Genomic DNA, 114,533 nt, shown 5'->3' with positions numbered 1-114,533 from the left:
TGATCATGGATATCCTCTTTCATGCTCCGCAATTTCCAGAGCCTAAAGGCACGGTGCGGAGTTTTCATCCGTTCCGAGACAAAGAAAACCGGCCTGCCCTCGGCCGCCAAAAGCCACAGCAGCAAGACCACCATTGGGGCAATCAAAAGCGTGATCAACACCAGCGCCATCACCAGGTCAAACATGCGCTTGGACAGGGTCATCAAATGGCTCGGGCCTGCGGTTTTTCCCAACCGCGCCATTCCGCAACCAGATCATCAGGGCTCGCGCGTGGCACCCGAGCCCCCAGGACCTGACCAAGCACATCCACGTTCAGCGTTACATCAGGGATCACACCATCTCCTGCGTCTCGATAGGTCCATGACAACCCCGCAGCATTCAAGAGCGTGCCTGCCTCTATCGCCCCGCGCAGCGCAACGTTCAAAACCGGCGGCACGTGTGGCATGAGGGTGAGCCGATAGATTATCGCAGCCAGATCGGCCCCCCCGATGTAACTGCGGCGCGGGGTTGTGCCGTCGGGCAATTGATCAAGCTGCATCGCAGGGTGCCAACCGCCAAGGATTGCATCAGCGCCAGCCACATTGCCGATCCGCAGCGACGTGACAGGCTGATCCAAAGCGATGCCGATGGCATGGGCTTCTTCCTCCATTCGCAGTTTTGAACGTCCATAGGCACTGATCGGGCAAGGCCGGGTGGTTTCGCCCAAGGCACCGGCCTGTTTGCCATAAATCGCGGCGGAGGATGCCAAAAACACCCGTGGGCATCCGGCGGCCTTTGCGGCCTGAACCGCGGCGCAGGCAAGATCGCTGTTCACTCCGAAATCGACAGGAGCTGTTGCCAGGCCATTAGGCACAACCCCAGCCAGACAAACCACCGCCCTTTTGCCCCGCGCCGCCACAATAAGAGCATTTCGATCCCTCAGAGGATCAAACCGTAAGTCCCCCATGCCAATTTGCCGGCTTTGGCCAATCAAACCATGACCGGCCGGCCAATACTGGCAACACATACGGCCCAACCGGCCGCCCGCGCCGAGCAGCAGAACCGGCCCATGTCTATCTGTGATCGTGGCACCGCCTGAACCTATCATCGCTTCAGGCTATCGGCGGAATGGTTAATAGATGATTGATATCTGAACCGTCAGAGTGCGATCCGCTTGTCCTTGGGCACAAGCGCGTTGATCTGCGCAATATGTTCGGGAAGGCATTTGGTCAGGAAATCATATTGCGCAACCGCATGCGCCCGTGCCGCGCCGCCCAGACGGGCAAAGTCATCGGGCCGCGCCAGCACATCCACCACTTGCGCGGCCAGCGCATCATGGTCAAAGAAATCAACCAGCATCCCGGTTTCGCCATGGGTCACAGCCTCGCGCACGGAAGGAACATCAGAAGCCACGATCTTTGCCCCCATCGACATCGCCTCAAGCAAGGACCACGACAAAACAAAAGGCATCGACAGATAGATGTGGCAACTGCTGATCTGGATCAGCTTGCAAAAATGGTCATAGGGCACCTGCCCCAGAAAATGCAGGCGCTCCCAATTGAGATCTTTGCCAACTTCGGCCTCCATCTCTGCACGCAATCCGCCCGGCGTCTTGGCCTTACCGCCGTAGGACACATCATTACCGCCCACGATCAGGATACGCGCATTGGGCCGTTCGCGTTGAATGCGCGGCAATGCCCGCATCAATGTGTGAAACCCGCGCGTGCGTTCCAGATTGCGCGCGACATAGGTTACCACCTCATCTTGCGCCGTCAGGGGCTTGTCCAATCGTCCCAGTCCAACCTCTGCTGTTGGGTCAGGCTGCAGCAAATCCGTGCGAATGCCATCATGGCAAACATAGAATTTCTCGTGAAACCGTTTGGGAAACCGATCCTTTTGCCAAACCGTCGGACATTGGCCCAAATCAACTGTTTCGATATTGGCCAGAGGCACGGCGTTGCGGGCCTGCATCAAGAATGGTGCATGATCCGTTGGCGGCTCTGCTGGATCAAAGCCAACGGTCCCACCCGTCATGTTGTAGTAATATTCGAAGAATCCGATGATTGGCACATCTGGCCAGATCTGCTTGAAAAACGTCAGTTCCCCCCAACCGACATGCCCGATGACGATGTCAGGTTTGAACCCTTCCTCCTGCTCCAGCTTTCGCGCCGCCGTCGCCGCGCCAAAACCTGCACCGGTCGCCGCTTCCCACACCTTTGACAGGCCATAGGCATCTTTGGCTGGGGTCCGGTGCGGCTTGTAAATGCGGGTCTCGACACCGGGAAAAGATGGCGCATTTCGACGTTGGGTCAAAAAATAGATCCGATGCCCGCCCTGCGCTGCCAACCATTGCACAAGCTCGCGATATTGGCCCGGCATGTTCTGATGGACAAATAGGACATTCATATCAAAGACCTGCGTTTGAGGGTGTTGTGCGCAGATAACCAAAGCGCGTTCACCTTGGCAACGCAACCGGACGTTTAACGCCACCTCTTTTTTGCGCTCTTTATCACGGAACGAGGCCGGACGCCTTTGAAATCACAACAAACGCGGCCCGCTCACTTGGTGTACATCTGCTTTTTGAAGGCTCTTGTCCGTTTCGTCGCGGCTGCACTGCCATCGTGGAAAGACCCAAACCATTTGTCCCAAGGCATCTCTACTGTGCCGTAGTTGCATTCAAAATACCGATGATGCAGCTGATGAAAGAAATCACCCATCTTTGCCTTCTCCTGATTCCGGACCACCAGTTGATCAAAGCCGGAGTGTGAGAACACCGGATGCACCGATTGCACATAGCCATGAAACAGGACGTGGATCGGGTGACTGGGCACGATCAGATGAATCGCAAAATTCGTGTAAAACAGCAGGTGCTCAAGTGGGTGCATTGAAATGCCGGACCACGGTCCAACATTGACATTCCGATGATGCAAGGCATGGGCATGCTTATATATCGCAGGCACATGCAACAGTCGATGAACCCAGTAAAAATGAAACGATGACCAGATCACCAGAAACGGGAACAGCAACAAAAACAAAACCGGATTGTCCGGGAACATCATCGCGGGCGCATGGCCGTTCGCCATCATCCAGAACACACCCCATTGGGCCGCCGTCCAAAGGGTGACACCACTGATCAAGGTCCAGAACATATTGTCCCAAACCTGATTGCCAAAGGTATAGGTGCCATTGCCACGGGCCAGATCACGTGCATCGTATTTGGTCTGGTTTCCCTGTTTTCGCCAATGGTAGAGCCACATATGCAGCCCGCCCGCACAGATAACCTGCGGCAGCAGATTGGCCAGCCACACCCGCACCATCCAACCGGGCTGAAAACTCTGCATCGTGTCTAACGCGGGCAGTAGCGTGAAATAGACGGCGACGGAAAACGCTGCGGTGATCGTGATGGTTGAAATGGTCAACCAATAGGCGGCATACCACCGCAACACGGCCATGGGCTGCGGTGGCCAATCAAAAAGCGGGTTGTTTCGAACCGGCCCAGGATGATGGTGCCAGCGGTCCGCCTCTGCACCGATATCCGATTCAGTGGTCATAATCGGACCCTTCACCGTCCAATATCGCTTTGAGTTCTGCCAGATGCCGCGCGTCTTGCTCGGGGTAATTCTCCAGCTCCCGCGCGGTCTTTTCGGCGATCTCGTCAGAAATGCGCCGCAGCGGCAAGCCGGTTTGCAGAGCCTTGATGTAGGTTTCTGCCGCCCGTTCGAAATAATAGAGCCTATTAAAGGTATCCGCGACTGTATCCCCGATCACCATTACCCCATGAGAGCCCATGACCATGACCTTTTGCTTGGGGTCCGTCAGCAGTTCCGCACAGCGCGCGCCCTCATCCTCAAAGGCCAGACCGCCGTAGTTTTCATCAATCACAACACGGTTAAAGAAAGTACAACAATTCTGATCAATCGGAGGCAGGCGACTGTCTTGCAGACAGGCAAGAACGGTCGCGTAGATCGAATGCACGTGCATCACACAACGGGCATGCGCACAGGCGCGATGCACCCCGCCATGAAGACCCCAGGCCGTAGGATCAGGCGCATTAGGGCCTGATAATGTCTCTGGATCGTTGGCATCAACCATCAACAGATCACTGGCGCGGATACGGGAAAAATGAACTTGATTTGGGTTCATCAGGAACTGCGTACCGTCGTCATTCACCGCAAGTGAAAAATGGTTGGCGACCCCCTCATGCATGTCAAGGCGCGCGGTCCAGCGGAATGCCGCAGCAAGATCCACCCGTTCTTGCCAGTGGTCCATGTTTTGCCGAATTTTTGTCACGCTCATGTTTTGTCCCTTCGTTTGTTTCACTCTGCCGGAAAGCCCGAAAAAGAACCTCTCAAAAAACGACATTCAGAGTGGTCGACTGGCAACCCAGGCGTATCCGTTCTCACACAGGATATAGGCTTCGCGCAGGCCGTGTGGTTTGTCTGTCGGCTCTTGTAAGACGGTGCCGCCTGCCGCTTCGGCTTTGGCACAAGCTGTTTCCGGGTCTGTGTCATACAACCGGATCTCGATCCCGCCTCCACGTGGAGGGTTTTCGGGCAGAAGACCAAGCAGCGGATTGGAATGATAGGTGCCATCACTGTGCAGTTGGAAGACCTGATCGCCGTACTTTACGATCGCAAAATCTGCGGTCGGCTGAAACGCCTTCATGCCAAAAACAGTGTCTAAAAAGGCGATTTGCGCCGAAACATCCCGCACCAAAAGGTTCAATCCGATACCCCGCAAACTGGCACCAAACTCCTCGGCTGAGACCTTGTCGAAATCCATCTGTTCTTTCCTCGGTTGAACCCGCTCAAACCGTGTGTCACCTTGGGCCATGACGCAAGAAATTTTTCCCTCATGGCCCGATGTCGCCCCTCAACTGGTCAACGTGGCTGCCGGGCGCAGCCCTGCTGATACGATCATCACCGGCGGCCAATGGGTCAATGTACACACCCGTGAAATCCTGCATGATCACGATATCGCCATTGTCGCCGGTCGTATTGCCTTTGTAGGGCCAGACGCCAGCCATTGCCGTGGTCCAAGCACGCAGATTATCGACGCCAAAGGCCGCTATATGATCCCCGGTCTGTGCGACGCGCATATGCACATCGAAAGCGGGATGCTGACACCGGCAGAATTTGCCCGCGCCGTGATCCCCCATGGCACAACATCCATGTTCACCGATCCCCATGAGATCGCCAATGTTCTGGGTCTTGAGGGCGTGCGCATGATGCATGACGAGGCCCTGATGCAGCCCGTGAACATTTTTACCCAAATGCCATCCTGCGCCCCGTCCGCGCCCGGAATGGAGACGACAGGCTTTGAGATCAGCGCAGAAGATGTGGCCGAGGCCATGCAATGGCCTGGTATCATTGGTCTCGGCGAAATGATGAACTTTCCCGGTGTCAGCAACGCCGACCCACAAATGCTGGCCGAAATTGCCGCAACCCAGCGGGCAGGCAAAACGGTAGGCGGGCATTATGCGTCGCCCGACCTTGGGCCCGCTTTTGCAGCCTATGTCGCAGGCGGGCCGGCGGACGACCACGAAGGCACCTGTGAGGCCGACGCAATTGCCCGGATGCGGCAGGGGATGCGGTCGATGATCCGTCTGGGTTCTGCATGGTATGATGTCGAAACCCAGATCACCGCGATCACGGAAAAGGGGCTCGATCCGCGCAATATGATCCTGTGCACCGACGACAGCCATTCGGGCACATTGGTCAACGACGGGCATATGAACCGGGTCGTGCGACACGCCATCGATTGCGGCTGTGATCCGGTTGTTGCCTTGCAAATGGCCACGATCAACACCGCCACGCATTTCGGGTTGGAACGCGATATCGGGTCGTTGACCCCCGGCCGCCGTGCGGACGTTGTGCTGACTTCAGACCTCAAAACCCTCCACATAGAGACTGTTATTGCCCGCGGACAGATCGTAGCCGAGGCAGGCGAATGCCTGGTGGACTGTCCACATTACGATTGGCCCGAAGCGGCCCGGAAAACCGTGAACATGGCCAGGGATCTGACCCGTGCAGATTTCCGTATTGATGCGCCCAAAGGGGCAAACGCCGTAACCGCAAATGTCATCGGAGTGGTGGAAAACCAAGCACCCACACGGGCCTTGAAATTCGAACTGCCGGTAACCGATGGACAGGTCCAAAGCACCGGAGAGGTTTGCCAGATCGCATTGGTGGAACGCCACCGCGCAACAGGCGGGGTGGTCAACGCCTTTGTGTCCGGCTTTGGCTATGACGGCAACATGGCGATGGCCTCGACCGTGGCGCATGACAGCCATCATATGATTGTTGTCGGCACGGACCCTGAACAGATGGCGTTGGCGGCAAACCGGCTGCGCGAAGTCGGCGGCGGCATTACCATTTTCCGTGATGGAGCAGAACTTGCGTTGGTTGAGCTGCCGATCGCAGGTCTTATGTCTGACAGCCCCGCAACCGAAGTCGCCGCCAAGGCCGAGCAGATGATGCAGGCCATGCGCGACTGTGGCTGTACCCTGAACAACGCCTATATGCAGCATTCCCTGCTTGCGTTGGTTGTCATCCCCGAGTTGCGGATCTCTGACCTTGGGTTGGTCGATGTCCGGTCCTTTGAATTTATCCCCGTGTTAGAGCCTCATTCATGACCAAAATCCTGACCCCGAATGCCCGTCCTTCGGAAGAATTCACCGATGCCACTGCCGCCGTTGACCGGTTGACGGAGCTGTATATGGAAGCAACCGGTTTCCTGCGCGATCAGTTCAACGCAGCGATGCAGGACACGCCGCAAGAGGTTCGGATCCGTGCCTTTTATCCAGAAGTCCGGTTTCGCACCTCAAGCTATGCCCGTGTTGATACGCGGCTGGCCTTTGGGCATGTCTCGTCGCCAGGCACATTTGCGGCCACCATCACCCGGCCAGACCTGTTTCGCAATTACCTGATCCAACAGATCGGCCTACTGCTTGAGAACCACGGGCAGCCGGTGATCATTGGTCCATCTGACACGCCGATCCCCGTGCATTTTGCCGTGACCGGCGAAAGCGCCATGGAGATCCCGCAGGACGGGGCGGCCGAATTCACCCTGCGCGATGTCTTTGATGTGCCGGACCTGAGCACCACAAACGATGACATCGTGAATGGCACCTATGTACCGCAAGACGACGTGCGCCCACTTGCCCCCTTCACGGCACAGCGGGTGGATTATTCCCTGGCTCGTCTGGCGCATTACACAGCGACGGACCCGGAACATTTCCAGTGTCACGTCCTGTTCACCAACTACCAATTCTACGTCACAGAGTTCGAAGAATATGCGCGGGCGCAATTGAACGATCCTGACAGCGGCTACACCTCTTTTGTCTCGACCGGAAATGTCGAAATCACCGCGGGCGACACGCCATTGGGCGAGACACAAAAAACCCCGCAAATGCCCACCTACCACCTCAAGCGGAAAGACGGCTCGGGGATTACACTGGTTAACATCGGTGTCGGCCCATCCAACGCCAAGACGGCCACAGACCATATCGCCGTGTTGCGCCCTCATGCATGGCTGATGGTTGGTCACTGTGCGGGTCTGCGTAACAGTCAGGCCTTGGGTGATTTTGTATTGGCCCATGCTTATCTGCGCGAAGATCACGTGCTGGATGACGATTTGCCAGTCTGGACCCCTATCCCAGCGTTGGCCGAAATCCAGATCGCGCTGGAACGCGCCGTGGCGCAAGTGACCCAGCTCGAAGGGTATGAACTCAAGCGTGTGATGCGTACAGGCACCGTCGCGACCATCGACAACCGCAATTGGGAATTGCGCGATCAATCCGGCCCGGTGCAACGGCTCAGCCAATCGCGGTCCATCGCCCTCGATATGGAAAGCGCGACCATCGCCGCCAACGGCTACCGTTTCCGGGTGCCTTACGGGACATTGCTATGTGTGTCCGACAAGCCGCTGCACGGGGAGTTGAAACTGCCCGGCATGGCATCGGATTTCTATAAAACACAGGTCGCACGGCATTTGATGATCGGAATTCGGGCAATGGAATTGCTGCGTTCGACCCCGCTTGAGCGCATTCACAGCCGGAAATTGCGCTCGTTTGACGAAACCGCCTTCCTTTAAAGGCCAAAAACAGCAGAAAATCGCATGTTTTGCGGTTTTTCGCGCCACTATTCGTTGTGTTATCCTACAACATACCGTTACATTCCGCTCACAGGGCCCTAAATTCGGGCGGTCTAAGGAGATAAAAAGATGGCAACCAAACCTATGACAAAGACTCAGCTCGTCGCCGCATTGGCAGATGAAATGGGCACAGACAAAAAATCTGCAGGCGCAGCGCTGGACGCGGTTTGCAACCTGATCACACGCGAAGTGTCCGGTGGCGGCGCAGTGACCCTGCCCGGTGTTGGCAAGATCTACTGCCGCGAGCGCCCAGAGCGCATGGTCCGCAACCCTGCGACCGGTGAACAGTTCAAGAAAGAAGCGGACAAGGTTGTGAAAATGACCATCGCCAAAGCGCTGAAAGACAGCGTCAACGGCTAAACCCCGCAAGCTTGAGTTTCAAAGGGTCGCCATTTGGCGGCCCTTTTTGTTTGTTCGAAGGGGCGATCACTTCAGTTGGTCAATGCCATTGATGATGTGCCCGACCAAACCATAGTCCTGCGCCTCGCTGGCCCTGAGCCAGAAATCGCGCGCGGTATCAGCGGCGATTTTTTCAGGGGTCTGGCCTGTCGCCTCGGCAAACAACTGATCAAATCGTTCACGCATGATGCGGATCTGCTCCGCCTGGATCATCATATCTGTCGCCTGCCCGCCAATCCCGCCAGAAGGTTGGTGCAACAGGAAACGGGTGTTGGGCAGACAATAGCGGTTTTCCTTTTCCGCTCCTACAAAGATCAGCGCGCCGGCACTGGCCACCCAGCCAGATCCAATTGTTCGCACCTTCGGCCGAATGAACTTGATCACGTCATGCACCATATCGCCCGATTCCACATGGCCACCGGGCGAGGAAATATAGACGTTGATCGGATCGTCGCTTTCTTCTGCCAGGGCCAGCAGATGCGTGACCGTACGCTGTGCCAGCTTGTCGTTGATTTCACCCGTGATCACCACATTGCGGCTTTTGAAGAACAAAGCACTGATGCGGTCGCCATCGGCCTTTTCCGATTGGGTGTCGTCCAACAAATTGATCTGCATGAATGCCTCCTCCTTGCTATTCACAAGCAACGCTATCGTTGCACGCGGGGGTTGTCCATCGACCCCACTGGCGCCAATCCGCCCCTTGCCCTTGGCTGCAATCTGGGAAACTGTCGCGCTGAAAGACCAAAGGGGCTGAGATGGATATTCGTGCAATTCTGATGGGTCTCATCTTTGCAATGATGTGGTCGTCGGCCTTTACATCTGCGCGGATCATTGTTGCGGATGCCTCGCCCCTGTTTGCCCTTTCGCTCCGCTATCTGGTGTCTGGCCTCATCGGAGTCGGGATTGCGCTGGCATTGGGACAAAGCTGGCGGCTGACCCGCGCGCAATGGCGGGCGACCGCGATCTTTGGCGTGCTGCAAAATGCGATGTACCTTGGGATGAACTTTGTCGCGATGCAAAACATCGAGGCGTCGCTGGCCGCGATCATCGCCTCTACCATGCCTTTGATCGTCGGATTTGCCGCCTGGGTTCTCTATGGTGAACGGCTTAAGCCGCTGGGTGTGGCAGGTTTGGTGGCAGGTGTTGTCGGTGTGGCCATCATCATGGGTGCCCGGCTCAGCGGCGGTGTTGACTTGACGGGTGTTGCCCTCTGCGTGATCGGTGTGCTCGCGCTTTCCGCTGCAACGCTGTTGGTGCGCGGTGCCACATCCGGCGGCAATTTCCTGATGATTGTGGGACTGCAAATGTTGGTGGGCTGTGTTGCCTTGACTGTCGCCACACTGCTCTTCGAAACGCCACGGATCAACCCAAGCTGGCCACTGGTCATTGCCTTTACCTACACCTGCCTCGTGCCGGGTTTGGCTGCAACGGTGGTTTGGTTCTGGCTGGTCAACCGGATTGGCGCCACACGTGCAGCCACTTTCCACTTTCTCAACCCGTTTTTCGGTGTTCTGGTCGCCGCAGTCCTGCTCAATGAATCGCTCGGCTGGCGCGAAGCCTTGGGTGTTTTGATCATCACAATTGGAATTCTGGCGGTTCAAATCTCGAGGCAAAGTCGCCAATAAGACGTAAAGCTATCGTTTTTTGCCGCAGACCGCGCTCGGCCCGGTTACAAAACGTGCAAAAGCTAGCGCCATGAACAGCGCCCGCCTCATAGATCAGACCACCGCGCCACGGTCTTATGCCTTCGTGCTTCTGCCGGGGTTCTCGACGTTGGGCTTTTCTTGCGCACTGGACACGTTGGCCCTGGCCAACCACCACCCTTCTGGCCAGAAGTTTTATAAATGGCGGCTGATCTCGGAAACCGGAACGCCCGTTCGCGCTTACAATGGTGTGAGCATCGAAGTGGACAGTGGCCTGACGGAACTGGATCGAAACGAAACTTTGATCGTCTGTGCCGGTGAAAATGCTGGCCGTGGCAGCACCAAACCATTGCTCAACTGGCTCCGCCGTGAGACTCGCAAGGGCATGGACTACGGTGCATTGTCATCCGGCACCTATACGCTGGCATTGGCCGGTTTGATCGGTGGAAAGCGGGTCACGACCCACTGGGAATACAAGACAGCACTGGCCGAAATGTTGCCTGACGTGATCATGGAAGACACGCTTTATTCCGTCGACGGCCGGGTCTTTACCTCGGCTGGCAACGTGGCCTCGATGGATCTGATGCTGCACCGCGTCAACAAGGACTACGGCAACGACATCGCAACATGGGTGGCCGATCAGATGGTCTATACCGTGCCGCGGCTCCACAGCCAGAAACAGCGCATGTCGCTGCAGTCACGGCCCGAAGTGCGCAATGCCAAGCTGTTGCTGGCGCTGCAGATCATGGAAAACAACCTCGAAGACCCGCTGCGTCCTGATGAGATTGCAGGCGTCGTCAGCCTCAGCACCCGGCAGCTGGAGCGTTTGTTCGCAAAGTACCTCAGCACCTCTCCAAAACGGTATTATTTGCACCTGCGTCTCGAAAAGGCGCGGAACCTGCTGCGCCAAACAGACTTGTCAGTGACAGATGTCTGCGTTGCCTGCGGTTTCAAATCGTTGTCGCATTTTTCAAAGAGCTATCGCTCGGCCTATGGCATTCCCCCGGGCATGGAGGCCTCTGACGGTAAAGTGTTGTGGTCAGATTCGGTGCATCGCTGATCCTGCGTCGCCCAAAAGCCCTTTCGTTTTAGATAAGCCTTCGCCCCGCAGCTGCCAGTGGCCATCACATATCAGTGCTCAAGCGCCACAAACCCTTTGAATTTCCTGCCGTCGCCCCATCTAATGTGCCAACAGCATCGACAGGAGGATCTCCATGCCCCGCTACGAAAAAAACCCGGACGCCATCGCGGCCCTTTCGCCCGAAGAGTTTCACGTGACACAAGAAAGCGGCACAGAACGGCCCGGTACGGGCAAGCTGCTCAACAACAAAGAGCCAGGCATCTATGTCGATATTGTCTCTGGTGAGCCTCTGTTTGCCTCATCAGACAAATACGAATCCGGCTGCGGCTGGCCCAGTTTCACCAAACCCATCGAACCGGCGCATGTGGCCGAATTGCGCGATGCCAGCCTTGGCATGATCCGCACCGAGGTGCGCAGCACCCACGGTGACAGCCACCTTGGCCATGTGTTTCCCGACGGCCCACCCGATCGCGGCGGCCTGCGCTATTGCATCAATTCCGCTTCCTTGCGGTTTGTACACCGCGATGACATGCAGGCCGAGGGGTATGGCGACTACCTGAACCAAGTGGAGGACATCACATGAGCAACGAACGCGCAGTACTGGCAGGCGGCTGTTTCTGGGGCATGCAGGATTTGATCCGCAAACGTCCCGGCGTGGTCTCCACACGTGTCGGTTACACGGGCGGCGACGTACCCAACGCCACCTACCGCAACCACGGCACCCATGCCGAAGGGATCGAGATTATCTTTGATCCTGCCAAGACGTCATATCGCGAGCTGCTGGAGTTTTTCTTTCAGATACATGACCCCACAACAGTCAACCGGCAAGGCAACGACATCGGCATGAGCTACCGATCAGCGATCTACTTTACCGACGAACAGCAAAAAGAGACCGCGTTAGACACGATTGCGGATGTCGAGGCCTCCGGGCTCTGGCCTGGAAAGGTCGTCACCGAAGTCGAGCCGGTGAGCGATTTCTGGGAAGCAGAGCCAGAGCATCAAGACTATCTGGAGCGCCAGCCCAATGGCTACACATGCCACTTCGCGCGGCCCGATTGGGTGCTCCCGAAACGCGCCGCAGCGGAATAAGATCTGGGTCGGGTGAATTGCCCGGCCTACCCCTCCGCCACGCGCGGACGCCCTGCCGCCTCGACAGTAACGGTCGCTTCAACGAAAACTTCACGCGCCTCAACGCCTGCCGTGCGGATGTCCCGGCTCACAGTGATCTGGATGTCCTGAGCGCCTGCTTCCAACGCCTGTGCTTGCGCTGCGTCTCTCAGAACAGTCTCTAACAATACCAAGGCGCTGTCTTGGTCCCCAAAATCCTTTGGACCATCAGCCAGATGCACTCGGTACTTTCCTTCGCTGGGCGATGTGACCGTTCCGCTTTGCCGCATCGTGACGCGCCCGACAACCGCCCCGATTGCGTTTGCCACGCCCGCATGCTCAGGCAAGATCATGCGCGTGCCTAATCGCTCTCCTACCGCAGGGTAATAGCTCGGCGCAGAGGCGCCAAGACCCACAACATCCACCGCCAACCCCGTGTTCAATCGCACCAAACCTTGATGTCCTGACATGCCCCGTTGCATCAAAACATGCCGCGCCAGAATATCCGGCGCAACGTCAAATCCTGGATCTTCTTCGGCAAAAGCAGTCTCTAATAACGCCAAAGCGGTCTGATGCGTCAATTGATCAATGATCATTTGCGCAATGTCATCTTCGCTGTTGGACAGCACATCACCAGCGCCGGTCCGCCGCCGCCCGAACAAGCGCAAGGCCTTGCGGGCCGCGCCAGTGTCCCATTCCATCACCCGGCCCAAAACATGGCTGGCATCTGACGGCGTTACTCCGGCAATCTGGATTTGTCCACGCTCCACCAGACGTTTGAGCGCGCCCAGTTCGACCCGCGACCGAATGATATCACCCAGAGGGTGCACCTGATTGCCAATTCGTTCCAACAGCGCCAGTTCGCGCGTGCCAAGACCCTCTTTGGTCTGCCCTGCAACCGCCCGCACAAAACGCGCATCATGCTCACCAGGAGCCACGCTGCGCAATTGCGAATCCAGCGCGGCATGTACAACATCCGGCGCATCGACGGCGATCAAGGAAATCGGTAAAACGCGGCGCGGGCCCAGTGTCACCCCGCCTTGCAACCCTTCGGATTGAAAATGCACCTCGCTGTCCCCGCCAAGCCCGGTGGTGCGCATCGCAACAGCTTCGACCATCGTGCGATAGGGGCCAACCCGCGCCCCGGCAGGGTCAATCTGAGGCTTTCCGCCCTTGATTAGAGCCACATCCGTGGTCGTTCCACCAATGTCGCTGACCAAGGCATGATCCACACCCGTCATCCAACGCGCCCCTACGATCGAAGCCGCTGGGCCACTCAAGATCGTCTCAATGGGACGTTCCCGAGCCTGTCCTGAGGAAATAAGCGCACCGTCCCCGCGCACCACCATGAGCGGCGCAGTGATACCGATCTGCTGCAGCACATCTTCTGCCCGCCCGATCAGCCGGTCAATCATACCAATCAACCGGGCATTCAAAACCGCAGTCATCGCGCGTTTGGGACCGTTCAACTTGGCCGACAATTGATGCGACGACGACACAGGCTTGCCCGTTATCTCAGCCACCAATTGCGCCGCGCGAAGCTCATGCGCCGGATTTCGCGTGGCAAATTGACTGGCGACAGCGAAACCGCTGACATCACTCTTATGTGTCTCTAAAAAGCTGACGAGAGCCGCCTCATCAAGCGGCTGCGCCTCACCGCCGGCGTGGTTATGCCCGCCCGACAAGACCAACGCCGGGTCCCCCTTGAGCGCCTCGGCCAGTCCGTGCGCCTCAAGATCGCGCGCCCGAAAGCCGATGTAGATCAGGGCGACGCGCCCGCCTTGCCCTTCGACCAAAGCATTGGTGGCCAGTGTGGTGGACAGGGACGCCAGCGCAATTTCTTCAGGTGCAATCTGGGCCGTTTCGAGTACAGACCGGACCGCATTGCCAACACCAATGGCCAGATCCTGCCGGGTGGTCAACGACTTGGCCGAAGCGATCACCGTGGTCTCATCCCGGACCAGAACCGCATCCGTGTACGTCCCACCCGTATCTACGCCCAATAGCACCGCCATACGTGCCTCTCCCTTATGTTCCAGCTAGGATTTACCGTGATAGGCGGTGGCGTCCAGCCCAATTGCGTCACCCGGCGGTCAACCGCGCCATCGCCCAACGGGCCGCCTCCGCCACGGTGGGGTCCGCGTCGTCCCGCAATGCCGAGGCCGCAGGGTGCAGGGCCGGGACGCCGGAATTTCCGATGGCGTAAAGGACATTGCGCACAAATCGGTTTCGCCCGATCCGTTTGATCGGCGACCCGGAAAACCGCAAACGGAATGCTGCATCGTCCAAGCTGGCCAAATCCGCCAGATCTGCAGCTTCCACATGCGCCCCATGATATCTGTCATCACTTACCGGGGCGGCAAATTTGTTCCAGGGACAGATCGCCAGGCAATCATCACAGCCATAGATCCGGTTGCCCATCTTTTCGCGCAACTCAAGATCAACCGGCCCATCATGTTCAATTGTCAGATATGAGATGCACCGCCGCGGATCGAGCTGATAGGGGGCAACAAAGGCATCCGTTGGGCAAATATCCTGACAGGCGCGGCACGATCCGCAGTGGTCAATCTCCGGCGCATCCGCGGGCAAGTCCAGAGTGGTGAATACAGACCCTAGAAAGCCCCAATTTCCCCAATCCCGGCTCAAGACATTGGTGTGTTTACCTTGCCAGCCCAGTCCCGATGCCTGCGCCAATGCCTTTTCCGGAACCGGGGCAGTGTCGACAAACACCTTCACCTCGCATGGCTCTTGTTCAATCAACCACCGCGCCAATCGTTTCAGTCGTTTCTTGACCACATCATGATAGTCGCGCCCCTGCGCATAGACCGATATCGCGGCCTTTTCAGGATGCTCCAGTACGGCCAGTGGATCTTGTTCCGGCGCATAGGATTCGGCCAGCATGATCACTGTCTTGGCCTCGGGCCAAAGGGCAGCAGGATTGCCGCGCCAATGCATCCGTTCTTCCATCCAGCCCATCTGCCCATGATAGCCCGCAGCAACAAACGCCGCCAATCTGTCCGGCACCTCGGGCACATCCCAGGGTTTGCACAACCGACAGCTCACAAACCCCTCGGTCAGAGCCTGATCCACCAATCGTGCTTTCAGATCCATATTGCTTTCTGGCCTTAAATATTCTCGGGGGTCCGGGGGCAGACAGCCCCCGGCGGGACGCTCAGAAATCCAGGTTGTTGTAATGCGCGGGCGGTGGGAAACCGGGCATCTGATCAGCCAGAATAGAGCGGAACGCAGGCCGTGATTTGATCTTGGCGTACCAGTCCTTGACGATCTCGCTGCGATTCCAATCCACGTCAGAAATGTAATCAAGTGATGACAGATGTGCCGCAGCGGCAAAATCGGCAAGGCTCATCTTATCCCCTGCCAGCCAGCGCCGGTGATCGAGCAGCCACGCCATATAATCCAGATGATATTTTATCGCCTTGGCTCCCGCTTTGACATTGCTGCTGTCGGGATAGCCTTGCTTCATTACCTTTTTGTTCACCCGCTCATAAAGCAGCTTCGACGTGACCTCGGCATGGAATTTGTCGTCAAACCAACTGACAAGCCGGCGCACCTCAAGGCGCTGTACAGGATCGCTTGGCAAAAGTGACGGCTCAGGCCGGGTCTCTTCGATATACTCGCAGATCGGCGCACTTTCGGACATCATGATCCCGTCCAGCCGCAGCACCGGCACCTTGCCTGCCGGATTGCGGCGCATGAAATCAGGATCCTGTTCCCAATAGCGCTCCTCCACCAGTTCCACTTCAATCTTTTTCTCTGCGAGGCTCAGACGCACTTTGCGGCAGAAAGGGGAAAGAGGGACATGAAACAAGCGAGCCATTACTAAGATCCGATAATTTGGGGTTGGTTTCTTTCAATGCCCGTTAAGCGTGCTGTTTTCAACTCTCGAAACATGCAGCACGCCCATCCCTGCTGATTGTTGCCGCCCCGTCTCGGACCTGCGCTGCGCGTTTTTTTACATAGGCGCCGGGTTTTGAGGCTGATCGGCTTTTGGGCGAGGGCAGCACCGCAGCAAGTCTCGCTGCCTGGCTTGCAGACAGATCGGCGGCGGTCACACCAAAATAATGCTGGGCCGCAGCTTCAACGCCAAAAACCCCCTCATCAAACTCGGCAATGTTCAAATAGACCTCCAGAATGCGCCGCTTGGACCATAGCGCCTCAACCAAAGGGGTCAAAGCCGTCTCCATCGCTTTGCGCAGCCATGCGCGACCATGCCACAGGTAAACATTCTTGACCGTTTGCTGGCTGATGGTAGAGGCCCCGCGCGACGACCCATCCGCAATAGCCAGCTTGATCGCAGCCAGATCGAACCCCCAGTGATGGCAATAGTTGGCGTCCTCCGCCGCCACAGCCGACCGCGCCATGACAGGCGCGATACGTTCCATCGGCACCCATGTTTGGTTGATTTTGCCCAGCCTGCGCCCTTCAGAGATCATGTAAATATTCGTGGGCGGATCAAAGACCGCAAACAAAACAACAATTCCGACAGCAAAGAGAAAAACCCCTGAAATACTGCGCAGAATGAATCGTCTTATCCGCTGTCGCAAACTGCGCTGCGGCGGTTTTTTCTTTTTGGGTTTGGTTTTATTCTGCGTCGGTTTTGCCATCCCCAATCTATAGGGGTGCAGCCGGACTTTGTGAACGCCGCCGCGCCTTATTGCAGCAGATGCGGATGCCCTTGCAGGATCTGCGCATCACGCCCGCGCAGGACACAACGTGCCGTCTGCATGTCTTCAGTGGTCAAATCCGCTGCATCAGGGAACAACATTAACAGCTCCTCTCGCGCAGCCAGATCTTCCATATCCCTTACATGGCCGGGAAAGAAGCTTTCTGATGGAACACCCTGACCAAACACCAGCTCGTGCTGATCAAACACCAGATGTATATATTCCACCATGCCGCCTCTCACCTGCCGGATCGTATCGCCGTTGACCAGATGTTTGGCCGCGACGAGCACCTCATCCACACCAAAGTACATCTCGGCCTGCCAACCGGTGATCAACATCCGGTGCTGGGGTGAAACGGTCAGCGGGGCATCATTGCCGATAGAGCCAGCAGCAAACCGGATTGGCGCAACATCGCCCGCCGCCCGAAAAGTGCCACGCAAGATGTAACGGATCGGCTGCGCGCTGTGATCTGTAGTGGTGACCAGATCACCCACCTCCAGAGTCTCGATCAAACAATCCCCATCTGGCGTCCGGATCATGGTTCCGGGTGTGAAACACGTGGGCCCGGTGTTGGCCACCGGCATCTGCGTGCTGTTGGTGACATAGGTCGAGCTTACGAACGTCCCGTTTTGTAACACCTGTCCATCTGTCGGGGTAAAGACGGCTGGCAGCCCTCCGTCAAGATAGAATGTGGTTCCCGTGTAGGTCACATTGCCAATACCCGGCACGTTGATTGTCACTGAATCGTTCTGCCATACAGAGATGACTTGTGTACCTTCGAAGGTGTCGCCAACGTTCGGCTGGATCAATCCATCATCATTGCCGTCCGTAAATGTCTGACGGGTGAAGGAAACAGGTGTACCCGACGCGGGCGGGTTGCCCGGGTCGATCGTGTAGAACTGATCCTTGTAAGACGTCGGCATAGCGAGATCCAGATTGCGTAACAATCGAGACTCTGCGCTTCAATCAGGTTCGAATTAGGTCAAAAGTTTAGTCAAATGTGTCAAAAAATGTTCGAGAAAAGGCGGGTTTTGTGATCTCCCCTACGCGAAAACCATGGATTTCGCGTAGGGGTTGTTTTTGCAAGAAAGCCCTTATTCTGCTGGCATTGCGGCGTCTTCATAGCCAAGAGGTGCAGGCAGATGAGGCAGCATTTCCTTGGGGCAAATCTGAATGAAATTGTGGCGCTCGGTCTCCCAGTGCTGAAGAATTTCTGCGGCTTTGCGGCTTCCGGTTTCTGCAAGATGTTGCTCCAGCAGCTCTTCGAGAATCACTTGCCAATGATCTACGGACACCGGTCCAACCACAATTGTCTCGCGGTTCATCAGGGGCAAGGCTTGCCCGTCAGGATCATAAAGATAGGCCATGCCACCCGTCATCCCGGCGGCAAAGTTGGCTCCGACTTCACCCAGGATAACGGCCACACCGCCTGTCATATACTCGCAGCCGTTGCTGCCACAGCCCTCAATGACCACTTTGGCACCGGAGTTGCGCACAGCAAACCGTTCGCCGGCTCGGCCCGCCGCAAACAGATAGCCTGCGGTTGCACCATAGAGCACGGTATTGCCGATGATCGTATTCTCGGACGCCACAACCGGACTGGACATGGGCGGACGCACGACAATCGTGCCGCCCGACAGGCCCTTGCCGACATAGTCGTTGGCATCGCCTGACACCTCAAGCTTGAGCCCTGGCGCGATGAACGCACCAAGGGATTGCCCGGCAGAACCGGTCAGCTTGACCGTCAAGTGATCTCGTTGCAGGGCGTTGTTCATCCCAAATTTGCGGACAATGTGGCTGGATATGCGGGTGCCGACCGTCCGGTGAGTGTTCTGTACCGCATAACTCAACTGCATCTTCTCGCCATCTTCCAGGAACCGCGCGGCGTCACGCACGATCTGCGCGTCAAGCGTATCCAGAACCGCATTTCGCGGCTTGTCGCGGTCGTAGACGTTGTTGTGCGCGCCATCGACAGTGATCAACAGCGGGTTCAGGTCCAGATCATCCAGATGTGCAGAACCACGGCTGACCTGCGTGAGCAAATCCGCACGTCCGATCACGTCATCCAAAGACCGCGCACCGATGCTGGCCAGAATTTCGCGCACTTCACTGGCGTAGAAGGTAATCAGGTTTACAACCTTGTCCGCATTCCCGGTAAACTTGTCGCGCAACGCCTCATCCTGGGTACAGACACCCACGGGGCAGGTATTGCTCTGACACTGGCGCACCATGATACAGCCCATGGCAATCAATGCGGCGGTGCCGATACCGTATTCTTCGGCGCCCAGCATCGCGGCCATCACAATATCGCGGCCCGTGCGCAGCCCGCCATCCGTCCGGAGGGTCACACGATCCCGCAGGTTGTTCATGGACAGAACCTGATGCGCCTCCGTAAGGCCCATTTCCCACGGCAGACCCGCATATTTGATCGAGGTCGCGGGGGACGCACCTGTGCCACCGTTGTGACCGGAAATCAGGATGATGTCCGCCTTGGCTTTGGCAACTCCTGCCGCGATGGTCCCAACACCAGACGAGGCAACCAGTTTCACCGTCACCTTGCAACGCGGGTTGATCTGTTTGAGATCATAGATCAGCTGCGCAAGGTCTTCGATGGAATAGATGTCGTGGTGCGGCGGCGGTGAAATCAAGGTTACACCCTTGGTCGAATGCCGCAGACGCGCGATCAGATCTGTCACCTTCATGCCGGGCAGCTGACCACCCTCGCCGGGCTTGGCACCTTGGGCGACCTTGATCTCAAGCTCTTCACATTGGTTTAGATATTCCGCGGTCACACCAAAACGGCCCGATGCCACCTGTTTGATCTTGGCACTTGGGTTGTCGCCATTTGGCTCTGGCACAAAGTGCGCCGGATCTTCGCCCCCTTCACCAGAGTCGGATTTTGCCCCGATCCGGTTCATCGCGACGTTCAGAGTTTTGTGCGCCTCGGGCGACAACGCGCCAAGGCTCATCCCCGGGGTAACGAAACGCTTGCGGATCGAGGTGATGCTCTCCACCTCCTCCAGCCCAATCGGCGCACCAAGTGGTTTGATATCCAGCAAATCGCGGAGATGGATCGGCGGGTTGCTTTGCATCTTGGCCGAATATTGTTTCCACATTTCATATGAGGCTCTATTGCAGGCCATTTGCAGCAAATGCATCGAGGACGCTTCCCACGCGTGGGTCTCGCCGGATTTGCGGGCCTTGTAGAAACCACCGATGGGCAAAACCACGCCATCGCCCTGCCAGCCCTTGGCGTGAACGGCTTCTGCCTTGCGCTGAATTCCGGTCACACCAATGCCGCTGATACGGCTGGTCATGCCGGGGAAATATTCGGCGCACATGGCACGGGACAATCCGACCGCTTCAAAGTTCAGACCGCCGCGATAGGAGGAAATCACAGAGATCCCCATCTTCGCCATGATCTTGAGCAAACCTTGGTCAATTGCCTCGCGGTAGCGGCCAATTGCCTGTGTTAGAGACAGATCCAACAAGCCGCGTTCAATCCGGTCGGCCAATGAATCCTCTGCCAGATAAGCGTTGACCACGGTCGCGCCACAACCAATCAGCACGGCAAAGTAATGCGGATCAACACATTCCGCAGACCGTACATTGAGGGAGGTAAAGGTGCGCAAGCCTTTGCGGGTCAGGTGGCTATGAACCGCGCTGGTGGCGAGGATCATCGGCATCGCAGCGCGGTGCTCGTTGCTGCCTTGATCGGTCAAAACCAAATGCCCAGCGCCGGAACGCACAGCGTCTTCCGCTTCGTCTCTAATGCGGGCCAAACCTGCGCTCAGGTTGCTGCCGCCAGGCTCGAACGTGCAGTCGATGGTGACCACATCCGCGTTGAAGTGGCTGAACAATTCATCAAACTGCGCATTGCCGACAAACGGGCTGTCCAGCACCAAAATCTCGGTTTGGCTGCTGTCTTCGTCCAGAACGTTCTTAAGGTTTCCGAACCGCGTCTTAAGGCTCATCACCCGGAATTCGCGCAGGCTGTCGATCGGCGGATTGGTCACCTGACTGAAGTTTTGGCGGAAGAAATGGCTTAATGGGCGATATTGCTTGGACAGAACCGCAGAGGGTGTGTCGTCGCCCATTGAGGCCAACGTTTCTTTGCCGTCTTCGGCCATCGGCGCGAGAATCTGTTCCAAGTCTTCGATGGAATAGCCTGCTGCCACCTGACGGCGGCGCAACTCATTCCCGGAAAACAGCGGTTTTTCCGTAACTTTGGACAGCGGCGTGTCAAGTTCAACGATTTTGCCGACCCATTCACCAAAAGGCTGTGACGCCGCCAGTTGATCCTTGACCTCTGTATCGTGGTACAATTTGCCGTCGGTCATATCGACGGCAATGATTTGACCGGGTCCTAGCGCCCCTTTGAAGGTCACATTTGCTTCGTCCAACGGCACCATGCCCGCCTCGGACCCGGCAATCAGCATCCCATCAGCGGTGACCACGTAGCGCATCGGACGCAGCCCATTCCGGTCGAGGCCGGCGCACACCCATCGGCCATCGGTCATCGCCAATGCAGCAGGACCATCCCAAGGTTCCATTACGGAGTTGCAATAGGAATACATGTCGCGCCACGCCTGCGGCAGCTCAACCGCTTGCTTGGACCAGCTTTCCGGCACCAGCATGGTTTTTGCCATTGGCGCATTACGACCGGCACGCACCAATGCTTCGAAAACAGAGTCTAATGCGGCAGAGTCCGAAGATCCGGCTGGAACAATAGGTTTGATATCCTCTGCCATGTCGCCAAAGGCATTCGATGCCATTCGGATCTCGTGCGATTTCATCCAGTTCAAGTTGCCGCGCAGCGTGTTGATTTCACCGTTGTGCGCCAACATGCGGAACGGCTGTGCCAGCCACCACTGCGGGAAGGTGTTGGTTGAATAACGCTGGTGATAGATCGCAAAGGCGCTGACGAAACGGTCGTCTTTCAGGTCCGGATAGAACTCTGCGACCTGCTCGGCCAGCATCATGCCTTTATAAATGATCGACCGGCAGGACAGCGACGCCAGATAGAGCGTCGGCACATGCGCGGCGTTGGCCGCTTTTTCAATCCGGCGGCGGATCACATAAAGTTCGCGCTCAAAGGTTTCCTCATCCACACCCTTGGTGTTAGAAATCAGAATTTGTTCGATCTCAGGACGGGTCGCGTTGGCCTTTTCGCCCAAGACCGAAACATCAACGGGCACATGGCGCCAACCATAGATGTAGTATCCCATGCGCAGAACTTCGGTTTCCACAATAGTCCTGCATGTTTCCTGTGCGCCAAAATCCGTGCGGGGCAAGAACACCTGCCCAACCGCGATCATTTCGTCTTCGCGAGGCGTATGGCCGGTACGGCGCACCTGATCATAAAAGAAAGGAACCGGGATCTGCACGTGGATGCCCGCGCCATCACCGGTTTTGCCATCCGCATCCACCGCGCCTCGGTGCCAGATCGCCTTGAGCGCTTTGATTCCGTTAAGCACCACATCACGGGACTTTTTCCCGTCAATGTTCACCACAAGACCAACGCCACAGGATGAATGCTCTTCCTCAGGGCTATAGAGGCCCTGCTCTGCCATCATCGCGCGCTTTGCTTCTTCGCGGGCCACCCATGCATCATCATATTTGGTCATCAGGCTTCTCCTTCTTGCGGCGCAAACAGCGCAATTGTGTCTTGTGTCGATAGTTTCTTATGGGTCCCGGCAAGGGCATATCCCTGCGGGCAATTGTCGGCGAAAAACTCAAGCTTCATCGGGGCGTCTGCCGCCCCTTTGAACAGGCCAGCAGAGAGGTTCTTGACCCCGTCATGGACCGTTCCGTACCAAAGGGTTGAGCCACATTCGGGGCAAAAGCCACGCTCCGCCCATTCTGAAGACCGAAAACTCTTGGCCGGACCGTCCACTGTAATGCTGTCCGGATCGGCGGAGATGGACACGAACATGCCCGATGTATGCTGACGGCACATATCGCAGTGGCAGGCCCTCAGGATCGGATTGCTGGCAGTTGCGGTGATCTTCACCGCGCCGCAGAGGCAATGTCCTGAAAGATGTTGCACCTCGGCCATCGTTATTCGGCCGCAATCGCAGCAGAATCGCCAAGCTGGGCAAGGATCGCCTCGGCACAGTCGCGCCCGTCCTTGATCGCCCACACCACCAAGGATGCCCCGCGAACGATATCACCCACGGCATAGACCCCATCAAGGGCTGTCGCGCCGGTGATGTAATCCGCTTTGACTGTGCCCCAACGGTTCACCGGCAATTCAGGCTCATTCCAGAGGGTCGGCAGATCTTCCGGCTCAAATCCAAGGGCGGTGATCACCAGATCAGCCTCTTCGATATAATCGGCCCCTTCCATCACCTCAGGGGATTGGCGGCCTGTGGCATCAGGTGCACCAAGGCGCATTTTCTGGACCATGACACCTGTTACGGGGTCGCCAACAAAGCCTTTGGGGGCAGAAAGCCACTCAAATACCACGCCTTCTTCTTCGGCGTTGGCCACTTCACGTTGACTGCCCGGCATGTTGGCACGGTCACGACGGTACAAGCATTTCACGCTGGTCGCGCCTTGGCGGATCGAGGTCCGCACGCAATCCATCGCGGTGTCGCCGCCCCCGATAACCACGACGCGCTTGCCTTTGGCGTTCAGACGGCCGCTTTCAAATTCTTCGACGGTATCGCCAAAGCTTTTGCGATTGCTCGCGGTCAGAAAATCAATCGCCCGCTCTACGCCCAAGCCACCCACACCGGGGGCCTGAATTTCGCGGGTTTTGTAAACACCCGTGGCGATGATCACGGCGTCATGTTTGGCCCGAATATCGGCAAAGCTGATGTCGCGACCCACATCGCAATTCAGCTCAAATGTAACGCCGCCCTCGGCCAGTTGATCGTTGCGGCGCATCACCACATCTTTTTCCAGCTTGAACCCCGGAATGCCGTAGGTCAGCAGCCCGCCTGCGCGGTCATAGCGGTCATAGATCGTGACCTGCACACCCGCCCGGCGCAGCACATCCGCCGCCGCAAGGCCGCCGGGCCCCGCGCCAATGATGCCAACGCTTTCGGTACGCTCAGCCTTAGGCGTGATCGGTTGGACCCAGCCGTTTTCCCATGCGGTGTCGGTGATATATTTCTCGACCGATCCAATGGTCACTGTGCCATGGCCGGATTGTTCAATAACGCAGTTGCCTTCGCACAGCCGGTCCTGCGGACAAATTCGCCCGCAGATCTCGGGGAAGGTGTTGGTGGCCTGCGACACCTCATAGGCCTCTTGCAGACGCCCCTCGGCGGTCAGCCGCAGCCAATCGGGAATGTTGTTGTGCAGCGGACAATGGCTCTGGCAATAGGGCACGCCACATTGGCTACAGCGGCTGGATTGCTCTTTGGCTTTTGCATCCGCATATTCGGCATAGATCTCCTGAAAATCTGTGCGACGCAAATCCGGGGGCCGTTTCTCAGGCATATCCCGTTCAACGCTTACAAATTTCAGCATAGGTTGCTTGGCCATGACCGCGCCCTTTCATTCAATCCACCGAAGCTGTGGGATATTACAGGATGAAAAGGAATAAAAGTCAGCATTGATGACCTATATTCAAGTTAATCGCATCTCTCTGGGTTACTGATGCGGTTTTCCGGCAAATTTTAGATCCGCATCGGACCTATCTATTATCCAAAAACCAAAAGGCCCACAAATGCTGCTGTCCCAACGACGATTCGCCACCAGCCAAAAAGCGCATAACCATGCTTGCTCACATAACCGAGAAGCCACCGCACCACCAAAACCGCACTGACAAAGGCCATCGCAAAACCAACTGCGATTTCACCCATGGCGGAGGCATCCAACACGTCACGATTCTTATAAAGATCATAGGCAAACGCGCCTGCCATTGTTGGCATCGACAGGAAAAAGGAAAACTCCGCCGCCGCGCGTTTGCTGCCGCCCAACATCAGCGCCCCCACAATGGTTGCGCCAGACCGTGATACCCCGGGGATCATCGCCAGACATTGGATAAACCCGATCGCAAGGGCCATCGGAAGGGGAAAGCGCATCGCGTCATCATGAACAGGCTCCGGTGCGATACGGTCCACGACCAGCAGGACAAAACCACCGAGAATCAGCATGATCGCAATCAGCATCGGCGTTTCAAACAGAACAGTTTTGATAAAGTCATGGGCGAGTACGCCTATGAACACGGCGGGCAAGAACGCGATCAACACAGACAGAATGAAGCGACGGGACTGAGGATCATGCGGCGCTGTGGAAAACACAGACCAAAGCCGTCCGGCATAGATTGTCAGGATCGCCAGAACCGCGCCCAGCTGGATCACCACTTCGAAGGTTTTGCCGGCGCTTTCAAACCCAAGAAAATGCCCAGCCAGCAACAGATGCCCCGTCGAGGACACCGGAATAAACTCCGTCAGCCCCTCAACAAGACCCAGAAAGGCAGCAACCAGCGTTGTCGAGCTGTCCATCAGCCGCGGCGCAGGTTCTGTGCCGAATCCTTGATTGCGTCATATTGACCGGAGGGCCGGAACCGCCACAGATAGTCAGGCAGGATCGAAACCATCGACACCGGGCGAATACCCAGACTGTCAAAACCTTTGGCGTCTTCTGCGACGACGTTGTCGTTTTGCAGGTTTTTCACCTGATCGCGGGTCAGAACGCCGTTGCTGATCAGGCCAAATGTCATCGCCTGCATCATATCAAACCCAAAGGCCGTCAGACGCGCCATCCAGTTTGGCATGTTCAGGATCAAGCGGCGCCGGCCAATCACGCCCAACATCCGCTGCATCAAAGCGCGGAAGCTTTCGGTATCCGGCCCGCCCAACTCGTAGATGCCTGCCTCTGCCTTGCCGGTGAGGGCCAGTTCTGCCGCATGGGCGACATCGTCCACATAAACAGGCTGGAACTTGGCATCTGCATTCACCAGCGGCAGCACTGGGCTGAACCGTGTCATGCCGGCAAAACGGTTAAAAAACTCATCCTCAGGCCCGAAAACGATAGAAGGCCGCAAGATCACGGCGCCCGGCATATGTTCAAGCACGCCAGCCTCGCCGCGCGCTTTGGTCTGGGCGTATTCACTGTCTGCATCGGCATCGGCACCAATCGCAGAGATCTGGACCATCCGCGCAATACCTTCTTCTGCCGCCAGACGCGCCACCCGCGTGGCACCTTCAACCTGTACCGCATCAAACGAGTTCTTGCCGCTTTCGGCCAGGATACCAACGCAGTTCACAACCGCATCCGCACCGACCAACGCAGCCCGCACAGAATTGTCATCGCGGATGTTGCACAGGATCGGCTCTACCTGACCAACGACACCGTAAGGTTTGACAAAAAGCGCCTCATTCGGCCGCCGCACAGCCACACGCACACGCCAGCCCGCCTTGGCCATCCGCCGCGCGATATAACGCCCGACAAACCCGGAACCGCCATAAATCGTAACCAGCTTGGACATGATAATGCTCCTGTACGTCTATTCTTACACAGTGATGTACCCCCCTGCCTGTCGCCGGACAAGGCAGAAGTGCGCATGATGGATGCGACCAAATACCGGAACAGTGATTTTTCTGCTAAAATCCGATTGACACCCCACCAACATCCCCCTAGATCAGCGCTCACGCAACCTGCCCAGGTGGCGGAATGGTAGACGCGCTAGCTTCAGGTGCTAGTACTGGCAACGGTGTGGAGGTTCGAGTCCTCTCCTGGGCACCAATTTTCCGAAAATACTCAAGCGAGAATACCGCGTTAGCGATCATTGTGCGATTGCGACCCACCTTTGGCTAAAGGTTTTCTGCCCCCCAGTACTGAACCGCTGGAAGCTGGAATTTCCGATTGTTTCACGGTGACGGGCTCGACTTCAAATGGATAGATACTGAAACATCGATCAGAGGCAGCAGAACAGCGCGGCGCTAGACAGCCGAGCGAAGATCGCTGGATCCGTCGGCGACCATGGCTTTATCTGGTGTCTGGCCCCTCTCGATCATGCGCTTTCCCGTCATATAGCTGCGCGGGTCATTCATAGCGTCAACCGCCACCAATTGATCGCGGCGGAAATACCAGAAAGACACCGCCCCTTCACGTGTGCCCGGTCGGGTGATCACGTCATCAAAACCGGTATTCAATCCGGCGATTTGCAGCTTGACGTCGAACTGATCCGACCAGAACCAAACGTCGGGTTCATAGGGCTGATTTGCGCCCATTAGATTGGCGGCCACGGTTTCCGCATGGGCGATCGCGTTGGGAACGCTTTCCAGCCGGATACGGCCTGCACGGTATGGAAAGGATGCGCAATCTCCTGCGGCCCAGATGCCGGGGTGCTCCGCGCGCCCATAGGTATCGACCGCGATCCCGTTATCCAGCGGGAGCCCAGCGTCTTCAGCAAGTCTGGTATTTGGGGCAACACCTATCCCGACCACCACCACATCTGCGTCAATTCGTCTGCCGTCCGACAAAACGGCCCCTGTCACATGGCTTTGACCGGTCAGGTGATCCAGTCCGATACCTTCGATGATCTCGACACCTTTGCCTCTGTGCAACTCGCGGAAAAAGGACGAGGTTTCCGGGGCCGCGACCCTTTGCAGGATACGGTCAGCCATTTCGATCAGCGTGACAGACATGCCCAAAGACGCCGCAACCGCCGCCGCCTCAAGCCCGATGTAGCCACCACCAATCACCAACAAGCTACGTCCTGGGACGAACACTGGAGCCAAGGCTTCTGCATCCTGCAAGGACCGCATCACAAACACACCGGGCAGGTTGCCGCCCATCCGATCCGGAAGGCGGCGGGGGGCGGCCCCGGTTGTCAGCACCAGATCATCATAGGGAATTTGGCCCCCGTCGTCCGTCCTGACCACTTGATTGAAAAGATCAATCTCCGTCACGGCGAAACCGGTGCGCAGGTCAATGTCCGATGCGCCATAGAAATCTTCCGGTTTCAGGTACAGCCGTTCGCGGCTCATTTCGCCGGTCAGGTATTTCTTGCTCAGCGGGGGGCGCTGGTAGGGCGGCACAGGTTCGGCTCCCACCAATGTAATGCCCCCGTCAAAATCCAACCGGCGCAGCTTGGCCGCGGCCGATAACCCCGCCTGCCCTGCACCGACGATTACGATATTTCTGGACATGTCCCGACTTTTCTCTTGCGGACGCCTTGTGGCTCAACCCTGCTGTGCCAATGCGGGATCGAAGACAAAAGGCAAGGTCCTGAAATGCCGCCGCGTGGTGCTTTCGTCGATTTCAACAGGACGCGCAGGATCGCGTGCGATCCCTTCCTGCAGCAGCGCGCGCAAAACCATCGCGATGGTGCCAAACTCGGTTTCTTCGGCATCCTTGTTGTCTTCGGTGATCTTGACACCGACGGCCAGCAGCTTGCCCAAGCACACATGCGCACCGCCCCCGAAGGAAACACCGTGCAGTGGCAAGTTGTCCGCCAACGCGCGATGCGGGTTGAAGCTTTCGGCGTCCTCTCCAAACAGGTCCGGGTTCCGGTTCGCCCGTGTCAGGTCAACCGTGACAAATTCATCCGTTTCCGCGTCATGCCCATCGGGCAGATGCACCGGACAAAGCGCCCGGCGCTTTGTAATCGGGCTGGCCGGATGCAGGCGAACCCCTTCCCAGATGAACTTTTGCATCAATACCGGATCGTTGATCAGGTTCAGGCGATCCTCTGGATGGTCTTCGAGCCAATCCAGAACTTCATTCACCACGTTCATCAAGACATTCGCCGTCGTGAACGCCCCTGCGAGGATAAAGAACGCCGCATCCTTCACCCGCTCGTCATAGGGCAGATCGTCGTCCGTGGGCGAATGCTGGAGCTGGGCGGTGATTGCGTCGCGCGGCAGATCGGATTTCTCGATCTCGCCGGCGTTGAACTTGTCGACCAAGGCGCGGCGACGGGCCAGAGAGGGTTCAAAAAACTCTTTCTCGAACGCCTCAAGCGCCTCTTTCAATTCGACCATCAGCTTGTCCCGATCAGACGGATCGGTGAGCTGCCCCATTGTGGGGGCATGTCCCAGTTTGCCGATCAGCGCGAACAGACGGTCAGTGTCGGCCTCATTATGGGCCCGGTCGATGCCGGCGCTGTCCGCCACAAGGTTGACCAGCACACGATAGGCAAACTGCGCCATATCGCCGCCGCCGTTTTCACGTACGGGATCCATCGATTCCTTCAGCGCGACGGGAAAGACGTGGTTCTGGTAATGCCGGAAAAAGGGCCGGTTGAACACACCCGCAAAGATGCGCTTTTTCTTCATATGCTCCTGCCCGTGCAAGCAAACCACGGTCTTTGGCAGAAACAACGTATCCGCGTCATAAAGCGCCTGATGCAGGTCAGGCAGACGCAATGTCGGTTCGGCGTGTTCGAAACGGGTGATGAAATGTTCGGCCATAATGAGCTCCTGTTGGTTCGTCGCTGTCAGTGCAGCTCTTCTATGTTGGGGGCGTCCGGCGTGCTCTCCTGTCCCAGCGCCACGGCGCGGGTCAGACGGGTTGAACCGATGGAAGCCAACCGCCAGCCGGAGATATTCTTGCGCTCGGGCAGCGGATCGATGTTCTTTTCGACCCCTCCAATCATCACTCTGGTGATGTTGTCGGGATTGCCAAGCAGCGACAGATCCTCTTCGACCTTGCCGGTGACACAGATGATATCGGCCTTGTAGCCCGGCGCAATGACGCCAATCTCGCCTTCCATCCGCATTCCGATAGCGCCGTTCATCGTGCCGCATTTGATGGCTTCCAACGGCGTCAGGCCAAAGTATTTCACAAAGACTTCCATCTCGCGGTAGTGCCAGTCACCATAGGGCACCAGCGAAAAGCCTGCTTCGGAGCCGCACATCAGCGGCACGCCTTCCTTATGGGCCTTGGTCATCGTGTCGATGGAATCGGTAATTTCGCTTTCGAATATTTTCATCAACTCTGACGAGGTTCCGATCTTGTGCCCGTAGTCCACCATATTGGCCTGGAACGTCAGTGCGGGCGTAATCGGGATCTTGCGGTCGATGATTTCTTGCAAGGCTGCATCGTCAATCGCGGTGGCATGAAAGATCAAATCGAACCCTGCAACTGCGGCGCGTCTAGTCGCCTCTGCCCCGCGACAATGACCCATGACAGGGGTACGCAGCTCATGCGCGGTGTCGCAGATCAGCTTGAGCTCATCCAGCGTCCAGACGCAAAGCTCACCCAGATGGGCCTGCCGTGGAACGATTCCGGTGACATGCACCTTTATCCAATCCGCACCATATTTGATCTGGCGGCGCACCTCGCGCACGATCTCATCGCGGGAATTGACCGGCAAGTAGTAGCCCGTGACCCCTTCGTCTTTGATCAACCGGCCCGCTGTTCCGCCGACACCGGTGATCAATGCATATGACCCGCAGGACATGCGCGGACCTTCGACGATATTGGCGTCAATCGCATCACGCAGATCGATCATGTTCTCATGCACCGAATCGGGATCCAAAACGCTCGTCACACCCGCCCGCAGAAGTTTGCGACCATTATAGGAAGCCACCAGCGCCGAGAGAGCGTTGCGCCGTTGGTGAAAGATTTCCGCGTTGGACCCGGCATCGTCAAAGGAAAGATGGCAATGGGTATCGACAAGACCGGGCATGACCGTTTGTCCAGTTGCATCAATCTCTCGAATACCCGGCATCTGTTCGGCCTTTGCGTCGGCTTCGGCTCCCACCGCGGTGATAACGCCCTCTTCGATCAATACACTCGCGTCAATTGCTTTTGCACCGGTTCCGTCGATGACGCGGCCGTTCTTGATGATTTGCGTGTTCATGTCATTCAATCCTATTGCGAGATTCGAAGAAGGCGGCGGGCGTTGTTGGCAAACTTCTCGGGCGGGCGATGGTTCGCCAGATCCTCCGGCGCGTCCCACCCGGAGAAATTCGTCCCGAAGACCAGCCGTTCATCGCCAATCAGGTTTTTCAGCATCACAAGGCTGTCTGCATTGTTCAGGTGGTCATCAAACCACAGCCGTGACAGGCGTTCTTCAAACGCTCCGTCAGCCCGCAGGTGCTCCGGTGACCAGGGGCGCTTGCGCGCCGCCAACGCCATGCGCCCGGCAAGATAACCCGTCGCACCACCGCCATGGCTGATGCAGATATCGAGGTCCGGATGGCGCTCAAGGACACCGCCGTAGATCAGGCGCGCCACTGCGAGAACTTCTTGCGCGGCAAAGCCCAGTACCACATCCAGATCATAGTCTTTCAGGTTCGGATCACCTGCAGGCCCTTCAATCCCGGCTGGCGATGGGTGAAGAAACAGGGGGACATTCAACCGGACGCAGGCCTCATAAAACGGGTCCATCGCCGGATGGTCCAACGCGTGGGGCATGTCGGTGCCGATGCAACTGCCCAGCATCCCCATCACGGTGACTGCGCGGGTGAGTTCGTCAATTGCATCGGGGACCGATTGCATCGGAAGCGCCGCAAGGCCGGCCAGATTTCCTGGATAGCGCGACAGCAGTCCTGCCAGCGCGTCATTATGGGTCTGGCAGAATTGAACCGCCATATCTGTCGGTGCAAAGTGCAGAAAAGTCAAAGGGTTCGGCGACAAAAGCTGTGCATCGATCCCGGCCTCCGCCATGCGCGCCAGACGCAGATCGGTATCCATAAACGCGCTGCCCTTGTAACGCACGCCGTCGAGGCGGTAATCACCCACACGAAACCACGGGCTGTCTCCGTCTTGGTCACCCATCTCGGGGCCAAGGGAACCGGCTTTGCCAAATGACTCTTCGAGGATGATATGAGCGTGAACATCGATCACATTGGCAGTCTGAAAAGTCTTGGACATTGCGCACCGTTGGGTTATAATGGATCGAATGCAATATTATCGATATCGATGTTATTGTCAATCGACTAGGAACTTTCTGTGCAAGTCCCTGCGCTCATGGCTCTTGCCACCCTTAAAAAGAAGAGACCGATCAACGTGTCACGCACCCCACAAGACCCACCAACAAAATTCGAGCGTCGCCCGTTGGACCAACGCATTTCCTTCTTGGCCCACCGGATCAACGCCCGCCTGAATCACCTGTGCAATCCCCTGATATCGCCGCATAAACTTGATCTGTTCAGCTCACGCATTATCGTGGCCATCGCTGAGAAGGGTCCGATGAAGATCGGGGAGCTGGTCGAATTTATCGCATTGCCGCAATCTACGATTTCGCACCAGATCAAACGTCTGGAACGCGACAATCACGTGCGGCGCACCCGCTCCGAAACCGACAACCGGACGGTGGTCATCACACTCACGCCGCTTGGGGAGGAAGTTGCGGAGAAATGCAATCAACTGAGCGATATGATTCTCGAGAATATCTCTGGCGCCCTAAGCCAGGAAGAAATCGACGTACTGACCAACCTGATGACACGGGTCTATGAAGCCCTGCCCAGAGACATCCCGCCCAAACCATGACGGCGACGAATGCTGCTGCGATCGTCCGGTCATTTTGTGCTGCGTGGGAGCGCCTGGACCCTGAGGTGCTGGCACCGTTTCTGCACGACGACATCCTTTATCACAACATGCCACTGACCCCTTTGAATGGTAAGGGGCCAGTGATGGATTACCTGCGCAAGGCGGGGCCCTTCGAACACTGCCAGTGGGAAATCGTGAACCTCGCAGTTCAGGGCAATACCGTGTTGACCGAACGTGTGGATAGGTTTGTTAAACACGGCAAGCCAATCGCGCTGGAGGTGATGGGCATCTTCGAAATTGAGCGAGGGTTGATCCGAGTCTGGCGGGACTATTTTGATCTCGCTGGGTATCGTCGCCAGCTGGACGCGTTATAAATACTTGTTTTATTTACCTTATCCGATTTCATAAAAAATATTGTTGTAAATTATATTGCTTTCGATACAAATTGTGGCCACTCAGAATGAAGGACCGCAATCGTGTCAAAGCTGCATATCGTCGCCGATACCAACCAGATTTCCAGCGGGTTGCGGCATCCCGACCTCAAGCAAGCGCTCTATGATGAAGGCGCTATTATCATGGGCGACACCCTGCTTACCCTGCATGGCGAAGCCCACCGCAAACGCCGGATCATGGAATTCCGCGTGTTCCGCAAAGACTATTTTCATTGGTACGAACAAACCGTTTTTCCAAAGACCCTGCGCCAGTCCATGACTGGCGATATCGAACGGGGTCGTGCCGAGCTTATCGATCTGGGTTACCGCGTGACAATGAATCTGACCGCAGACTTTGCCGGGGTAGACCGGCAGGAACAGACGCCAGAAGAAACCGCTGAGTTGTTGCGCCTGGTCGAGGCCTTCTCCCATGCCGCGACCCTGATCCACTCCACCCGTCCCAAGGCGGAAGTGCTCGAAGAGGTGCGCGAAGCGATTGATATCTTCCGCCCCCGGTTCCTCGACCCTTCCGTGGCACGTCGCCGCGACTTGCTGGCCAAGGTTGCCAATGGCGAGATGCACGAAGATGACCTGCCACGGGATGTTCTGACCGTGATCTTGCAACGTGGCGACCCTGAGGAATTTACCCCCGATATGCTGCTGCGGGAGGTGGCGTTCTACCTTCAGGCGGGAGCGCATTCGACAGCCAATTCGACCATCCACGGCTTTCACGAGATCTACTCCTGGGCTGAAGAAGACCCGTCCCGCTGGAAGAAACTGCAGGACGATCCGGTCTTTTTCCAACGCTGCGTTCACGAAAGCCTGCGCCTGCATCCGGCCAGTCCCGTAGCCTGGCGCAGCGCGACATGCCCGATGCATCTGGAAGGTGCTGGTGATGTGGCGGAAGGTGAGATGATCGAATTCCGCCTGGCCGAATCCAATCGCGATCCCGAAATTTACGGCGCAGATGCCGACAGCTTTAACCCCTACCGCAAGATCAAGACACCGCATCCGCCTTATGGCCATACCTTTGGCACCGGGGTTCACACCTGTCTGGGGCGCGATCTGGACGGCGGGATCCTGCCACGCGGCGAGGTCGATCCGGCGACACATCAATATGGCACCATCACGCTGTTCCTGCGCGATCTGTTTGCCCGTGGTGCACGCATCGATCCTGATGATCCGCCGCGCCCCGCCGTAGATACCGCCCGGCCCAATTGGGGCTATTACCCTGTTATATTTGACAAAAAGCGAGTTTGGTCATGAAAACCGCAATCGTAACCGGTGGCAGTGGCGGTCTGGGCCGTGCCTGCGCCAAGGCCTTGATTGAAGACGGCTTTCGGGTTGGGCTGTTTGATATGGACACGGGCAGTCTCAACGAGGCCGCCGCCGAAACAGGCGCCGAGGCCTTTGTCGTTGATGTGACTGATGAACCGGCCGTTCTGGCCGCGATGGAGCAATTCGGCGCGGTGCCGGATCTGGTGGTGAACAATGCCGGGATCGGCCGTTTTGCCCCCCTGCTGGATATGCCTATTGAGACCTTCCGCCTACAACTGGACGTGAACCTTGTCGGCGCATTTATCGTGGCACGGGCCGCCGCGCGGGGCATGGTCGAACGCAGATCCGGCGTGATCCTGAACGTGACCTCGATCAATGCAATCACCACCGGCCCTGGTTCGGGCAGCTACCCTGCCTCCAAGGCCGGGCTGGCCAAGTTGACCGAGATGATGGCGCTGGAATGGTCGGCACTGGGTCTGCGTGTGAACGCCATCGCGCCAGGGTTCATTGATGCCGGCCTGTCGACGCCGTTCTTTGCCGATCCGGCAGTGCGCAGCCTGCGCGAACAAGCGGTGCCGTCCAAAAGGCTCGGTCTGTCCGAAGACATCGCCAACACGGTGTGTTTTCTGGCCAGCGATAAGGCCAGCTATATCAACGGGCACCAACTTGTTGTCGATGGCGGCGTATCCGTCAGCCTGCTGACCCAATTGCCGCGCGAAGCCAAATCATGATCCGAAACCTTCTGATATCGGGCGGTCCCTACCACCCTTTCAATGAGACCTCGGCGAGCATCGCGGCGCATCTGAATGATCTTGGAATCGTTTCGCAGCTTTGCGGCGTGGCCGAAGGATTTGACCGCCTTACGCAGGAAGATTTTGACCTCGTGACAATCAACGCGCTTGGTTTCTCTATGACACAGGCCGACAAATACGGCCCCCTGCGCGACCGTTTTGCCCATGTTTGTTCAGAGCAAGACAAGACGGCCTTGCAATCCCACGTGGCGCGAAACGGCGGCCTATTAGGGCTGCACACGGCTGCTGTTTGTTTCGACACATGGGCGGAGTGGGGAGATCTTCTGGGGATTTCCTGGGTCTGGGGGCAATCTCACCACCCGCAACCGGGATACTTCGATGTGATCGATGAGACAGGCCGTTTCCAAATCTGGGACGAGCTTTACAGTGATATGCAGGTCGCGCCAGATGCAACTGTACTGGCGACAGCGCAGGATCCGGAAGGCGGCAAGGCACAACCCGTGATGACCGCCAAAGACCGCTGTATCTATCTCGCGCTGGGGCATGATCTGACGGCCACTGAAAATCCCGGCTATGTTCGCCTGTTGAAAGAGGCCGCGGCGCGGGCGCTCGGAAACAAAGGATAAATCATGCAGGATATAAACGGATATTCTCTTTTGGTGACGGGCGGCGGCTCTGGCATCGGTGCCGAGGTTGCACGTTATTTCGCCGCGCGTGGTGCGCGGGTGACAATCACCGGGCGGCGGGCTGAAAAGATTGAGGCCGTTTCACAGGACATCGGGCCAAATTGCATCGGGATTGCGGGTGACGTTACCAACGCAGACGACCGCGCCCGCATGATCGAAGTCGCCGTTGCCCATGGCGGCGGGTTGCAAGGCCTGTTCAACAATGCGGGAAACATGCTGCGCGGTTCAATCTGCGATCTTGATGCCGATGACATTCTGAACGTGCTCAATACCAATGTGGTGGCGGGCATGGCATTGACCGGGCTGGCCGTCCCACATCTGGAACAATCGGGGGGTGCGGTGCTGTTCGTCGGATCCGTCCATACACGCCGCGCTTTTCCCGGCGCATCGCCCTATGCGGCATCCAAAGGCGCGGTCGAAGTTCTGAGCCAAGTCCTTGCTGCAGAATTGGGCCCGAAACGCATTCGTGTGAACTGCGTTCTGCCCGGCGCCGTGCCGACCGAGATCAATGTTCGGGCCGGGCTGGCCGCGGACGAAGCCGAAAACCAAAAGCGGCTGCAATCCATGGCTGAAGATCACCCGCTGGGCCGTATCGGCACAGCAACCGAAATTGCCGAAGCCGCCGATTACCTTCTGCGTTCGGAATGGACAACGGGAACGTCCATCGTCGTCGATGGCGGTCTTGCCCTTGGTGTCAGCTACAAATGAGCATGTCATGATCATCGAACAACGGACCTATGGCTACCACCCTGGCACCTTGCCGAAATTCTTTGCTCTTTATGAGCAATCCGGCGCTCGCGCACTTCAACAGCGCGTTCTGGGGAACCTGATCGGCTATTTCACCTCGGAACTGGGGCCGCTGAATCAAACCGTTCACTTGTGGGGCTACACGTCGCTGGATGATCGGGGGGCCAGACGCGCCGAACTGATGTCACACCAACTGTGGCGGGACTTTCTTGGTCAGATCACGCCGATGATCCAACATCAGGAGTCCAAGATCCTGCTGCCAACCGACTTTTCGCCCATCCGCACCATCGCGACCAACACATCCGGATCGGAAAATTAAATCGATCACAATTAAATTGTTTTAGATAAAATTGTATGCAATATAATGATGCTCGAACATGAATCAGTACCACAAGGCAGGGAGCGCCGCGTGACAGATCAAACCACCCTCACTACCCAGGCAGGCCGCGGTGCCAAGGAGACACTCTGATGTTGGCGCAGCAGCTGTTGAACGGGCTGGTCGTCAGCGGGGTCTATGCGCTTTTTGCGTTAGGGTTCACGCTGGTTTTTGGCATTCAGCGCATTCTGAACCTCGCCCATGGCGCGATCTTCATGACGGGCGCAATGGTCGCCTACTACGTTGTGGCCGCTGGTGGCCCGCTGTGGCTGGCAATGATCCTGGCCATTCTCGCGTCGGGTTTGCTATCTGTCCTGGTCGAATTCGTTTGCTTCCGGCGTTTGCGCAAGACGGGCGACGAAGAATTCGGAGGCATCATTTCCTCAATCGGGGCCGGGCTGGTGATCAGCACCATTGCGCAACAGGTCTCCAACACACAGGTTTTACGTTTTCCGTTCGAAACCTTCCCCGTGATTATTTTCAAATTCTGGGGGCTGCGGGTCTCTGCGTTGCAACTGTTCATGCTGCTGGGCGCTCTCGTGCTGGTTATCGTGTTGGCCTATTTTGTCTACCGCACCTCCTTTGGACGGCGGGTGCGCGCTGTCACCGACAATGAACGCGCAGCACTGCTGATGGGGATCAACCCCAACATGATTTTCATGCAGACCTATTTCCTCGCGGGTGCTCTGGCCGGGGCGGCCGGTGTACTGGTTGGCCTCGCCTTTAACTCGATCAACTTCGTGATGGGCGAGCCATACCTCATGTTTGGCTTTGCCATCATTATTCTGGGCGGTCTGGGGTCGATCCCCGGTGCGCTCTTGGCATCCATCATCTTTGGCATGGTTCAGACACTCACCATTGCGTACCTGCCATCGGGACTCACCGATACAATCATCTTCGCAGCGCTTTTCCTGATCTTGTTGGTGCGGCCACATGGGCTGATGGGCAAGGAAGACGCTGGCAATCTGAGGCAACGCCGATGAATGGGTTCGTCGCGGGCTATCTGCCCCTTTTCGATTTATATCTGCTGCATCTGGGCATGGCCTTTAGCCAATACATCGTCCTGCGCGCCGGGGTCTTCTCGCTGGCTTCTGCAGCCTTTGCCGGGATCGGAGCCTATACCGCAGGCATCCTTGCGGTGAGCGCGGGTCTCCATCCGGTGTTGGGGTTGGGCGCTGGATTGCTGGCGGGGATGCTCGCCGGGCTTGTCCTGTCGATCCCGTTGGCACGGCTGCGCGGTGTCTACCAGGCGATTGCCACTGTGGCCTTTATCCAGATCGTCCTGTCACTGAACATCTACTCCGACTCCCTGACCGGCGGCGCCATGGGTCTGAACGGCATTCCCAAAACCGTCGGCACCGGTACCTTGCTCCTTGCCGCATTGGGGACAATCTATCTGATCTGGTCCCTCGAACGTGGCCGGGTGGGACGGGCCTTTAGCGCCATCCGCCAGGATGAGGCCGTGGCCGCATCCCTTGGCGTATCCATCACATGGTATCAGGCATTGGCCTTTGCGCTGTCCGGGGCACTTGCAGGCCTGTTTGGCGGGTTGGAAGCCTATCATTCCTACGCGCTTGACCCCAACCAGTTCGGGTTCCACCTGCTGATCACGCTTTTGAGCTATGTCATCCTCGGCGGACGCAATTCTGTCTGGGGGCCGATCATCGGCACTGCGATCCTGATCCTGTTGCCCGAAATCGCCCGGCCACTGGCAGAAAACCGCATGATCATGCACGGAATTATCCTGATCGTCGTCATCAACTACCTGCCCAAGGGCATTGTGGACACATGGATCGACTGGATCAAAGCCCGCAGGCTCGGCACCGCAGGGTCCGGACAAGACAAAGGGGGGGCAGCCTCATGAGAACGCTCAAGCTATCCAACCTGTCCAAACGCTTCGGCGGGGTCGTCGCCTCGGAGGATGTCAATATCGAGGTGCCTGCCGGGCAGATCACCGGATTGATTGGCCCCAATGGCGCGGGCAAGACAACAATCGTCAATATGATCACGGGCATGCTGCCTGTCAGTGGCGGAACCATCCATGTGGGCGATACGGACATCACCCATGCACCGGCCCATGAGATTTGCCGGGCCGGGCTGGCGCGCACGTTCCAGAATATCCGCCTTCTGGGCGAGGCCAGCGTTTTGGACAACGTGATGATCGGCTTTCACCGGCATGAAACCGCCTCAACCTTCGCGGCGCTGCTCGGACTGCCAGCCTCGGCAAAGGAAACAGCGGCCCTGCGCGAAAAGGCGGCGGGCCTCCTGACTGAATTCGGGTTGGACGATCTGGCCGACTTTCCCGTGTCAGGCCTGTCCTACGGCCACCAACGCAAGGTCGAGATGGCCCGCGCAATCGCTTCGGATCCTGAATTCATCCTGCTGGATGAGCCAATCGCGGGCATGAACGATGTTGAAAGTGATGCGCTGGCCGAGATTTTCACAGGCTTTGCTGAACAAGGGAAGGGCGCGTTGTTGATTGAACATAACGTCAGGTTTGTCAGTCGGCTTTGCCACAAGGTTTATGTTCTGGATGGCGGACGCCTGATTGCCGAAGGCAAACCCGCAGACGTGTTGAAAGATCCAGCTGTGATCTCGGCCTATCTTGGAGGCGCCCATGCTGAAGATTGAAGATCTGCGGGTCAATTACAGCGGTATTCAAGCCCTTCGCGGGGTGTCTCTTGAAGTGGGTGCAGGTGAAACTGTGGCGCTGATCGGGGCCAATGGCGCGGGAAAATCTAGTCTGCTGAACGCGCTGTCAGGGCTTGTCGCAATCGATACCGGCAAGATCAGCCTTGCCGGGCAGGATCTGACAGGAGCCGCCCCCTGGAAGGTAACCGGCGCAGGTATGTTGCAGGTGCCCGAAGGACGGCAGGTCTTTCCGGAAATGACGGTGCAGGAGAACCTTCTGGTCGGGCAAAACGCACTTGCGGGCCGCTCGCCGGACTTTGGCCAGGAACAGGTTTTCGACCTCTTCCCCATCTTGAAGGAACGCCAGAACCAGCATGCAGGATCGCTTTCAGGCGGACAGCAACAGATGCTGGTCATCGGCCGCGCCTTGATGGGCGGGCCCAAAGTGCTGCTTCTGGATGAACCCAGCTTGGGTCTCGCCCCTGTCATTATCGCCCAGGTCTTTGACGCCCTTGCCGCGCTCAAACAGCAAGGGCTCACCATCCTTTTGGTCGAACAAAACGCCCATCTCGCGCTGGCCAGCTCGGACAGGGCCTATGTGCTGGATCAAGGCAATATCGTCAGATCCGGAAACAGCGCCGATCTGGCAAAAGATCCGGAAGTCGCTGCACTTTATCTTGGGCAATGACCCGAAAACAAAAACACAACAGGGAGAAGACAATGAAATACATCAGCAAAATGACCGCGGTCAGCGCAATTGCGCTTGCTTCGGCAGCGTCAGCGGACGACGTGAAGGTCGGGGTGGTTGTATCCGAAACCGCCACCTATGCCTTTGTCGGCGTGCCACTGGTCAACGGAATGAAACTTGCCGCTGAGCAAATCAATGCCGGTGAAGGTTGGGGCGGGCACAACGTCGAGATTCTTTATGAAGACAACCGTTCGGACAAACAGGAAGCGATTTCCCTGATCACCCGGATGGCCGAAGCAGAAAACGCCGACATCGTGATCGGCCCCATCGCAACATCCGAAGCCATGGCCACAGGCCCGGTCGCAAACGATCTGAAGATCCCGATGTTTACAACCGCGACATCTCCTGCGGTGCTGGAAATCGGGCCATATATCTTCAAATCCACAGAAACGGCTGATGCCTATATGGCTCCGGTCGCCGAACATGTGGCGAGCCTGAAACCCAATGGCTGCTTCCTTGTCTCCATCCGGGACAACGAGGGCTACATCCGCCAGCGCAACGTGTTCCGCGACATCATGGAAGCCAACGGGATCGAAATCCTTGCGGACCAAAGCATTCTGGCCGCCGACACGGATTTCACTGCTCTGTCGACCAAGATCGTATCTGCAGAACCCGATTGCCTTTTCGTGACAACGCCGCCCGAACAGGCCGCAAACATCATTATTCAAGCGCGCCAAGCCGGCCTTGATCCGGATACCATTCTGGCCGGGGATTCCGGTGCCGGGTCGAAAAAGTTGATCGATGCAGGTGGATCGGCAGTTGACGGGATGTTGTTCCCGGCCAGCTTTGTATCCACCGGATCGGACAGCGCCGCCGCCTTTGCAACGGAATACGAGGCGGCCTATGGCACAGCGCCAGATCTGTGGGCGGCAACCGGCTATACGATGATGCAAACGGTCGCGAACGCCATCCGCAATGCCGGAGATGACGTCAACCGCGAGACCCTGCGCGACGCGATGGCCGCCACCAAGGATCTGCCGGTCGTGATGGGTCAAGGCAAACTCAGCTTTGACGAAAACCGCGTCCCGTCCATGGGTGGGATCGTTATGCAGTTGAAAGACGGGGAATGGGTCAAACCATAATCTGTCAAACACAATGGGGCGCATTGCCGGCATGGCCATGCGCCCTTTTTCAATAGGACTATACCGTCATGGATCTGGGTATTTCAGGTAAAACAGCGATCGTGTGTGGATCAAGCCAGGGGCTTGGTCATGCTTGTGCGCTTGCCCTGGCCGAAGCCGGAGTGAACGTGGTCATCAACGGCCGCGACGCGGCCAAGCTGGATGCCGCCGCCGCCGCAATCGAGGCCCATGCCGAGGGCCGTGTGACGCCTGTCGCGGCCGATATCTGCACCGATGAGGGCCAGGCGGCCCTGCTGAAGGCGTGCCCGGCCCCCGATATTCTGATCAACAACAATGGTGGTCCGCCCTTCACCGCGTTGGCCGATCTTGACCGCGATGACATCCGCCGCGGTCTTGAAATGAACATGGTCACTCCGATCACACTGATCCAGAAAGTGATCGACGGCATGGTCGAGCGTGGATTTGGCCGCATCGTCAATATCACTTCGGTGACCGTAAAAATGCCGGTTGCGGGGCTGGACCTGTCCAGCGGCGCACGTGCCGGGTTGACGGGTTTCGTCGCAGGTGTCGCCCGTACCGTCGCTCATCGCAATGTCACGATCAACCAATTGCTGCCAGGGTATTTCGATACCGAACGCCTGCGCCAAGGTTTCGATGCCACTGCTGCAAAGTCGGGCACCACGCCTGAAAGCGCCGCGCAGCAATGGCAACAACAGGTGCCCGCCGCACGTTTCGGCAGGCCACGGGAGTTTGCGCAAACCTGCGCGTTCCTGTGTTCGGCTGACGCCGGGTACCTCACCGGTCAGAATATTCTGATCGACGGAGGCCTGCACCGCGCGGCCTTCTGATCCCGTCTTTTTCAATCTTTCCAATTTCCGAGGGCATAATGGTCAAGATCACCTATGTAGAATTTACCGGGCAGGAACACGTGGTCGACGTGCCCGTAGGCAACACCGTCATGGAAGGCGCACGCGACAATAACATTCCCGGCATTGAAGCTGACTGTGGCGGTGCCTGCGCCTGTTCCACATGTCACGTCTATGTCGATACACCCTGGATCGACAAGCTGCCCCCGCGTGACGAAATGGAAGACGACATGCTGGATTTTGCCTATGAACTGGACAGCGAGCGCTCTCGCCTGACGTGCCAGCTGAAAGTCAGCGATGCGTTGGAGGGATTGAAGGTGTTCATGCCGGAAAAGCAGGCCTGACCGTAGGGCGACAACACTCCCCAGCGCGGCTTAAATAGCGCTCAGTTGATTTTTCATATCGCGGCCACGCTCCCATTGATTGCAAAGCTGGTAGGGATGCTGGGTGCTGTCGCTCAAGGGCGCATGAGGGAACCTTTGGCAGATGTCTCACGCGCCCCATGGCCCTTGGCCTCGATGCTGCCTCCGGCATTCTGGGCGTGTGGTCGTTCAGACTGTTGCGCTATTCCTCGATGTATTTGACATCGCCCAGAGCGGCCTGGATTGTGGTTGCTCTGACACCAGACCTTGCCCTATGGCTCCTCTCAGAAGGATAAAGGAAACCAATGCCCAGCGACCAGTCAGACGGCACCAAAGGACAGATCCCAACCAATTTGCGTCTGTTATTGATTCTAGAGCAAATTGCAAAAGAAGGTGCGCCGGTTTCACCACGAGCATTAAGCGCCGCATTGGATCTGCCCAAGCCGACGATCCACCGGCTCTTGGCAACCGCCGAAGAAGAGGGTTTCCTGCAACGCGATCTTGATGGCCGGTCCTTTGGCCCTGGTGCGCGGCTCCGGGTCTTGTCTGCCAACACGCTGTCATCCCAACGGGTGCGCACCGAACGGTTGATCGTGCTCAAGAAGCTTGCAGAGGATGTCGGTGAAACCTGCAATCTGGCCGCGCCCGGACGTTACGGAATGGTCTATCTGGACCGGGTCGAAACCCACTGGCCCCTGCGCATCCAGCTGCCTGTTGGCACGCGGGTTCCGTTCCATTGCACGGCAAGCGGTAAGATGTACCTGTCGTCCATGCGGCAAGACAAACTGCGGCGGTTGCTGCAATCCATGCCGCTGGAACAAAAGACACCCAGTTCTATCGTCGATCCCGATCATCTGTTGGAGGATATCGCCAAGATCCGCGAGCGTGGATATTCCACCGACAATCAGGAATTTATGGAAGGCATGGCCGCCATTGCCGCCCCGATTTGTGACACACAGGGCCGGTTGCTGACGACATTGTCCATTCATGCCCCAATTCAACGCCACGATCTGGATGATTTGATCGGTTTCATCGAGATATTGCGCGCAGGCGCTCATCGCCTCGAAGAGCTTTTGACCTGATCCGATTGATCGGGTTTTGGCCCACAACCCAAACAAAATAAACCGTAAACCGCCAGTGCGGCCACCGCTGCATCTGATCTTCTTGCGCTCAAAGCGTTACCAATAAACTCCCCGTTCCGAAACTTCGTAACATTTTTCTTGTTTGGCTGAATCGGATCACCTAGGCTTACCCGTCAAAGGGAGTGATTCATGCAGGCATTTATCTGTGACGCGCAACGTACGCCTATCGGTCGGTTTGGCGGGGCTTTGGCTTCTGTCAGGGCGGATGATCTGGCGGCTGTACCGATCGCGGCATTGATGGCCCGCAATCCACAGGTGGATTGGGCCAAAATCGACGATGTAATTTACGGCTGTGCCAATCAGGCCGGCGAAGACAACCGGAATGTGGCGCGTATGGCATCCCTTCTGGCAGGTTTGCCCGTTGATGTGCCCGGCGCCACGATAAACCGGCTCTGCGCCTCTGGTATGGACGCTGTTGGCACCGCCGCCCGCGCCATCCGTGCAGGTGACATGGATCTGGCCATCGCCGGCGGCGTGGAAAGCATGACGCGGGCACCTTTTGTCATGCCCAAGGCCGAAACCGCTTTTTCCCGTGCAAATGCGGTCTATGACACCACCATCGGCTGGCGCTTCGTTAACCCGAAGATGAAAGCGCAGTTTGGCGTCGATTCCATGCCGCAAACCGCTGACAACGTTGCCCAAGACCATGACGTAAGCCGCGCCGATCAAGACGCCTTTGCCCAGCGCAGTCAGGAAAGATGGGCCGCAGCGGACGCCGCCGGTATCTTTACCGAAGAAATCACGCCAGTCACCATTCCGCAGCGCAAGGGCGATGACATTGTCGTGGACCGCGACGAACATCCGCGCCCCGGCACCACCGCCGAGAAGCTGGGCAAACTGCGTGGCATCAATGGGCCGGATCTTTCCGTGACCGCAGGCAATGCCTCCGGTGTGAATGACGGTGCGGCTGCGATGCTCATTGCCTCTGAACAAGCAGCCAAAGAACACAACCTAACACCGATCGCGCGTGTCGTTGCCATGTCTGCCGCCGGGGTAGAACCGCGCGTGATGGGCATCGGCCCAATCCCTGCCTGCCAAAAGGTGCTGGACCGCGCTGGGCTGACCATCGACCAGATGGACGTGATTGAATTGAACGAAGCATTCGCCAGTCAAGGCATTGCCACACTGCGGGCCTTGGGTGTGCCGGACGATGCGCCGCATGTGAATGCCAACGGCGGCGCCATCGCCATCGGCCATCCACTTGGCATGTCCGGCGCCCGTCTGGTGATGACCGCCGCACTGCAACTGAAACGAACCCAAGGCCGCTATGCGCTTTGCACCATGTGTGTGGGCGTGGGCCAGGGTGTTGCCCTTATTCTTGAGAGGACCTGAACGATGTATGCACAGATGATCAAGTCGACCGGCGAGGGGGTTAAATCCCTCGAAGACATGGACCCGGATGAGCGCGCCTTTCAGGAGCGGATCAATGCAGGTGGAAAGATTGAGCCAAAGGATTGGATGCCAGATGGCTATCGCAAGACCCTAATCCGCCAAATAGGCCAACATGCGCACTCCGAAATCGTTGGGCAACTGCCCGAAGGCAACTGGATCACCCGCGCACCGACATTGGAACGCAAGGCGATCCTGCTGGCCAAAGTGCAGGATGAAGCAGGGCATGGTCTCTACCTTTATTGTGCAGCTGAAACCCTCGGGGTCAGCCGCGATCAGCTGACCCGTGATCTGCTGTCCGGCAAGATGAAATATTCGTCGATCTTCAATTATCCGACCCTAACATGGGCTGATATGGGCGCAGTCGGTTGGCTCGTCGATGGTGCGGCGATCATGAATCAGGTGCCTCTACAACGGACATCTTATGGCCCCTACGCCCGCGCGATGGTCCGGATCTGCAAAGAGGAATCTTTCCACCAGCGTCAGGGCTACGACATAATGATGAAGATGGCCCAAGGCACCGAAGCACAGCGCAGAATGGCGCAGGATGCGCTCAACCGGTTCTGGTATCCATCGCTGATGATGTTCGGCCCCTCCGACGCTGAATCCGTGCATTCCGCGCAATCCATGGCCTGGAAAATTAAGGTGAATACCAACGATGAGCTGCGCCAGAAGTTTGTCGATCAGACTGTACCGCAGGCACACTACCTTGGCCTGACGGTTCCTGATGACGATCTGAAGTTCAACGAAGAGACCGGCCATTGGGACTTTAGCCAGCCGGACTGGAACGAATTCTTTGACGTGCTCAAGGGCAACGGCCCCTGCAATGTCGAACGTCTGGAAGCCCGCAACAAAGCCTGGGATGAAGGACGTTGGGTGCGCGAAGGCCTGTTGGCCCATGCCGCCAAGAAAAAAGCAACACATCTCGCAGCGGAGTAAGATCATGAGCAGCCCAGAAACCAGCCCCTACACAGGCACCGAAGCCGCAGATCATGGCCCTGCGCGTCACAACGAATGGCCCCTTTGGGAAATTTTCATTCGCGGGCAACACGGGTTAAGCCATCGTCACGTTGGCAGTCTGCACGCCCCGGACGCCGAGATGGCGATCAAGAACGCCCGCGATGTCTACACCCGCCGAAACGAAGGCGTCAGCATCTGGGCCGTCGAGGCGGACCATATCGCCGCATCCTCCCCCGAGGAAAAAGGATCGCTTTATGAGCCATCCAACGCAAAGGTCTATCGCCACCCGACATTTTTTGACATTCCAGAAGAAGTAGGTGCGATGTGACTGATCCATTGTTTGAATACCTCTGCCGGATGGGGGACAACACCCTCGTTCTCAGTCATCGCGTTTCTGAATGGTGCGGCGTTGCGCCGGTTCTAGAAGAGGACATCGCGCTGGCCAATACCGCCCTAGATCTGATTGGCCAAACCCAGCTCTGGCTTGGTCTCGCTGGCGAAGTGGAAGGCAAAGGCCGTGACGCCGATGCCTTGGCCTTCCGCCGTGACGTTTGGGATTTCCGCAATGTTCTGTTGGCAGAACAGCCAAACGGCGACTTTGGTCAAACCATGATGCGCCAATATCTGTTTGACGCCTGGCATCTGCTCCAGCTCAAGGCGTTGATGAGGTCCAGCAACGCGGAAATCGCAGCGATTGCAGAAAAGGCCGTGAAAGAGGTCACTTATCATGTTGAGCGGTCGGGTGACACGGTGATCGGCCTTGGTGACGGCACCGAGGAAAGTCATCAGCGTATGCAAAAGGCGCTTGACCGGTTGTGGCCCTATGTCGGCGAATTGTTCGCCTCTGATGCAGTGGATCAAGCCTTGTCTGAGAAAGGCATCGTCCCCGATCCAACCAGTCTTCGAGAAGGTTATGACACTGCGGTAAACGCCGTTCTGGCAGAGGCCACGCTGACCCGACCAGACAGTGACTTTGCCCATCAAGGGGGCAAGACCGGTGTGCGGCACACAGAACATCTGGGTCACATGCTGACCGAAATGCAGTGGCTGCAACGGGCCTATCCAGACGCGACATGGTAGAGGAAAAGCCAACATTAGAGACTGTTTGGAATTGGCTCTCTGCCGTTCCTGATCCGGAGATCCCCGTCATTTCCCTGACCGATCTGGGCATCATCCGTGATGTGCAGTGGCAAGGCGATACGCTTGAGGTAACGGTCACCCCGACCTATTCAGGCTGCCCCGCCACCAGCATTATCAATCTGGATATCGAAGCCGCGCTGCGGGACAAGGGGATCAAAAATTTGTCTCTAAAAAGGCAATTGTCGCCTGCATGGACAACCGATTGGCTGTCCGAAAGCGGCAAGGCAAAGTTGGAAGAATACGGCATTGCCCCGCCCCGACCCGCAGGTGGTCCACAACATTGCCCGCGCTGTAAATCCACCGAAGTCGAACGCATCAGCCAGTTTGGCTCAACCCCCTGCAAGGCACAGTGGCGCTGTCAAAGCTGCCTTGAGCCTTTCGATTATTTCAAATGCATATGAGGCCTAGCGTATCATGAGCCAGTTTCATCCTTTAACAGTGACTGATATCCACCATACGATCCGCGACGCGGTGGTTTTGACACTGGAGCCAGACAACCCCGATGCCTTTGATTTCACCCAAGGGCAGTACCTGACATTCAAGCAGGATTTCAACGGCACCGAGTTGCGTCGCAACTATTCCATCTGCGCGGGTCTGGACGATGGCAAGTTGCAGGTGGGAATCAAACGTGTGGACGGCGGTGCCTTCTCAACCTTTGCCAATACAGAACTCAAGGTCGGTGACCGCCTGCACGCCATGCCGCCGCAGGGCAAGTTTTTTACAGCAATAGAGCCTGATATTGGCAAGAACTACCTCGGTTTCGCAGGTGGATCCGGCATCACGCCGGTGCTGTCGATCCTCAAAACTGTTCTGATGCGAGAGCCCAAATCCACCTTCACGCTGGTCTATGCAAACCGTGCCGTAAACACGATCATGTTCCGCGAGGAGCTTGAGGATCTCAAGAACCACTTCATGGGCCGATTCAATGTGATCCACATGCTGGAATCCGGGCAGGATATCGACCTGTTCACCGGACGTGTAGATCAGGACAAATGCGCCCAGCTCTTCAAACATTGGATCGACGTCAAATCCGTTGATACAGCGTTCATCTGCGGCCCTGAGCCGATGATGCTGGCGATCTCGGATGCGCTGAAATCCCACGGATTAGAGCCTGATCAGATCAAATTCGAACTCTTCAGCGAAAGCCAGCAAGGGCAGCTTGCCAAAAAGGAAATGGCCAAGCGCAGCGAAGGTCAGGCCGGCACCGAAGTGACCTTTATCATGGAGGGTGCCCAGCGCAGCTTTACCATGCAAAAGGGCCAATCCGTGCTTGAGGCTGCGCTGGAGAACAACCTGGATGCACCTTTTGCCTGCAAGGCTGGCGTATGTTCCACCTGCATCTGCAAAGTGGTGGAGGGAGATGTTGAAATGCTCTCCAACCACGCGCTTGAGGATTACGAGGTGGAACGCGGCATGGCGCTGTCCTGTCAGTCCTATCCACTCACGGACAAACTCGTCATCGATTACGACACTCACTAAGGAACAAAACATGCGCAACGTCGAAAGCTTTGCCGCCGGTCAATGGGTCTCGCCCGGTGTCGGTGCACGAAAATATTGCATCCGCCATCACCGGCGATGTTATCGCGCAGGCGGGCAACGATGCCTTGGATGTGCAAGCGATGCTGGGCTATGCCCGCCACGTTGGCGGCCCTGCCCTGCGCAAAATGACGTTCCATGACCGCGCCCGCATGCTCAAAGCGGTTGCGCTCTATCTGCGAGAGCAACGTCAGACGCTTTATGATCTGAGCTATGACACCGGCGCGACGCTGAGCGATCACAAGATTGACGTGGACGGCGGCATCGGCACGATGATGGTGTTTGCCTCGAAGGGGCGGCGCGAAATGCCCGATGCGCATGTCTATCTGGACGGCCCACCCGAGCAGCTTGGCCGCGACGGGCAATTCTGGGGCCGCCATGTCTGTACCCCGCTGCAAGGCGTTGCTGTGCACATCAATGCGTTCAATTTCCGGTCTGGGGCATGTTGGAGAAACTTGCGCCAACGCTGCTGGCCGGTGTGCCCGCGATTGTGAAGCCGGCGACTGCGACATGTTACGTAACCGAGGCTTGCGTACGCATGATGCTGGCCTCCGGTCTGTTGCCAGAGGGCGCGCTGCAATTGGTCAGCGGCGGATTGGGCGATATGCTGGACATCTTGACTGTCAGGATGCCGTAGCTTTCACCGGATCGGCACAAACCGCGCTCAAGCTGCGCGGCAATCCTGTTCTGGTGGAAAACTCCGTTCGCTTTGCCTCTGAGCAGGACAGCCTTAATGCCTCCGTGCTAGGCCCCGACGCCGTTCCCGGCACGCCCGAGTTTGATCTTTTCGTCAAAGAAGTGCAGCGCGAAATGACCGCGAAGGCGGGGCAGAAATGTACCGCAATCCGGCGCATTATGGTGCCAGAGGCGCAGATTGACGCAGTGATCACGGCCCTGTCTGAGCGCCTTGCCAAAACCACCATCGGTGACCCACGGCTTGAGGCCACGCAGATGGGTGCCTTGGTGTCAGCGGGGCAGAAACGCGATGTGCTTGAGAAAGCCGCATTGATTGGCGCCGAGGCGGAGCGGGTTTTGGCGATCCTGACAACTTTGAAGTTGTGGGTGCCGACAAGGAAAAAGGTGCCTTTGTGCCGCCCATGTTGTTCCATTGCGCTGCGCCTGATGAGGCCGAGCGCGTGCATGACACCGAGGCCTTTGGTCCTGTTTCAACAATCATGCCGTACCGCGATCTAAACAACGCCATCGACCTTCTGAACAAGGGCAAAGGGTCGCTTGTGGCCTCTGTGATCACCAATGATGGCGAAGTGGCCCGCGAGATGGTTCTGGGCGCGGCGGCATTTCACGGGCGGCTTTATTTCAACAACCGCGCCTCCATGGCCGAGGCCACGGGCCACGGATCGCCATTGCCGCATATGGTGCACGGTGGACCGGGCCGTGCCGGCGGCGGCGAGGAACTGGGCGGCATTCGCGGCGTGATGCATTACATGCAACGCACCGCCGTACAGGGCAGTCCCGACATCCTGACCGCGATTGGCAAACAATGGGTGCCGGGCGCAACCGAGATCACCGACCGTGCACATCCGTTCACCCGAACATTCAACGATCTGGATCTGGGCGAGACTTTCCATTCTGGAAGTCGCGAAGTGACGTTGGAAGACATCGAAACCTTTGCCCATTTCACCGGCGATACCTTCTATGCCCATATGGACGATGCCGCCGCAAAGGCAAATCCGTTCTTCCCCGGTCGTGTTGCCCATGGCTATCTGCTGCTGAGTTTTGCTGCTGGCCTTTGTGCAGCCTGACCCCGGCCCGGTTCTGGCCAACACGGGTTTGGACAATCTGCGGTTCATGGCTCCGGTTGAAGCGGGGGACAGCATTAAGGTACGGTTGAGCGTAAAGCATAAGACCCCCCGCAATGAGGACTACGGCGAAGTGCGCTGGCATGTGACCCTGACCAACCAAAACGACGAGGCAGTGGCAGAATACGAGCTGTTGACCATGAATGCCTACTGATCCGTTTTCAAAGAACACAGCCGCGCTGCGTGCCTTGGGCGGGGCAGCGCGTTTGGTCCTTGATGATCAGTCTCTTTGGCGATTTGGCCCAAGGGGCAGGTGATCGGATCGACGGGCCGGTTCTGTCGGCCATCATGGCGCGGCAACATATAAAGCCAGAGGCCGTGCGCGTCGCGCTGCACCGGCTGCGCAATGACGGTTGGGTTACGTCAGAGAAATCGGGGCGTATTCGCCAGCACAGCCTGACGGACAAAGGCCGCCGCGAAAGCGATCGCCAGCCCCCGCATCTATGCCCGCCCCGGATCGGAGACCCCGGATTGGCAGTTGGTCCTGATGCCACCCAGCGACGCAGACGCCAGCGCAGATATGACAGCCCGCGGTTTCGCCGCCATCACCACGCGCACCTATATCGGGCCGCAATCCGCGAAGCCGCCGGCGGATGCATTGGCACTGCCTGGAACTGACGTTCCGGATTGGCTCCGTAAAGAGGCCGCCCGACGATCTGCGAGAGGATTACCAACAGTTGCTGCAGACGCTGACCGATTTGGAAACAAAACTGGATCAAATGCCTGATCTGTCCCAGATCGAAGTGGCGGTCTTGCGCTGTTTGGTCGTGCACAATTGGCGACGGCTGGTACTGCGTCACCCGCCGCTGCCCCAAGCCCTGTTGCCCGAAGACTGGCCCGGCCATGCCTGTCACCGGATGGTGGCCTCACTCCTTGATCGGTTTCCAAGACCCGACCTCAGCCGCATCGCGCAGCAAGCCGCCGCTGCCTGAGCAGGGCGAAATCCCGCGCTTTCGCCCGCCTTGTAACCACGGTATAGGATGTGGCATGACAAATTATCTCTATCAGAATGACTTGCCGGATGACCTGGATCTGGGTCCGGTGGTCGCCATCGATTGTGAAACCATGGGCCTGAACCCGCACCGCGACCGTCTGTGCGTTGTGCAGCTGTCTGGCGGCGACGGAAACGCCCATCTGGTACAGGTTGCCAAAGGCCAGACCGAAGCGCCGAACCTCTGTGCGCTTTTGGAAAACCCCGATGTGCTCAAGCTGTTTCACTTTGGCCGGTTTGATATCGCCGCCATGCTGAATGCCTTTGGCGCAAAAACCGCACCCGTTTATTGCACAAAGATCGCCAGCCGTCTGATCCGCACCTACACAGACCGTCACGGACTGGCCAAACTTCTGCAGGAGCTGTTGCAAATCGACATCTCCAAACAGCAACAATCCAGTGACTGGGGCAGTGAAGAGCTTACCCAGGCGCAGATCGACTATGCGGCCTCTGATGTGTTGTACCTGCACCGCTTGCGCGATGAGCTGGACAAACGTCTTGCCCGAGAGGGAAGGACAGAAATTGCGCAGGCTTGCTTTGACTTTCTGCCTATGCGGGCTCAACTGGATCTCGAAGGCTGGCCCGAAACGGACATTTTTGCACACGCATGACCACACCCTTTCTTGATACGGCCCGCCGGGTGATCCGGGCAGAGGCGGAGGCGCTGATCACGCTGGCAGACAGTTTGGACGACCGGTTTCGCGACGCGATCGACTTGATGAAAGCCACCAAGGGGCGCGTCATCGTCACAGGTATCGGGAAGTCTGGCCACATCGCCAACAAGATCGCAGCAACCCTCGCCAGCACCGGAACACCGGCGCAATTTGTGCATCCCGCCGAGGCGAGCCATGGCGATCTCGGCATGATCACTGGCGAAGATGTGGTTTTGGCGATATCCAACTCCGGCGAAGCGCCCGAACTGGGCAATTTGATCGCCTACTCCCGCCGCTTTGGCATTCCGCTGATCGGCTTGACCAGTCGCCCCGAAAGCAGCCTTGGCAGTCAAAGTGACGTATTGCTGCTTCTGCCTCAAATCGGCGAGGCCTGCGGCACGGGCGTTGTGCCCACATCATCCACCACCATGACCCTCGCGATGGGCGATGCGCTGGCTGTGGCCCTGATGGAAAACCGTGATTTCACCGCCGAACATTTCCGTGACTTCCACCCCGGCGGAAAATTGGGCGCGCGCCTCAGCCGTGTGGCGGATCTGATGCACAGCGGCGCGGCGATTCCCCTTGTCGAAGAAGACGCCAAGATGTCGGATGCACTGATCGAAATCAGTGGCAAAGGCTTTGGCGTGACCGGTGTGACGGATGCGGATGGCAAACTGTTGGGGATCATCACCAACGGCGATTTGAGCCGCCATATGGATGGCCTTCTGAACCTGACTGCCCGCGATGTGATGACAGCCTCCCCCGTGACAATTGACCCCGGCGCATTGGCGGAGAAAGCTGTGGGCGTGATGAATGATCGCAAGATCACCTGCCTTCTGGTGGTCGATCCCAAGACACCTGATGTTCCCGTTGGATTGCTGCACATCCACGATTGTTTGCGCGTCGGTCTGGGTTAACCCCCATGCAAGCGGACCGCTATACCCGGCTGGTGTCCTGGCTCAAGGTTGTGTTTCCGCTTATGGCGCTGGCGCTTTTGTCGACGTTGTTCCTGTTGTCGCGGGTGATCGACCCAGAGGCCGTGATTCCCTTTGCAGACAAGGAAATTCAGGACCGTCTGAAGGGACAGCAAGTCACCGGGCCATTCTACACAGGCACCACTGCGGATGGGGACGAGATCGCCTTTTCTGCACAATCACTGACCACCTCAAACGCCGAACGCGGGGTGAACCGCGCGCGAAATGTGGATGTCGAGATTGATCTTGCAGGCGGGACACAGATCACCCTCGATGCTGCTGAGGGCTACTTTAATCTGGCGAAGGACAATGTTGATCTCGAAGGAGATGTGCTTGTCACCACCTCCACGGGATACCGCATCGAAAGTGACCTGCTTTCGGCGCGGATGACGGGCCTGAATCTCAAATCCCCCGGTCCGGTCGATGCAACCGGCCCAATTGGCACCTTGAACGCAGGCAGCATGACCCTCACCTCCGAGACAGAGGGCGGGCCTGCCCAATTGGTTTTCACAAATGGCGTGAAGCTGGTATACACCCCAAAAGGCGATGAATAGTAATCGAAGTGTTTGTTATGCGAATTTTCCTGCTTTCCTTGTTTCTGGCGGTTCAAACACTGCCGGCTTTGGCTCAGGGCACCAACGTTGCCTTTGGCACAATCCGCCAGGACACCGGCCAACCTGTTGAGGTGACCGCAGACAACCTGTCTGTGGATCAGCAAACCGGTATCGCCATTTTCACCGGAAATGTACTGATCGGACAGGGTGAGATGCGGCTGTCAGCACCGCGTGTTCTGGTTGTCTATCGCGCTGAAAACAAAGGTATTGCACGGCTGGAGGCAACTGGCGGCGTGACGCTGGTCTCTGGACCGGACGCTGCAGAGGCAGAGCGTGCCGATTATAACATTGACGACGGCACCATCGTGATGACCGGGAATGTCCTGTTGGATCAGGGGCCAAATGCCCTGAGCGCGGACCGGATGAACATCCGCCTTGACGATGGCACCGCGCAGATGTCCGGCCGGGTGAAGACCATCATCCAACAGGGCGGCGACGACTGATGAGCGCGCCTGAACTGACAGTGGCGGATGGCAATCGCGGGTTGCGGATCGAGCATCTGCGCAAATCCTACCGTAAAAAGATCGTGATCCGTGATTTCTCCATGCACTTGGATCGGGGCGAGGTTGTTGCGCTTCTTGGGCCAAACGGGTCCGGTAAAACCACCACGTTTTATTCGGTTGCCGGCCTCGTCACGCCCGAAGGTGGAACCGTCACTGTAGATGGACGTGACGTCACAACATTGCCGATGTACCGCCGCGCCCAATTGGGGATCGGGTATCTGCCGCAGGAAATGAGCATTTTTCGCGGGCTGTCCGTGCAAGACAACATCTCGGCGATTCTCGATATTTCGCAGCCACACAAACACCAGCGCCGCGAACGGCTTGAGGAATTGCTGTCAGAATTTTCCATCGAACACCTGCGCCGTGCGCCCGCATTGGCGCTTTCAGGGGGCGAAAGGCGCCGTGTGGAGATTGCCCGCTGCCTGGCGGCGGATCCCAAATATCTGCTGCTTGATGAACCTTTTGCCGGGGTTGATCCGATCTCTGTCGGGGATATTCGTCACCTGGTGGCGGACCTCAAGAACCGCGGTATCGGGGTGCTCGTGACAGACCATAACGTGAGGGAAACACTGGAAATTGTGGACCGCGCCTATATCTTGCACGAGGGTCGCGTTTTGATGTCCGGCACGCCCGACGAGGTCGTCCAGAACGAGAATGTGCGCCGCGTTTATCTTGGCGACAATTTCCGCATCTCTTAAAAATTCCTTAAGGCATTGAGAGTATTTCCGCCAAAATTGGGGCGGCTTTTGATTGACTTCCCGCGCTGGTATTTGCGATGATCAAGTCATGGCAACACTGCGTTCCTGTTTGATTTTGCATCGGCCTTATCGCCAAGGCTCGAACAAGATCAAGCTGTACGCAAGGCCGGTTTCCCGCATCTAGGCACCCTCAACAGACCACGCCCGTGGTCCGTTTTGTGATGCCCGATGACACATATAATAAGGAGAGAGTATGCGGTACCAAATCAGCGGCAAACAGATCGATATCGGCGACGCGCTTCAAACCCACGTCAAAGAAGAACTGGGTGAAGCGGTCAAGAAATATGCAGAGCGTCCGACGGATGCACAGGTTATTTTCTCAAAGTCCGGTCACGAATTTGTCTGCGAAGCAACGGTCCACTTATCCACGGGCCTCACCGCATCTGCCAAGGCGTCACACAACGAAATCTACGGGGCATTCGACGCCTGCAATGAAAAAATGGAGAAACAGCTGAGGCGTTACAAACGGCGTCTCAAGGATCACCATAAAGACCGGGCAGAGCCTGTTGAACTTTACGGCGCATCCTCCTATATCCTCGCCTCGGAAAGCGACTCAGACGCGCAGGAACCTGAAACACTCCAACCCATGATCGTAGCCGAAATGCAGACCAAGATTGCAAACTTGTCTGTCGGCGAAGCGGTGATGCAAATGGAACTGGCAGGCGCCCCAGTGTTGGTGTTTCGCAAAGAAGGTGAAGACAGAATCAACGTGGTTTACCGCCGCGACGACGGAAACATCGGCTGGATTGATCCTTCGTAAGGATCGACAAGAAACGTCCCGCCATCAGAGCAGAGCGTATTGATGCAGTTTGCAACACTATTGAAACCCGAGGCAGTCAAAGTGCTGACCTCGGCCTCAAGTAAAAAACGGCTGATGCAGGACATCGGCGATTTGGTCAGCGGAGCCTATGGCATGGACGCAGGCCGTGTTGTGGAGGCATTGATCGCACGCGAATCTCTTGGACCAACAGGTGTGGGGCACGGTGTTGCCCTGCCCCATGCCCGGTTGGATGGCTTGAACGAGGTGGTCGGCGCCTTTGTTCTTTTGGACAAGCCGATCGATTTTTCCTCTGTTGATCGGCAACCTGTTGATATCGCCTTTGCACTGTTCGCCCCAGAAGATGCCGGTGTTGAACATCTCAAGGCGTTGGCGCTTGTCTCACGCACATTGCGCGACAACTCGGTGTGCAGCAAACTGCGGTCCAACCCTGACGCCGCGACGCTTTATACAATTCTGACCGAAGAGAATTCTGTCCAGGCGGCGTGATCGCTGATCACCCCTGAGCCCATCGCGAAAACCCGAACATGACATAGTCACGATGGTAGGCATCCGCCGCCAACGCCTCGATCTCGTCGTCATAAACTTCGGCCAGAGAATAGGGCTGATCCACTTGACCTTCGCTCAGCGGCGGAACGGAACCAACACCCGCCGCCTGGGCCAATTCTGCCAATTCCTGTTCAAGCGTCTCTTCGCGGATGATGCGGTCTGGCGGGCACAATTCTGCAAATCCGGCCAGTGCTTGTGATTGCGTACACCATGCCGGATCAACACGGATCGCGGTTTGCCCTGCCAGATTGGCCTTGAGAAAGCTCAGAAACGCCGCAAAGGCTGCACGATGGGCAGGTTTATCATAGCTGGCATCCGGCCCATCCTCTGGCAACGGCAGATTGTAGCGTTTGATCATCGTCGTGCGCAGTTGTTTGTAGCTACCCGGACCCGTGCCAAGAATATGCCGGCAAAATGCATCATGGGCACGCGCCGCCGGATGGCGCAGCACGGTAAAGCTGCGATGCCCCGGATGTCCACGTTTCCACTGACGTAATTCTTTTTGATTCATCTTGGTGAGCAGATCCGCCTCCGCCACATCATCCACCGCCGCCAACCAGCGCATCACCCGATCCTGCAGCCCACTGCGCAGCGGCATATACAGCAACGGCGCCTCTGCTGCCGCGACATAGGACGGCACATTCGGCCCGCGGCGCGGCTCAAAATTTGGGGTTCGGGTCAGGTCAAACCGGTCCATCCCAGCAAGGCTGACCAACATATCCTCATAGTTGCGTACCTTGGACGATATCGGACTTGGGTTTTGCTTTTTCAGGCTGGTGTCCAACCCATCGAGGGTTTCATCGACGCCAAGGAACCGGGCGATTCCGTTCATCACATCGACGCTTTGCAGGTCTTCATAAGCGACGTAGAAAGCCGTCTGCCCCGTAACCTGCAAACGGTTCAGCAAGGTAATCTGAAACTGTTGTAGCGCATCAAGATGGCGCTCAAACTCATCTGCATCAAACACCGCCTGCCCGGACTTGCGGGCTTTGACATCGGTCAGCTTCCACTGCCCCGTGGCCTGCGCAATTTTCCAGCTTACATAGCTTTCGACCGGATTGCGGGTCAGGACAATCTTGGCGCAGCCCTCATCCGCGATGATATGGTCAAACACCCGCGGATCGTGATCATGAAAATACCGAAACCCGCCGATGCCAGAGGGATCATTCTGGATTGCATCGACCAGAACCAACGGATCGGCCTCGCGGGTCGCCAGATCAACGCCAAGGATAGGGTCATTGGATGGATAGCCCAGAAAATGCGGGTTGAATGCCTCCCCATGACAACGGATGCTGTCAAAGGCATTCAGGTTGGTTTCAAGAAAATTCGACCCCGTGCGCATCTCTGCAAAAACAACAAAACTGTGAAACCGCTGCGCCATGATTTACCGTACCAAATAGGGTTTGCGGGGGGTTTTGGCAGGCTCAGATACATTCCGTTCCACCGGGAAATCCCCCATCAGATAAGGATGCATACCCTGGTTCTTGAGGTTTTGCAGGAATTGACCAAAGCCTGCCAGATCCACCATCTTGGGCGCTTCGGCCAGCCGCCGCAGGTTGGTGCGCCCGATCTCATCAAGAATACCCTGGAGCGGCTCCATCGGTGCTTCGATAAACTCCGCCATCGTCCAGATCCGAACTCGCGCCTTGGTGTGGGGGGACCGGAGAATATCCATGTGGTCGCTTTCGATCTTTTGCAGACCGGCCGCAATGCGGCGGATCTCGGCAAAATCGAGGTTGGACCTAAACAGCGGCACTGCCCAAGCCCCGGTGATCACCGACACTTGCGCGTTTGGGTCTCTGGCAATGCGCCAATTGACCTCTTGGTTGTCTGCTGGCCCAAATTGGAAACACTGACGTTCACCGCGCGTGTTCCAGATCAGGTTGGTCAGAAACGCCTTGCTGTTGTAGTCGCGCAAGGTGGCGCTGTCTGACACAGCGCCGTTCAGGGCCGTTTGCCCATCGGCGTAATGCACGCGGTCCTTGGCGAACAGATGTCCATGCACGCGGGCGTTGGTTGCCTTGCTCAGCCATTGTTCAAAGTCTTCAAACAATTCTGAAAAGCCTTGGAACATTGAATAGGGTGCAGCGGTCACACCGTTTTCCCAATCTTCGTTCGGGAACCGGCTTTGCATATAAAGGCCGGATCGGCCCCTTGTCCGCCGCTCCACCGCTTTGGAGAAAATCCGGTCAATCTTGCCGGGGTTCGGCTCCGTCCGTTTCATAGCGCCGGCAACATCGGTCAGAAAGGCATCATAGAGCCGATCCGCATGAGGCCAGATTTTGCGGGCCACAAAACAATCAGACCGGCGCAGCAACTGCAGGTGATCATCATAGAAAATATGAGGTTTGCCCTGAAAATCGAACTTTGACAGGGTCAGGGATCGGCTTTCGATACGGGTGGCATATTGGCGGGCCAGAGTCTGAAAATAGGATTCGTCCGGAATCCAGACATGGCGGAAAAACTTGTCATAGGTCGGCCGCTCCGGATCTTGCAGGATCGCCGACAATGTGCGCCGCGACAGGCACCACCACTGCGAGCCCATGTGCGGGACGATGCCGTTGGGCATATCCCGGTGCAGTTTGAACCGCCGCTGAATATCCACGATCTTGTCAAACAGATAGCGGTTGCGTTTCCACGAAACAGGAAAGCGCAACGTAAAACGTTCGGCATCCAAGCCGCCAACGGTCCAGGGCACATCCGCGGTTGTCGCGCTTTCGATAAAATCCGTGTGCGGCCGATCATCGAGATAATCAATCAGCTCCTCCACCGGGCGCAGCGGCAGGCACGATCCGGAGGCAAGATACACATGCCGCACCTCCGGATGTCGCGCCAACATTTGTTCGGAGGCGGCCTGCGATGCAGCGACAATGCCCCATGTGCCCCATTCACAACGATAGCGGCCACAGAAACTGATGTCGCGGAGCGTGCTGAGGGCCTTTACAAACCCCTCGTAAGTCTTTCGCGGAACGCTTTTGTCGACATGGATCACCACAGGACAGCCCGCAGCGGCCCAATGCCGCGCCACCTGTTCCGCGCGGCCAAGGGCCGTATGAACCAACATGACGATCCCGACGGTCATGCCCAGTTCCCCTTGGACATCAGACCAAGGATCTCAAGCTGCCGCCAGTTGATGTACCGCTCTGACCACTTGCACCAAAGCTGCGGGTTTTCCCTCAGCTCTTGCGCATAGGCGATGTATTCGACTGACCCGGCATAATGCTGGCCGCGCTGCAGCTCCTCCTCGGCCTTTGCGCCGAATGTATCGATAAACTTGGTATGCAGCAGCGCGCCGGACGCTTTCTCACCGCCCCATTCATCATAGACCTGATTGAGCCCACGCGGCAGCAACATATGGGTCGAACTGACATAGGCATACCGTTTGTCCCATTTGACCAAAGGCACCTTGTTCAGGGCCGGTGCCTTTTCCGGCGCCTCCTTGAAGAACACCCGCGCCCGCGGTCCGCCTTGGATCCACAGGTTATGAAACAAATGGTTACGCGACATCGTGTAGTTGCCGCTGTCGAACCACGAGGCGATCTCAATCGGGTTCTGACCGGCGTAGTAGGGCTGCTCGTCAATCCGCCCCTTGGGATACATATCCAGCAGCATCGCCGAGAACGATTTGATAGAGGATGCATCCAGCCAGTCGGTCAGCGCCCGCAAGGGGCGTGTATCGCAAAACGGGTAAACCAGAAACTCATCAGGATCGACTGTCAGCGCCCAATGCCCATGCGCATATTTCATCAGCAGATAGTTGAGCCAATCCATCCCAAACCGCGCACGCTTGTACCCGGCGCGGCTGCTCCAGACTGAAACATCAGGTTGTTCGGCCAGATATTCGGCAGACCCATCCGTGCTGTCATTGTCCACAAAGAAAAAATGGCCAATGCCCATCTCGCGGTAGTAGTCCAAGAAATAGGGCAGGCGTACACCCTCGTTCCGCTGGGTACAAAACAACAGCAGGTCATCTGGCCGGATCTGGCTGGTCCGGTCCGCGACGCGCTTTAGCTCTCCGCGCTTGCGGATCGCACGAATGCGCCACCGCTTACGTTGCAGACGCAGCCGATATGACTGGAATACACCCAAAAACCGCCCTCTACCTTCGGGATTACAGCTCTTTCAACGCGGTATCAGTTTAACCTTAACACGGTCTTGAAGTGATCATTCCATGTCGGCCCCGGTATGCCATCCCGGATTTTTGCGTTTGGCTGTATTTTTTCCCATTTCTTAATGTTTCTTACCCATAAATCGGGCTCGGAAACAGGTATGAAATGGGCCCAATCCCCTAAAATCTCGCGCAAAACCGGTAAATCGTTGCATAAAACACGCGTTCCAAGCTGGGCCGCCTCCAAGGGGGGTAAACCAAAGCCCTCTGCATGGCTGGGGAAAAGCAGCCCTGAGGCGCCCTGAACCAGGGCAGAGAGGGCAGCATCGGGCAAGCCAGACAGCTCTCTCACCACCCCAAAAGGTCGCATTTGATCAAGGCGTTTGAACACCGCCTCGTTGTTCCAGCCGCGCGCGCCACAAATCAGCAAAGGTGGCGCGTCCGTGCCCATCCGATCCCAAAGATCGAGCAGAAATGCATGGTTTTTGCGGGGCTCAATGGTGCCAACGCAGATGAAATACGGACAATCCGGCAGCGCAGTCGACGGCACGGCAGCAGGATCAGGTTGCACATTCTCAACTCCCAGATGCGCAACCACACCGGGCGGGATCACTCCCCATGCCAGCATCTGTTCTTCGCACCGTTTTTGCGTGTCTTGTGAATTGTAGATCAAGCGGTCGGCATATCCGCGCAAAAGCTGCATTTTGATCCGGAAAGGAACGACCGTGCCGGGCCGTTGATAGCCAGGATATTCAAGCGGGATCACATCATGCACCAATGCATGCACCTCGCCCCCGCTCTGCTTTACGCTGCGCAGGACACGTTCGGTTATATTGCTGTGGCCGATGTTGAAATAGGCATATCCCTGCGGCAGGTTCCGCGCCAGCATTGCCCGCAACCGATGCCGCGTTGCCCGGTCCACCGCCCGGTGCCGCAAATCGCTTTCGGCCTGCCTTACGACCGGATCCCGTCCCGGCCAGACAGAGGACCAAAAATCCGCCTGGCCCCAAGGGATAGCATCTTGTAACTTATCAGAAAATTCGGACATCCCTGCCCGATCCAACAACAGGTATCCAAAGGGCGTTCGCACCAGCCCGAACACCGGATTATCATCTTGCAGAAACCGTTTGAGATAGGCCAATTCAACCCGGTCAATGCCCGTCGCAACCCGCCCGGCCCGCCGCATACTGCGCGTCAGATCAAGCAGGCGGGCCTGCGCCATATCAGGCGTCGTAATGGCCGGTTTGGTGCCATCTCCATGCATCTGAGATCATGTGTTTGAGGGTCGATCTTTGCGGTTTCCACCCCAGTTCAACCTCGGCGCGATGCGATCCTGACACCAGTTTTGTGCAATCCCCCGACCGCCTCGGCCCTTCGACAATCGGCACGGTTTGGTTGGTCACTTCGCGGCTGTGGTCTATCACTTCGCGCACGGAAAACCCTTTGCCTGTGCCAAGGTTGAAGACCCGGCTGTTTTTGCCATCCGACAGCCAATTCAGGCCAAGCAGATGCGCATCCACCAGATCGCACACATGCACATAATCACGGATGCAGGTGCCGTCAGGGGTGTCATAATCGCTGCCAAAAACCGTGAGGGCATCCCGTTTTCCCGCGATTGCATCCAACATCAGCGGCACTAGATGGGTCTCGGGTTGATGAAACTCGCCCACCTCTCCTTCCGGATCGGCGCCTGCGACATTGAAATACCGGAAAATCACATGCCGCAACCCATGCGCCACCTCGTAATCGCGCAACATGTCCTCGATCGCACGTTTTGAGGCGCCGTAGGCATTGATCGGGTTTTGTGGGCTGTTCTCATCCAGCACGACATTGTCCTGATCGCCATAGGTCGCACAGGTTGAGGAAAAAACGATCTGTTTGCAGCCCGCTTGCACTGCGGCATCAAGCAGATTCATCGATCCGGTGACGTTGTTGTGCCAATAGCGGCCCGGCTGTTGCATGCTTTCGCCCACTTGGCTCAGCGCGGCGAAATGCATCACGGCGACGGGTTCATGTTTCGCAAAAACCGCATCAAGTGCGTCGCGGTCCAGCAGATCACCTTGTTCAAACGGGCCGAATTTGACGGCATCCTGCCATCCGGTGATCAGATTATCAAAGGTCACGGGGGTAAATCCAGCCGACCGAAGCGCCTTACAGGCATGTGATCCGATGTAGCCCGCGCCACCGGTCACCAGAACCTTATTCATGCCTTGAGCCCCCCGGCGATATTACTGCGCAGCCCTGTCGATTTGCATCACACTTTGCAGGTAACTGCGCAGATCGTCACGCAATTCTTCGCGGGCCAGGCCAAATGCCACAGTGGCCTGAAGAAAGCCGGACTTTGATCCGCAGTCAAACCGCTGACCCCGGAACCGGTAGCCATATACATTGCGATCCAGTTCAATATCCTTGGCAATCGCGTCGGTCAGTTGGATCTCACCACCTGAACCGGACTTGATCTGATTGAGGTTCTGCAAAACAGTTGGGGACAGAATATATCGCCCAATCACCGCGAGATTGGATGGCGCGTCTTCGGCTTTGGGCTTTTCTACCATGCCCTTCACCTTCACCATCTGACCCATGTCATCTGACACGTCCAAAACGCCGTAAGACGACGTGCGGGAAGGTTCAACTTCCATGGCGGCAACCATGTTACCGCCGGTTTCGGCATAGGCTTCGACCATCTGTTGCAAGCATGGCTTATCCGCCGCGATCACATCATCCGGCAGGATCACCGCAAAGGGTTCATCGCCGATCAGACGCCGCGCGCACCACACCGCGTGACCAAGGCCAAGCGCCTTGTGCTGGCGAATATAGGCAATCGCGCCGCTTTCCATATTGGTGTTCTTGAGCGTTTCAAGCAGCTCTGTCTTGTTTTTCTTGCGCAACTCCTGCTCAAGCTGGGGCGCATGATCAAAGTAATCCTCAAGCGCGCCTTTGCCACGCGAGGTTACAAAGATGAATTCCTTGATGCCCGCCGCGCGGGCCTCGTCAATCGCGTATTGGATCAAAGGGCGATCCACCAAGGTCATAATTTCCTTGGGTACGGACTTTGTCGCCGGCAAAAACCGGGTGCCCATGCCAGCAACCGGAAAGATTGCTTTTGTCACTTTTTTACGCATTGCGTTTCCTAATGCTCAGTTGCCGTAGCTTATGCTATCTTATTATTTACTCAAATTTGGGCCAAACCTTGGCCAAACCGTGCCGGAATTGCAGTATCCAGCCAATTTTCGTCCTGTTTTATCAGTCTTCGCGCAATCCGCGCTGTCTGGCAACTCGGCTCCGTTCTTTTTCAAGGCGACGTGATCTAGATGTCAGCCGGAACAACGGTGCGTCCCGATCCGATTTCCCGAACAGCCCCCCTTTTTGAAGCCATACGCCATCTTTGGTAAACAAGACCTTATGAAACATAGCACTTGGTGACAGGGACATCACGGTGACAATGTCACCCTTTTTCACCCTGTTCACCGCGCTCTGATAATCCTTGGCAAACCGAATGGGCCGGGACGGGATCACAATGGTGGGTCGCCGACGCGCCGGGAAACCCTGAAATCCCGAAACCGGGTGACGCGGAAACGAGGTGCTCGCAATCGCTCGGATTGATCCCTCTGCATAGCCATCGTTCAACCGCTGCATCAAACGACCAACGTCCTTAGGTTCAAGCGATCCGCGCACCATGTGGCGCAGCAGTCTCTTGCGCTCATCCGATCGCAGACGTGCCCATTGATCAGCGTGCTGGACAGCAGGCAAATATTTGCGTTGGAACACTGCCCAGCTTGCCCCGATATCAAACAGATCACGCGGCACCCTATCGGACCGGCGCAGGGAATTTTCGGCAAAACCGTGATGCACCTCCGCCAAGGGTACAATCGCCGTGGCATGGCCAGCCTGCGCCAGACGCATGTTCAGATCGGTCTCATCAAGGAAATAGCGGAAGGCCGGATCAAAGCCGCCGAGATCCACCAATACATCACGGCGAAATGCCATATTGGTGCCTTCGGTCTTGATCGCTTGGCCTTTGGGCGGGTGCAGAACCACTGCCTGATCCGCGCTCAAATCCAGATCGAATGTCTCGCCGCGCGGATCAATCCCCCGCGCCTTCCATTGAAACGATATGCCATTGCGGCCGCGCACAAAGCCGCCTGTCGCGGCGACCTCAGGATGATCAAAGGGTGCCAAGAGATGGAAAAGCCATTGCGGCTCTGGAACAGCGTCATCATCGATAAACGCGATGATCTCGCCCGCCGCATGTGTCACACCCAGATTTCGCGCGGCCGAGATGTTGGCCTCATCAAAAGGTACATGTTTCACACTGCCCGCGAACGGCATATCTCGCGCGGCAGCAATCCCGCCAGGATCTGCAACCACGACCACCTCAAACGGGTCATACTGAAGCTGGGAAACCCCAAGCAAACAGCGCTTGAGCGCCTCGGCCCGGCCACGGCTGACAATGACAACGCTGGCCGGTGGTTGGGTCATTCAAGGCCCATCTGCGCCATCATCGCTTCGATCTTTGGCACATCTTCTGGGTTGTTCAGCTCCCAGAAAGACCGGCCTTTGGACTCGACCTCCACACAAAGAACCGACCGCCCGTTTTCCATGAACCGCAACTGCTCCAACCCCTCCAACTGCTCCAGCGGGCCGGCTGTCCATGACGGATAGGCGGACAGGGCATCAGGGCGATAAGCATAAACGCCCACATGGTGAAACACCGGCGTCGGCGCATCATCGCCGTACACCTTGGATGTGAAGGGTATGACCTCCTTGGAAAAATAAAGCGCCTGATGGTCCGCCGCAAACACGGCGGTTGTCCCGCCAACGCGGTCGGCTTTCCGATCCGCCAGCAGGCTGTTCAGCGCGGCCCCGTCACAGCGTAGCACCGGCGTTGCAATCTCGGCCTGAGGGTTGGATTGCAGCCCTGTCACCAGGTCTTCGACAAACCAATGCGGGGTCAGCGGCGCATCCCCCTGCAGGTTCACCACAATATCAAATCCGCCGCCCAGCGCCGCATGTGCCTCTGCGCATCGCTCGGTGCCGTTCACACAGTCAGAGGAGGTCATCACAACCTCGGCGCCAAAACCCTCAGCGGCGTCTTTGATCCGGTCATCATCGGTTGCGACGACCACCCGATCGACACCGCGCACCTCACTGGCCGCTCTCCAGGACCGTTCGATCAAACTGCGTGAAGCACCGCCCGCCCCTTTGAGCGCCACAAGCGGTTTGCCGGGATAGCGGGTAGAGGCATAGCGGGCGGGAATGACAATCAGAACAGACATCAGGCGGGTTTCAACTCCACATTGGCGGCATGGGCGATAAAGAACGGATTGGCAAAATCTGCCTTTCCATAGGTCAGTGGCGTCAGATCATCATGACGCACCACTGCACCACCTGCCCCGCTCAATACCGCATGACCCGCGGCAGTGTCCCATTCCATGGTGCGGCCAAGGCGCGGATAAAGATCCGCCTCCCCAGTGGCAACCAGACAAAACTTCAGCGACGATCCGGCGCTGGTCATATCCCGCACCTGATATTTGGCGATGTAATCGTCGGTTTGTTCATCCCGGTGCGATTTCGACGCCACCACCATCAATGCGCTATTGTCAGATTGCGCCACGTGGATCGGTGACAGGTCGCCGGGATTGTCCTTGTCCAAAGCCCCGGTTTCCTCAACAGATTGACCATCCGCGCGGGTAAAGAACATCCGCCCTTTTGCAGGCGCATAAACCACGCCAAGGGTCGGAACGCCCTTTTCCACCAGCGCAATATTTACTGTGAAATCTCCACGCCGGTGAATAAATTCTTTAGTGCCATCAAGCGGATCAACAATTAAGAATGTATCAACATCCAATTTATGGGTGGCCGCCTGTTCTTCGGTGATCAATGCCACGTCCGGAAATGCCGCCCGAAGCCCGGCAGAAATGATCGCATCCGCCGCCTCGTCCGCCGCGGTGACAGGGCTGTCATCCGATTTTGACTTTACCTCAAAATCATCACGGCCATAGATCTCCATGATCTTGTCACCTGCCTCCAGCGACAGCCTGCGCATCACGGTGACCAGTTTCTCGTAATCCATCTGCTGCATTCCTCGGCTTTGATTGATTAGTTTGCTCACTCCTCTTATGCTGTGGGGGTAACGGAACAGCAAGAATTCCGTGCAAACATATCATGAGCAGAGGACAGCAGCGCATGTTCCAGTCGACCCGCAAGCCAAAAGGCAGCTTTGCCTCGGCCATTGCCATGGCTGAACTGGTCTATCATTCGATCGTCCGCAGTGTACGCAAACAGCACAATAATGCTTTTGTGGCGATCTTTATCAATGTGTCGCAGGCGATGATGTTTGTCGCCGCGTTCTTTATCATGTTCTCCATCCTTGGCATGCGGTCCGCCGCCCTGCGTGGGGATTTTCTGCTGTATATTATGTCAGGGATTTTCCTCTACCTGACCCATACCAAATCGCTTGGCGCGGTTGCCGGTTCCGAAGGACCAGCCAGCGCAATGATGCAGCATGCGCCGATGACCACGATCATCTCGATCACCTCCGCCGCATTGGGATCTCTCTATATTCAATCGCTGTCTCTGTTTTTGATCCTCTTTGGCTATCACGTCGGGTACAAGCCCTTGGAAATTGAACAACCGGCCGCGGCCTATGGCATGCTCTTGATTGCCTGGTTTACCGGTTGTGCCCTGGGGTTGGTTGTACTGGCGGTCAAACCCTGGTTTCCGGCGGTCACCGGTGTTTTGATGACAGTGTATCAACGGGCCAATATGATTGCCTCCGGCAAGATGTTTGTCGCCAATACCCTGCCGGGGTTCATGCTTGCCATGTTCGACTGGAATCCTTTGTTCCACTGCATTGATCAGGCGCGGGGCTATGTCTTTATCAACTATTATCCGCGTTACAGCTCTTGGGAATATCCCATCTGGGTTGGGATGGTGCTGGTGATGATCGGGTTAATGGGCGAATTTTACACCCGCAAACACGCCTCGCTCAGCTGGAACGCGCGGCGATAAAGGTGTTCGCCATTGGTCTTGGCGCAATGGAATTTTTAAAACTCCAGTCCGGATTTTTTGAACAAATCGCCTAAGTCACCACCCGCAGCGTCAGATTGATCCGCCCACCTTTGGGCAGCAACGTCGATGATCCATCCCGCACCCGGTCCACCCCGTGATAGATCAGCCGCGCCGCACCTCCCATCACGACCACATCCCCCGATTGCAGCCAAACCGATTCCGTCTTACCCCCGCGGATGGTGTTACCGATCCGAAACAGCGCATCATCCCCCAGTGAGACTGACACAACAGGCCAATCAAAATCAGCCTCATCCCGATCCTGATGCATCCCCATCTTTGCGCCGGGCCCATAAAAATTGATCAAACAACACTCTGGCCGCCGGTCCAGCCCTGTCACCCGATCCCAAATCGCCAGTACCGGATCAGGAATGGCGGGCCACGCCGCCCCCTGCGGGTGCTGCTTAACATACCGATAGCCGCGCCGATCACTGAACCAACCGAACTGCCCTGCCGCCGTCATCCGCACTGACATCGGTTTGCCATAGGGTGTATCGGGCTGAAAAAATGGCGCTTGCTCGGACACTTTTCTGATCGCATCCACGACCTGCCCCTGCGCAGCGGGATCAAGGAACCCTTTGTGAACATCGACCTCTCTGATCCTTAAATGTGTCATATCGGTCCTGATCGTTACGTTCTTTGCAAAAATCCATGCAGATTCCTTCTCTGAGGGGCTTTGCAATGGTTGCAGGGTGCATTTGCGCTCCTTATATACCCTCCGAACCGCTGAAGGCAGTGCTGCTTTCAGTCTCACCACAGATCGGAGCAGAGGTGCCGAACCGGGCCTTATGCCTCGTGTCATCGCCTTGAATAAAATGAGGGATCGAAAACATGGCCAAAGTAATTGGTATTGACCTTGGAACAACCAACAGCTGCATCGCCATCATGGACGGCAGCCAGCCCCGCGTTATCGAAAACGCAGAGGGCGCACGTACAACCCCATCTATCGTCGCCTTCACCGACGACGAACGTCTGGTGGGTCAGCCTGCAAAACGGCAGGCCGTAACAAACCCGGACAACACAATTTTTGGTGTGAAGCGCCTGATCGGCCGCCGCAATGACGACGCGGATCTCGCCAAAGACAAGAAAAACCTGCCTTTCAACGTGATTGATGGCGGCAACGGCGACGCATGGGTCGAAGCCAAGGGTGAGAAATACTCCCCTTCGCAGATCTCTGCCTTCATCCTTGGTAAGATGAAAGAGACCGCCGAAAGCTATCTCGGCGAAGAAGTGACCCAAGCGGTCATCACCGTGCCGGCCTATTTCAACGACGCCCAGCGTCAGGCCACCAAAGACGCAGGCAAGATCGCCGGTCTTGAAGTGCTGCGTATCATCAACGAGCCGACCGCAGCCGCCCTGGCCTATGGCCTGGACAAAGAAAATACCCAAACCATCGCGGTCTATGACCTTGGCGGCGGTACATTCGACGTGACCATTCTTGAGATCGACGATGGTCTGTTCGAAGTGAAATCCACCAACGGTGACACGTTCCTCGGCGGTGAAGATTTTGACATGCGCATCGTGAACTACCTCGCAGGTGAGTTCAAAAAAGAGCATTCCGTCGACCTGACCAAAGACAAGATGGCCCTGCAGCGTCTGAAAGAAGCCGCCGAGAAAGCCAAGATTGAGCTGTCCTCGTCGTCCCAGACCGAGATCAACCAGCCGTTTATCTCAATGGGCAAAGACGGTTCGCCGCTGCACATGGTGATGAAGCTGACCCGTGCCAAGCTGGAAAGCCTTGTTGGCGATCTGATCAAAGCCTCGATGAAGCCTTGCGCCGCCGCGCTGAAGGATGCGGGCCTGTCCGCCTCTGACATTGACGAGGTTGTTCTCGTCGGTGGTATGACACGTATGCCCAAGGTTGTTGAAGAAGTGACCAAATTCTTCGGCAAGGAGCCACACAAAGGTGTGAACCCTGACGAAGTGGTTGCACTGGGCGCTGCCATTCAGGCCGGTGTTCTGCAGGGTGACGTGAAAGATGTTGTTCTGCTGGACGTGACACCATTGTCCCTGGGTATCGAAACCCTCGGCGGCGTGTTCACCCGTCTGATCGACCGCAACACCACGATCCCAACGAAAAAGTCTCAGGTCTTCTCGACCGCCGAAGACAACCAGAACGCTGTGACAATCCGCGTGTTCCAGGGTGAACGTGAGATGGCCGCCGACAACAAGATCCTCGGTGCCTTCAACCTTGAAAACATCCCGCCTGCCCCACGCGGCATGCCACAGATCGAAGTGACCTTTGACATCGACGCCAACGGCATCGTTTCGGTGGGCGCACTTGATAAGGGCACCGGCAAAGAGCAGAAGATCACGATCCAGGCCTCTGGCGGTCTGTCCGACGATGACATCGAAAAAATGGTCAAGGACGCCGAAGAGAACGCCGAAGCGGATAAAGAACGCCGCGAGCTGATCGAAGCGAAAAACCAGGCCGAAAGCCTGATCCATTCGACCGAAAAGTCGGTGGAAGAGCATTCGGATAAGGTGGATCCGACAACTGTCGAAGCCATCGAACTGGCCATTGCCGCGCTCAAAGACGAGCTGGAAACTGAAAATGTCGAGAAGATCAAATCCGGCATCCAGAACGTCACCGAAGCGGCCATGAAACTGGGCGAAGCCATTTATAAGGCCGCGCAGGAAGAAGGCGAAGACGTTCCCGAAGCGGCAGATGCTGCAGGTGGCGACGATGACATCGTCGATGCCGAGTTCGAAGATCTGGACGATGACAAGCGCGCGTAAATTGATGCGCTGAACTGACGACAGGGCCGGTCCGATAGACGGGCCGGCCCTTCGTGTTCCGGAAAAAGGACATTAATCCATGGCAAAACGTGATTATTACGAGGTACTTGGCGTCGCCAAGGGGGCCTCTGCCGACGAGATTAAGAAAGGCTATCGCAAGAAGGCCAAAGAACTGCACCCGGATCGCAACGCCGACAAACCGGACGCCGAAGCGCAGTTTAAGGAGGCCAACGAAGCCTACGAAGTGCTGAAAGACGCCGACAAGAAAGCAGCCTATGACCGTTATGGTCACGCCGCATTCGAAGGTGGCATGGGTGGCGGTGGCCGTCCCGGCGGTGGCTTTGGCGGCGGTCAGGGTGATTTCTCATCCGCATTTTCCGACGTATTCGACGACCTCTTTGGCGACTTTATGGGTCAACGCGGCGGCGGGGGCGGTGGACGCCGTGCCGCACGCGGATCTGACCTGCGCTATAACCTGCGCATCTCCCTCGAAGAGGCATATTCCGGCCTGCAAAAATCTATCAACGTGCCAACCTCCGTGCCCTGTGGCGGCTGCGAAGGATCAGGCGCAGAAGGCGGCGCAGAGCCGACGACATGCCCCACATGTTCCGGCATGGGCAAGGTGCGCGCGCAACAGGGCTTCTTCACCGTTGAACGCACCTGCCCGACCTGTTCCGGCATGGGCCAGACCATCAAGAACCCCTGCAAGACCTGCCGGGGCGCAGGCCGTGTTGAAAAAGAACGGTCGCTGTCTGTGAACATCCCAGCGGGCGTCGAGACCGGCACACGCATTCGTCTCGCTGGCGAAGGCGAAGCGGGCATGCGCGGCGGACCATCAGGCGATCTGTACATCTTTATCGAAGTGCAGGAACACGAACTGTTTGACCGCGACGGTCCAAACCTGTTCTGCCGCGTGCCAGTGTCCATGAGCACGGCCGCACTGAGCGGCACAATCGAAGTGCCCACCATTGATGGCGGTCGCGGCCGCGTATCCATCCCATCCGGCAGCCAATCTGGCCGGCAAATGCGCCTGCGCGGCAAGGGCATGCCAGCCCTGCGCGGCAAAGGTGTAGGTGACATGATCATCGAATTGGCAGTTGAGACGCCCGTCAACCTGACGTCAAAGCAGAAAGAACTGCTGCGCGAGTTTGAAGAGCTGTCATCGGAAAACAACCCCGAAAGCAGCAGCTTTTTCTCAAGTGTGAAATCCTTTTGGGATTCGATGAAAGGCTGACCTATTGACCAGACTACAGGTCCGGCGATTGGTCTAACGAGTGTGAAAGGAGGCCACGGTGTGCGACCGTGGCCTCTTTTCTTTTGGGTCAATCGTAATCATAGCCCAGATAGCGGTTGGGCTTGTCCGCATCTTCAGGTTTGCCAATAAACCGGGCCCAAACCCCGCCGGGCCGCCATATGCCATCCATCAGCGTAAATGCCATGTCTACATCGCCGCCGCGCCCTTCCAAAGCAAAGCGATAGAAAAACGCTGAAACCCGTGCGTTGTAGATGCAATGCACATGCAATGGCGCATCTGGTGCCGCCTCGATCGCCGCACAAAAGGCCGTCCAGTCCGTTTCGGTAGGATTGGAAAAATCCACCGGGATATAAACATATTCCATCCCGAGCCGCGCAACACTTGCCGCCTCATCATCCAGCGCGCCGTCATTGCTGTGCGGGCCAAGGTTGATGATCTGCACGACACCAGATTGCGCAAGCGTGCTGAGTTGCCCTTCCGTAGGCTGCCCAGACAGGCTGATCCGTGTATCCCAGCGCCGCCAGTTCAGAATGTCTTGCTCTGCTGTCATAGTCGCCTCTTTCTACGGCCTGTGTTTGCGCCGCGATCTGGCATTACACTGCAAAACCCTCACGCGCTGTTAATCTTAACGCTTCTCTAACCCTCAGCGTCCAGTGTTTTCCTATGTCTGCGCTTCCTGATTCCCATCAACCCATGCTTTTTGATGAGGCCCCTGCCACTGCTCCTGTGCAGGGCAAACAACCTTCATACATTCACGATCATCGTCACCGGTTGCGGGCCCGCTTCATGGCAGGCGGCGCCGATGCCATGCCAGATTATGAGCTGCTTGAACTGGTGCTGTTTCGCGCCATTCCGCGCCGCGATGTCAAACCCTTGGCGCGGGCACTGATGGACCGATTTGGTGATTTTAATCACGTCATCACCGCCACAGAGGCACGCTTGCGCGATATCTCCGGCGTTGGTGATGCCGTGGTCGTTGAATTGAAGATCGTGCAAGCCGCAGCACAGCGTATGGCGCGGGCCAAAGTTCTGCAAAAACACATCCTATCAAGCTGGGACGCGCTTCTGGAATACTGCCAGATCGCAATGGCCCACCGCGAGACGGAACAATTTCGCGTTCTGTATCTGGACCGCAAGAACCTGCTGATTGCGGATGAGGAGCAGGGCAAAGGTACCGTGGACCACGTGCCCGTCTATCCCCGTGAGGTCGCCAAACGCGCGTTGGAGCTGAACGCGTCCGCGCTCATCCTCGTGCACAATCACCCCTCTGGTGATCCGACCCCCTCTGCCGCGGATATCGACATGACCCATCAAATCGAGAGCGCCTGTGACGCGCTGGGGCTAACGCTGCATGATCATCTGATCATCGGAAAATCACGCGAATTGAGCCTGCGGTCCGAGGGATTCATTTAAACGGGAGGAATGCTACCTCACCCAAACTTCAACCCGGCGGTTTGCCTGCCTGCCCCATGCGGTGTCATCACAAGCCATCGGCAATGCCTCACCAAAGGCATCAACGCCGAGATCCACCCGTTCCAGATTGGCCGTAACAGCCGCCGCGCTTACCGCCCGCGAGACAGCCTCGGCGCGGCGCAGGGCGATGTCACGGTTGGCCTTTGCCGCCCCCTGCCCATCACTAAACCCGACAAAGAGAATTTGCCGCGCATCGTATTTGCCCTGCTCCAGAGATCGCGCCAATTGCTGCACATTGGAACGGGATTGCGCATCAAGCCGGATCGAACCTGCCTCAAACCGGAACGACGTCGTCAAACGCGCCATCGGGCCAAGCGTGGCAATCATGCGTTGCAGCTCTTGCAGGGAGGTTTCAGGACCAGCCACAGTGATTGCATTGGCAAACCTGTTGCCCTGATCATCCACTGGAATTTCCTCGGGCCGTTGATCTACAAATCCGGCGCGGCGGATCACATTCTGTGCGGATGGACCACGGGTAAAGGCCAAGAACTCCCTCGCGATCAACGGCAAACGCCGCGCCGGGAAATACAGGAACATCGGCGCCGTCAATGGATAGTCTTCGGTCTTGATCGTCCGCCGCGCCGCATCCAGATAGAACCCGCAGCTCCCGCTCAGGGTCAGAACCTGCGTGTTGCGCCGTTCGGCAAAGCTGGTGATGCCCAAGGCAAAACTGTCCTTTGCCACGGCTTGAGCGAGGGCACCGGGCAGCGCATGGCGGGTGATCTGTTCGGCCAGAGAGGATTTTGCAGGCAGCATCACCTGATCCTCAATGGCCTGACTTAATCCGCTGGCCAAATCGGGCAAATGCAGTTCAATTGGCGCGTTCGGACCGCCCAGCTCCTGCCAGTTTGTGATCTTTCCTGCAAATACCTGGGCAAGGGCTAATGGCGAGATATCTTTGATCGGATTGGTCGGCGCGACCACCGGCACAACCGCATCCAACGCCAGAACACGGCTGCGATTCGGCCCGGTCAGATCGCCCATGCCAGCCTCACGGGCATTGATCCGTTCGGTTTTGCGTATTTCACGCAGGGACATGACGATGTCAGCCTCATCAGCCAGCAGATCGGCAAACCCTTCATCGGCATTGGTGGCGCGAAAGCCAAAGCGGGCGGCCAGTTTGCCTGTGTCTTTGCGGTGCAACAACAGATCAAACCGCGTCGCATCCACGGTTTCGCGGCTCACATCATAGCCACCGCGTTGGGCATAAGCCTCAATCAGGGCCGGCATCAAAACCGCGCCCATGGTCGCAGAGCCGGACAAATACACCTCGGCAACGTAGTCTTGTAAATTCGGACAACCCGGACCGGCACAATTCACACCGGATCCGTCAACCGTCAGTTCGCCATATTCGGTTTGGACACGGTAGAACTCTCCGTCAAAACCGGAGAGAGTTCCGCTCAGCTCGATTTTGCCATCGCGCGAGGTCAGCGTGACGTCCTGTGCCCACAAAGTGGATGCACCAAACAGAAAAAATGCGGCGAAGGCCGCCGCACATTTCAATCTCATCCTAAGACCCCTGGCGCTGCGTTACTTGGCAGCGACTTTCAGGTCTTGCAGCAGATTATTCAACACCAGAAACCCACCAATCTCGTCGCAATCGGGAACGGGCAGTGTCAGGTTTTGCGTTTTGATCGAATAATCGCCCAAAACTTCAAGCGACTGCGCCTCAATCTCCAACCCGCAATTGGCCTCGGTGATCTCCGCTTCAACGCTCAAAGCGATGACGCCAGAGCGGCCATTTGTATCACTGGGAAAGCTGTAGACTTCTGCCAGCAGGGGATCACCTGCGTTTGTATCGCCATGCCGCGTCAGAACGCCGCCGTTGCCTGTGACAGCATCGGCAATCTCGCCAGGTGACGCTTCCCACAAATGGCCGGTCTCGCCGTAGCCTGCGCCAAACTCACGGGCGTGGATCTGAAACCCTGTGTTGCCCTTCCATTGCAGAACCGAGCGGTCAAAATCAGCCAAGTCCTCGACCATGGTCTGCGCCACTGCGCCATCACCATTGGTGAAAGCCATGATGAAGACGGCGTCGGTGGCCAAGGCCGGCACGGTCAGGTCCAGTGTTCCGTTAAAAGTTGTCGTCTCGGTGAAAATCATGCCGTTGTGGTGCACTGTCACCCGCTCATTGGGCAGACAGGGCGCTTCCATGCTCAGCTTGACCATCGCCGCCGCAATCGGCTGTGCAACTGCGGAAATGGTGCAGGCGTTGGCCACATCAATCTCCGGCATATCCGGTTCAGGCAGAACGCTCTTGGGTGACGCAACCTTGACCACTTCGGGATCAGCCTGCGGCACGTCAATCGCACTGCTGAACTCCGCCGAAGTCAGCTTGATTTCCTGCACATCCAACAGGGAATTGGCTGGATCGGAGGCATCAATCGTTTTCACCATGGGGATGGCATTGCCAGCCACACCATAGCGTTGCTGTGCGGTATCGGTGCTTTGCATGACAAAGCCGATGGCAAGCGCGCAGGTCAATGTACCTGCTGCGGTTGCGATACCTTTTTTCTGCAAAACAAAAGTCTGCAACATGGGTCCTGTTCCTTTAATGGAATCGTTCAGGAACGTTGTCGCAAACAAAAAGGGCCGCCTTATGACCCGTTTAGGCGCAGAATGTGGCGCTTAAGTGTCAGATGTTTAACCCAAACGCCCGTGGCAATGTTTGAATTTCTTACCGGACCCACAAGGGCACATGTCATTTCGGCTGGGATTGCCCCAAGTAGAAGGATCATCCTCGACAAATCCGTCTAGGGCCGCCCCCGCTGCAGGGGTTTCCTTGGCCGCTGCCGCGTTCATTGCCAATTGACGCGCTGCCATTTCCTGCATCATCGCGTTCCGCTCTTCTTCAGTCATCGGCTGAATCTGGGCCAGCTTTTGCGTGACGTCCTGACGCAGGCTGTCGAGCATGGTTTCAAACAGTTGGAAGGATTCATTCTTGTATTCGTTCAACGGATCGCGTTGCGCATAGCCGCGGAAGCCGACCACAGACCGCAGGTGTTCCAGCGTCAGCAGGTGATCGCGCCACTTGCCGTCAATCGCTTGCAACAAAAGCTGCTTTTCGATGTTGCGCATATTCTCTTCGCCAAAGACCTCGGCCTTTTGCGCCATCAACCCGTCGGTCGCTTCGATCAGGCGTTCACGGATCACGTCGTCATCCACGCCTTCTTCTTCGCACCATTCAACGATAGGCAGATCCATGTTTAACTGTTCGGCAACCGCCGTCTTGAACCCTTCGGTGTCCCACTGATCGGCATAGGTTTTGGGCGGCATGTACACATCAATCAGATCGTCGATCACCTGATGGCGCATATCGGTGACGATCTCGTTCAGGTCTTCTGCTTCCATGATGTCGCGGCGCTGGCCGAATACCACCTTACGCTGCTCGTTCATCACATCGTCGAACTTCAAAAGCTGTTTGCGGATGTCAAAGTTGCGGCCCTCGACCTTGGCCTGTGCCCGCTCCAGCGATTTGTTCACCCATGGGTGAATGATCGCTTCGCCTTCTTTGAGGCCCAGCGTCGTCAGCACCTTCTCAAGCCGCTCGGACCCGAAAATGCGCATCAAGTCGTCTTCCAAGGACAAGAAGAACGATGTGCGCCCCGGATCACCCTGACGGCCAGAACGGCCCCGCAACTGGTTGTCGATGCGGCGGCTTTCGTGCCGCTCCGAGGCCAGAACATAAAGCCCGCCTGCCTCCAGCACCTTTTTCTTTTCATCCGCGTGTTCCGCCTCGATCCGCGCACGCAGGGCGGCGGGATCGGCATCCGGGTCTGCGTCCAGCGCCTCAAGCACCTTGAGATCGACGTTGCCGCCCAGCTGGATGTCCGTACCGCGGCCCGCCATGTTGGTGGCGATCGTGACCGCGCCAAGCTTGCCCGCATCCGCGATGATCTGAGCTTCCTGCTCATGCTGGCGGGCGTTCAGTACATTATGCGGAATCCCAGCCGCCGTGAGCATCACGCTCAACTGTTCAGACTTTTCAATCGACGTGGTCCCCACAAGGCAGGGCTGGCCCTTGGCATGGGCTTCTTTTACCTTTTCGATCATCGCCTGGTATTTTTCGTTTGCCGTACGATAGACGGCATCATCCTCATCAACCCGCGCAATTGGCACATTCGTCGGGATCTCGACCACGCCGAGCCCGTAAATCTCGCCAAATTCTTCGGCTTCGGTCAACGCGGTGCCGGTCATCCCGGCCAGCTTGTCATAAAGACGGAAATAGTTCTGGAACGTCACCGAAGCGAGCGTGACATTCTCAGGCTGAATGGAGGTGCCTTCCTTGGCCTCGATCGCCTGATGCAACCCATCAGACAAACGGCGGCCCTGCATCATCCGGCCGGTGAATTCGTCAATCAACATCACCTCACCGTCACGGACGATGTAATCGCGGTCTTTCAGGAACAGCTTGTGCGCCCGCAAACCCTGATTGACGTGGTGAACAATGGTCGTGCTCTCGGGATCATAAAGAGTCTGACCCTCTTCAAGCAGACCATGCGCACGGAGTTGCTCTTCGAGAAACTCGTTGCCTTCGTCAGTAAAGGTCACATTTTTGGTTTTCTCGTCCAACTCGTAATGTTCTGGCTGCAAGGACGGGATCAGCGCGTCAACGGTCACATACATCTCGGACCGGTCCTGCGCCGGTCCGGAAATGATCAACGGCGTCCGGGCCTCGTCGATCAGAATACTGTCGACCTCATCCACAATCGCGAAATTGTGCTGCTTTTGCAGGATCTCATCGAGGTTGGATTTCATGTTATCGCGCAGATAATCAAAACCCAGCTCGTTGTTCGTGGCATAGGTGATGTCGCATTCGTAAGCGGCACGTTTATCGGCCTCAGGCATCTGCGAGATCGCCGCGCCGGTGGTCATACCAAGTGCGCCAAATACCTTGCCCATCCAATCCGCATCACGCTGAACCAGGTATTCGTTCACGGTCACAATGTGAACGCCCTTGCCCGTGAGCGCATTCAGATAAGCGGCCAGAGCGGCAGTGAGGGTTTTGCCCTCACCGGTCTTCTGTTCGGAAATATTACCTTCATGCAGAAAAATCGCGGCCAGCATCTGTGTGTCAAAGGCGCGAATGCCGAGCGTCCGGCGTGCGGCCTCGCGGCAGTTTGCAAATGCCTCGGGCAGCAGGTCATCAAGGCTTTCGCCATTCTGGGCGCGTTGGCGCAGATCCGCTGTTTTGTCGATCAACCCTTGGTCGCTCAGCTTTTCGATCTCCGGCTCAAGTGCGTTGATCTTTGCCACCAGCGGGCGCGTCGCCTTGATCTTGCGGTCGTTTGGTGTGCCAAAGACCTTTTTGGCGATTGTTCCGATACCCAGCATGTGCTCTCCAGCCGAAGTTGCAATGTCTGGCGCTGATCTGCTTGCCCAGCGCCTTGTCTGCCCATAGATAGATGGGTGAACGAGCGTCTGAACGGCGCCCATAGGGCGATGTAAGGGCCGCACCAAACGCTGTCAATGTAGCAGCCCCCCGGGAGGGGCGAACGATAGGACATTCCATGCATAAACCACGCACTTTTCTGGCATCTCTGGCACTTTCCGCATGTCTGGCCCTACCGGCGGCCGCGCAGGACGAAGCCGGGTTGGATACCGTTGTTGCCACAGTGAACGGCACAGAGATTACCGTGGGCCACATGATCGTCGCCCGCGCGACCCTGCCCGAGCAGTATCAGCAGCTGCCCGATGAGATCCTTTTTAAAGGTATTCTGGATCAGTTGGTGCAACAGACGGCCCTTGCTGACACCTATCGGGGTGATCTGCCAGCGCGGGTCAGACTGTCGATGGAAAACGAAAACCGCTCCCTTGTGGCGGGTGAAGTGATTGAAGGCGTGATGGCCGGCCCCGTTGACGAAGACGCGCTCAAGGCCGCCTATGACGAACAATACGCCAGCGCCGAACAGGGCGATGAATACAACGCCTCTCACATTTTGGTGGAAACCCAGGAAGAGGCGCTTGCGATCAAGGCTGAACTGGATGGCGGCGCAGACTTTGCCGAGCTGGCCCGCGAAAAATCCACCGGCCCGTCCGGCCCCGGCGGCGGATCGCTGGGCTGGTTCGGAAAAGGCATGATGGTGCCCAGTTTCGAGGCTGCTGTCATTGCCATGGAAGCAGGCGCGGTGTCTGAACCGGTAGAGACACAGTTTGGCTGGCATGTGATCATGCTGAACGAGATCCGGAAGACCGAAGCCCCCGCGCTTGACACCGTGCGCGACGAGCTGGAGCTTCAAATCCGCCAGACCCGCGTTCAGACCACAATCGACAGTATCACCGAAGCCGCCGATGTCGACCGCTCTGCCGCGGAAGGCATTGATCCGGCGATCCTCAAAAACATCGAATGGCTTGAATAAGAAATGGCAAAAATAACCTCTGTTTCACCGCTCGCGCCTGCACAATTTCCCGATCTGCCTGTGATCGACGGGGTACGCTTTGCAACGACAGCCGCTGGTGTTCGATATCAAGGCCGGACAGACGTGATGCTGGCGGTGTTGAACCCCGGTACCAGCATTGCAGGGGTGTTCACCCGCTCCGCCACCCGCGCGGCACCAGTTCTTGATTGCCAGGAAAAGATTGGCGGTGCCGCCACTGGCCCTGCCGCGATTTTGGTCAATTCGGGCAATGCCAATGCCTTCACCGGCCAAGGTGGCGTGCAGAGTGTGCAGGCAATCACGGCGGCGGTGGCCGCCAGTTGTGATATACCGCAGGCGCGTGTCTTCACATCCTCGACCGGTGTGATTGGCGAACCGCTGCCGCATGACAAGATCACTGCTGTCCTTGGGGATCTGCATGACCGTTTGGATGAAAGCGGGATCGCCGCTGCCGCCAAGGCGATCATGACGACCGACACCTTCCCGAAAGGTGCCTCTACCCGCGTGACAGACAACGGCGGAACCGTGCAGATCGCGGGCATCGCCAAAGGCTCCGGCATGATCGCGCCGGATATGGCCACAATGCTGGTCTACATCTTTACAGATGCGCAGGTAGATCAGGCCGATCTGCAATCCATGGTGTCGGAGTTCAACGATGTCACCTTTAACTGCATCACCGTTGATAGCGATACATCAACCTCGGACAGCTTGATCATGGCGGCCACAGGCGCTTCCGGTGTCGATATGACCGGCAGTGCCGCGTTCAGGGAGGCACTGCATGGTCTGATGCTCGATCTGGCACATCAAGTGGTCAAAGACGGCGAAGGCGCAACCAAATTTGTCGAGATTGCCGTCACGGGCGCGGCCAGTGCCGCAGATGCCAAGACCCACGCGATGGCCATCGCCAATTCACCACTGATCAAGACCGCCATCGCAGGCGAAGATCCCAACTGGGGCCGTGTTGTGATGGCCATCGGAAAATCGGGCGCCGCGGCGGACCGTGATCGCCTATCTATCCGCTTCGGCGATATCCAAGTGGCCAAGGATGGCTGGCGCAGCCCCGATTATTCCGAAGCGGATGCCGCTGCCCACATGAAAGGCGACCATGTATCCATCGGGGTCGATCTGGGGATCGGAACAGGCTCAGCAACCGTTTGGACCTGTGATCTGACCCATGGATATATCGAGATTAACGCGGACTACCGTTCATGAAGGTGGTCCTTGTTTCAGCGGTCGCGCTGATTGACGTGGATGGTCGGGTCTTGTTGGCACAACGACCGGAAGGCAAATCCATGGCGGGCCTCTGGGAATTTCCCGGCGGCAAGGTCGAAGCTGACGAGACCCCTGAAACGGCCCTGATTCGCGAACTGGAAGAAGAACTGGGCATCAACACCTGGGCGTCCTGCCTGGCTCCGCTGACCTTTGCCAGCCACAGCTATGAGGATTTTCATCTGCTGATGCCGTTGTTCGCCTGCCGCAAATGGGAAGGCACGCCAATGCCGCGCGAGAATCAGGCGTTGAAATGGGTGCGGGCCAATGATTTGCGCAATTATCCCATGCCCCCTGCCGATGTGCCGCTGATCCCGATCCTTCGCGACTGGCTCTGAACCCAAACGCGCTGAAATCTGGATTCGATCCCCTTGGTCTGAGAAACAATCCGCTGGTGTTTTCCGAATTGTTCACTAAAATGTGAGGTATTCTTTTGGGGGAAAGAAAATGCTGCGAACCATCACTTTGGGAACATGTGTGTCCGTTCAGGGTATCTTCGTAAAAGATATGCCCGATGGGCGCATCGCTGTGAAAGTAGACGACACCGTTTATGCCGGCAAACCCGTCACCCGCAAGAACTAAGCGGTTTTCAAACTGTTCAACGAAAAAGGGGCTGCGTCACCGCAGCCCCTTTTTTGATGTCTTGATGTGACCCGACTTACGAAAGCGTACGGGTCACTTCTTCGCGTTCAAAGATTTCGATCACGTCATCAGGACGGATATCGTCATAGTTTTCAAACGCCATACCGCATTCCTGACCGGACTGTACCTCTGGCACCTCGTCCTTGAAACGCTTGAGTGTTTTCAACGTACCCTCATGGATCACCACGTTGTCACGCAGCAAACGCACCCCGGCAGAACGTCGCGCCACACCTTCGGTGACCAAGCAACCCGCAACCTTGCCGACGCCAGTGACCTTGAAGACCTCTTTGATCGACGCGTAGCCGATAAAGTTTTCTTTGATCTCCGCGCTGAGCAAGCCAGAGGCCGCCGCTTTGACGTCATCCACGAGGTCATAAATCACAGAATAGTACCGGATCTCGACGCCCTTTTGGTTCGCCGTGTTCCGTGCAGACGCATTGGCACGAACGTTAAAGCCCATGATCGGTGCGCCGGATGCCTCAGCAAGACCAACATCGGTCTCGGTGATCGCACCAACACCGGAGTGCAATACGCGCACGCGCACCTCGTCGTTGCCGATCTTCTCCATCGCCTGAACAATCGCTTCGGCAGAGCCCTGAACATCCGCTTTGACCAGAATAGGCAGCTCGCTGACGTTTTCGTCCGCCTTGGCGTTCGCCATCAACTGTTCAAGTGTCGTCGCCGCACCGGCAGCCGCACGTTTGTCCTTGGCCGCATTTGCACGATAATCCGCGATCTCACGCGCTTGTGCTTCGGTATCCGTTACGTTCAGAACATCGCCCGCTTCGGGTGTGCCGTTCAGCCCCAGAACCTCGACAGGAACCGAAGGTCCGGCTTCCTTGACGCGGTTGCCTTTGTCATCAATCAGCGCACGGACCTTACCGTATTGCTCACCCACAACAAAGATATCGCCCTGGCGCAGCGTACCGTTCTGAACCAGAACCGTCGCAACCGGGCCGCGGCCCACATCAAGCTGTGCCTCAATCACGGCACCAACGGCGGCGCGATCTGGGTTGGCCTTCAGTTCCAGAATTTCGGATTGCAACGCAATCGCTTCGAGCAGCTCATCAAGGCCCTGACCGGTGATTGCGGAGACTTCAACGTCCTGCACTTCACCCGACATTTTCTCAACAATCACTTCGTGTTGCAGCAGATCTGTACGCACCTTGTCAGGATCAGCCGCCGGGCGGTCGATCTTGTTGATGGCCACAATCATTGGCACTTCGGCCGCCTTGGCGTGATTGATCGCCTCAATGGTCTGCGGCATCACAGCGTCATCCGCCGCAACCACCAGAACCACGATATCCGTTACCTGAGCACCGCGCGAACGCATGGAGGTAAAGGCCGCGTGACCCGGCGTATCAAGGAATGACAGAACCTGACCACCATCCGTCGTGACCTGATAGGCACCGATGTGCTGAGTGATCCCGCCCGCTTCGCCGGCAACAACCTTGGCATTGCGGATCGCATCCAGCAGAGATGTTTTACCGTGGTCAACGTGACCCATGATCGTGATCACCGGTGGACGGCTCACCAGATCAGCCGGATCATCTTCGATCTCTTTGATCACATCTTCGACGTCCGCATCGGAAACACGGACCACCTTGTGGCCAAATTCCTCGATGATCAGTTCCGCGGTATCGGCATCAATGGTCTCGTTTTGCGTAACCATCATGCCGTTCTGCATCAGTGCTTTGACAACGGCGCCTGTCTTTTCGGCCATACGTGCAGCCAATTCGGACACAACAATTGCCGGTGGCAATTGCACATCACGAATAACCTTTTCGCGCTCAACACTGCCGCCCATCGCCTTTTGGCGTGCGCGTTCCTGCTTCCGCTTCATTTGCGCCATGGATCGCTGTCGGCCACCATCACGGCCAGAAAGCGCCTGATTAACCGTCAGCTTGCCAGACCGGCGGCTGTCATCACCACGGTTCTTCTTGTTCGTGTCCTCGCGGTCACGATCGGTTTTGCGAGGTGTGGCAGCCGGCGCAGGCTTGTTGGCCGGTGCGCGGGCCGTTGGGGCCGCCGCAACAGGAGCCGCAGCCGCCGCTTGCGCAGCAGCTTCGGCTTCACGGGCTTTGCGCTCGTCTTCCTCGGCTTTTGCCTTGAGGCTTTCTTCGCGCTCGCGTTCTGCCTTTTCTTTGGCTTCGATCTCGGCGCGGCGGCGTTCACGATCCTCTGCGCGGGCCTTTTCTTCGGCTTCGCGGGCAGCGGCCTCTTCGACCTCACGCGCCTTGGCCGCTTGCACAGCCTTCAGCCGGCGGGCCATTTCCGCATCTGTAATCCCCGCAGGACGTTTGGACGGATCACCAATAGGAGAGCCTCCAGCCGCACCGGACTTTGCCGCACCCGGCTTGGGTACAACAACGCGCTTGCGTTTGGTTTCGACCACGACGTTCTTGGTCCGCCCATGGCTAAAGCTTTGCTTTACGTTGCCCGGACGCGCAGGTGCCCCGCGCAGACCCAATGTTTTCTTGCCGTCAGTATCGCTCATTTAGCTCGTCATCCTTTCGGCTGGCCGTTGCCAACCTCGTTTTTGCGCACGCCTTTAAGTCGTTGGGCTTCCTCTACAACACGCAGAGTGAGTCCGCCAGAGGCGAGCGCCCCATGTATCACAGTTTGCCGACCGAATGCCAAACCCAATTCGTCTGCGGTCAGCCAGCCAATGTAGTGGCCGTAGTGCGGTGTGCTTAGTTTCGATTTGCCGCGGCCTGATCCGTCCACCGCCTGGACCAGCACCTCGGCTTCTTCTGTTTGCAGCCAGCCTTTGACTTTTTCGTAGCCCGCAACAGCCTTGCCAGATTTACGTTGCAGCGAAATCAGGTCAACGACCCGCCGCGCCAGTTGCCGCTCAACCTCATCGGCCAAATCATCAGCCACCGTAACCTGCTGTTTGGCCGCACGGGAAAACAGCTTTTTCTTAACGGCCATCTCAATCGCCGCGCGGTCCGATGCCACATATATGCCGCGGCCAGGCAGTTTGCCCAGAATATCCGGCACAATCTGCGCATCCGGCCCCACGACAAAGCGCACCAAACCATGCTTTGGTTGCACTTCGCCCGTGGCAATGCACTTGCGATCAGGACCGTTTTCCCGGTCTTTTGGAACGCCACCGCGACCCATCATGAACCTCCGAGGCCTGCGATCAGGCCCCGGTCTCCTCGGTCAGGTCTGCATCTTCGCCGTCCAGCGCCTCTTCTGCGTCTGCTTCCAGTTCTGCCGGATCGACCCAGCCCAGCAACACGCGGGCTGTCATGATCATGGTTTGTGCGTCCTCAAGCGAGATGTCGAAAGGTTCGAGAACCCCGTCATCCTTGACCCGCTCACCCTCAACAGTGGTCCAGCCACCGGCCAGCTCCCAATCCGCGCAGGTTGCGAAATCTTCCAGTGTTTTTACGTCGTCTTTGGCCAGCGCCTCAATCATCTGGGGTGTCAAACCCTCAAATTCAACAAGGCTGTCCTCGACACCCAATGCACGGGCATTCTCAAGCGCCGCTTTGTTGCGGGCCTCCAACACGTCGCGGGCACGGGCCTGCAGTTCATTCGCAGTGTCTTCGTCAACACCGTCGATCACCAACAGTTCGTCAATCTCGACATAGGCCACCTCTTCGAGGTTGGTGAACCCTTCGGAAACCAGAAGCTGGGCAAAGAATTCGTCCAGATCGAGGTTGTCCATAAACAGCTTGGTGCGCAGTTCAAACTCGGCCTGACGGCGCGCGCTTTCCTGCTCTTCTGTCATGATGTCGATATCAAGACCGGTCAACTGGGACGCCAGGCGCACGTTCTGACCTCGGCGGCCAATCGCCAGCGACAATTGCTCTTCAGGAACAACAACTTCGATCTTACCAGCTTCTTCGTCCAAAACAACCTTGGACACTTCGGCAGGCTGCAGCGCATTCACCAAGAAGGTTGGCTGATCTTCGTTCCATGGAATGATGTCGATTTTTTCGCCCTGAAGCTCGTTCACGACCGCCTGAACCCGAGAGCCGCGCATACCAACGCAGGCCCCAACCGGATCAATCGAACCGTCATAAGAAATCACGGCAATCTTGGCACGCGATCCGGGATCACGGGCAACCGCCTTGATCTCGATGATGCCGTCATAAATCTCCGGCACTTCCATCTTGAACAATTCGGCCATGAATTCAGGCGCGGTACGGCTCAGGAAGATCTGCGGGCCACGCTGCTCGCGGCGCACATCCTTGATGTAAACGCGGATCCGGTCGTTCGGGCGATAGCTTTCACGGCCGATCTTCTCGTTGCGGCGCAGGATCGCTTCGCCAGCGCCCACATCCACAATAACGTTGCCATATTCTTCACGCTTGACCAGACCATTGATGATGGTGCCTGCGCGATCCTTGAACTCTTCGTACTGACGATCACGCTCGGCTTCGCGAACCTTCTGCAAGATCACCTGCTTGGCCGACTGCGCGGCAATCCGGCCCATCTCGACCGGTGGCACTTCTTCTACATAAGTGTCGCCAACCGCAGGATTGTCCATGTATTGCTTGGCCTGCTCAACGGTGAATTCCGCCTGATAGTTCTCAAGCTCTTCATCCTCGACCACGGTGCGCACGCGGGTAAAGGTGGCGCGACCTGTCTTGCGGTCAATCGCCACGCGAATGTCCATTTCCGCGCCATAGCGGGACTTCGCTGCACGGGCGAGCGATTCTTCCATCGCTTCGACCACCAGATTGGGGTCGATCATCTTTTCACGGGCAACCGCCTCGGCGGTTTGAAGCAGCTCAAGCTGGTTGGCAGATGTAATGGCCATTAGTCTTCTCCCTCAGCAGACTCATCAGTCTGGATCTCATCGAATTGGGTTTCGTCAATTGCACCTGACGCCTTGCGTTGGCGCAGCATTTCTTTAATCAGATCATCCGTCAGAACCAGTTTGGCATCCGACAGCCAGTCAAACTTGAGGCCAATGGTGCCCTCTTCGACATTGATCAGCACTTCGTCATCCTCAACACCCGCCAGCGCACCCTTAAAGCGGCGGCGACCATCGATCAGCTCTTCTGTCTCGATCTTCGCCTCGTAGCCTTCGAACATGTCAAAGTCTTTGAGACGGGTCAGCGGACGGTCGATCCCCGGCGAGGACACTTCGAGCGTATATTCCTCGACAATCGGATCTTCGACATCAAGAATCGCGCCGATCGCCTGAGTGATATCGCTCAGATGATCCACTTCGATCCCGCCTTCGGGTTTATCGCACATGATCTGCAGCGTTGTGGTTTTGCCGCTCATCAGACGCACGCGCACCAGTTCAAACCCCAGATCCTCAATCACCGGTGTGATGATCTCGGCCATGCGGCGGTCAATGGCGGCTTTGGCTATCAGGTCGTTGGTCATGATCTCGCTTGGTATTGGGCACAAAAAAACGGGCGCGCGGCCCGTATCGTGTTTCGGTGGAGCGTTTGGTGTGGACCCGATCGCGCCGCTGTTGAGATGCATATAGGGGGATGGGCACGAAACTGCAAGCCGCTTTACCCAAACCACCACCGCTCAGCCGCGCGGAGGTTGTCCAGCGGGCGCAGGTTGCTGATCTGGGCAGGCTGGGCCAGATCGGCACTGACCGCCTGAACCGGTTTGCGGGCATCTGGCAGCAACACGATATCCGGCATCCCGGCCAAGCCTCTGGCATCATGCAGGTCTGCGGCATCCACAAGGTATTCGCCCAGCGCCTGACCGCGGACCATCTCTGATGGGATCGACGTCAGTTCAACTTCATCGAACCACCCCGCGCTGCCATCCTTGTAATGTTGAGACACGCGCGCTGCCAACAACCGCTGCCCCGGCACAAAGCGTTTCACCTGATAAAGGCCCGTGCCAATACCGCTGTCTGGCGCATGTGCGGGGCGAATCACATGATCTGGCTGCGCCAGTCGAAGGGGAAGGCCCGCGTCGGGCTTTGCCAGCCTGATTTGCAACTCAAACGGGCCAAGTGGCACGATATCCGCGTCCAACTGCCACGCCAGGCTTGCCGCTGCATCTGCGGATGTGAAGGGCTGACCATCGTGGAACCGCACATCCGGACGCAAATCAAAGATCCAGATCCGCCCATCCTCGGACGCACGCCAATCCAATGCCAACTCAGGGCGCAACGTGCCATCCGCAGCAACCTCTGTCAGCGTGTCAAAGACCAGCCCCTGCCGCGCAACCTGCATGAACAGACCTTCACCCATGGTCCAACTGTCATCGCGATTTGCACCAGAAAGCGCCATGCGCAACCGGCCACCCTGCTTCGGCAGGCCCGACGCCGACACGCCCGACGCCGCCAAAAGCGCCGCAGCTGCACCGCTGGTGAACAAGGCACGCCGGTCGATATGTGACCGCCGGGTCATTGCGCCGCAATCCTATCCATGGTCCGCACTAGCTCTGCTGAAATCCCCGGCTCTGACAACGCATGCCCTGCGTTCCGCACCATCATCAGTTCGCTTTCTGGCCATGCTTCCGACAGGGCATAGGCGCTGCTGGGCGGGCAGATCATGTCATAACGCCCCTGCACAATGGTGCCGGGAATATGTTTGATCCGGTCCATATTCGCGATAATCTGGCCGTCACTCTCAAGAAACCCGGCATGAGTGAAATAATGGTTTTCCAACCGTGAGAATGCGCGGGCATAATCCGCCGGCCCCTCATGCACAGACCCTGCCGAATGAATCGAGGCCAATGCATTTTCCCATGCGGCCCATGCACGGCCATATTGCCGCTCCACCTGCAGATCGCCGGAAAAAAGCCGCCGGTGATAAGCTGCGATCAGATCATCGCGTTCGCCTTCGGGGATCAAATCCACAAACCGTGCCCAAACCTCGGGCCAGAACTTGCCCGCGCCGCCGCCATAAAACCAATCCAGCTCGGCCCGGGTCATCAGGAACACCCCACGCAAGACCAGATGGCGCACTGCTTCGGGATGGCTTTGTGCATAGATCAACGCCAGCGTCGCACCCCAGGATCCCCCAAAAACGATCCAGTCTGATATGCCAAGCGTTGTGCGAATCAGCTCGATATCCGCCACCAGATGCCACGTCGTATTGTCCGTGACCGATGCATGGGGCCGCGACCGGCCACATCCGCGCTGATCAAACAAGATCACCCGGTACACCGATGGATCAAAATACCGCCGCATGGACGGGCTGCACCCGCCGCCGGGGCCGCCATGCAGCACTACAACCGGTATCCCCTCAGGGTTTCCGCATTGCTCGACATAGACCTGATGACCTTGCCCAACCGCCAACATCCGCTGATCGAACGGATCAACGGGCGGATAAAGATACTGCACTGCGCGCTTTTGGTCGGGATACTTGTCCATCACGGCCCTATATAGTCTTTCACAACACAAGAGCATAGGGAGCGTGGAATGCAAACGCCTCAAACAACAGTCGACCCCGCCGAAGTCGCAAAATTCGAAGCGATGGCCGCCGAATGGTGGGATTTGAACGGTAAATTCAAACCCTTGCACATGCTCAACCCCTGCCGGTTGGACTATATCACCAACCAGATCGCGGGCGAGTTTGACCGTGATCTGAAATCAGACGCGCCATTCAAAGGCCTGCGAATCCTTGATATCGGCTGCGGCGGTGGATTGCTGGCCGAACCGATGGCGCGGCTGGGTGCCGATGTGGTGGGAGCAGATGCCGCTGCTGGCAACATCCCCGTGGCGCAAGTGCATGCGGCGCAGTCGGGCCTCCAGATTGATTACCGTCACACCACAGCTGAAGCGATGGCCGAGGCGGGCGAACAATTTGACGCGGTTCTGAACATGGAGGTGGTCGAGCATGTCGCCTCCCCCATTGATTATCTGACCGCTTGCCATGATCTGCTCAAACCCGGCGGATTGCACATCTGTTCGACGATCAACCGCAATCCAAAATCCTACATGATGGCCATTGTTGGTGCCGAACACATCATGCGCTGGCTGCCCAAAGGCACACATGAATGGTCCAAGTTCATCACCCCGGATGAACTGTTTGACCTGCTGACCCGTGCAGGGCTGACCCCGGTGGATCGCAAGGGATTCGTTTTCAATCCCATCGCCTGGAGCTGGAGCCTGTCGGACAGGGATCTGAGCGTGAACTACGTCACCGCCAGCACGCGACCCAACTGACCTTTAAGCGAGCTGTTTGCGAATGCCGCGCAAGATTGGCAAAGCGGCGCGCGCTTGTTCTTCGCCCAGATCATCAACCACTTTGTTGATGGTCGGGGTGATCGCGGCAAAGGCATCATCCCGCGCCTGCCGTCCTGCGGGACTGATCTGTACGATCTTGCGGCGGGCATCGTCCCAATCCGGGCGCACGTGGATATACCCCGCCCATTGCAGCTTGTTCAGGGTATTGGTCATTGCTCCGCGCGTCACATTGAACCGCTCCGCCAGCTTGGCAGGCGTGCTTTCCTCGCCCTTGAACGCAAGAACGTTCAGTACCGAAAAATGTGAGATTTCCATGCCTTTTGGTAGAATCCTGGTCAGACTGCCCCGCACAGCGTGATCTGCGGCAAGCAGTTCACTGAAAAGCAATATAGCGAGGGCATTCTTGTCTTGCGTCATTGGTCTACCGGATCAGGGGGCCGAAATTCTCGGGCATTGGACAGGCTCGGCACCCTGCGCCGCGCCGCTTCCCCTTCTTCCATATTCAGATCAAAATTGTAAACGCCCGGCGCTTCCCCGGCATCAAGAATCACCTCACCCCAGGGGGAAACGACCAAGGAGTGACCATAAGTATCCCGTGTTTTGCGACTGGCGCTGGCGTGCGTACCCGTTTGACCGGGTGCAATCACGAAACACCCTGTCTCAATCGCCCGCGCCCGCAACAAGGCATGCCAATGGGCCGCGCCGGTCACGGGAGAGAACGCTGCAGGCACCGTGATGATCCGCGCACCGGCATTGGCCAGCGCCTGATACAATTTGGGAAAACGCACATCATAGCAAACGCTCATCCCGATGCAGGCGAAAGGGGTATCCGCAACCACCGCCTGCGTGCCGGGCCGGTATCCTTCGGATTCGCGGTAGGTCTCGGTCTCATTGATCTGCACATCGAACATGTGGATCTTGTCATACCGCGCTGCCACAGACCCATCGGGCGCAATCAGGAAACTGCGATTGGCAAAGCGCCCGTCAGGATCGTCTGTCTTAAGACCAAGAGATCCGATCAATAGCCAGATCCCCGCCTTCGCTGCCTCATCGCAAAGCGCGGCCAGAGTTTGATCCTCGCCCTCATACTGCAGGACATCCTGTTGATGGCGGCGGCTGGTCGAGACGCAATTGGTCACTTCGGGGGTCAGAACAAACTCCGCCCCCTGCGCCACCGCGTCCCGGAACATTCCGACAGTCACCGGCAGGTTTTCTGCCGGATCATCCGTCACATTCAGCTGAAGCAGGGCCGCCTTCATAATCACGCCTCAAGCAAAGCGTCGAGCTTGCCTGCCCGTTCGAGCGCGTGCAGATCATCCGACCCGCCCACATGATCGCCGCCAATAAAGATTTGCGGCACGGTGCGCCCTCCATTGGCACGTTGGATCATCTCGGCCTTGCGGTCGGGATTTGCCAGCACGTCAACCTCGGCAAAGCTGACGCCTTTGCTGTTCAAAAGCCGTTTCGCCGCGTGACAGAACCCGCAAAGTGGTGATGTGTAAATCTCGACGGTTTTCATGAACCGATCCCTTTCAACAAAACTGTTGAGAGGGATTTAAGCGTCTTTCACCGCCCGCGCCAGTGTTACGACACTGACCGGCCCCGATCCGGCATCCAGACAGGCCTGAGTCGCCGCAGATAATGTCGCGCCGGATGTCATTACATCATCGACCAAAAGCACCGGACGCCCGATCAATCGGTGTCGCCGACGCGGGTGGACACGCATGGCGTCCTGTAAGGTGCGATATCGCGTTTCGCGGTCCATGCCGTCCAGACGGCGTGTTCGCCGATGTCGCTGTAACAGATCAGGTGCCCAGGACAGCCCGCTCCGCTCTGCCAAAGCCTTGGCAAGAAGGGCCGATTGGTTATAGCGCCGCTGAATCATCCGTTGCCAATGCAAAGGCACTGGCGCGATCAAGGCCTGCTCTGGCACCAGTCCCTTGATCGTATTGGCCATCCACAAGCCAGCAGGCTGCGCGATTTCTTGTCGGTCGCCATGTTTCAGCGCCAGAACCAAATTGCGCCCGGTGTCGCGGTACAAGAGCGCAGACCGCCCGCGCACCCATGGCCGAGGCGACAGCAAACACGCATCACATTGATGTGAGACATCATCCTCCTCGCCCGGCAGAGGCACCCCGCAACTGTCACAGACCATGCCCCCGACAAATGCAGTATCGCGCCAGCATTTCCCGCACAGGCCAAAATCGCCATCCACAATATCACCGCAAGCCAGGCACCGAGGCGGATAAATGGCGTTCAGCCCTGTTTGAAGTCTGCTTGTTATCGTCATATCTACCCCGGATGACCCAGAATCCTGTTCTTACCGACCTGACGGCACTGCACCTTCACCGCGCCCGCGCCAATGCGGACGGGATGTTCCTGCACCAGACCGCCGCCGATGAAGTGGAAGATCGCCTGCAACTGGTTAAAAAGCCGTTTAGCAAGTTGGGATTGATCACCGGCTTTGCTGATTTCTGGGAATCACGCCTGCCAAACATGACCATTCTGCCTGACGACGACACCCTTTCGGTTGAGCCTGCCAGTTATGACCTGCTGGTTCATGCGATGGCCCTGCATTGGGCGAATGATCCGGTTGGCCAGCTCATTCAATGCCGCCGCGCCTTGCGGCCAGATGGCTTGTTCCTGTCCGTCGCTTTTGGCGGTCAGACCTTGCATGAGCTGCGGGCTTGCCTTGGTCAGGCCGAATCCACAGTAACCGGGGGCATGTCACCGCGCATCGCACCGATGGCAGAATTGCGCGATATGGGTGCCCTGCTGCAGCGGGCCGGTTTTGCCTTGCCCGTTGCAGACAGCCTGCCGCTTACCGTGGAATATGCCAACGCGTGGCATCTGATGCGTGATTTGCGCAGCATGGGCGAGACAAATGCCCTGACCGGCCGTTTGCGCCGCCCAACCGCCCGCCGCGTACTGGAGACAGCTGTGCAGCTTTATCAGAACAATTACCAGGGCACGAACGGGCGGATCACTGCGACCTTTGAACTGATCTTCCTCACCGGGTGGGCCCCTGACGAAAGCCAACCCAAGCCGTTGCGCCCCGGTTCGGCCCAACAACGGCTGGCCGATGCCCTTAAGACCGATGAGACAAAACTGCCTATTTGACCCCAAGGGCAAAGCGTCTATTTCAGCAAGATCACGTTTTTAGGATTTTCCCACATGCAGCCTGCCCGACCGCCCCATGCCAATGCTGACCACCCCGCTTTGCCGAAACAAAAGGTGGGTGTTCTGCTGGCCAATCTGGGAACGCCGGACAATTACGATTATTGGTCGATGCGCCGCTATCTGAGCGAGTTTTTGTCGGATCGCCGCGTGATCGATTATTCCCCCTGGCTGTGGCAGCCGCTTTTGCAGGGGATCATCCTGACCAAACGCCCGTTTACATCCGGTGCGGCCTATAAATCCATCTGGAACGAAGAGGCCGGCGAAAGCCCCTTGATGACCATCACCAAGGCGCAAACCGCCAAGATCACGGCGCGGATGCAGGAACAATACGGTGATGACGTGATGGTGGATTTCTGCATGCGTTACGGCAACCCGTCCACCCAATCAAAGGTCGAGGCGATGACCAAGGCAGGATGTTCCAAGATCTTGTTTTTCCCGCTTTATCCGCATTATGCCGGGGCCACATCCGCAACCGCTTGCGATGCATTCTTTGCAGCTTTGGGCAAAGAAAAATGGCAACCCATTGCGCGCGTGGTTGAGCCCTATTTCGACCGCCCGGATTATATCGAGGCTTTGGCGCAATCTATCGAGCGGGGCTATGCGGCAGCGGAAAACAAGCCGGACATTCTGATTTGCTCCTACCACGGTTTGCCGGAACGCTATCTGATGGAGGGCGACCCCTATCATTGCCAATGCCAGAAAACCACGCGGCTGCTCAAGGAACGGCTGGGTTGGGACAACACCCAGATCATGACCACATTCCAGTCCAAGTTCGGACCCGAAGAATGGCTGCAACCCTACACGGTGGAAGAGGTCGCGCGGCAAGCCAAGGCTGGCAAAACAAGTATCGCGGTCTGCGCACCGGCGTTCTCTGCCGATTGCATTGAAACGCTCGAAGAGATCAACGAAGAGATCAAGGAAAGCTTTGAGGAGGCGGGCGGCAAACACTTTACCTATATTCCCTGCCTCAATGATGACGACGCACATATCGGCGCGCTGACCAATACCATTACCGAAAACCTGCGCGGCTGGCTGGACTGAGCCTTTCCGGGCAAAAACCTACCCTTCAGACACAAAAAAGGCGGTACCGAGGTACCGCCTTTTCCGTTTTAGTTGTCGATACCGATTAGTCGGCAGCAACAGCCGCAGCAACGATTGCCAGCAGGATCAGCGGCAGCAGGATGCCGGAAGAAGAGCCAGTGGCTTCTTCAACAACAACAGGTGCTTCGATGACCGGGTCTGCAAGCGAACCAGCGTATGCAGTCGATGCGGCAGCTGTCAGTGCAGCGGCGAGAACGAGTTTTTTCATAACATAACCTCCAGAAAAGGCGTGCCACATCAATGTGCGGACACGCACCCAAGACTTACCTCGTAGTTCTGTCTAAACAGCATATACAGCGGATTGCAAACCCGGATTCCATTCAGACAACCTACAATCACCCAAATGTCGTCAAATTAGCAACACTTGAGTGCCCACTTCGGCCATCCCGAACAGCTCAGCAATATGTTCGTTGTACAGACCGATACATCCGTTGGAGGATTTGCGCCCGATCTTGCGGGTGTCATGGGTGCCGTGGATCCGGTAATATGTCCAGCTGAGATAAAGCGCATGCGTTCCCAGAGGGTTCTCAGGGCCGGGCCCAATGAACGGAGGCCATTCCGGATTGCGCTTGAGCATGGATGGCGTTGGCCGCCAGCTTGGCCCTTCGACCTTTTGCACAACTTTGGTCCGGCCACGACGGGTCAGATCCTCGGTCAGTGGCACGCTGGACGGATACAATTTGTAGATGCTCTGATCCTCTGACCAGTAATGCACCGCGCGGCTGTCGATATCGACCAGAATCGCGCCATTGTTGGTGTTGTCGAAATAGGGTTGCCAATCCAACGTCCGAAAGCTGGAGATATTCCGGCGGACAGTTTCCGTCAGATCCCGCTCATTCTCTGTGGTTGTCGAAGAATTGACGGCGCCGGTATCCTGCGCCAGCGCAGGGGTGGCCAACATCGCGGCGCTTCCGGCCAGAAACGCACGGCGGCCACCGTTGGAAAATTGACTGTCAGACATGATATGTCTCCCTCATTGGGCAATTTCACTATTTTACAGACATATATGGCGCGAAAGACGCAGTATCAAATCAAACCACCGTTAACTGGCAGACTCACGCTGATGTGCGTTTGAACTGCAACGCAACCCAATGTAGGAGAGGCAGAACACCGATTTTGCTGGAGCAAAGCTATGATCCGTATCCTGTCTGTCTTGATGGCAATTGCCTTGGCTGCCGCTGCCTGTGCGCCGGTTGAACCCGGCATTGGAACAGACGGCAAGCCGTTGCCCAAGGTCTATCGGATCAGCCGCGGCGACGCGGGCAAGATCCCGTTCCGGATGGTCGATAGTGTCAATGCCCTGCGCAGCGCGGCGGGCCGGGCGCCAGTTACACTGGATTCAAAATTGAACGCAGCGGCGGCAACCCATTCCAAAGACATGTCACGCCAGAATCGCCCATGGCATTTTGGCTCTGACGGCTCGTCCCCGATCGACCGGATCAGCCGTGTTGGCTATGCCGGGCGTCTTGTGGGCGAAACCATTTCGGAAACCTACGAATCCGAACTCGAAACCCTTGCGGCGTGGATGGACCAGCCAGACACGCGCCGCGTGATCATGTCGCCCGATGCACGCAACATGGGCTTTGCCTGGCATCAGGAATCAGGCGGTAAAATCTGGTGGACGCTGGTGATGGGCAACTGACCCAACACCTTTGTTCTATGGGTTGATCTGGATTGGCGTTCCATCCCTGACCATGGCATAGATATCTTCCATCTGCTTGTTGGTCACCGAGATACAGCCCCAGGTCCAATCCCCCTTGTCCCTTTTCAGGGGGTTCTTTTGCCCGTGAATAAAGATATCGCCGCCAGGTTCCTTACCGATGGACTTGGCATAGGCGCGATCTGCATCGTTGGGATAGGAAATGCCCAAAGACAGATGGAACTGGCTGTTGGGATTACGCCGGTCGATCAGATAAATCCCCTCAGGCGTGCGCCCGTCCCCTTCGATCTGTTTGTGACCAATAGGGGCAAAACCCAGCTTGATGTCATAATCCTCAAGCACCTTGTCATGATGCAGCAGGTACATGCGCCGCGCCTCTTTGTTCACCACCACATAGGTGACTTCAGGCCCGTTGTAGCGTTTGAATTTGCTGCTGCTGCATGCGCCCAGCGCGACAAGCGCGGTGCCGCCAAGGATGACTGTTCTGCGGTTCATCTGTACTGCCTAATTTGCCAGGCGATTTTTGCCCTTTGTTATGGCGCTAGCATATAGCCCAATTGCCCGCAGTCAAAAAGCTGTGATTGCCGCGATTTTGAAACATCTGCGCAAACCGGCAAATCACCGCCGGATCAGGTTGGCGCGGTCAGGCTTGCTGCCAGTTCAACATGAGATGACCAGCGGAATTGATCAACAACCTGCACCCAGTTCAACGTGTAACCTGCGCTGACCATCGTCTGGGCATCGCGGGCAAAGGTCACCGGATTGCACGACACATAGGCCACCTGCGGCACGCGGGCGGTCACAATCTCGGCCACCTGCCGCTCGGCACCGGCGCGAGGTGGGTCCAGAACGACCGCATCCAGTTTGCGCATCTCATCGGGCAACAGCGGCCGCCGAAACAGATCCCGGGTCTCTGTTGTCACAGGCTTGAGGCCCTCTGCCATCCGCCAGCCATGATCCAGCGCTGTCATCATTTCCGCAACGCTTTCAACCGCATGCACACGCGCAGTTTCTGCAAGCGGCAGTGCAAATGTGCCGCAACCGGCAAACAGATCGGCCAATGCATCCGCCCCCGCAACCGCCTCTTTGACCGCAGACAGCAATGCCGCCTCACCGTCCTGCGTGGCTTGCAAAAACGCACCAGGCGGCGGGGTAACGGCGGCGCGGCCAAAGGTCTGCACCGGTGCATGGCGCATCGCAATCACCTCATCGTCCCAGCTGAGCCGCGCCAAACCGCGCCGCTCGCAAAGACTGGCCAATTCTTGCCGCAGCGGCCCATCAAGCGGTTTGCCATGCGCCACCGCGACATCCAGCCCGTTGGCCGATACCGTCACAGTCACGGCAAGCGCCGCCTTGCGGCTGGTCCCGACCAGCGCCAGATCTTCGGCCACGGCGCGGCCTTCCAAGACCTCGGGCGCCAGCAACTTACAGTCTGGAATTTCAATCAACACGTCCGAGCCACGGCCATAAAACCCTGCCATTGCGCCTTTTTTGGTGCGCCTTGCTGCAAAGGTCGCCCGGCGTCTGGACTGGGGAGGCGACGTGTGAAGCGGCTTAAAAACAGTCTCTAACCCATGCGCGTCCAGCGCATGTTTCACCACGTCTTGCTTCCAGCCCGCGACCAGATCATCCGATGCATGCTGCAACTGGCATCCACCGCAGGATTTGAAATGCCGACAGGGCGGCGCAACCCGATCGTCAGACGGTTTCAGGATACGCACATCCGTCAGGGTGTTTCCCGAAACTGTGCCGGACACCACCTCTCCGGGAAGGGTCAGCGGCGCAAAGATCGGGCCATCGGCGATACCATCGCCGTGGTGGCCCAGTCGAAGAATTTGATGTTCTGTCATGCCCCGCCTTACCGCGCCACAGTCCGGCACAAAACCCCTATTCAGCCGCCTTTACATTCAGGAACCCGCCCGACTGCCGCTGCCAATAGCGGGCATAAAGGCCATTTTCGGCCAAAAGGGCGTCGTGACTGCCGGTTTCGACAATCCTCCCCTGATCCATAACGATAATGCGGTCCATCTCTGTCAGCGTCGATAAACGGTGCGCAATCGCCAGAACGGTTTTGCCCTCCATCACACGGGTCAGCGCGGTTTGAATGGCCGCCTCAACCTCACTGTCGAGGGCGGATGTGGCCTCGTCCAGCACCAGAATGGGCGCATCCTTGAGAATGGCCCGCGCCAGTGCGACCCGTTGGCGTTGTCCGCCGGACAATTTTACACCCCGTTCACCCAAATGCGCCTCATACCCACGGCGCCCGCGATGGTCTTCAAGCTCTTGAATAAACTCATGCGCTTCGGCCCGCTCAGCGGCCGCTGTGATCTCAGCCTCGGTCGCGTCGGGTCGGCCATAAAGGATGTTGTCCCGAGCCGAGCGATTGAACATCGCGGTCTCTTGCGTGACCATCCCGATATTACGCCGAAGGCTTTCTTGTGTGGTCTCCCGCACATCAAGACCATCAACCAGTATGTGACCCTGCTCGGCATCATAGAGCCGCAGAAGAAGCGATACGAGCGTCGATTTTCCCGCGCCGGACGCGCCGACAATCCCAAGCTTTTCACCCGGTTCTATCGTAAGATTGATCCGCTCAACGCCGCCTGCCTCGCGGCCATAGGCAAACCCCAGATCATGCATTTCAATCCGGCCCTCGACGGCATCCAGCACTTTTGCGTCGGGGTCGTCCTCCAACCTCACACGGGGAGTCAAGGTCTTCATCCCGTCCTCAACCTCACCCACGTTGGAATAGATTGCCATCAAGGTGAAGCTGACCCATCCGGTCATCTGCGCGATACGGATCGCCACGGCCCCTGCCGCAACAATATCGCCCTCACTGGCCAGACCACGTTGCCACAAAAGGATCGTGCCGCCCAAAAGTATCACCGGTAAAAGCCCCGCCAAAGTCATCAAGGTCAGCCGGAAACCGGCCGCAAGGTAGCCAAATTCCAGCGCACGTTCCCGAAAGGTTTTCATGGCGCCCAAGGCAGCGCGATCTTCATGATCCGCATGGGCAAACAATTTCACCGTCTTGATGTTGGTGATCGTATCCACAACCTGCCCCGACACCATCGCCCGAGCGCCGGCACGGCCCGCAGACCGTTTGCGCACGCGCGGCAAGAACCAGTTGATCACCGCAAAGTACAGAACCAGCCAAAACAAGAATCCAACGGCCACACGCCAATCAATCGCCACGAGCAGCGCAAGTGAACCCAGCAAGGATGCCAGCGCAAAAGCCACCACATTGATAAGTTCTGATGCGATATCGGTCACTGCACGCGCTGCCTGCATCTGTTTTTGTGCAATGCGCCCCGCAAAATCATCATCAAAAAAGCCGACATTCTGGCCCAACGTCCAGCGATGCAACCGCGACAGAACCAGCGGATTCACATTCGGCTGAACCATGATCGCATTCGACGCAGAGCTGAGGGCAAACAGGATCGGTCTCAGGATCAGGAAAAACCCAATCGCACCGAGGATCAGCGCCAGATTTTGCCCATCAAAAAACGCCTCCGGCCCTGCGCTGACCGTGGCATCGATGACCCGGCCCAGGATCAACGCTGTGCCCGCCTCCATCACTCCGGCAGCGGCAGACAGCAACGCGGCAAGCCACAGCACCGGCCAAGCGCCAGACAAGCACCACCGCAAAAACGCCCCCAGCGTTTGTGGCGGCGGCCCTTCGGCGGCACGAAACGGGTTGATCCAATTGCCAATGCTCATGCGTCTTCATCCAGTTTGAGGAACCCACCCGACTGGCGAGACCAGAAATCTGAATATAGCCCGCCCCGCGCCAAAAGCGCGTCATGAGACCCCTCTTCGACTATGCGCCCTTCATCCAACACCAGAATGCGGTCCATTTCGGCAATAGTTGAAAGGCGATGCGCGATGGCAATCACGGTTTTGCCTGCCATCATGCCGTAAAGCGTTTCCTGAATTGCCGCCTCCACCTCGCTATCAAGGGCAGAGGTCGCCTCATCCAAAAGTAAAATCGGCGCATCCTTAAGGATCACCCGCGCCAGAGTGATCCGTTGGCGTTGGCCACCCGACAGTTTGACACCCCGCTCCCCAACCCGTGCATCATAGCCGTGACGCCCTTCTGGATCGGACAGATCCTGAATAAACTCATGCGCCTGCGCCTGTTTCGCGGCCGCGATCATCTCTTCTTCGCTGGCGTCCGGACGACCATACAAAATGTTCTCGCGCACCGAACGGTGCAACAGAGAGCTGTCTTGCTGGACCATTCCGATATGCCGGCGCAGGCTGTCTTGGGTCACGTCATTGATGTCCTGACCGTCGATCAGAATACGCCCGCCTTCGGCCTCATAGAACCGCAAAAGGAGTTTGACCAAGGTGGATTTGCCCGCACCAGACCGGCCAATCAGGCCAATCCGCTCCCCCGGAGCGATCTCAAGATCGACCCCCTGCAATCCGCCCGATGTACGCCCGTAATGATGGGTCAACCCTTGCATTTCGATCCGCCCGTCGGACAATTCCAACGGCTTTGCATCCGGCGCATCCACCAAGGTAATAGGCTGTGCAATGGTTTCCATCCCTTCTGCCACCACCCCAAGTTGGCGGAAGAAAGAGGAAAGCGCCCACATGATCCATCCGGTCATCGCGTTCAGCCGCAGTGTCAACGCCGCAGCGGCCGCAACAACACCCACGCTGGCCTCGCCTGTCGTCCAAAGCCAAAGCGCCCAACCGACTATGCCAACAATCAACAACCCGTTCAGCGCCACCAGAAAGACATCCATGATGGTGAAAATGCGCATCTCGATTTGAAAGGTGCGGCGCGCCTCTTCGATGGCGTCCTTGGCAAAACCCAGTTCCAGATCATGGTGGGCAAACATCTTGACCGAGTGGATATTCGTATAGGCATCAACAACCCGCCCCGTTACGGCAGACCGCGCATCAGACGCGTCCTTGGCAGCGGGGCCAACCCGCGCCAGGGTCCAGCGCACCAAAAACCCGTATAGGACAAACCACCCCAGCAAAGGCACCAGCAAGCGCAAATCCGATAAGGTAAGCAGAATCGCTGCGCCGATCAGATAGGCCAGTGAATAGGAAATCGCGTCAAAGACTTGAAAAACCACCTCGCCCGCCGCTGGCGGGGTTTGCATGATCCGGTTGGCGATCCGTCCGGCAAAGTCATTCTCAAACCAGCCGACCGATTGCCGCAATACCTGCTTATGCGCCCTCCAACGGATCAACGTTCCAAAGTTCGGCATGATCGCATTGTTCAAAAGCAGCACGTCCAAACCTTGTAGCGCAGGCCGGATCAGCAACACAAAGAGCGCTACGAGGATCAGTTCAGTGCCGTAGGTCTGCCAAAGCAGCGCGGGATCACTGCCCAGCAGATCCACCAAACGACCCATATAATAGATCAGCCAGATCTCGATCGCCGCAACGACGATGGACATGAATGCGGTCAGCGCAAACACCTTTTTAAACGGTTGGGAGTAGTCCCACAAAAACGGCCACAATTTTTGCGACGGTTTGTCGTGTTCGGTGTAGGTTACATAAGGATTGATAAGGTTTTCAAAGAAACGGAACATGGCAAAAGGCCTTGGAATACAAATTGCAAAATGGTCAGGACACACAATTGCGCCCCGATAGGAATACGCGCTTGGGGGAGCGTTAGCTCAACCAGATCCCGCGATACATTTTGCAATCCTCCGTGTTCATATGCATTTGCATAGAGAATTCCGGGCGGGCTGTCGACCCTTCAGGGTAATTTCAGCAACTCTTCCCGTGACAGGGCAAAATCAGAATTGATCCAAGCCTGTTCCAAATGCTTCAACCGCTGGCCCAGCGCGGGGCCGGAAAACGCAGGCATAAGATCCGCCGCATTCACCGGAAAGGTTTTGGCTGCGGCCTGATTGATCGTCTCTAATACGGATAGTTCCGGCACTTTTTCCGCGATCACGGACCGGAGCAGCAGCGCCTGCCGCGCCGTTTCTGCGCCATGCCGATAGGCCAGTTCCGGCAGGCGCGGACCGGCGAATCCAAGCTCTCGCAACAGGGCAAGCTGTTTGCCATCAGCTTTGCTCAGCCGCAAACGTACGGCCGCATCCTCACCGCCCAATACGGATAGCCGGGTAAGCCAATTGGGCAAGAGCCCTATCGCGTCTTCCATATGCACCAGAACAGCCAGCCACCGGTCATCGCTGCCCGGCAACAGCGCCGCCAACACGCCGGTTTGACGCATCACCGCGACCGCTGGCGCAGGATCCGGCGCTGCCAGCAACTTGGTCATTTCCTGACCCACCCGCTCAGCCGAAAGTGTCTCTAAACCTTGGGTATTTGCAGAAATTGCGGCCAAGGCCTCTTCGTCGAAGCCTTCTTGTTGATCGCCAAACCAGGCCGAAAACCGAAAGAACCTCAGAATGCGCAAATAGTCTTCTTGGATGCGAGCAGCCGGATCTTCGATAAATCTGATCCGCCGCGCCAAAAGATCGGGCAGACCGTTCAATGGGTCCACAACCGCGCCCAGCGCATCTGCATAAAGCGCATTCATCGTAAAATCCCGGCGGCGCGCGTCGTCGGTGATGTCTTTGGAAAACGCCACAGTCGCGCGGCGCCCGTCTGTCTCGACATCTCGCCGGAAGGTGGTGATTTCAAATGGTTTGCCGCCCGCAACGACGGTCACGGAGCCATGGTCGATCCCGGTTGGGATCGCCTTCATGCCTGCGTCCCTTGCCAATTGAATGACCTCTGTCGGCAAAGCGTCGGTTGACATGTCCACATCGCTGTCTGCCAGACCCAAAAGCGCATTGCGCACGCAGCCGCCGACATAGAAAATCCGGTGCCCGCCCTCTTGGATCACCCGGCAAACAGCCTGTGCATCCTTGTCCTTCAGCCAGCTTGTGCCGGGAGGAATCACAATGTCATTTGATTTGACCATGCCCGCAACATACGCGCGGTTGCGCCCCAGATGTAATAGGGTCCGTAGGGCACAACAAAATAATGCCGCCGGGTGCCCCGCCAGCGCCGAGACTGCACCAGATAATTACCCGGATCAAGCACATGGTCCAGCGGCACAGAGAACACCTCTTCGACCTCACCGGGCTCTGGTTTGATCTCGAATCTGTCTCTAACAAAGGCAATTACAGGTGTGACATCAAAACTGGTGACAGTTTCATGCGTGGGCAGAACACCCAGAACATCCACAATATCACGTGGCAGGCCGATCTCTTCTTCGGCCTCACGCAGGGCCGCGGCAATCACGTCGGCATCGCCTTCGTCCTGCTTGCCACCCGGAAAGGCGATTTGCCCCGGATGGTGTTTGAGCGCTGATGACCTCTTGGTGAGGATCAGCTCAAGCCTGCCATCAACCTCATGAATCGGCGCCAGAACCCCCGCCGGGCGCAATGTGCGCCCCGCAGGTAAAACCACATCAGGGTTAAGATCGAAATCCGATGATGACGATCCACTGCGCAGCAAGGCCGCGCGGATATCGTCAATCTGTTTATGCACCACCTGTTTCGGCCTCAAACCCAACGCTTGCCGGATCCATATCGTAATGCGCTCCGCAGAACTGGCAGTCCGCTGTGACGCGCCCGTCATCGGTGGTCATCTTTTCGATGTCCTTGGCAGAATAGATCGACAGGCTTTGCCGCACACGATCTTCGGAACAGGTGCAGCCAAACCGCACGGCCTGAGCATCGAATACGCGCGGTTGCTCTTCATGGAACAATCGCAGCAGCAGATCTGTCGGCGGCACGCTTGGCCCGATCAATTCGAAATCTTCAACCGTGTTGAGCAACATGTTCACACGGTTCCAGTTCTCTTCCTCATCGCCGTCCACCAGATCGCTGGCGCTCAGCACATCGCCATTTCCCTCTCCCGATGCGGCAAAGGGCGACGCTTTGGGCATATGTTGAAGCATCACGCCACCTGCCCGCCAATGCTCGGCCTTGTCGGGGCTGGAAGACCGGCCAAAGCTCAGCGAGAAACGTGTTGGCAATTGTTCGGACTGCGCAAAATACGCCTCTGCACAAGACGCCAATGACTCTCCCGTGAGCGGGGTAATACCCTGATAGGGAGTCATGCCCTCGCCCTGATCGATCATGATTGCAAAGTACCCTTCGCCGACCTGATCAATCGGCGCACCATCCGTCAGGCGATCCGCGTCATAGCTGGCATAAGCTCGAATGCGGGCTGAACGGCCATCTTCGTCCGGGCCGTAATAGTCAGTGGCGATCATCCGCACTGGCCCTTTCGACTGTACCTGCAAGGACAGTTTCCAACGCAGTTTCATGGTCTGGCCGATCAATGCGGTCAGCAAGGCCATCTCTGCCACCAGCGCTTCGACCTGCGCAGGATAGTCGTGTTGTTTGAGAATGCCATCAAGCACACCGTCAAGCCGCGCCACACGGCCACGGATATCCGCGTGATCCAACTGAAACGGCAGAACGCTGTCGTCCCATGCGAGCTGTTGAGTGGGCTGGTGAGGAGAGGTCATGGGGGTTTCCTTATCGGGGGCCGCTTGGCATACCGCGTCTATATAGGGGCGGCAACCCGTGGATAAAGGGGCCGTTTCAACAGGAGGCGTTGATGATCAGACGGATTGGGGAAACACCCCGCTGGGACAAGTCTTATCGCGTCCGGCCAGGGGCTTATGCGATCTTGCCATTGAAGGGCCGCTTTTTGATGACCGCGCAGATGGAGCCGCAGGTTGATGTGCAGCTGCCCGGCGGCGGCATTGATCCCGGCGAATCGCCCTTGCAGGCCCTGCACCGCGAGGTTCTCGAAGAGATCGGCTGGCGCATCGCGCAACCCCGGCGCTTGGGGGCGTTCCGGCGATTTGTATTCATGCCTGAATATGACCTTTGGGCAGAGAAGCTGTGCCATGTTTATGTCGCACACCCTGTGCGCCAGATCGCGGATCCGATTGAACCGGATCATGCGACGCTGGTCTTGTCCGGCTCTGACGCGGTGACGGCGTTGGGCAACGATGGCGATCGGATCTTCTTGTCGCGCTACTTGGGCCAGCGTTAGTCAGGCCCGGAGAATTCGAAAAGGATGCCGGAAATGTCATCGGGAAACTCGTTTGTGCCCGAAAAGCAGGACAGTTCCCAAACCAAAGCCTCAAACAGGTCATGACCATTAACCCCCTGCAATGCATTGAGGATTGCCGCCAACCCGTCCTCATCCAACATCTGATCATTGGCGTCAGGGCATTCTGTCACCCCGTCTGACAATATCAGCAAACGATCACCGGGGCGCAGAGACAATTCAAACTGCTCAAAGGGGATGCCCTGCAATAATCCCACAGGAAAACCACCCGTGCCGGATTGTTCGATTGTGCCGTCGGCCCGTTGCACCACCGGATGCGGATGACCCGCCTGGGCGATCTGCACGTTGCCAGTACTCAGGTCGATATTGGCGAGCATCAGTGTGAAATAATGCTCCGTTTCCATTTCGTTCAGCACAAGTTCATTTAGAGCAGTGACCACTTCAGCAGGCGGGCGCAGGGCATAAACCCCATCTTCCGACCGCTGCAACGCGATGTTCTGATCCGGGGCGGTGGCGGACAGATAACCGGCCAACCGCGCCGTCATCAGGGCCGAACTGATACCATGGCCGGACACATCGATGGCGAACAGGCCCAGATGACGGTCCCCGACAGGGTAAAACCCGACCAGATCCCCCCCGACATGGCCACTTGGCCGTAGCAAAAGCGACAATTGCCCTTGGTCAAACGTGGCGCTGCGTTGCCGCAGGAGGGATTGCTGCAGCTTTTTCGCCTCAAGAAGATCAGAATCGAGAGAATCGTAGACACGCTGTAATTCATCCAGTGTTTCGCTGATCACCCGGTTGGTGTGCGACAGCTCTCGCTGCATATCGATGATCCGTTCGCCCGCCGTAATGCGGGCCCGCAATTCATTGGCATCAACAGGCTTGGTCAAAAAATCATCAGCACCTGAATCAAGCCCCTTGGCCACCTCCGCCTTTTCGCTTTTGGAGGTCAGAAGGATAAAATAGGTATAGCTCTCATTTTCCAGATCACGGAACACTTCGCAAAATTCCAGACCGGACATACCCGGCATCATCCAATCGCTTAATATCAGATCGGGCATTCGTTTGCGGCAGGCCGCCAGCGCCTCCTCGCCCGATGCGGCCTCGATCACCTCAAACCCCCACCGCGCCAAAGACGACATCAGGATGCGCCGTTGCAGGCGGCTGTCATCAACAACCAACACCACCCTTACGGCGGCCTCATGTGCATCCAACCGGCTTTGACCGATAGATGCCGTTATACCCTGAACCATAGGCCCCCAGCACAGATGATGGCGAATGGCGCTTGTTATGGTCCGGGGTCTTAAGACCGGGTGAAAGCTAAAATCCAACGCAATCTCCACAAAAATCGCAGGAGATTATTCAGGTTCAAGGCGGACAATTGGCCTTGAAAGGATCTTATGATGCTGGATTGGGATCGCATTTCAAACCTGCGAAACGAAGTCGGCCCGGACGATTTTGGCGAGGTCGTGGATCTCTTCCTCGAAGAGGCGGACAGCGTGACGTTGACCCTTACTGCGCAAGCAGGCGACCGAAACCTGGAAGAGGCCCTGCACTTTCTCAAGGGCAGCGCGCTAACGCTCGGGTTTTGCGATCTGTCCGATCTATGTCAAATCAGCGAAACCCTTGCTTCAAAAGGGCGCGCCCATGAGATTGATCTTGGGCCGATTTTGGTATCTTACGAGACCTCAAAATCACGATTTCTGGCGGAGTTGCCAAGCGCCTTTGACCCTTAAACCAGCTTATAAAACGACTCGACGCTGATCTCGCCAAAGGTGTCTTTTGCCTTAGCCCGCAACATCTGCATCCCACCGATCCACCGGTCATGATCCAGTGCCCGGTGGCGGGTGTATTCCGCCACATCGGGATGCGACAGAATCAGAAACCTGCCTGCCTCGACCCCCTCAACAACAGCCGCCGCCACATCGTCCGCTGTCAGCAGATTGGCCTGCGCGGCGGCATCGGCGTCAGACAACCCCAGCAAAGGCGTCGCCACATATTGCGGACAAACAACGGAGGCTTTGATCCCATCCGCCCCATGCGTGATGGCCAAGGATTCTGCAAAGCTGACCGCGGCATGTTTGGTCGCGGAATAGGCTGCGTCGCCGATCTGGTTCAGCAATCCTGCCGCGGACGCCACATTGACCAGATGCCCTGATTTTCGCGCAATCATATCCGGCAGCAAAGCCCGGCAAGCATAAACATGCGCCATCACATGCACCTGCCAATTCAACATCCAATCCTCATCCGGTTGCGATGCTGCATGGCTTGGATCACCTCGCCCAAGCCCCGCATTAGAGACAAAAATATCAACCGGTCCGTGGGCCGCTTCGGCCTTCGTAATCAGCTTTTGAATAGCGTTTTCGTTGCGCACATCACAAGGCACCGCGATCCCGCCAATCTCTTGTGCAACTGACTTTGCCTTGTCGCCGTCAATGTCCGAAACGGTAACTCGCGCGCCCTTTGTCGCGGCCAAGCGGGCCAAGGCCGCCCCGATCCCACTGCCCGCACCGGTGATGACAACGGATGCATCTTTAAACTTCATATCGGCCCCTTAGATCACAAATTGCGCAAGCGTCTCATCATTGGTGATATCGGTATATGTAAAGCCGCCCGCATCGATCCGGCCAAACATCGCCGGAAAGTTCTGCGGCGCATCCGTTTCGATCCCAATCAGGACAGAGCCAAAGTTACGGGCAGATTTTTTCATATACTCAAATCGCGTGATGTTATCATGTGGGCCCAGTGTATCGAGAAAATCGCGCAATGCGCCGGGACGTTGCGGCAATCGGAGAATAAAATATTTCTTGAGGCCGGCATATCGCTGCGCCCGCTCCTTTACCTCGGGCAAACGTTCAAAATCGAAGTTCCCGCCAGAGGTCACACAAACCACGGTTTTGCCTTTGATCTGATCTGCCACCTCGCCCAGCGCCTCGATTGACATCGCGCCGGCTGGCTCCAGAACAACGCCTTCGACATTCAACATCTCAACGATGGTGTTGCAGATCCGATCTTCGGCGAGATCCATCACGTCATTCGGCGAAATGCCCTTCAGTCGGGCAAATGTCCGTGCACCGATCTTGGCTACGGCGGCGCCATCCACAAAGGAATTGATCGGCGAGACATCGACAGGTGCGCCCTCCTCCAATGCAGCGGCAAGGCTCTTGGCGCCAGACGGCTCAACAAAGGTATAGCGCACCGTATCGTCAAAATACCCGCGCACCCCGGCAGACAGCCCACCACCACCGACCGGCAAGATGATGTGATCCGGCAGCCCACCCAACTGCTGCTCTATCTCAACCGCAACAGAGGCCTGCCCCTCGATCACATCCTCATCATCAAAGGGGGACAGGAAATGCGCACCCTTTTCGGCACAAAAATCCTGCGCGGCCTTGAGGGATTCGTCGAAGTAATCCCCGATCAACCGCACCTCGACGTGATCACCTCCAAACATGCGGGTTTTCAGGATTTTCTGTTCCGGCGTCGTAACCGGCATAAACACCACGCCATGCACCTGGAAATGTTTGCACATGAAGGCAACACCCTGGGCGTGATTGCCCGCCGAGGCGCAGACAAACATTGTCTGATCCGGGATCACCTTGCGCATCGCATTGAAGGCGCCACGCAGTTTGTATGACCGTACCGGGCTGAGATCTTCGCGCTTGAGCCAGATGTCAGCGCCAAACCGTTCGGACAGCATTTCGTTGCGCATCAGCGGCGTTTCGGGGAACACCTGCCGCATCTTTGCTGCCGCCAATGTCGCCATCGCCTGAAAATTCTCTGTCATAAAACCGCCTTTGCCAGTGTTTTCTGTCGATAGGGCGGCAATACGCCCCGGTCAACGGCCCCTTATCTTGCCCGTGCCCTGAAAAAACGCTAGGCCGCGAGACGAACTGGAAAGGGAATCTTCATGTCCGCGCCTAAAAAAGTTGTGCTCGCCTACTCCGGCGGGCTTGATACCTCGATCATCCTCAAGTGGCTGCAAACCGAATATGGCTGTGAGGTTGTCACATTCACCGCCGATCTCGGCCAGGGAGAAGAGCTGGAGCCAGCCCGCGCCAAGGCTGAAATGATGGGCGCATCGGAGATTTTTATCGAAGATGTGCGCGAAGAATTTGTGCGCGATTTCGTATTCCCGATGTTCCGCGCCAATGCGGTCTATGAGGGGCTCTACCTGCTTGGCACCTCCATCGCGCGCCCCTTGATTTCCAAGCGTCTGGTTGAGATCGCCGAAGCAACCGGCGCTGATGCCGTGGCCCATGGTGCAACCGGCAAAGGCAACGATCAGGTGCGCTTTGAACTGGCCGCCTATGCCTTGAACCCGGAAATTAAAGTAATCGCCCCTTGGCGTGAATGGGATTTGACCAGCCGGACCAAGCTGATCGACTTTGCCGAAAAGAACCAGATCCCGATTGCCAAGGACAAACGCGGCGAGGCACCCTTTAGCGTTGATGCCAACCTGCTGCACACCTCATCCGAAGGTAAAGTGCTTGAAGATCCGGCCGTGGATGCACCTGACTATGTCTATCAGCGCACCGTGAATCCCGAAGATGCGCCCGATACGCCGGAATTCATCGAAGTTGGTTTTGAAAAAGGTGATGCCGTTTCGATCAACGGCGAGGCGATGAGCCCTGCCGAGATCCTGACCAAGCTGAATGAACTGGGCGGCAAGCACGGTTGTGGCCGTCTGGATCTGGTTGAGGGCCGTTTTGTTGGCATGAAATCACGTGGCATCTATGAAACGCCCGGCGGCACACTGCTACTTGAGGCGCATCGCGGCATCGAATCGATCACCCTTGATCGCGGCGCGGCACATCTCAAGGATGAGTTGATGCCACGCTATGCTGAACTGATCTACAACGGCTTCTGGTTCAGCCCGGAGCGCGAGATGCTGCAGGCGGCCATCGACAAGAGCCAGGAACATGTGTCCGGTACGGTGCGTTTGAAGCTGTACAAAGGATCCGTGCGCACTGTTGGTCGTTGGTCCGACGAAAGCCTCTATTCCGAACAGCACGTGACCTTCGAAGATGACCGCGGTGCCTATGACCAGAAAGATGCCGAAGGGTTTATCCGTATCAACGCCCTCCGTCTGCGCCTGCTGGCCGCCCGTGATCAGCGGCGCGGTGAGGCAACTGGCAAAGATGTTGTGCCGGATCGCGGTCTGCCACGGTTCGATTGATCGATATCACATAAAAAAGGCCCGGACAGGTTTTGTCCGGGCAAGTTAGCAACGGCGCCGCCCCTTCTGGCAACGAAAGGCACGGCGCCCAGCCGTTACTTGGCGGTGATGACTGTCATCACCAGCTTCCCATCAGGTTTGATTGGGCCGTCCTCTTTGGCACCCAGCGTGTATTCAAACACCCCGGTTTTCATCCCGCCTGCCTCGGCATGAACCATAAGCATCAGCATCTCGCCGGGCTTGACCTCTTCTTGCAAGATCGCGGCAACATCAGCGGTTTCACCGGCGCGCAGAGGGGCATAGCCCACAACCGGACCCGGCTTCATGTCGGCACCAGTGCGATGCACAACCAGCCAACCGTTTTCGCCTGCGACAACTTTTTCTGCGCTGACCACGCCGTTTGACACGTCCTGATCAGACGCTTCGACCATTGGTGTTGCGTGGGCGGCAGCAAAGGCGGCACCAGTGCTCAAAACCAGTGCAGCGGCGGCATTCCATAGAGTATTCATTACGATCTCCCTTGTTAATGATGGTGAAGGCACGAAGGTGCTGTAGGGAGAGTTTCAAAAAATTTGTAAAATTATTTCATTCGGCGGTCCCAAAGCCGCTGATAATGCGGCAACGCCTGATCCAGCAAGGGCTGCAAACTCACAGGCAAGTCCGGTAATGGCCCCTCTGCTCCGGCAAAACCGGTGCTTTGGTGCACCGCCCCATACCAGTGCGACGCCCAAATCCCATCCTCGACGCGCGGCCCCGCCGGCCAATGCAGCATCGCCGGATCAAACGGAAGATCAATGGCAGCGCAAAGTTTGCACAACATCGCATCAGGGTCGGCGCGGATATCGGTGCTGTCGATCACCAAACCGCCAATGCGATCAAACAATCGCGTTTGTTGCGCATAGCCGATATCATGCAACGTCGGCGCTTCGCGTTTCGCCGCATAGCTGGCAATCACCCGTGCAGGATGGCGGATCAGGTGAATATTGACGCATTCCTCCACCCACTCCATGGGAAATCCGTCAATCATATGATGCGGCATATGTTTCATATACAAATGCGGCGTCCCGCCTTCACGGCAGGTTTGTGCAACCTTGACCGGGTCATTCTCATGGGCGTCCAGAATGTCCTGCCGCATCGGGTGTTCGATGCCGGTATGTAGCAGATAGGGCGCATAGAACGGCTCATCCATCACTGCAAAATCCGGGCGTGCGCCAAAACTGTACATCATTGCCGTGCTCAGATTTCGTGGCCCCGACCACATCGCAATTCGCATCTCTTTTCTCACTTTTTCTCGTCGCAGACCAAGGGCGACGCTAGAAATGTTACGAAGGCAAGCCAAGCGGTAAATTGCCTTCACCACCGCGTGACTTGGCGGGAGTCGCTCTTGCGCTAGCTCAGACTGAACGGCAGCCTCATTGCATCCAAGAGGAGCAGACAATGACGAAACTCTCCAACTTCAAGGCCATTGCCCTAGCCGCATTGATCGTGATCGGCATTTGCGCCCGTGCCCCCCATGCTCATGCTGCTGGAACCGAAACGCTCGTGGTCGCTGGCGGCTGTTTCTGGTGCGTTGAATCAGACTTTGAATCTGTCAAAGGGGTCAAGGAAGCGGTGTCAGGTTTCGCTGGCGGCACAACCAAGAGCCCTACCTACAAGCAGGTGACATCCGGCGGCACCGGTCATTACGAAGTGGTCCAGATCCAGTTCGACCCCGCGGTGGTCAGCCGTGATACGATCCTGTCGCTGTTTTTCCGATCCATCGATCCGACGGACGCGGGCGGGCAATTCTGTGACCGCGGTCCGACCTACCGTTCAGCAATCTTTGCCAATGGGCCCGCCCAGAAAGCCGCCGCTGAAAAGGCCAAGGCAGAGGCCCAGGCCGCATTGGGGCAAAAAGTCGTCACCCCGATCCTGCCCGCTGCACCATTCTATGCCGCCGATGATTATCATCAGGATTATTACAAAAGCAGTGAACGCCTCGCCTTCAGCAGCGTCGGGGTTGGTGTGAAAAAGGCGGTTGCATACAAGCGGTATCGCAAGGGCTGTGGCCGTGACAAACGGGTCAAACAGTTGTGGGGTGCAAATGCGCCCTTCGTGAACTAGCCAAAGTCGTGATCCAGGATCTCTTTGAGATCCGGAATCACATCTGCGGTGCCGTGCCGCGCCACCATGAGCGCCCCGGCCCGCATCGCCAGATCAATTGCATCAGCCATCTCCATTCCGCGATCCAGTCCGGCGATCAGATAACCGGTAAAGGTATCGCCCGCCCCGGTCGTATCAACCGGATCGGCGGGGTAAGCCGCATAGGTCTGTATGACATTTCCCTTGTTAGAGACCCATCTGCATCCGTCACCGCCGAGCGTGACCACAACATCATCCACCGGCAGATCGGTCAATTCCTGCCCGGTTGCCCCGAGCAACTGCGCTGCCTCGACTTCATTCAAGATCAGTAGATCCGCCAGTGCTGCCATTTCGGCTACAACATCGGTATCAAAGGGCGCGGCGGCATAGGCCACCCGTAACCCCAAGGTACGCGCTGTATCTGCCGCATATTTCTGGCCCAGCGTTTCGTTCTGCATCAAAACAAAATCCCCCGGCGATGCCTCTGCCAATGCCGCGCCGATCATCTGTTCGGTGATGGCATGATTGGCACCCGGATAAAGAACGATGCTGTTTTCACCCGCCGGATCGACGCAGATATTGGCATGGCCTGTGGGGGTGTCGACCTCTGAGATATGCTGCGTATCTACGCCATATTCCAACAAACGGTCCTTGGCCCATCCGCCTTCGGCACCGACAGCGCCGATATGCACCACGCGTGCCGCAGCGCGCGCTGCTGCGACCGACATGTTTGCGCCCTTGCCGCCAAGCCCCCGGTCAAATCCGGTCGCGGCAAGGGTTTCCCCAGGTTCGGGCAAATGCGGCACACGATAGAAGTTGTCCGCGTTAATCGAACCAAGGTTCCAGATCATTTGCCGACCTTACAGGCCGCAAGAATCGCCATATTCGAGATGTCATTGGCCGTTGCGTTGGTCGAGCAAATCTGGATGGACTGATCCAAGCCGGTCAAGATTGGCCCGATCACCGTTGCACCGCCCATTTCCTGCATCAACTTCACCGAAATACTGGCAGAGTGCCGCGCCGGCACAACCAGAATATTCGCTGGCCCCGTTAACCGCGAAAACGGATAGCTTTTTTGTGCCGCAACATTCAGCGCCACATCGACGGTCATTTCGCCCTCGTACTCAAAATCGACACCGCGGGCGTCCAGAACGTTCGGTGCGAGATGCATTTTTTCCGCACGCTCCGACACAGGATAGCCAAAGGTAGAGAAGCTGACGAAGGCCACACGCGGCTCCAGCCCCATATGCCGCGCAACCCGTGCGCCGCTTTCTGCGATATTGGCCAAATCGTTTTCATCCGGCCATTCATGCACCAGTGTATCGGCGATAAACACGATCCGCCCTTTGTGCATCAGCGCGGTAAACCCTGCCGCGCCATGTTCGGCATTTGCCTCAAACACATGGTTTATCCGCTCAAGCACATGCGCCGATTTGCGCGTTGCACCGGTCACAAGGCCATCGCCATGCCCATGCGCCAGCATCAATGCACCAAACACATGACGGTCTCGGGCGGCGAGGCGATGTATGTCTTTCTTGTCAAATCCGCGCCGTTGCAACCGGCCATAAAGGTAATCTTTGTAGCTGTCCAAATGCATGGTGTTGGCGGCGTTCACCACCTCCAGCTCGCGGACTGCATCCCCCATCCCGGTGGATTCAAGCTTGGCCTTCACATCATCAGGCCGTCCGACAACCAAGGCTTTGCCGAGGCCCGCACGCTGATACATCACTGCGGCCCGCAAGACCCGTGGATCGTCCCCTTCGGCAAAGACCATCCGCGCCTGATTGGCCCGTGCGCGAGCGTTTATGCCGCGCAAGATGTTGGCGGTCGGATCCATGCGGGATTTCAGGTTCAATTCATAGGCGTCCATGTCGATAATCGGACGCCGCGCCACGCCGGTATCCATGCCGGCCCGAGCGACCGCTGGCGGAATACGGTGAATAAGACGTGGATCAAACGGCGTTGGAATAATGTAATCGCGACCAAAGCTGAGGGTCTTGCCATAAGCCACGGCAACCTCATCTGGCACGTCCTCGCGTGCGAGATTGGCAAGCGCATGGGCACAGGCGATCTTCATCTCGTCGTTGATCGCACGGGCATGAATATCCAATGCTCCGCGGAACAGATAGGGAAAGCCCAAAACGTTGTTCACCTGATTTGGATAATCACTGCGCCCGGTGGCCACGATGGCGTCCATGCGCACCTCATGCGCCTCTTCGGGCGTGATCTCCGGATCAGGGTTTGCCATTGCAAAGATCACCGGATTGTCCGCCATGCTGGCCACCATATCGGGGGTCACTGCCCCTTTGACCGACACACCGAGGAACACATCGGCGTCTTTCATCGCCTCTTCCAAAGTACGCAGCTTGGTGTTTGCCGCATGCGCCGATTTCCACTGGTTCATACCTTCGGTACGGCCCTGGTAGATCACACCCTTGGTGTCACACATGATGCAATTGTCATGTTTTGCGCCCATCGCCTTGAGCAGCTCAAGACAGGCAATACCTGCCGCACCGGCACCGTTCAGAACGATTTTGACATCTTCGATCTTTTTTCCGGAAATATGCAAAGCGTTCAGCAGTCCCGCCGCACAGATCACGGCCGTGCCATGCTGATCATCGTGAAAGACAGGGATATCCATCTCTTCTTTCAGGCGCTGCTCAATGATAAAGCATTCCGGCGCCTTGATGTCCTCAAGATTGATGCCACCAAAGGTGGGTCCCATCAATTTGCACGCGTTGATAAAGGCCTCGGTATCTTCGGTATCCAGCTCAATATCGATGGAATTCACATCGGCGAAACGCTTGAACAGGACGGCCTTGCCTTCCATCACCGGCTTGGAGGCCAGCGCTCCAAGATTGCCCAAGCCCAAAACCGCTGTCCCGTTGGAGATCACCGCCACAAGGTTGCCCTTGTTGGTATAGTCATAAGCAGTTTCAGGCGCTTCAGCGATGGCCTCGCAGGGCACGGCAACACCGGGCGAATAGGCCAAG

114 protein-coding genes, 1 tRNA gene and 1 pseudogene (2 of these 116 cut by a window edge) are annotated in these 114,533 nt (G+C 57.1%); 55 read left to right on the top strand and 61 right to left on the bottom strand.

The genetic code is table 11. The features are described 5' to 3' along the window. The 6 genes from K3754_RS01115 to K3754_RS01090 form a co-directional block, all read right to left on the bottom strand. Positions 1-203 carry the 5' end (the start) of a sugar transferase gene (locus K3754_RS01115; protein WP_259940106.1) on the bottom strand. It extends 415 nt beyond the left edge of the window, so the window shows 203 of its 618 coding nt (coding positions 1-203); it begins with the start codon at positions 201-203; the stop codon falls past the left edge of the window. Then, positions 203-1,087 (bottom strand): NAD(P)-dependent oxidoreductase, encoded by an 885-nt coding sequence (locus tag K3754_RS01110; protein WP_259940103.1) that lies wholly within the window; start codon positions 1,085-1,087, stop codon positions 203-205. The genes K3754_RS01115 and K3754_RS01110 overlap by 1 nt, the downstream gene beginning before the upstream one ends. Positions 1,088-1,137: 50 nt before the next feature. Beyond that, on the bottom strand, positions 1,138-2,385 hold the full coding sequence (locus K3754_RS01105) for a glycosyltransferase family 4 protein (RefSeq protein ID WP_203209425.1): 1,248 nt from the start codon (positions 2,383-2,385) through the stop codon (positions 1,138-1,140). Positions 2,386-2,537: 152 nt separating this feature from the next. Beyond that, entirely contained in the window at positions 2,538-3,530 is a 993-nt protein-coding gene (locus K3754_RS01100; protein ID WP_259940101.1) for a sterol desaturase family protein, read from the bottom strand. Further along, a complete protein-coding gene (locus K3754_RS01095) occupies positions 3,520-4,275 on the bottom strand; it encodes a class II aldolase and adducin N-terminal domain-containing protein (RefSeq protein WP_259940099.1) in 756 nt (251 codons plus the stop codon). The genes K3754_RS01100 and K3754_RS01095 overlap by 11 nt, the downstream gene beginning before the upstream one ends. A gap of 66 nt (positions 4,276-4,341) precedes the next feature. Next, a complete protein-coding gene (locus K3754_RS01090; protein ID WP_203209428.1) occupies positions 4,342-4,761 on the bottom strand; it encodes a glyoxalase/bleomycin resistance/extradiol dioxygenase family protein in 420 nt (139 codons plus the stop codon). A 49-nt stretch (positions 4,762-4,810) separates the two neighbouring features. On the opposite strand from K3754_RS01090, the gene ade reads away from it, so the two are divergent. The 3 genes from ade to K3754_RS01075 all read left to right on the top strand — a co-directional run bounded on the left by ade (position 4,811) and on the right by K3754_RS01075 (position 8,493). Continuing rightward, positions 4,811-6,613 carry an adenine deaminase gene (gene ade / locus K3754_RS01085; protein ID WP_259940097.1) on the top strand — a complete coding sequence of 601 codons (1,803 nt, stop codon included), beginning with the start codon at positions 4,811-4,813 and terminating at the stop codon, positions 6,611-6,613. After that, positions 6,610-8,073, top strand: coding sequence for an AMP nucleosidase (locus K3754_RS01080; RefSeq protein ID WP_203209430.1), 1,464 nt, complete (start codon positions 6,610-6,612; stop codon positions 8,071-8,073). Before ade ends, K3754_RS01080 begins: the two co-directional genes overlap by 4 nt. A 129-nt stretch (positions 8,074-8,202) precedes the next feature. Continuing rightward, positions 8,203-8,493 carry an HU family DNA-binding protein gene (locus K3754_RS01075; RefSeq protein ID WP_025047280.1) on the top strand — a complete coding sequence of 97 codons (291 nt, stop codon included), beginning with the start codon at positions 8,203-8,205 and terminating at the stop codon, positions 8,491-8,493. Between the two features lie 66 nt (positions 8,494-8,559). Here the strand turns inward: K3754_RS01075 and K3754_RS01070 are convergent, their stop codons facing one another. Next, positions 8,560-9,147 carry an ATP-dependent Clp protease proteolytic subunit gene (locus tag K3754_RS01070; protein WP_203209431.1) on the bottom strand — a complete coding sequence of 196 codons (588 nt, stop codon included), beginning with the start codon at positions 9,145-9,147 and terminating at the stop codon, positions 8,560-8,562. Positions 9,148-9,287: 140 nt separating this feature from the next. Between K3754_RS01070 and K3754_RS01065 the strand changes: the two genes are divergently transcribed. From K3754_RS01065 to msrA (K3754_RS01050), 4 genes are all read left to right on the top strand, one after another. Beyond that, on the top strand, positions 9,288-10,157 hold the full coding sequence (locus K3754_RS01065; RefSeq protein WP_259940092.1) for a DMT family transporter: 870 nt from the start codon (positions 9,288-9,290) through the stop codon (positions 10,155-10,157). 70 nt (positions 10,158-10,227) lie between these two features. Beyond that, positions 10,228-11,235 carry a GlxA family transcriptional regulator gene (locus K3754_RS01060; RefSeq protein ID WP_231024190.1) on the top strand — a complete coding sequence of 336 codons (1,008 nt, stop codon included), beginning with the start codon at positions 10,228-10,230 and terminating at the stop codon, positions 11,233-11,235. A 154-nt stretch (positions 11,236-11,389) separates the two neighbouring features. Then, positions 11,390-11,839, top strand: coding sequence for a peptide-methionine (R)-S-oxide reductase MsrB (gene msrB / locus K3754_RS01055; RefSeq protein ID WP_203209433.1), 450 nt, complete (start codon positions 11,390-11,392; stop codon positions 11,837-11,839). Next, a complete protein-coding gene (msrA, locus tag K3754_RS01050; RefSeq protein ID WP_203209434.1) occupies positions 11,836-12,345 on the top strand; it encodes a peptide-methionine (S)-S-oxide reductase MsrA in 510 nt (169 codons plus the stop codon). The genes msrB and msrA (K3754_RS01050) overlap by 4 nt, the downstream gene beginning before the upstream one ends. Positions 12,346-12,371: 26 nt before the next feature. Here the strand turns inward: msrA (K3754_RS01050) and K3754_RS01045 are convergent, their stop codons facing one another. The 10 genes from K3754_RS01045 to K3754_RS01000 form a co-directional block, all read right to left on the bottom strand. Next, positions 12,372-14,378 (bottom strand): hydantoinase/oxoprolinase family protein, encoded by a 2,007-nt coding sequence (locus tag K3754_RS01045; protein ID WP_259940087.1) that lies wholly within the window; start codon positions 14,376-14,378, stop codon positions 12,372-12,374. A gap of 67 nt (positions 14,379-14,445) precedes the next feature. Continuing rightward, complete coding sequence (gene queG / locus K3754_RS01040; protein ID WP_259940085.1) at positions 14,446-15,474, bottom strand: tRNA epoxyqueuosine(34) reductase QueG; 1,029 nt, start codon at positions 15,472-15,474, stop codon at positions 14,446-14,448. A gap of 61 nt (positions 15,475-15,535) precedes the next feature. Beyond that, complete coding sequence (locus K3754_RS01035) at positions 15,536-16,201, bottom strand: glutathione S-transferase family protein (protein WP_203209437.1); 666 nt, start codon at positions 16,199-16,201, stop codon at positions 15,536-15,538. Between the two features lie 58 nt (positions 16,202-16,259). Next, on the bottom strand, positions 16,260-16,988 hold the full coding sequence (mtgA, locus tag K3754_RS01030; RefSeq protein ID WP_259940083.1) for a monofunctional biosynthetic peptidoglycan transglycosylase: 729 nt from the start codon (positions 16,986-16,988) through the stop codon (positions 16,260-16,262). A gap of 47 nt (positions 16,989-17,035) precedes the next feature. Continuing rightward, positions 17,036-17,971 (bottom strand): Hint domain-containing protein, encoded by a 936-nt coding sequence (locus tag K3754_RS01025; RefSeq protein ID WP_259940080.1) that lies wholly within the window; start codon positions 17,969-17,971, stop codon positions 17,036-17,038. Positions 17,972-18,142: 171 nt separating this feature from the next. Continuing rightward, entirely contained in the window at positions 18,143-22,675 is a 4,533-nt protein-coding gene (gene gltB, locus K3754_RS01020) for a glutamate synthase large subunit (RefSeq protein WP_259940077.1), read from the bottom strand. Further along, positions 22,675-23,106: a GFA family protein gene (locus K3754_RS01015; protein ID WP_203209441.1), complete on the bottom strand. Its 432-nt coding sequence runs from the start codon at positions 23,104-23,106 to the stop codon at positions 22,675-22,677. Before K3754_RS01015 ends, gltB begins: the two co-directional genes overlap by 1 nt. Positions 23,107-23,108: 2 nt before the next feature. Next, positions 23,109-24,542, bottom strand: coding sequence for an NAD(P)-dependent oxidoreductase (locus K3754_RS01010; protein WP_259940074.1), 1,434 nt, complete (start codon positions 24,540-24,542; stop codon positions 23,109-23,111). 158 nt (positions 24,543-24,700) lie between these two features. Next, positions 24,701-25,507 (bottom strand): undecaprenyl-diphosphate phosphatase, encoded by an 807-nt coding sequence (locus tag K3754_RS01005; RefSeq protein WP_203209443.1) that lies wholly within the window; start codon positions 25,505-25,507, stop codon positions 24,701-24,703. Then, complete coding sequence (locus tag K3754_RS01000) at positions 25,507-26,493, bottom strand: complex I NDUFA9 subunit family protein (protein ID WP_203209444.1); 987 nt, start codon at positions 26,491-26,493, stop codon at positions 25,507-25,509. Before K3754_RS01000 ends, K3754_RS01005 begins: the two co-directional genes overlap by 1 nt. A gap of 171 nt (positions 26,494-26,664) precedes the next feature. Here K3754_RS01000 and K3754_RS00995 point away from each other — a divergent pair. Continuing rightward, positions 26,665-26,750, top strand: a tRNA-Leu gene (locus K3754_RS00995). Between the two features lie 197 nt (positions 26,751-26,947). On the opposite strand, the gene K3754_RS00990 is transcribed toward K3754_RS00995, so the two are convergent. From K3754_RS00990 to K3754_RS00975, 4 genes are read right to left on the bottom strand one after another with little or no spacing between them, the layout of a single operon-like run. Beyond that, positions 26,948-28,159: an NAD(P)/FAD-dependent oxidoreductase gene (locus K3754_RS00990; protein ID WP_259940071.1), complete on the bottom strand. Its 1,212-nt coding sequence runs from the start codon at positions 28,157-28,159 to the stop codon at positions 26,948-26,950. 33 nt (positions 28,160-28,192) lie between these two features. Further along, positions 28,193-29,422 (bottom strand): cytochrome P450, encoded by a 1,230-nt coding sequence (locus tag K3754_RS00985; RefSeq protein ID WP_259940069.1) that lies wholly within the window; start codon positions 29,420-29,422, stop codon positions 28,193-28,195. A 26-nt stretch (positions 29,423-29,448) separates the two neighbouring features. Next, the gene (locus tag K3754_RS00980; RefSeq protein ID WP_259940067.1) at positions 29,449-30,816 is read right to left on the bottom strand and encodes an amidohydrolase family protein; all 1,368 of its coding nucleotides are present in this window, start codon (positions 30,814-30,816) and stop codon (positions 29,449-29,451) included. Positions 30,817-30,827: 11 nt separating this feature from the next. Further along, positions 30,828-31,832, bottom strand: coding sequence for an amidohydrolase family protein (locus K3754_RS00975; protein ID WP_259940064.1), 1,005 nt, complete (start codon positions 31,830-31,832; stop codon positions 30,828-30,830). A 135-nt stretch (positions 31,833-31,967) separates the two neighbouring features. On the opposite strand from K3754_RS00975, the gene K3754_RS00970 reads away from it, so the two are divergent. The 31 genes and pseudogenes from K3754_RS00970 to K3754_RS00820 all read left to right on the top strand — a co-directional run bounded on the left by K3754_RS00970 (position 31,968) and on the right by K3754_RS00820 (position 56,156). Beyond that, the gene (locus K3754_RS00970; protein ID WP_259940061.1) at positions 31,968-32,450 is read left to right on the top strand and encodes a MarR family winged helix-turn-helix transcriptional regulator; all 483 of its coding nucleotides are present in this window, start codon (positions 31,968-31,970) and stop codon (positions 32,448-32,450) included. Further along, a complete protein-coding gene (locus K3754_RS00965; RefSeq protein ID WP_259940056.1) occupies positions 32,447-32,824 on the top strand; it encodes a limonene-1,2-epoxide hydrolase family protein in 378 nt (125 codons plus the stop codon). The genes K3754_RS00970 and K3754_RS00965 overlap by 4 nt, the downstream gene beginning before the upstream one ends. A gap of 102 nt (positions 32,825-32,926) precedes the next feature. After that, a complete protein-coding gene (locus K3754_RS00960) occupies positions 32,927-34,147 on the top strand; it encodes a cytochrome P450 (RefSeq protein WP_259940054.1) in 1,221 nt (406 codons plus the stop codon). Continuing rightward, positions 34,144-34,890, top strand: a complete 747-nt coding sequence (locus K3754_RS00955) for an SDR family NAD(P)-dependent oxidoreductase (RefSeq protein ID WP_259940051.1) — start codon at positions 34,144-34,146, stop codon at positions 34,888-34,890. The genes K3754_RS00960 and K3754_RS00955 overlap by 4 nt, the downstream gene beginning before the upstream one ends. Continuing rightward, positions 34,887-35,537 (top strand): ThuA domain-containing protein, encoded by a 651-nt coding sequence (locus K3754_RS00950; RefSeq protein ID WP_203209453.1) that lies wholly within the window; start codon positions 34,887-34,889, stop codon positions 35,535-35,537. The genes K3754_RS00955 and K3754_RS00950 overlap by 4 nt, the downstream gene beginning before the upstream one ends. A gap of 3 nt (positions 35,538-35,540) precedes the next feature. Then, positions 35,541-36,305 carry an SDR family NAD(P)-dependent oxidoreductase gene (locus K3754_RS00945; RefSeq protein WP_259940048.1) on the top strand — a complete coding sequence of 255 codons (765 nt, stop codon included), beginning with the start codon at positions 35,541-35,543 and terminating at the stop codon, positions 36,303-36,305. 7 nt (positions 36,306-36,312) lie between these two features. After that, entirely contained in the window at positions 36,313-36,663 is a 351-nt protein-coding gene (locus tag K3754_RS00940; RefSeq protein ID WP_259940046.1) for an NIPSNAP family protein, read from the top strand. 149 nt (positions 36,664-36,812) lie between these two features. Beyond that, positions 36,813-37,703: a branched-chain amino acid ABC transporter permease gene (locus K3754_RS00935; protein ID WP_203209456.1), complete on the top strand. Its 891-nt coding sequence runs from the start codon at positions 36,813-36,815 to the stop codon at positions 37,701-37,703. Further along, positions 37,700-38,584 carry a branched-chain amino acid ABC transporter permease gene (locus K3754_RS00930; RefSeq protein ID WP_203209457.1) on the top strand — a complete coding sequence of 295 codons (885 nt, stop codon included), beginning with the start codon at positions 37,700-37,702 and terminating at the stop codon, positions 38,582-38,584. Before K3754_RS00935 ends, K3754_RS00930 begins: the two co-directional genes overlap by 4 nt. Beyond that, entirely contained in the window at positions 38,581-39,351 is a 771-nt protein-coding gene (locus tag K3754_RS00925; protein ID WP_259940042.1) for an ABC transporter ATP-binding protein, read from the top strand. Before K3754_RS00930 ends, K3754_RS00925 begins: the two co-directional genes overlap by 4 nt. Continuing rightward, positions 39,338-40,039: an ABC transporter ATP-binding protein gene (locus K3754_RS00920; protein WP_259940040.1), complete on the top strand. Its 702-nt coding sequence runs from the start codon at positions 39,338-39,340 to the stop codon at positions 40,037-40,039. Before K3754_RS00925 ends, K3754_RS00920 begins: the two co-directional genes overlap by 14 nt. Positions 40,040-40,071: 32 nt before the next feature. Next, on the top strand, positions 40,072-41,181 hold the full coding sequence (locus tag K3754_RS00915) for an ABC transporter substrate-binding protein (protein ID WP_203209460.1): 1,110 nt from the start codon (positions 40,072-40,074) through the stop codon (positions 41,179-41,181). 68 nt (positions 41,182-41,249) lie between these two features. Then, positions 41,250-42,029 (top strand): SDR family oxidoreductase, encoded by a 780-nt coding sequence (locus K3754_RS00910; protein WP_259940038.1) that lies wholly within the window; start codon positions 41,250-41,252, stop codon positions 42,027-42,029. 38 nt (positions 42,030-42,067) lie between these two features. Continuing rightward, positions 42,068-42,391, top strand: a complete 324-nt coding sequence (locus K3754_RS00905; RefSeq protein ID WP_259940035.1) for a 2Fe-2S iron-sulfur cluster-binding protein — start codon at positions 42,068-42,070, stop codon at positions 42,389-42,391. 323 nt (positions 42,392-42,714) lie between these two features. Further along, positions 42,715-43,491, top strand: coding sequence for an IclR family transcriptional regulator (locus K3754_RS00900; protein ID WP_259940032.1), 777 nt, complete (start codon positions 42,715-42,717; stop codon positions 43,489-43,491). A gap of 189 nt (positions 43,492-43,680) precedes the next feature. Further along, positions 43,681-44,883, top strand: a complete 1,203-nt coding sequence (pcaF, locus tag K3754_RS00895) for a 3-oxoadipyl-CoA thiolase (protein WP_259940028.1) — start codon at positions 43,681-43,683, stop codon at positions 44,881-44,883. Positions 44,884-44,886: 3 nt separating this feature from the next. Then, complete coding sequence (gene paaA, locus K3754_RS00890; protein ID WP_259940026.1) at positions 44,887-45,879, top strand: 1,2-phenylacetyl-CoA epoxidase subunit PaaA; 993 nt, start codon at positions 44,887-44,889, stop codon at positions 45,877-45,879. Positions 45,880-45,883: 4 nt separating this feature from the next. Continuing rightward, the gene (paaB, locus tag K3754_RS00885) at positions 45,884-46,228 is read left to right on the top strand and encodes a 1,2-phenylacetyl-CoA epoxidase subunit PaaB (RefSeq protein ID WP_259940024.1); all 345 of its coding nucleotides are present in this window, start codon (positions 45,884-45,886) and stop codon (positions 46,226-46,228) included. A 29-nt stretch (positions 46,229-46,257) separates the two neighbouring features. Next, a complete protein-coding gene (gene paaC, locus K3754_RS00880; protein WP_259943423.1) occupies positions 46,258-46,980 on the top strand; it encodes a 1,2-phenylacetyl-CoA epoxidase subunit PaaC in 723 nt (240 codons plus the stop codon). After that, a complete protein-coding gene (gene paaD, locus K3754_RS00875) occupies positions 46,974-47,441 on the top strand; it encodes a 1,2-phenylacetyl-CoA epoxidase subunit PaaD (RefSeq protein ID WP_259940022.1) in 468 nt (155 codons plus the stop codon). The genes paaC and paaD overlap by 7 nt, the downstream gene beginning before the upstream one ends. 13 nt (positions 47,442-47,454) lie before the next feature. Then, on the top strand, positions 47,455-48,519 hold the full coding sequence (locus tag K3754_RS00870; RefSeq protein ID WP_259940020.1) for a ferredoxin--NADP reductase: 1,065 nt from the start codon (positions 47,455-47,457) through the stop codon (positions 48,517-48,519). Positions 48,520-48,529: 10 nt separating this feature from the next. Beyond that, positions 48,530-50,550, top strand: a pseudogene (gene paaZ, locus K3754_RS00865) (phenylacetic acid degradation bifunctional protein PaaZ). Between the two features lie 62 nt (positions 50,551-50,612). Beyond that, complete coding sequence (locus K3754_RS00860) at positions 50,613-51,014, top strand: hypothetical protein (RefSeq protein WP_259940018.1); 402 nt, start codon at positions 50,613-50,615, stop codon at positions 51,012-51,014. Next, the gene (locus K3754_RS00855) at positions 50,990-51,328 is read left to right on the top strand and encodes a PaaX family transcriptional regulator C-terminal domain-containing protein (RefSeq protein ID WP_259940016.1); all 339 of its coding nucleotides are present in this window, start codon (positions 50,990-50,992) and stop codon (positions 51,326-51,328) included. The genes K3754_RS00860 and K3754_RS00855 overlap by 25 nt, the downstream gene beginning before the upstream one ends. Positions 51,329-51,383: 55 nt before the next feature. Next, positions 51,384-51,998, top strand: a complete 615-nt coding sequence (locus K3754_RS00850; RefSeq protein ID WP_259940014.1) for a ribonuclease D — start codon at positions 51,384-51,386, stop codon at positions 51,996-51,998. Next, a complete protein-coding gene (locus K3754_RS00845) occupies positions 51,995-52,957 on the top strand; it encodes an SIS domain-containing protein (RefSeq protein ID WP_259940012.1) in 963 nt (320 codons plus the stop codon). The genes K3754_RS00850 and K3754_RS00845 overlap by 4 nt, the downstream gene beginning before the upstream one ends. A gap of 5 nt (positions 52,958-52,962) precedes the next feature. Beyond that, positions 52,963-53,568: an LPS export ABC transporter periplasmic protein LptC gene (gene lptC, locus K3754_RS00840; protein WP_259940009.1), complete on the top strand. Its 606-nt coding sequence runs from the start codon at positions 52,963-52,965 to the stop codon at positions 53,566-53,568. 17 nt (positions 53,569-53,585) lie between these two features. Further along, a complete protein-coding gene (lptA, locus tag K3754_RS00835; RefSeq protein ID WP_238936701.1) occupies positions 53,586-54,071 on the top strand; it encodes a lipopolysaccharide transport periplasmic protein LptA in 486 nt (161 codons plus the stop codon). Further along, positions 54,071-54,829, top strand: coding sequence for an LPS export ABC transporter ATP-binding protein (gene lptB, locus K3754_RS00830; RefSeq protein ID WP_203209475.1), 759 nt, complete (start codon positions 54,071-54,073; stop codon positions 54,827-54,829). The genes lptA and lptB overlap by 1 nt, the downstream gene beginning before the upstream one ends. 253 nt (positions 54,830-55,082) lie before the next feature. Continuing rightward, positions 55,083-55,649 (top strand): ribosome hibernation-promoting factor, HPF/YfiA family, encoded by a 567-nt coding sequence (gene hpf, locus K3754_RS00825; RefSeq protein WP_203209476.1) that lies wholly within the window; start codon positions 55,083-55,085, stop codon positions 55,647-55,649. Between the two features lie 42 nt (positions 55,650-55,691). Next, complete coding sequence (locus K3754_RS00820) at positions 55,692-56,156, top strand: PTS sugar transporter subunit IIA (RefSeq protein WP_203209477.1); 465 nt, start codon at positions 55,692-55,694, stop codon at positions 56,154-56,156. A 7-nt stretch (positions 56,157-56,163) separates the two neighbouring features. Here K3754_RS00820 and K3754_RS00815 read toward each other — a convergent pair whose 3' ends face one another. The 9 genes from K3754_RS00815 to cysQ form a co-directional block, all read right to left on the bottom strand. Further along, entirely contained in the window at positions 56,164-57,597 is a 1,434-nt protein-coding gene (locus K3754_RS00815) for a sulfotransferase family 2 domain-containing protein (RefSeq protein WP_259939998.1), read from the bottom strand. A 3-nt stretch (positions 57,598-57,600) separates the two neighbouring features. Continuing rightward, entirely contained in the window at positions 57,601-59,298 is a 1,698-nt protein-coding gene (locus tag K3754_RS00810) for a beta-1,6-N-acetylglucosaminyltransferase (protein WP_203209479.1), read from the bottom strand. Beyond that, complete coding sequence (locus K3754_RS00805) at positions 59,295-60,305, bottom strand: glycosyltransferase family 2 protein (RefSeq protein WP_203209480.1); 1,011 nt, start codon at positions 60,303-60,305, stop codon at positions 59,295-59,297. Before K3754_RS00805 ends, K3754_RS00810 begins: the two co-directional genes overlap by 4 nt. Positions 60,306-60,349: 44 nt before the next feature. After that, positions 60,350-61,588: a glycosyltransferase family 1 protein gene (locus tag K3754_RS00800; protein WP_259939995.1), complete on the bottom strand. Its 1,239-nt coding sequence runs from the start codon at positions 61,586-61,588 to the stop codon at positions 60,350-60,352. Continuing rightward, positions 61,548-62,531, bottom strand: a complete 984-nt coding sequence (galE, locus tag K3754_RS00795; protein WP_259939993.1) for a UDP-glucose 4-epimerase GalE — start codon at positions 62,529-62,531, stop codon at positions 61,548-61,550. Before galE ends, K3754_RS00800 begins: the two co-directional genes overlap by 41 nt. 21 nt (positions 62,532-62,552) lie before the next feature. Then, positions 62,553-63,446 (bottom strand): UTP--glucose-1-phosphate uridylyltransferase GalU, encoded by an 894-nt coding sequence (gene galU / locus K3754_RS00790; protein WP_025047371.1) that lies wholly within the window; start codon positions 63,444-63,446, stop codon positions 62,553-62,555. Positions 63,447-63,567: 121 nt separating this feature from the next. Continuing rightward, positions 63,568-64,803: a glycosyltransferase family 2 protein gene (locus K3754_RS00785; RefSeq protein WP_259939990.1), complete on the bottom strand. Its 1,236-nt coding sequence runs from the start codon at positions 64,801-64,803 to the stop codon at positions 63,568-63,570. Continuing rightward, a complete protein-coding gene (locus tag K3754_RS00780; protein ID WP_259939986.1) occupies positions 64,800-65,600 on the bottom strand; it encodes a 3-deoxy-manno-octulosonate cytidylyltransferase in 801 nt (266 codons plus the stop codon). The genes K3754_RS00785 and K3754_RS00780 overlap by 4 nt, the downstream gene beginning before the upstream one ends. Then, on the bottom strand, positions 65,600-66,397 hold the full coding sequence (gene cysQ / locus K3754_RS00775) for a 3'(2'),5'-bisphosphate nucleotidase CysQ (RefSeq protein ID WP_259939983.1): 798 nt from the start codon (positions 66,395-66,397) through the stop codon (positions 65,600-65,602). The genes K3754_RS00780 and cysQ overlap by 1 nt, the downstream gene beginning before the upstream one ends. Positions 66,398-66,510: 113 nt before the next feature. Between cysQ and K3754_RS00770 the strand changes: the two genes are divergently transcribed. Then, a complete protein-coding gene (locus K3754_RS00770; protein ID WP_025047375.1) occupies positions 66,511-67,335 on the top strand; it encodes an ABC transporter permease in 825 nt (274 codons plus the stop codon). A gap of 70 nt (positions 67,336-67,405) precedes the next feature. On the opposite strand, the gene K3754_RS00765 is transcribed toward K3754_RS00770, so the two are convergent. Further along, positions 67,406-68,008 (bottom strand): alpha-ketoglutarate-dependent dioxygenase AlkB, encoded by a 603-nt coding sequence (locus K3754_RS00765; RefSeq protein ID WP_259939976.1) that lies wholly within the window; start codon positions 68,006-68,008, stop codon positions 67,406-67,408. Between the two features lie 215 nt (positions 68,009-68,223). Between K3754_RS00765 and dnaK the strand changes: the two genes are divergently transcribed. After that, positions 68,224-70,131 carry a molecular chaperone DnaK gene (gene dnaK, locus K3754_RS00760; protein ID WP_203209487.1) on the top strand — a complete coding sequence of 636 codons (1,908 nt, stop codon included), beginning with the start codon at positions 68,224-68,226 and terminating at the stop codon, positions 70,129-70,131. Positions 70,132-70,210: 79 nt separating this feature from the next. After that, entirely contained in the window at positions 70,211-71,365 is a 1,155-nt protein-coding gene (gene dnaJ / locus K3754_RS00755; protein ID WP_259939971.1) for a molecular chaperone DnaJ, read from the top strand. Positions 71,366-71,453: 88 nt separating this feature from the next. Here dnaJ and K3754_RS00750 read toward each other — a convergent pair whose 3' ends face one another. Beyond that, positions 71,454-71,936 (bottom strand): protein tyrosine phosphatase family protein, encoded by a 483-nt coding sequence (locus tag K3754_RS00750; RefSeq protein WP_259939968.1) that lies wholly within the window; start codon positions 71,934-71,936, stop codon positions 71,454-71,456. 143 nt (positions 71,937-72,079) lie between these two features. On the opposite strand from K3754_RS00750, the gene radC reads away from it, so the two are divergent. Next, positions 72,080-72,799 (top strand): RadC family protein, encoded by a 720-nt coding sequence (gene radC / locus K3754_RS00745; RefSeq protein WP_259939966.1) that lies wholly within the window; start codon positions 72,080-72,082, stop codon positions 72,797-72,799. A gap of 12 nt (positions 72,800-72,811) precedes the next feature. Here the strand turns inward: radC and K3754_RS00740 are convergent, their stop codons facing one another. The 3 genes from K3754_RS00740 to secA form a co-directional block, all read right to left on the bottom strand. Beyond that, positions 72,812-74,368, bottom strand: coding sequence for a phosphate ABC transporter substrate-binding/OmpA family protein (locus tag K3754_RS00740; protein ID WP_259939961.1), 1,557 nt, complete (start codon positions 74,366-74,368; stop codon positions 72,812-72,814). Between the two features lie 21 nt (positions 74,369-74,389). After that, positions 74,390-75,397 (bottom strand): hypothetical protein, encoded by a 1,008-nt coding sequence (locus tag K3754_RS00735; protein ID WP_203209492.1) that lies wholly within the window; start codon positions 75,395-75,397, stop codon positions 74,390-74,392. Positions 75,398-75,502: 105 nt separating this feature from the next. Continuing rightward, positions 75,503-78,193 (bottom strand): preprotein translocase subunit SecA, encoded by a 2,691-nt coding sequence (gene secA / locus K3754_RS00730; protein WP_259939959.1) that lies wholly within the window; start codon positions 78,191-78,193, stop codon positions 75,503-75,505. Positions 78,194-78,369: 176 nt separating this feature from the next. Here secA and K3754_RS00725 point away from each other — a divergent pair, with 176 nt between their 5' ends. The 4 genes from K3754_RS00725 to K3754_RS00710 all read left to right on the top strand — a co-directional run bounded on the left by K3754_RS00725 (position 78,370) and on the right by K3754_RS00710 (position 81,087). Beyond that, entirely contained in the window at positions 78,370-79,218 is an 849-nt protein-coding gene (locus K3754_RS00725; RefSeq protein WP_259939957.1) for a peptidylprolyl isomerase, read from the top strand. A 3-nt stretch (positions 79,219-79,221) separates the two neighbouring features. After that, positions 79,222-80,448, top strand: coding sequence for a bifunctional glutamate N-acetyltransferase/amino-acid acetyltransferase ArgJ (argJ, locus tag K3754_RS00720; RefSeq protein ID WP_259939955.1), 1,227 nt, complete (start codon positions 79,222-79,224; stop codon positions 80,446-80,448). Then, positions 80,445-80,843, top strand: a complete 399-nt coding sequence (locus tag K3754_RS00715) for a (deoxy)nucleoside triphosphate pyrophosphohydrolase (RefSeq protein WP_203209496.1) — start codon at positions 80,445-80,447, stop codon at positions 80,841-80,843. The genes argJ and K3754_RS00715 overlap by 4 nt, the downstream gene beginning before the upstream one ends. A 109-nt stretch (positions 80,844-80,952) precedes the next feature. Then, on the top strand, positions 80,953-81,087 hold the full coding sequence (locus tag K3754_RS00710) for a hypothetical protein (RefSeq protein WP_259939953.1): 135 nt from the start codon (positions 80,953-80,955) through the stop codon (positions 81,085-81,087). A gap of 76 nt (positions 81,088-81,163) precedes the next feature. Here the strand turns inward: K3754_RS00710 and infB are convergent, their stop codons facing one another. From infB to pip, 6 genes are all read right to left on the bottom strand, one after another. Next, entirely contained in the window at positions 81,164-83,644 is a 2,481-nt protein-coding gene (gene infB, locus K3754_RS00705; protein ID WP_259939951.1) for a translation initiation factor IF-2, read from the bottom strand. Between the two features lie 8 nt (positions 83,645-83,652). Next, complete coding sequence (locus tag K3754_RS00700) at positions 83,653-84,273, bottom strand: RNA-binding protein (RefSeq protein ID WP_203197884.1); 621 nt, start codon at positions 84,271-84,273, stop codon at positions 83,653-83,655. Between the two features lie 22 nt (positions 84,274-84,295). Continuing rightward, entirely contained in the window at positions 84,296-85,924 is a 1,629-nt protein-coding gene (gene nusA / locus K3754_RS00695) for a transcription termination factor NusA (RefSeq protein ID WP_203209498.1), read from the bottom strand. Then, positions 85,924-86,502, bottom strand: a complete 579-nt coding sequence (gene rimP, locus K3754_RS00690) for a ribosome maturation factor RimP (protein ID WP_203209499.1) — start codon at positions 86,500-86,502, stop codon at positions 85,924-85,926. Before rimP ends, nusA begins: the two co-directional genes overlap by 1 nt. A 134-nt stretch (positions 86,503-86,636) precedes the next feature. Further along, a complete protein-coding gene (locus tag K3754_RS00685) occupies positions 86,637-87,494 on the bottom strand; it encodes an ABC transporter substrate-binding protein (protein WP_259939948.1) in 858 nt (285 codons plus the stop codon). Continuing rightward, positions 87,491-88,462 carry a prolyl aminopeptidase gene (gene pip, locus K3754_RS00680; RefSeq protein ID WP_259939945.1) on the bottom strand — a complete coding sequence of 324 codons (972 nt, stop codon included), beginning with the start codon at positions 88,460-88,462 and terminating at the stop codon, positions 87,491-87,493. Before pip ends, K3754_RS00685 begins: the two co-directional genes overlap by 4 nt. 48 nt (positions 88,463-88,510) lie before the next feature. Here pip and ubiG point away from each other — a divergent pair, with 48 nt between their 5' ends. Continuing rightward, positions 88,511-89,257, top strand: a complete 747-nt coding sequence (gene ubiG / locus K3754_RS00675) for a bifunctional 2-polyprenyl-6-hydroxyphenol methylase/3-demethylubiquinol 3-O-methyltransferase UbiG (RefSeq protein ID WP_203209502.1) — start codon at positions 88,511-88,513, stop codon at positions 89,255-89,257. A 3-nt stretch (positions 89,258-89,260) separates the two neighbouring features. Here the strand turns inward: ubiG and K3754_RS00670 are convergent, their stop codons facing one another. Genes K3754_RS00670 through K3754_RS00655 form a run of 4 tightly spaced genes read right to left on the bottom strand, consistent with a single transcriptional unit; the run spans position 89,261 to position 91,568 of the window. Next, positions 89,261-89,695, bottom strand: a complete 435-nt coding sequence (locus K3754_RS00670; RefSeq protein WP_203209503.1) for a MarR family winged helix-turn-helix transcriptional regulator — start codon at positions 89,693-89,695, stop codon at positions 89,261-89,263. Beyond that, entirely contained in the window at positions 89,692-90,537 is an 846-nt protein-coding gene (locus tag K3754_RS00665) for a carbon-nitrogen hydrolase family protein (protein WP_259939940.1), read from the bottom strand. The genes K3754_RS00670 and K3754_RS00665 overlap by 4 nt, the downstream gene beginning before the upstream one ends. A 2-nt stretch (positions 90,538-90,539) precedes the next feature. Then, positions 90,540-90,797 carry a glutaredoxin 3 gene (gene grxC, locus K3754_RS00660; protein ID WP_203209505.1) on the bottom strand — a complete coding sequence of 86 codons (258 nt, stop codon included), beginning with the start codon at positions 90,795-90,797 and terminating at the stop codon, positions 90,540-90,542. A gap of 36 nt (positions 90,798-90,833) precedes the next feature. Next, positions 90,834-91,568 (bottom strand): ComF family protein, encoded by a 735-nt coding sequence (locus K3754_RS00655; RefSeq protein WP_203209506.1) that lies wholly within the window; start codon positions 91,566-91,568, stop codon positions 90,834-90,836. Positions 91,569-91,579: 11 nt separating this feature from the next. Here K3754_RS00655 and K3754_RS00650 point away from each other — a divergent pair, with 11 nt between their 5' ends. Both K3754_RS00650 and hemH read left to right on the top strand, forming a co-directional pair. Beyond that, positions 91,580-92,398: a methyltransferase domain-containing protein gene (locus tag K3754_RS00650; protein ID WP_259939936.1), complete on the top strand. Its 819-nt coding sequence runs from the start codon at positions 91,580-91,582 to the stop codon at positions 92,396-92,398. A gap of 54 nt (positions 92,399-92,452) precedes the next feature. After that, on the top strand, positions 92,453-93,499 hold the full coding sequence (gene hemH, locus K3754_RS00645) for a ferrochelatase (protein WP_259939933.1): 1,047 nt from the start codon (positions 92,453-92,455) through the stop codon (positions 93,497-93,499). An 85-nt stretch (positions 93,500-93,584) separates the two neighbouring features. Here the strand turns inward: hemH and K3754_RS00640 are convergent, their stop codons facing one another. Both K3754_RS00640 and K3754_RS00635 read right to left on the bottom strand, forming a co-directional pair. Next, positions 93,585-93,767 (bottom strand): hypothetical protein, encoded by a 183-nt coding sequence (locus tag K3754_RS00640; RefSeq protein WP_203209509.1) that lies wholly within the window; start codon positions 93,765-93,767, stop codon positions 93,585-93,587. Positions 93,768-93,908: 141 nt separating this feature from the next. Further along, entirely contained in the window at positions 93,909-94,520 is a 612-nt protein-coding gene (locus K3754_RS00635) for a L,D-transpeptidase (RefSeq protein ID WP_203209510.1), read from the bottom strand. A 171-nt stretch (positions 94,521-94,691) separates the two neighbouring features. Between K3754_RS00635 and K3754_RS00630 the strand changes: the two genes are divergently transcribed. Next, positions 94,692-95,201, top strand: coding sequence for a CAP domain-containing protein (locus K3754_RS00630; protein WP_203209511.1), 510 nt, complete (start codon positions 94,692-94,694; stop codon positions 95,199-95,201). A gap of 15 nt (positions 95,202-95,216) precedes the next feature. Here K3754_RS00630 and K3754_RS00625 read toward each other — a convergent pair whose 3' ends face one another. The 7 genes from K3754_RS00625 to K3754_RS00595 all read right to left on the bottom strand — a co-directional run bounded on the left by K3754_RS00625 (position 95,217) and on the right by K3754_RS00595 (position 103,683). After that, positions 95,217-95,714, bottom strand: coding sequence for a murein L,D-transpeptidase family protein (locus K3754_RS00625; RefSeq protein WP_203209512.1), 498 nt, complete (start codon positions 95,712-95,714; stop codon positions 95,217-95,219). A gap of 134 nt (positions 95,715-95,848) precedes the next feature. Further along, complete coding sequence (locus K3754_RS00620; RefSeq protein ID WP_259939929.1) at positions 95,849-97,069, bottom strand: class I SAM-dependent RNA methyltransferase; 1,221 nt, start codon at positions 97,067-97,069, stop codon at positions 95,849-95,851. Between the two features lie 37 nt (positions 97,070-97,106). After that, on the bottom strand, positions 97,107-98,939 hold the full coding sequence (locus tag K3754_RS00615; protein ID WP_259939927.1) for an ABC transporter ATP-binding protein: 1,833 nt from the start codon (positions 98,937-98,939) through the stop codon (positions 97,107-97,109). Further along, on the bottom strand, positions 98,936-100,774 hold the full coding sequence (locus K3754_RS00610; RefSeq protein ID WP_203209515.1) for an ABC transporter ATP-binding protein: 1,839 nt from the start codon (positions 100,772-100,774) through the stop codon (positions 98,936-98,938). The genes K3754_RS00615 and K3754_RS00610 overlap by 4 nt, the downstream gene beginning before the upstream one ends. A 170-nt stretch (positions 100,775-100,944) precedes the next feature. Further along, a complete protein-coding gene (locus tag K3754_RS00605; protein ID WP_259939923.1) occupies positions 100,945-102,123 on the bottom strand; it encodes a CCA tRNA nucleotidyltransferase in 1,179 nt (392 codons plus the stop codon). Continuing rightward, positions 102,099-102,695, bottom strand: coding sequence for a CoA pyrophosphatase (locus tag K3754_RS00600; RefSeq protein WP_259939920.1), 597 nt, complete (start codon positions 102,693-102,695; stop codon positions 102,099-102,101). The genes K3754_RS00605 and K3754_RS00600 overlap by 25 nt, the downstream gene beginning before the upstream one ends. After that, positions 102,688-103,683, bottom strand: a complete 996-nt coding sequence (locus K3754_RS00595) for an Hsp33 family molecular chaperone HslO (RefSeq protein WP_259939916.1) — start codon at positions 103,681-103,683, stop codon at positions 102,688-102,690. Before K3754_RS00595 ends, K3754_RS00600 begins: the two co-directional genes overlap by 8 nt. A gap of 92 nt (positions 103,684-103,775) precedes the next feature. Between K3754_RS00595 and K3754_RS00590 the strand changes: the two genes are divergently transcribed. After that, on the top strand, positions 103,776-104,219 hold the full coding sequence (locus tag K3754_RS00590; RefSeq protein ID WP_259939913.1) for an NUDIX hydrolase: 444 nt from the start codon (positions 103,776-103,778) through the stop codon (positions 104,217-104,219). Here the strand turns inward: K3754_RS00590 and K3754_RS00585 are convergent. Beyond that, positions 104,216-105,493: a PP2C family protein-serine/threonine phosphatase gene (locus K3754_RS00585; protein WP_259939908.1), complete on the bottom strand. Its 1,278-nt coding sequence runs from the start codon at positions 105,491-105,493 to the stop codon at positions 104,216-104,218. The two genes, K3754_RS00590 and K3754_RS00585, sit on opposite strands and share 4 nt — an antisense overlap. Before the next feature lie 147 nt (positions 105,494-105,640). Between K3754_RS00585 and K3754_RS00580 the strand changes: the two genes are divergently transcribed. Then, entirely contained in the window at positions 105,641-105,976 is a 336-nt protein-coding gene (locus K3754_RS00580; protein ID WP_311201454.1) for an Hpt domain-containing protein, read from the top strand. Here the strand turns inward: K3754_RS00580 and K3754_RS00575 are convergent. Next, the gene (locus K3754_RS00575) at positions 105,973-106,785 is read right to left on the bottom strand and encodes an SDR family oxidoreductase (protein ID WP_259939905.1); all 813 of its coding nucleotides are present in this window, start codon (positions 106,783-106,785) and stop codon (positions 105,973-105,975) included. The genes K3754_RS00580 and K3754_RS00575 overlap by 4 nt on opposite strands. A 9-nt stretch (positions 106,786-106,794) precedes the next feature. Then, positions 106,795-108,027: a threonine ammonia-lyase IlvA gene (ilvA, locus tag K3754_RS00570; RefSeq protein ID WP_203209522.1), complete on the bottom strand. Its 1,233-nt coding sequence runs from the start codon at positions 108,025-108,027 to the stop codon at positions 106,795-106,797. A 123-nt stretch (positions 108,028-108,150) separates the two neighbouring features. On the opposite strand from ilvA, the gene K3754_RS00565 reads away from it, so the two are divergent. Then, positions 108,151-109,419 carry an argininosuccinate synthase gene (locus tag K3754_RS00565; RefSeq protein ID WP_203209523.1) on the top strand — a complete coding sequence of 423 codons (1,269 nt, stop codon included), beginning with the start codon at positions 108,151-108,153 and terminating at the stop codon, positions 109,417-109,419. Between the two features lie 95 nt (positions 109,420-109,514). On the opposite strand, the gene K3754_RS00560 is transcribed toward K3754_RS00565, so the two are convergent. After that, positions 109,515-109,928: a hypothetical protein gene (locus K3754_RS00560; RefSeq protein ID WP_037906287.1), complete on the bottom strand. Its 414-nt coding sequence runs from the start codon at positions 109,926-109,928 to the stop codon at positions 109,515-109,517. Between the two features lie 71 nt (positions 109,929-109,999). Beyond that, a complete protein-coding gene (locus tag K3754_RS00555; protein WP_259943419.1) occupies positions 110,000-110,692 on the bottom strand; it encodes an HAD family hydrolase in 693 nt (230 codons plus the stop codon). 164 nt (positions 110,693-110,856) lie between these two features. Between K3754_RS00555 and msrA (K3754_RS00550) the strand changes: the two genes are divergently transcribed. Next, positions 110,857-111,522, top strand: coding sequence for a peptide-methionine (S)-S-oxide reductase MsrA (msrA, locus tag K3754_RS00550; protein ID WP_259939899.1), 666 nt, complete (start codon positions 110,857-110,859; stop codon positions 111,520-111,522). On the opposite strand, the gene K3754_RS00545 is transcribed toward msrA (K3754_RS00550), so the two are convergent. Both K3754_RS00545 and K3754_RS00540 read right to left on the bottom strand, forming a co-directional pair. Continuing rightward, complete coding sequence (locus K3754_RS00545) at positions 111,519-112,391, bottom strand: ribokinase (protein WP_259939884.1); 873 nt, start codon at positions 112,389-112,391, stop codon at positions 111,519-111,521. The genes msrA (K3754_RS00550) and K3754_RS00545 overlap by 4 nt on opposite strands. Beyond that, positions 112,388-114,533, bottom strand: the 3' portion of a protein-coding gene (locus K3754_RS00540) for an NADP-dependent malic enzyme (RefSeq protein WP_203209527.1). Its footprint extends 113 nt past the window's final position; 2,146 of the gene's 2,259 nt are visible here — the last part of the coding sequence; its start codon lies off the right edge, out of view — the gene reads right to left on this strand; it ends in the stop codon at positions 112,388-112,390. The genes K3754_RS00545 and K3754_RS00540 overlap by 4 nt, the downstream gene beginning before the upstream one ends.

It is taken from the genome of Sulfitobacter sp. M368, assembly GCF_025141875.1.
Taxonomy (GTDB): domain Bacteria; phylum Pseudomonadota; class Alphaproteobacteria; order Rhodobacterales; family Rhodobacteraceae; genus Sulfitobacter; species Sulfitobacter mediterraneus_A.
The sequence above is the reverse complement of the archived record's forward strand: the minus strand, read 5'-3'. Positions and strand labels throughout refer to the sequence as shown.

Coding starts and splice junctions, on each gene's coding strand:
- K3754_RS01110 (WP_259940103.1), bottom strand. CDS start 1,087: ATGATAGGTTCAGGCGGTGCCACGATCACAGATAGACATGGGCCGGTT.
- K3754_RS01105 (WP_203209425.1), bottom strand. CDS start 2,385: ATGAATGTCCTATTTGTCCATCAGAACATGCCGGGCCAATATCGCGAG.
- K3754_RS01100 (WP_259940101.1), bottom strand. CDS start 3,530: ATGACCACTGAATCGGATATCGGTGCAGAGGCGGACCGCTGGCACCAT.
- K3754_RS01095 (WP_259940099.1), bottom strand. CDS start 4,275: ATGAGCGTGACAAAAATTCGGCAAAACATGGACCACTGGCAAGAACGG.
- K3754_RS01090 (WP_203209428.1), bottom strand. CDS start 4,761: ATGGATTTCGACAAGGTCTCAGCCGAGGAGTTTGGTGCCAGTTTGCGG.
- ade (WP_259940097.1), top strand. CDS start 4,811: ATGACGCAAGAAATTTTTCCCTCATGGCCCGATGTCGCCCCTCAACTG.
- K3754_RS01080 (WP_203209430.1), top strand. CDS start 6,610: ATGACCAAAATCCTGACCCCGAATGCCCGTCCTTCGGAAGAATTCACC.
- K3754_RS01075 (WP_025047280.1), top strand. CDS start 8,203: ATGGCAACCAAACCTATGACAAAGACTCAGCTCGTCGCCGCATTGGCA.
- K3754_RS01070 (WP_203209431.1), bottom strand. CDS start 9,147: ATGCAGATCAATTTGTTGGACGACACCCAATCGGAAAAGGCCGATGGC.
- K3754_RS01065 (WP_259940092.1), top strand. CDS start 9,288: ATGGATATTCGTGCAATTCTGATGGGTCTCATCTTTGCAATGATGTGG.
- K3754_RS01060 (WP_231024190.1), top strand. CDS start 10,228: ATGAACAGCGCCCGCCTCATAGATCAGACCACCGCGCCACGGTCTTAT.
- msrB (WP_203209433.1), top strand. CDS start 11,390: ATGCCCCGCTACGAAAAAAACCCGGACGCCATCGCGGCCCTTTCGCCC.
- msrA (WP_203209434.1), top strand. CDS start 11,836: ATGAGCAACGAACGCGCAGTACTGGCAGGCGGCTGTTTCTGGGGCATG.
- K3754_RS01045 (WP_259940087.1), bottom strand. CDS start 14,378: ATGGCGGTGCTATTGGGCGTAGATACGGGTGGGACGTACACGGATGCG.
- queG (WP_259940085.1), bottom strand. CDS start 15,474: ATGGATCTGAAAGCACGATTGGTGGATCAGGCTCTGACCGAGGGGTTT.
- K3754_RS01035 (WP_203209437.1), bottom strand. CDS start 16,201: ATGGCTCGCTTGTTTCATGTCCCTCTTTCCCCTTTCTGCCGCAAAGTG.
- mtgA (WP_259940083.1), bottom strand. CDS start 16,988: ATGGCAAAACCGACGCAGAATAAAACCAAACCCAAAAAGAAAAAACCG.
- K3754_RS01025 (WP_259940080.1), bottom strand. CDS start 17,971: ATGCCGACGTCTTACAAGGATCAGTTCTACACGATCGACCCGGGCAAC.
- gltB (WP_259940077.1), bottom strand. CDS start 22,675: ATGACCAAATATGATGATGCATGGGTGGCCCGCGAAGAAGCAAAGCGC.
- K3754_RS01015 (WP_203209441.1), bottom strand. CDS start 23,106: ATGGCCGAGGTGCAACATCTTTCAGGACATTGCCTCTGCGGCGCGGTG.
- K3754_RS01010 (WP_259940074.1), bottom strand. CDS start 24,542: ATGGCCAAGCAACCTATGCTGAAATTTGTAAGCGTTGAACGGGATATG.
- K3754_RS01005 (WP_203209443.1), bottom strand. CDS start 25,507: ATGGACAGCTCGACAACGCTGGTTGCTGCCTTTCTGGGTCTTGTTGAG.
- K3754_RS01000 (WP_203209444.1), bottom strand. CDS start 26,493: ATGTCCAAGCTGGTTACGATTTATGGCGGTTCCGGGTTTGTCGGGCGT.
- K3754_RS00990 (WP_259940071.1), bottom strand. CDS start 28,159: ATGTCCAGAAATATCGTAATCGTCGGTGCAGGGCAGGCGGGGTTATCG.
- K3754_RS00985 (WP_259940069.1), bottom strand. CDS start 29,422: ATGGCCGAACATTTCATCACCCGTTTCGAACACGCCGAACCGACATTG.
- K3754_RS00980 (WP_259940067.1), bottom strand. CDS start 30,816: ATGAACACGCAAATCATCAAGAACGGCCGCGTCATCGACGGAACCGGT.
- K3754_RS00975 (WP_259940064.1), bottom strand. CDS start 31,832: ATGTCCAAGACTTTTCAGACTGCCAATGTGATCGATGTTCACGCTCAT.
- K3754_RS00965 (WP_259940056.1), top strand. CDS start 32,447: ATGACGGCGACGAATGCTGCTGCGATCGTCCGGTCATTTTGTGCTGCG.
- K3754_RS00955 (WP_259940051.1), top strand. CDS start 34,144: ATGAAAACCGCAATCGTAACCGGTGGCAGTGGCGGTCTGGGCCGTGCC.
- K3754_RS00950 (WP_203209453.1), top strand. CDS start 34,887: ATGATCCGAAACCTTCTGATATCGGGCGGTCCCTACCACCCTTTCAAT.
- K3754_RS00945 (WP_259940048.1), top strand. CDS start 35,541: ATGCAGGATATAAACGGATATTCTCTTTTGGTGACGGGCGGCGGCTCT.
- K3754_RS00940 (WP_259940046.1), top strand. CDS start 36,313: ATGATCATCGAACAACGGACCTATGGCTACCACCCTGGCACCTTGCCG.
- K3754_RS00935 (WP_203209456.1), top strand. CDS start 36,813: ATGTTGGCGCAGCAGCTGTTGAACGGGCTGGTCGTCAGCGGGGTCTAT.
- K3754_RS00930 (WP_203209457.1), top strand. CDS start 37,700: ATGAATGGGTTCGTCGCGGGCTATCTGCCCCTTTTCGATTTATATCTG.
- K3754_RS00925 (WP_259940042.1), top strand. CDS start 38,581: ATGAGAACGCTCAAGCTATCCAACCTGTCCAAACGCTTCGGCGGGGTC.
- K3754_RS00920 (WP_259940040.1), top strand. CDS start 39,338: ATGCTGAAGATTGAAGATCTGCGGGTCAATTACAGCGGTATTCAAGCC.
- K3754_RS00915 (WP_203209460.1), top strand. CDS start 40,072: ATGAAATACATCAGCAAAATGACCGCGGTCAGCGCAATTGCGCTTGCT.
- K3754_RS00910 (WP_259940038.1), top strand. CDS start 41,250: ATGGATCTGGGTATTTCAGGTAAAACAGCGATCGTGTGTGGATCAAGC.
- K3754_RS00905 (WP_259940035.1), top strand. CDS start 42,068: ATGGTCAAGATCACCTATGTAGAATTTACCGGGCAGGAACACGTGGTC.
- K3754_RS00900 (WP_259940032.1), top strand. CDS start 42,715: ATGCCCAGCGACCAGTCAGACGGCACCAAAGGACAGATCCCAACCAAT.
- pcaF (WP_259940028.1), top strand. CDS start 43,681: ATGCAGGCATTTATCTGTGACGCGCAACGTACGCCTATCGGTCGGTTT.
- paaA (WP_259940026.1), top strand. CDS start 44,887: ATGTATGCACAGATGATCAAGTCGACCGGCGAGGGGGTTAAATCCCTC.
- paaB (WP_259940024.1), top strand. CDS start 45,884: ATGAGCAGCCCAGAAACCAGCCCCTACACAGGCACCGAAGCCGCAGAT.
- paaC (WP_259943423.1), top strand. CDS start 46,258: ATGGGGGACAACACCCTCGTTCTCAGTCATCGCGTTTCTGAATGGTGC.
- paaD (WP_259940022.1), top strand. CDS start 46,974: ATGGTAGAGGAAAAGCCAACATTAGAGACTGTTTGGAATTGGCTCTCT.
- K3754_RS00870 (WP_259940020.1), top strand. CDS start 47,455: ATGAGCCAGTTTCATCCTTTAACAGTGACTGATATCCACCATACGATC.
- K3754_RS00860 (WP_259940018.1), top strand. CDS start 50,613: ATGATCAGTCTCTTTGGCGATTTGGCCCAAGGGGCAGGTGATCGGATC.
- K3754_RS00855 (WP_259940016.1), top strand. CDS start 50,990: ATGCATTGGCACTGCCTGGAACTGACGTTCCGGATTGGCTCCGTAAAG.
- K3754_RS00850 (WP_259940014.1), top strand. CDS start 51,384: ATGACAAATTATCTCTATCAGAATGACTTGCCGGATGACCTGGATCTG.
- K3754_RS00845 (WP_259940012.1), top strand. CDS start 51,995: ATGACCACACCCTTTCTTGATACGGCCCGCCGGGTGATCCGGGCAGAG.
- lptC (WP_259940009.1), top strand. CDS start 52,963: ATGCAAGCGGACCGCTATACCCGGCTGGTGTCCTGGCTCAAGGTTGTG.
- lptA (WP_238936701.1), top strand. CDS start 53,586: ATGCGAATTTTCCTGCTTTCCTTGTTTCTGGCGGTTCAAACACTGCCG.
- lptB (WP_203209475.1), top strand. CDS start 54,071: ATGAGCGCGCCTGAACTGACAGTGGCGGATGGCAATCGCGGGTTGCGG.
- hpf (WP_203209476.1), top strand. CDS start 55,083: ATGCGGTACCAAATCAGCGGCAAACAGATCGATATCGGCGACGCGCTT.
- K3754_RS00820 (WP_203209477.1), top strand. CDS start 55,692: ATGCAGTTTGCAACACTATTGAAACCCGAGGCAGTCAAAGTGCTGACC.
- K3754_RS00815 (WP_259939998.1), bottom strand. CDS start 57,597: ATGGCGCAGCGGTTTCACAGTTTTGTTGTTTTTGCAGAGATGCGCACG.
- K3754_RS00810 (WP_203209479.1), bottom strand. CDS start 59,298: ATGACCGTCGGGATCGTCATGTTGGTTCATACGGCCCTTGGCCGCGCG.
- K3754_RS00800 (WP_259939995.1), bottom strand. CDS start 61,588: ATGCATGGAGATGGCACCAAACCGGCCATTACGACGCCTGATATGGCG.
- galE (WP_259939993.1), bottom strand. CDS start 62,531: ATGAATAAGGTTCTGGTGACCGGTGGCGCGGGCTACATCGGATCACAT.
- galU (WP_025047371.1), bottom strand. CDS start 63,446: ATGCGTAAAAAAGTGACAAAAGCAATCTTTCCGGTTGCTGGCATGGGC.
- K3754_RS00785 (WP_259939990.1), bottom strand. CDS start 64,803: ATGACCCAACCACCGGCCAGCGTTGTCATTGTCAGCCGTGGCCGGGCC.
- K3754_RS00780 (WP_259939986.1), bottom strand. CDS start 65,600: ATGTCTGTTCTGATTGTCATTCCCGCCCGCTATGCCTCTACCCGCTAT.
- cysQ (WP_259939983.1), bottom strand. CDS start 66,397: ATGGATTACGAGAAACTGGTCACCGTGATGCGCAGGCTGTCGCTGGAG.
- K3754_RS00770 (WP_025047375.1), top strand. CDS start 66,511: ATGTTCCAGTCGACCCGCAAGCCAAAAGGCAGCTTTGCCTCGGCCATT.
- K3754_RS00765 (WP_259939976.1), bottom strand. CDS start 68,008: ATGACACATTTAAGGATCAGAGAGGTCGATGTTCACAAAGGGTTCCTT.
- dnaK (WP_203209487.1), top strand. CDS start 68,224: ATGGCCAAAGTAATTGGTATTGACCTTGGAACAACCAACAGCTGCATC.
- dnaJ (WP_259939971.1), top strand. CDS start 70,211: ATGGCAAAACGTGATTATTACGAGGTACTTGGCGTCGCCAAGGGGGCC.
- K3754_RS00750 (WP_259939968.1), bottom strand. CDS start 71,936: ATGACAGCAGAGCAAGACATTCTGAACTGGCGGCGCTGGGATACACGG.
- radC (WP_259939966.1), top strand. CDS start 72,080: ATGCTTTTTGATGAGGCCCCTGCCACTGCTCCTGTGCAGGGCAAACAA.
- K3754_RS00740 (WP_259939961.1), bottom strand. CDS start 74,368: ATGAGATTGAAATGTGCGGCGGCCTTCGCCGCATTTTTTCTGTTTGGT.
- K3754_RS00735 (WP_203209492.1), bottom strand. CDS start 75,397: ATGTTGCAGACTTTTGTTTTGCAGAAAAAAGGTATCGCAACCGCAGCA.
- secA (WP_259939959.1), bottom strand. CDS start 78,193: ATGCTGGGTATCGGAACAATCGCCAAAAAGGTCTTTGGCACACCAAAC.
- K3754_RS00725 (WP_259939957.1), top strand. CDS start 78,370: ATGCATAAACCACGCACTTTTCTGGCATCTCTGGCACTTTCCGCATGT.
- argJ (WP_259939955.1), top strand. CDS start 79,222: ATGGCAAAAATAACCTCTGTTTCACCGCTCGCGCCTGCACAATTTCCC.
- K3754_RS00715 (WP_203209496.1), top strand. CDS start 80,445: ATGAAGGTGGTCCTTGTTTCAGCGGTCGCGCTGATTGACGTGGATGGT.
- K3754_RS00710 (WP_259939953.1), top strand. CDS start 80,953: ATGCTGCGAACCATCACTTTGGGAACATGTGTGTCCGTTCAGGGTATC.
- infB (WP_259939951.1), bottom strand. CDS start 83,644: ATGAGCGATACTGACGGCAAGAAAACATTGGGTCTGCGCGGGGCACCT.
- K3754_RS00700 (WP_203197884.1), bottom strand. CDS start 84,273: ATGGGTCGCGGTGGCGTTCCAAAAGACCGGGAAAACGGTCCTGATCGC.
- nusA (WP_203209498.1), bottom strand. CDS start 85,924: ATGGCCATTACATCTGCCAACCAGCTTGAGCTGCTTCAAACCGCCGAG.
- rimP (WP_203209499.1), bottom strand. CDS start 86,502: ATGACCAACGACCTGATAGCCAAAGCCGCCATTGACCGCCGCATGGCC.
- K3754_RS00685 (WP_259939948.1), bottom strand. CDS start 87,494: ATGACCCGGCGGTCACATATCGACCGGCGTGCCTTGTTCACCAGCGGT.
- pip (WP_259939945.1), bottom strand. CDS start 88,462: ATGGACAAGTATCCCGACCAAAAGCGCGCAGTGCAGTATCTTTATCCG.
- ubiG (WP_203209502.1), top strand. CDS start 88,511: ATGCAAACGCCTCAAACAACAGTCGACCCCGCCGAAGTCGCAAAATTC.
- K3754_RS00670 (WP_203209503.1), bottom strand. CDS start 89,695: ATGACGCAAGACAAGAATGCCCTCGCTATATTGCTTTTCAGTGAACTG.
- K3754_RS00665 (WP_259939940.1), bottom strand. CDS start 90,537: ATGAAGGCGGCCCTGCTTCAGCTGAATGTGACGGATGATCCGGCAGAA.
- grxC (WP_203209505.1), bottom strand. CDS start 90,797: ATGAAAACCGTCGAGATTTACACATCACCACTTTGCGGGTTCTGTCAC.
- K3754_RS00655 (WP_203209506.1), bottom strand. CDS start 91,568: ATGACGATAACAAGCAGACTTCAAACAGGGCTGAACGCCATTTATCCG.
- K3754_RS00650 (WP_259939936.1), top strand. CDS start 91,580: ATGACCCAGAATCCTGTTCTTACCGACCTGACGGCACTGCACCTTCAC.
- hemH (WP_259939933.1), top strand. CDS start 92,453: ATGCAGCCTGCCCGACCGCCCCATGCCAATGCTGACCACCCCGCTTTG.
- K3754_RS00640 (WP_203209509.1), bottom strand. CDS start 93,767: ATGAAAAAACTCGTTCTCGCCGCTGCACTGACAGCTGCCGCATCGACT.
- K3754_RS00635 (WP_203209510.1), bottom strand. CDS start 94,520: ATGTCTGACAGTCAATTTTCCAACGGTGGCCGCCGTGCGTTTCTGGCC.
- K3754_RS00630 (WP_203209511.1), top strand. CDS start 94,692: ATGATCCGTATCCTGTCTGTCTTGATGGCAATTGCCTTGGCTGCCGCT.
- K3754_RS00625 (WP_203209512.1), bottom strand. CDS start 95,714: ATGAACCGCAGAACAGTCATCCTTGGCGGCACCGCGCTTGTCGCGCTG.
- K3754_RS00620 (WP_259939929.1), bottom strand. CDS start 97,069: ATGACAGAACATCAAATTCTTCGACTGGGCCACCACGGCGATGGTATC.
- K3754_RS00615 (WP_259939927.1), bottom strand. CDS start 98,939: ATGAGCATTGGCAATTGGATCAACCCGTTTCGTGCCGCCGAAGGGCCG.
- K3754_RS00610 (WP_203209515.1), bottom strand. CDS start 100,774: ATGTTCCGTTTCTTTGAAAACCTTATCAATCCTTATGTAACCTACACC.
- K3754_RS00605 (WP_259939923.1), bottom strand. CDS start 102,123: ATGGTCAAATCAAATGACATTGTGATTCCTCCCGGCACAAGCTGGCTG.
- K3754_RS00595 (WP_259939916.1), bottom strand. CDS start 103,683: ATGACCTCTCCTCACCAGCCCACTCAACAGCTCGCATGGGACGACAGC.
- K3754_RS00590 (WP_259939913.1), top strand. CDS start 103,776: ATGATCAGACGGATTGGGGAAACACCCCGCTGGGACAAGTCTTATCGC.
- K3754_RS00585 (WP_259939908.1), bottom strand. CDS start 105,493: ATGGTTCAGGGTATAACGGCATCTATCGGTCAAAGCCGGTTGGATGCA.
- K3754_RS00580 (WP_311201454.1), top strand. CDS start 105,641: ATGATGCTGGATTGGGATCGCATTTCAAACCTGCGAAACGAAGTCGGC.
- K3754_RS00575 (WP_259939905.1), bottom strand. CDS start 106,785: ATGAAGTTTAAAGATGCATCCGTTGTCATCACCGGTGCGGGCAGTGGG.
- ilvA (WP_203209522.1), bottom strand. CDS start 108,027: ATGACAGAGAATTTTCAGGCGATGGCGACATTGGCGGCAGCAAAGATG.
- K3754_RS00565 (WP_203209523.1), top strand. CDS start 108,151: ATGTCCGCGCCTAAAAAAGTTGTGCTCGCCTACTCCGGCGGGCTTGAT.
- K3754_RS00560 (WP_037906287.1), bottom strand. CDS start 109,928: ATGAATACTCTATGGAATGCCGCCGCTGCACTGGTTTTGAGCACTGGT.
- K3754_RS00555 (WP_259943419.1), bottom strand. CDS start 110,692: ATGCGAATTGCGATGTGGTCGGGGCCACGAAATCTGAGCACGGCAATG.
- msrA (WP_259939899.1), top strand. CDS start 110,857: ATGACGAAACTCTCCAACTTCAAGGCCATTGCCCTAGCCGCATTGATC.
- K3754_RS00545 (WP_259939884.1), bottom strand. CDS start 112,391: ATGATCTGGAACCTTGGTTCGATTAACGCGGACAACTTCTATCGTGTG.